Source organism: Sphingomonas gei, from assembly GCF_004792685.1.
In the GTDB taxonomy this organism is placed as follows: Bacteria; Pseudomonadota; Alphaproteobacteria; order Sphingomonadales; family Sphingomonadaceae; genus Sphingomonas; species Sphingomonas gei.
Window position 1 is genome coordinate 457,037 of the sequence record NZ_SRXT01000001.1, and the last position, 111,513, is coordinate 568,549.

Consider the following 111,513-nt stretch of genomic DNA (forward strand, 5'->3'; position numbering starts at 1 on the left):
CTGATCGCGACGACCATCGCGACGCGCTGGTCGACATCGGTGCCGGTGATCACCGTATCGTTGACGATCGCAGTCGGCTTGCGGATGTTCGGATCGCTCTTGCCGAAGAACTGGAAGTTGGCCGGAAGGTCGAGGCCCGAGGTCGGCACCTGCTGATCGGGGACGGTCTGCGCGAGCGCAATCGATGCGACCCCCGCGAGGCCGAGCGTCAGAATAGTCTTGCGGCCGAAGCGAGCCGCCTTTGCAACACCCATATTCACCTGGAGCCGTACCCTCATCCATCTCGGGAGATCGTGGCGCATACTCGCCAATTGTGCCTGAACCAAGGCTTGACGGGATTCGGTTACGCCCCGCCCCGGCGCACGCTAGCGCCCCAGATTCTTGAACGCCAGCGTCAAAAGATAGCTGTTGCCGCGCTGGGCGTCGCCGGTCGTCTCGTAATAGCGCCGCCAGGTGACGCCGAGGCGCAGGCAATCGTCCTCATAGGTCACCCCCAGCCGGTGCCGGACGGGCTCGAAACCGTCGGATTGGGACAGCACATCTTCGTCGCGGTCGGTGAGATCGAGCAGAGTCGCCCCCGACACCGACCAGAAGCGCGCGATCTGAACCCGCGCGCCGATCCGCGCCTCCTCGCGATCCTGCAGATCTTCGAGCGACGGGCCGATATTGCGGTTGAGGCGCAGATAGCCGAGCTGGAGATAGGTGCTGCGCGACCCGACCGTCGCATCGATCTCGTTGCGGCGGAAGGCAAGGCCGTCCTTGTCGAGCCGGTAGCGATGCGTGAGGCTCACGAAGTCGCGGAAACGGACCACGGTGCGGCCGACGATGTCAGATACCCGATCGGTGAGCCCGGTGCCGTCCGGGAAGATGGTCGGGCGCGAGGACAGCCGGTAGCTCTGGCCGACATTCGTGTCGATGCTGAAGCCGGGGAGATAGAGCGAATAGTCGATACCCAAGGTGAAGCGCGTCGAATCCTCGAAGCGGTCATAGCCGGGGAAGCGATTGAGCGCGAAGAGGTTCGAATCCTCGAGGTCGACGGCGCGGGCGTCCTCGTTGGGCACGGCGAGATTCTCGAGCCTCGGTGCCGCGACGATTTGGAAGCGCGGCGTGATGCGCTGGGTTCCGCCGAACAGCTCGCCGATGAGCGGCCATTTCACGTCGACCGCGGCGGCTGCGATCCCGCGGAACTGGAAGCCCTCGTCCCCGCGATAGCTGGCCACGATGGTCGAGAGCGTGTCGTGGGTGTTGTAGGCGTCGGCCCGGCCATAAGCGGTGAAGGTGACTTCCTGGCCCCAATTGGTCAGCTTGCGCAGGTCCCAGCGCGCGCTGGCAAAGGCGCGCTGCGAATCCTGTCCGTCGGAACGACCCAGAGCTAAGCTATTGATTTGAAAGTCAAAGCGGCCACCCAACACGCTGTCGTCCATGCGGCGGCGATAGTCGAGCTCGGGAAGCACGAAGGGCTGGATGCCCTGGCGTTCGCCGGCCCGCAGCGTCTGCACCGCCCAGGCGTTGATCGAGAAATAGCTGTCGGCGTCGATCCGCTCGAGCCGGGCATTGTTGCGCAGCCGATCGTCGCGCGAAATGTCGTAGCGGCGCAGGAAGGTGCGGTCGGTGGCGATACGCAGCGACGTGCTGGCGCTCCATTCGGGCGAGAGCTGAAAGCGTCCGACTGCGTCGAGATAGCCGCGAAAGTCGTTGCTCGACGTCGCCGGGGTGACCGGTACGGTAAGGTCGTCGGCGCGCCGGCTATACGTGCCATATGCCGTGACGCGATAGGAGCCGAAGCTCTCGAGCGCCCGATATTCGCCCTGCAGCATCGGCAGCGTATCGCTGAACACGCGCGGAGTGATCGTCAGGTCGCGATTGGGGGCGAGGCTGAAATAATAAGGCAGCGCGACCTGGAAGCCATTGGTGCGATCGTAGCGCAGATCGGGGGTCAGGAAGCCATCGTCGCTGCTGCCGCCAACCGGATGCGAGAAAGCAGGCAACGGTATCGAGGCGAAGCCGAACACCGAGATGCGCGCGCCGGTATAGCGGATGCGCTTCTTGGTCGGGTCATAGACGACGCGCCGCGCGGTGATCTTCCACGACGGCTCCTTGGGGCAGCCGTCCGAGCCGGTCACAGCGCATGGGGTGTAAGCGGCGTTCTCGACGGTGATCACGCCGTCGGCGCGCCGGCCGCGCTGCGCGGCGATGCGGCCGCCGGCTTCGAGCACGACCAGCATGTTCTCGACCGCGCCGTCCTTGAGCGTGTCGGTCAGTTCGATACGATCGCCATACGCCGCGTCGCCGCCGGGATTGACGATGACGATATTGCCCTCGGCGACGACCTTGCCGGTCTTGCGGTTCCAGACGATCCGATCGGCGCGAAGACGATCGCTGCGACGGTTCAGGCGGACCTCGCCGGCCGCGGTGACGACGTCGTTCTCATAGTCATAATCGAGCTGGTCGGCAGTGAACTGCACTTCATCCGGATTGGCCGATGTCGCCTCCGCCGAAGGCGGCGGAGGCGTAACTCCGCGATCCTGAAACTCGGGGCTCGGCCCCGCGGGAGTCTGTGGCAGATCGGACTGGCGCGACGGCGCCTCGCGCGGGTCGCCAGTCTCCTGCGCGCGCGCCTGTGCGGCGAGGCACAGGCCCAAGGCGGCCGACAGCAGCAAGACCTGGCGCGTAACGACGATTCCCACCTTTGACTTCACTCCCGGGCACGCGGCATCGCCCGCCCTATCGCAGCGACTGCAGCATCGCAACGTCGCGTGCGTTGGCCCGAACGCGCGGAAGCGCTATCAGGCGCCATGCAGGTCGACTTCTACCACCTCACCCAGGTCCCGCTCGAACGCGCGCTGCCGCAGATCGCCGAGAAAGTGCTCGCTACCGGCGGACGGCTGGTGATCGTCGCGGGGGAGGCTGCGCAACGCGTGAAGCTGGACCAGCTGTTGTGGAGCTATGCGCCCGAGAGCTTCCTGCCGCATGGCCATAGCGGCGGGGAGGACGATTCGCGCCAGCCGGTGCTGATCGCCGAAACGCCGGACGCTGCCAATGGCGCCCGGCACATCGCCCTGGTCGACGGGGTGTGGCGCGAGGAGGCACTGGGATTCGACCGGGCCTTCCACTTCTTCGACGAAGAAAGAATCGGCGAGGCGCGATTGGCGTGGAAGGGGCTTGCCGATCGCGAAGGCGTGAAGCGGAACTATTGGAAGCAGAACGACGCCGGCCGCTGGGAAAAAGCGGCCTGATGTTCCGCGTTCGGGAGGGCAAATGTCCACTCTGTGGGCAATCTTCTTCGCGTTGAGGGGTATTGTGGTCATCGTGCCCGGCAAACGCGGAACAAAGCGCCGCGGAAGTTTGCACGCGCCGACCTTCGCGTTCCGGGTTTTGCGGGTCCAGGATTCGAGTCGACAATGACAAAGAGCGGCGCACATCGCGCCGGAACATTAACGGAACATTTCCTACAAGAAAAGCCCGGTGGCGGGCCCGGCTTGCATCCGTGCCGCCCCCGGACTAGGGAGCCGCGACTTTCCACAACTCATAATCAGGAGCCGCACGGCCATGGCCGCGACCCGGACCTTTTCGATCATCAAGCCCGATGCCACTCGCCGCAACCTGACCGGCGCCGTCACCAAGATGCTCGAGGATGGCGGCCTGCGCGTCATCGCCTCGAAGCGCATCCAGATGACTCGCGAGCAGGCCGAGGGCTTCTACGCGGTCCACAAGGAACGCCCCTTCTTCAACGATCTGGTCGAGTTCATGATCTCGGGCCCGGTCGTCGTGCAGGTGCTCGAGGGCGAGGACGCGATGCAGCGCAACCGCGACATCATGGGCGCGACCAACCCCGCCAACGCCGATGCCGGCACGATCCGCAAGGAACTGGCTGAATCGATCGAGGCGAACTCAGTGCACGGTTCGGACTCGGACGAGAATGCAGCGATCGAGATCGCGTATTTCTTCAAGCCGGAAGAAATCGTCGGCTGAGCCGCGTCGCTCTTCGGAGCGGCAATGAGATTGGAGCGCTGGTGGAGCTGATGCTTCGCCGGCGCTTTTTTTGGTTGCGGCTCAGGCGCGCGGGAGCGTGATCGTCGCGGTCAGCCCGCCGCCTTCGCGATTGGCGAGCGCGATGTCGCCGCCGGCATCGTTGACGATCGCGCGGGCGAGCGCGAGGCCGAGGCCGATGCCGCCGGTTTCGCGGTTGCGCGAGGTCTCCAGCCGCGTGAATGGCGCGAACACCGCGCCGAGCTTGTCGGGCGGGATGCCCGGGCCGCGATCGGCGACTTCGATCGCGATGCTGCGCGCGCCCGGCAGCAGGCTGACTTCGGCGCCACCGGCATATTTGACGGCATTTTCGATCAGATTGCGCACCGCGCGGCGCATCAGCGACGGGCGCAGGTGCATCTTGAGCCGCGGGGTTTCTGCGAAGGTCACGTCCTTGTCGAGATCGCGGAAATCCTCGACCACGGCATCGATCAGCGCGGACAGGTCGACATCGGTCGGCGGCTCGCTGGGTCGACCGAGGCGCGCGAGCGAAAGGATGTCGTCGAGCGTGCGGTTCATCTCGTCGATCGTGTCGGCCATGCGGTTGCGGTCGTCGTCGTCGTCGACCGATTCGATGCGGACGCGGAGCGCGGCGAGCGGGGTGCGCAGATCGTGGCCGATCGCGCCGAGCATCCGGTCCTTCTCGTCGATCATCGCGTTCACGCGCAGACCGAGCGCATTATAGGCGGCGATCACGGCGCGGACGTCGCTGGGGCCGCGCTCCTCGAGCGGGCCGGTGCCGTCGCCGGGGCGGAAGGCGCGCGCCGCACCCGCGAGCGAGCGCAAGGGCTTGGAGATGCGACGGACGATCCACATCACCGGCAGCAGGAGGACGACGTAGAGGATCAGCGTCTGGAAGATCAGCGCGACGACCAGCCGGCGATCGGGGCGCGGCCAGGGGGCGTTGACGGTCAGCCAGCCCTTGCCGGGTTGCTCGATCGCCACGACGAGCACGGTGTCGGCACGGCGCCGGTCGCGCTTCGCCTCGGCAGGGAGCGGACGCAGGCCGGTGTCGATGCTGCGATAGGGGATCCCTGCTTCGCTGAGCTGGCTGCGCAGCTCGGCGGTGACTTCACCCCGCCGTTCTAGGGCCGGCGGGATCGGGTTGGCGGCGACGCGCCGCACGCGGCCGCGATCCGCGGCGAGCGCACGGCCGCTGGTCCGCTCGCGCTCGAGCGCGTCGATGACGCGGGTCGCCGCCTGCTGGGTGGCGTAGGCCAGGCGGAATTGCGCGCGATCGCGGACGGCGATGGCGAAGTTGAGCGCCTGCGCGGCGAACAAAGCGACGGCGATGAGCAGCGCCATCTGGCCGGCGAGCGAGCGCGGGAGGAAGCGTTTCACTTCTCTCCCCTCCCTGGAAGGGAGGGGTAGGGGGTGGGTGCCGAGCGCAGCGAGGCCCCTGTCGAGGGCGACCGGCGCGACCCATCGGGCCGCGCACCCACCCCTAACCCCTCCCTTTCAGGGAGGGGAATGCGGAAGGGAGTCACAACCGCGTGACCTCGGCGGCGAGAGTGTAGCCACCGCCCCAGACGGTCTTGATCAGCGCGGGGTTCTTCGCATCGGGTTCGATCTTCTTGCGCAGGCGGCTGACCTGGTTGTCGATCGCGCGATCGAACGCGGCGGCCTCGCGGCCCTGGGTGAGATCGAGCAACTGGTCGCGGGTGAGGACCTGGCGCGGGCGCGTCACCAATGCGTGGAGGAGGTTGTACTCGCCGGTCGACAGCGCGACCGAGACGCCTTCGCGGTCGACCAGAGCGCGCTCGCCGGTCTTGAGCACCCAGCCGGCAAAGGCGAAGCTGCCGGTCTCGGGCGCGTGCTGCTTGGCGCCGCCGCCGGCCATGCGGCGGAGCACGACCTTGATCCGGGCGGCGAGCTCGCGGGGGGAGAAGGGCTTCACGACATAATCGTCGGCACCCATCTCCAGCCCGACGATGCGATCGGTTTCCTCGCTGCGCGCCGTCAGCAGGATGACCGGCGTCTCGCTGGTCTCGCGGATGTGGCGGCACAGGCTCAGGCCGTCCTCGCCGGGCATCATGATGTCGAGGATGACGAGATCGATCGCATAGGCCGCGATCCGCGCGCGGGCGGCTTCGGCTTCGCCGGCCTGAGTCACGCGGAACCCCTGCTTGGTGAGATATTGCGCGAGCGGCTCGCGGATCGAGCGTTCGTCGTCGACGAGGAGAAGATGGGGGAGATCGGACATGATGCGACCGTAACAACTCCGCGGGTGAAAAGAAGTGCCGGACGGCGAGAGGGGTGCCGCCCGGCGGAGGTCAATTGGCGTCGCGCGCGCCGCGGCGCTCCATCATCGCGCGCATCCGCTCGCGCGCGGCATCGCCTTCCGCCTTGTCGATCTTGCCGTCGGCATTGGTGTCGAGGCGGTCGAAGCGGCGATTGGCCTGGATTCGCTGCTCGTCCAGCGAGACCGCACCATCGCCATTGGTATCGGTGCGGCTCAGCATGCGGCCGCGGCGGCCTTCGCCATCGGCGGGGCGCTCATCCGCACTGATCTTGCCGTCCTTGTTGGCATCGAGTTTGGCGAAGCGGGCGTCGACATCGGCGAGAAACTCGGATTTGGTAACGACGCCGTCGCCATTGGTGTCAGTCGTGACGAGCATGTCGCGGCCGCGGTCTTGCGGCGCGGCGATGGCGCTGCCCGTCAGCAGGGTGGCGCCGAGCAGGGCGGCAGCGAGGGTGTTCTTCATGGCACGAACTCCAGCTTGGGGCGGCCCGTGCCGCGACTGGCAAGCCTTTTGGCGGCGGGCTGTCGCAGGGGTTTGTCAGGTTGGACGTAAGTTGTCGCAAATTGTCGCCGACCGTCGTCCCGGCGAAAGCCGGGACCTCGTGCGGTATCGCGCCTTTGCCTGAGATCCCGGCCTTCGCCGGGATGACGGGTCTAGTCAAATGGCGACGCATCCTCGTTTTGGCTCAGCCAAAAATGGCGACGCTTTGCATCGCCTCGGCGATCGGATCGCCCGCGGCGTTCCAGATCGACATACGCTGGCTGCTATAGCCGTGGCGGGCGGTGTCGGCCTGCGCGCCGAGCAGCCACCAGCCGTCCTGGGTAGTGGGCTCCGGCGTCAGAAAGTTGATCTGCCAGTTGAGCGAGCTGAGCGGAGTCTGGCGCTCGGTGGCGAGCTTGAACGCGCCGGGGGGCAGCGCGTCGCCGATCGCGAGCAGCTCGACCATCGGGTGGAGCCCGTCGCGGGCGCGCAGCCGCGCCCAGCGCAGCCATTCGGTGGCGCCCAGCTTTACTTTGGCATCATAGAAATTGAAATTGCCGGTGAAGAAGCTGTCGGGGCCGGTATAAAGTTCGGCGTCGGGGTCGGGTGGTGCGAGGCTGGCGCGGCGCGCCTGGTCGTGTTCGATCGCCGAGGCGAGCTCGGCCATGAACACGAACGTGGCGCGCAGGCCGAGACCCGCCGCGGAGGTGACGTCGGACTGGATGAAGGCGGCGTTGCGGCCGCGGCGGAGCTTGGTGGCAGCGACGGCGACGCCGCCGGCTAGCGGGCCGATAAAGGCGATCTGCGCCGAGCGGAGCGGGGGGAGGTCGGGCTCAAGATCGAGTGCCGCCTGAAGCGCAAGCGCGGCGGAAAGCCCGCCGAACGCGGTCCGGCCCTGCATCCAGTCGGCCGGGATCGCGCTGCTCAGGCCGGTGTCATGGCGCGCGGCACCGGCGAGGATGTCGGCGATCGGAGTCACCGGTAGAGGTCGCGCAATTCGCGCTTGAGAACCTTGCCGATCGCGCTGCGCGGGAGCGCGTCCATGCGGCGGAGGTCGGCTAGGCGCTGGGTCTTGCCGAGCTGCGCGTTGCACCAGGCGAGGAGCTCGGTGGGATCGCCGCTGCCGACATAGAAGCCGATCGGCGTCTCGCCCCATTGCTCGGAGGGGATGCCGACCACGGCGCAGTCCGAGACTTCGGGGTGCTGCGCGAGCACCGCTTCGAGGTCCGAGGGATAGACGTTGAACCCGCCCGAGATGATCAGGTCCTTCTTGCGATCGAGCAAGATGAGGAAGCCGTCTTCGTCGAAGCGGCCGATATCGCCGTGGCGGATGAAGCGATTTCCGGCTTCGTCGTACCAGGTCGCGGCGTCGGTCGCGTCGCGGCGGCCGTGATATCCCGTCATCATCGCGCCGGAGCGGCCGGCGACTTCGCCGATTTCGCCCTGCGCCACTTCGCGGCCTTCGTCGTCGATCAGCCGGATGTCCTGCCCTTCGATCGGCTTGCCGACGGTGTGGAGCTTGTCCGGATGGGCATTGCAGACGAGGATCGTGGTGCCGCCGCCCTCGGTCATGCCGTAATATTCGACGAGCAGCCCGGGCCAGCGGGCGAGGATGTCTGCCTTGAGCGCGGCGGAGAAGGGCGCGCTGGTGCAGGTCTTGAGGGTGAAGCTGGAGAGATCGAAGCGGTCGAACTCGGGATCGGCCATGATCCGCTGATACTGGATGGGGACGAGCATCGTGATGCTGCCGCGATGCTTCTCGGCCTGGACCAGATATTCGCGCGCGTCGAACTTCGCCAACAGCACGACCGTCCCGCCCCAGCCGAGCGTGGGGAGGAAGCTGACCAATGTGGTGTTCGAATAAAGCGGCGTGGCGACCATCGTCACTGCGTCGCCGAACCCGGCGGGTGCGCGGCCGATATGGACCCAGCGCATCGCATGCGGCTGGACGATGCCCTTGGGCGTGCCGGTGGTGCCGGAGGAATAGATGATGTTGAACGGGTCTTCGGGACCGACGGTCACCGGCACGGGGGTGCCGTCGCCGAGCCAGTCGAGCAGCCCTTCGAACGAAATCTTGCGTGCGGGCACATCGATCTCGTGCGCGGCGTCGTGGAACAGGATCGGCGCGCCACAATCGGCGACCATCGCGGCGAGCTGGTCGGGCGTAGCGGACGGGGCAAGCGGTGCAGCGACGCAACCGGCGCGGAGGGCACCGAGGAAGACCAGGGCATATTCGAGCGTGTTGGGGCCGAGGATCGCGACTGCGTCGCCCTGCTTCGCGCCATCTCGCTGGAGCGAGAAAGCAATGCGATCCATCGCGCGATCGAGTTCGGCATACTCCATGCTGCGCTCGGCAAAGATGATCGCGGGCTTGGTGCCACGATCGGCGGCATGCGCACGGATCAGATCGGGCAGCGTCGCGAAGTCGCTCGCCAGCATCGCTTCGGCTGTCACGGTCTTGCCCCCATCGGGCGATCTTGTAGCGGCGGCGGCGGGGAAGGCCATACGCATTTTTCGAAAATGCCGGGAGCGAGCAATCGTGTTTCGATTCGACAGTCATGCCGTCGACACGCTATGATGCTCCCGGACGATCTGCAGGTGCGTTCGATGTGGGCAAGTATCAGAAGTGGGGTATGGCGCCATTTCGCGGCTGCTGTGCTGCTGTTATTCCTGCTGCCGCTCACGACATCCTGTTCGGTGTCGTTGATTGCACCTTATGACAGCCGCACCGAAGAGATGGTAACCCAGATTCAGGGCGAACTTTCGGCCTTTCATCAAGAGCTTGTCTACGACAACGAGGCGCCGGCCTGCGTCTATTCGAAGCATGTCGACTTCTACCGGACCATCCACGCCGACATCGCCAATCTGCGTGTGCGGGTGAGTGCGATCGCAAAAAATCTAGCGACGGCGGATCAGGTGAGGGCGCTGGAGGCGGGGGTCGGCGATCTCGAAACGATCCACCGCAACCGCGAGAACCAGCCGCCGGGCGACACCCGCTGCATGGGCATCAAGGCGATGGAGAACAGCTTCGGCGGGCTGGAAGGGATCATCCGGTCTATCCTCCAGCTCGAGATGGTCAAGCAGCGGACGCTCTGACGGAGATTGACGATGGATGTGGATTTCGCGGCGCTGGGCGGCCAGATCGGCGAGCGGATCGTCACCGTGCTCGCCGGCCACGGCAAGACCGCGGGCGGGTTCGCGCGCACCGAAGGCGAGAAGATCGCGCTCGCCATCCGGCAGATCGCCGAGATGGTGCGCGACGGCGAGATCCTGCCCGAGGAGGCCCCGCTCTATTTCGACATCCAGATGCAGCATTCGCGCGCGGTGCTGCGGACCGTGGAGGGGATCGGGCTGGTCGCGGCCGAGCAGGCGATCAACGGCACCCTCGATCTGATCAAGGGCGCCGTGACCACCGCGCTCGGCTTCTCGCTCGTAAAATAAAGGGGCTCAGGCCTTGGTGCTCGCCGCGGTCTGGCCGAACAGGACGGCGCGCTGCTCGTCGGTGACGGGAGTGGCATAAGAGCGGACCTCGCCGCCTTTCTCGTAAGCGCGGATTGTTGCCGGGCGCGTGGCGATGCGCTCGAACCATGCCTTTAGGTTGGGGAAGTCGTTCAGATCCTGCTTGTGCGCCTCGTGCGGGACGATCCACGGATAGATCGCCATGTCGGCGATCGAATAGCCGCTGCCGGCGACGAATTCGCGGCCGGCCAGCCGCCGGTCGAGGACGCCGTAGAGCCGATTGGTCTCGTTGACGTAGCGGTTGATGGCATATTCGATCTTCTCGGGCGCATAGACGTTGAAATGGCCGTTCTGCCCCGCCATCGGGCCGAGCCCGCCCATCTGCCACATCAGCCATTGCAGGATGTCGGTGCGTTCGCGCGGCGTCTCGCCGTAGAATTTGTCCGCCTTGAGCGCGAGATAGATGAGGATCGCGCCGCTTTCGAACACCGTGACCGGCTCGCCGCCATCGGCGGGGGCACGATCGATGATCGCGGGCATGCGATTGTTGGGGCTGAACTTGAGGAATTCGGGGTCGAACTGCTCGCCCGCGCCGATGTTGACCGGATGGATCTCGTAGTCGAGCCCCGTCTCCTCGAGGAAGAGCGTGATCTTGTGACCATTGGGGGTGGGCCAGTAATAGAGCTCGATCATACGGGGTCTCCGGTGCTTGAGCGCGGGAGATGGGGCGTGATTCTCGTTACGCAACCGCGCCCTTCACGCGCGGCACCACGCGCAGGATCACGATGAGCAACGCGGCGAGCGCGAGGCCGGCGGCGAGGACGAAGTTGCCCGCCGGAAACCCGCGTTCGGCACCGAAAGCGAGCGCCTGGCTGAGGATCAATGGGGCGAGGATCAACGCGACGCTGTTGAGGCTGGCCATGCCGCCCTGCAACGCGCCTTGATGCTGCGCGTCGGTCATGCGCGAGAGCAATGCGTTGATCGAGGGGTAAGCCAGCGCCTGGAACGCGCCGAGCGGGATCAGCGCATAGACCATCCAGCCCTGGCGGACGAAAATGTAGCCGAGAAACACCGCGCTGCCGGCGAGGATGCCGAGCACCACGGTGCGCTCCTCGCCCCAGCGCTTGATCGCGCGGCCGGTGACGAGCGTCTGGACCAGCGCCATCACCACCCCCGAGGCGGCGAGCGACCAGCCGATCGCCCTTTCGTCCCAGCCCAAAGCGATTTCGGCCCAGAATGCCCAGGTCGACGGATAGACCATGTGCGCGAATTGCCAGAAAAAGGCGGCGAGCAAAAGCCAGCCGGCATTGCCGGCGTGGAGCAGCGGCTTGAATGCGGCGAAGACGTGCGCGTTGCCCCAGCGGAACGCGCGGCGCTGCTCGGGGAGCATCGTCTCGGGGAGTGCGATCAGGATCCACAAGGCGTTGCAGCCGGCGAGCACCGCCGCGGCGATGAACGGCGCGCGGGTGCCGAAGCCGGCGAGCAGGCCGCCCATCGCCGGCCCGAGGATGAAGCCGATCCCGAACGCCGCACCCATCAGCCCGAAGGTCGCGCCGCGCTTTTCGGGCGGGGTGACGTCGGCGAGCACCGCGTTGGCGGGGCCGTAGGAGGCGCCGGCGACTCCGGCGATCATCCGGCCGACGAACAGCCAGGCGATGCTCGGCGCGGCGGCCATGAAGGCGTAATCCGCGGCGAAGGCGAGCATCGAGAAGAGCAGCACCGGGCGGCGGCCGAAGCTGTCGCCGAGCGTGCCGAGGACCGGGCCGGCGAAGAATTGCGTCACGGCGTAGGCGGCGAGCATGTAGCCGCCGATGCGGGCGGCGTCTTCGAGCCCGACATGCGCGAGCTGGACGATCAGCCGGGGGAGGACGGGCATGACGATGCCGAAGCCGATCGAATCGATGAGGATGGCGGACAGCACGATGGGTACCGCGCGATGATGGAATTGCATGATGAGCCCCCTCTTCGAACGCACTTGTACTTTGCTGGTCATCCCGGCGAAAGCCGGGATCTCGCGCCGCCAGGAGGTGCGCGTGCGGCCTGAGGTCCCGGCTTTTGCCAGGATGACGGATGCACCCCTTGACGCCGGGTGCACCATACCGCATTTTCGAATCGAGCCGAACACGGCATGGAGGGGATAATGGCGACCGCACAGATCGACGCGCTGACGGACCCGATCGAGGCGTTCCGTTTGCATGTCCGCGAATGGCTGGCGGCGCATTTCCCGCCTTCGCTGAAGGGCAAGGACAATGCGATGTCGGCGGTCGAGGGGCCGCATGAGAACTCGCCCGAAGAGGATTCCTGGCAGGCGGCGATGGGCGCCAAGGGCTGGGGCGTGCCGACCTGGCCGAAGGAATATGGCGGCGGCGGGCTGAGCCGCAGTGAAGCGCGCGTGCTGCACGAGGAAATGGCGCGGATCGGCGCGTGGAACCCGATCGGCGGGATGGGGGTGATGATGTTCGGCCCGACCCTGCTCGAATATGGCAGCGAGGCGCAGAAAGAAGAACATATCCCGGCGATCGCCAAAGGCATTGTGCGCTGGTGCCAGGGCTATTCGGAGCCGGGGGCGGGATCGGATCTCGCCTCGCTCCAGATGTTCGCCGAAGACCATGGCGACCATTATCTCGTCAACGGCCAGAAGACCTGGACCAGCGGCGGGCAATGGGCGGACAAATGCTTCATGCTCGTCCGCACCGACAAGACGAAGAAGCACGAGGGGATCACTTTCCTGCTCTGCGACATGGACACGCCGGGCGTGGAAGTGAAGCCGATCCGGCTGATCTCGGGCTCGTCGCCGTTCTGCGAGACCTTCTTCACCGATGTGAAGGTGTCCAAGGCCAATCGCGTCGGCGAGGAAGGGCAGGGCTGGACGATCGGCAAGCGCCTGCTCCAGCACGAGCGGAGCAGCCTGTCGGGCGGCGGATCGGCTGCGGGGCGGCTGTTCGCGGCGGGCGCCCCGCTGGCGCAGATCGCACGGAAATATATCGGGGTCGACGAGCAGGGGCGCATCGCCGACATGGATCTGCGCGGGCGGATCGTGCGGCACGAAATGGATTTGCGCGCCTTCCTGCTGACGTTGCGGCGGGCTTCGCTGGAGGCGAAATCGACCCAGGGGCCTTCGGCGGCGACATCAATCATGAAGAATGTCGGGGCGCGGATCATGCAGGAACGCTCCGAGCTGCTGATCGAGATCCGCGGGCTGGCCGGGCTCGGCTGGGAAGGCGAGGGGTTCGAGGCGGACGCGCTCAAGGATGTGCGCAGCTGGCTCTTCGGCAAGGCGGTGTCGATCTATGGCGGGTCGAGCGAGATCCAGAATAATGTGATCGCCAAGCGGATTTTGGGGATGCTGGATCATCAATAGCCCGTCACCCCGGCGTAGGCCGGGGCCCAGAGCCACAAGCGGCGACCTCCGGGACCCTGGGTCCCGGCTTTCGCCGGGATGACGAAAGAACGCAAATGCCAGTCCTGACCGAAGAACAGACGATGCTGCGCGATATGGCGCGCGAATGGGCCGACAAAGAATCGCCCGTCACGGCGCTTCGCAGGATGCGCGACGCGGCACCCGCGGAATTTTACGATGCGGCTGCCTGGCGGGCGCAGGCCGAGATGGGCTGGGCGGGGATCCTGATCCCCGAGGCGCAGGGCGGCGCGGGAATGGGCTATCTGTCGCTGGGGCTCGTGCTGGAGCAGCTCGGACGCAATCTGGCCGCGACGCCGCTTGCCGCGACTGCCGCGGCGACCAGCGCGCTGATCCTCGGCGGTTCGGAGGCGCAGCAGGCCGAATGGCTGCCGCGGATCGCGGCGGGCGACGTCGTCGCCGCGCTGGCAGCGGACGAAGGACCGCGGTTTGCTCCGGAGAAGATCGCGACGACGGTGGAAGCGGGCAGGCTCAGCGGGACCAAGGCATTCGTCGCCGAGGGCGACAGCGCGCAGCTGTTCGTGGTCGCAGCGATCGACGGGCTCTATCTGGTATCGGGCGACGAAGGCGTGACGCGAAGTCCGCGCAAGCTGACCGATTCACGCAGCCATGCGCAGCTGCGGTTCGACGGCGCGCCGGCCGAGAGGCTGGCGGGGGGGACCGACCTGCTCACCGAGGTCACCGACCGCGCGGCGGCCGCGCTTTGCGCCGAGATGCTCGGGATGGCAGAGGCTGCGTTCGCGCAGACCAACGACTATCTCAAGACGCGCGTCCAGTTCGGCCAGGTGCTCGCTTCGTTTCAGGCGCTGCAGCACCGGATGGCGAAGATGTTCACCGAGCTCGAGCTGATGCGCTCGGTGGTCGAGGGCGCGCTGGAGGCGATCGATTCCGGCCGCGGCGATGTCCGCCAGGAAGTGAGCCTCGCCAAGGCAGTTGCGGGCGAGACGCTCCATCTGGTCAGCCGCGAGATGATCCAGCTTCACGGCGGGATCGGAATGACCGACGAGCATGACGCAGGCTTTTATCTGAAGCGCGCGCGTGTGATCGAGGCGATGTGGGGCAATGCCGCATGGCACCGCGAGCGCTTCGCGCGGCTGAACGGCTATTGATCACACCGGCTGCGCGACTGGTGCAAACGGGCAACACCTCAGGCCAGTCCCGCTTTGCAACGTTTGTTATGCTTGACGGTCTCTAGGGAACACGCTGTTATTCGAGGGTAGGGTATGGAACCGCCAAGTGTTCCGGCCCGTGGTGGGAGAGAGATGATGATGCGGTTACGCCTTATGTCGGCCTGTGCGGCTCCGGCACTGATCATGGCGCTCGCGGCGCCCGCTTATGCGCAGGATGTCCCGGACACCACCAGCGAGACCGCCGACCAGCAGGGCAGCGGCTATGATTCGAACGAAGTCGTCATCACCGCGCAGGGCCGCGCCCAGGTGCTCGCCGATGTGCCGCTCGCGGTCACCGCGATCAGCGCCGAGACGCTCCGGCAATCGGGCGCCAACGACATCCGCCAGTTGAACCAGGTCGCGCCGTCGCTGCTCGTCTCATCGACCGGCAGCGAGGCCAATGGCTCGGCACGTATCCGCGGTATCGGCACGGTGGGCGACAATCCCGGCCTCGAAAGCTCGGTCGCCGTGTTCATCGACGGCGTCTATCGCTCGCGCTCGGGGATCGGGCTCAACGAACTCGGCGAGATCGACCGGATCGAAGTGCTGCGCGGGCCGCAGGGCACTTTGGGCGGGCGCAACGCATCGGCGGGCATGATCAACATCGTCAGCAAGGCGCCGTCGCCGGTGTACGGCGCCGGCGCCGAGTTCACGTACGGCAATTACAACCAGATCCGCGCATCGGGCTTCGTCAACGTGCCGCTGGGCGATACGCTCGCCGCGCGCATCGACAGCGTCTATTCGCGCCGCGACGGATTTTATCACGACCTGGTCAACGATCGCGACATCAACAACCGCGACCGCTATTTCGTGCGTGGGCAATTGCTGTTCGAGCCGTCGAGCGACCTGACCATCCGGCTGATCGGGGACTATACCAAGCGCAAGGAAGAATGCTGCGCGGCGACCTATATCAACAAGCAGATGAACGAATATATCGGCGGTCTCAATGAGCCCGCCCAGAACAACATCGTCCGCGTGCTCCAGGCGTTGGGCCAGCCCGCGGCGGCGTTCACCGAAGGCTATAGCCGCAACATCTATGTCAGCCCAGGGCGCAGCTATTATGGCGAGACCGAGGATTGGGGCGCCTCGCTGCAGGTCGACTGGGATCTGGGCGGCGCCAAGCTGACTTCGATCACCGGCTATCGCGACTATAGCAGCGACCAGGGGTCGGACACCGATTATAGCCGGGTCGACATCCTGTATCGCGCCGCGGATGGCAATTCGGCGCGCAGCTTCAGGACCTTCAGCCAGGAGCTGCGGCTGCAGGGCACGGCCTTCGGCGACAAACTCGACTGGCTGGTCGGCGGCTATTACGCCAACGAAGACCTCCAGGTCCTCGATAACCTCCGCTTCGGCAGCCAATATGGCCGCTTCGCCACCTGCCGGCTGATCACCGGCGGCGGTCTTGCGGGTTTCTACAGCCCCGCATCGCCGGGGTGCATCAGCGCTGCGCCGAACCCCGCACTTGGCGGCCTGACGCCGCGAGCCTACCTCTCATCCGGGCTTCCTGGGACGTTCGGTCCGGTTGCTGGTCCGCTTGTCCTGGGAGCAATAGATCGGCTCGACGGTATCAACAATCGCGGATCGACGCTCGACGTTTACAATCAGAACAGTCGCAACTGGGCGCTGTTCACGCACAATATCGTCCATGTCGCCAAGGGCCTCGATCTGACCCTGGGGCTCCGCTACACCAACGAGCGCAAGAAGTTCGACGCGACTTTCGGCAACGACAATGTCGCCTGCGTGCAGAACCAGGCGGCGTTGCTGCCGCTGCGCGCTGCTCCGGCGCTCACTGCGGTGGTCGACGGCATCCTCGGCCTGTCGTGCCAGGGCAATTCGACCTCCGAGCTGAACGGCGTCTCGATCAACGACGAGCGCAACGAGGACAAGTTCACCGGCACCGCGATCCTCTCGTACAAGCCGACCGACGATCTGCTGGTCTATGCCAGCTATTCGCGCGGCTATAAGGCGGGCGGGTTCAATCTGGATCGCTCGGCGCTCAAGGTGCCGATCCTTCCGTTCGGAGGTCAGACAGGCGCGCAGGCGCTGGTGGGCAATCTCCAGTTCGATCCCGAGACGGTCAACGCCTATGAAGTCGGTCTCAAATATTCGACCGGCCCGTTCAGCCTCAACATCGCCGGCTTCCGCCAGGAGTTCAAAAACTTCCAGCTGAACACGTTCAACGGCACGGTCTTTCTGGTCCAGAACGTCAATGGCTGCAGTGCGAACCTGAACGGCGGAGATCGTGACCAGAGCAAGTTCGGGCCCGGGACGCCGCAGTTCAACGGCGCTGCCGCGGCCACGGGAGCCTGCACTGGCGGCGACGTGACCTATGGCGTGCTGTCGCAGGGCGTTGAACTCGAGGCTTCGCTGGTGCCGTCACGCGATATCCGCGTCGGGCTCGGGCTGACCTATGCCCAGACCAAATATCGCGACCAATTGGTCGGCAATGCCTCGGGTGCGCCGCTCGACCAGGCGCTGCGCAAGCTGCCGGGCGACAATCTGTCGAACGCGCCCGAGATCGTCGCGACCGCTTCGTTCGCGTGGACTCCCGACATCGGCAGCTCGGGGCTGAGCGGCCTGGTCTATTTCGACACGCGCCTGACCGACGACTACAACACCGGCTCCGACCTGTTCCCGCAGAAGGAGCAGGACAGCTATGCGATCTTCAATGCGCGTGTCGGCATCCGCGGGCAGGACGAGCGCTGGTCGATCGAATTCTGGGGGCAGAACATCTTCAACCAGGACTACACTCAGGTCGGCTTCAACTCGCCGTTCCAGGAAGGCGCGGCGAGCACGCCCTTCACCGATCCGCAATATCCGGGCGGGCGGCAGATCTTCTCGGCCTATCTCGCCGAACCGCGGACGTACGGGCTGACGCTGCGCACGCGCTATTGATTTCCCGGCGCTTGAAACCGGACGGGCTCGTGAGGCGCAGGCCCGTTTCCGTTCGGCCGATCGTTAGGGCGCCAGGGCGAAATGCTTGCGCAGCGCGGCGATGCCCGTGGGAGTGACGTTCAAAGCGCGCGTGCCCTCGACGCGCCGCATCCAGCCGCTGTCGAGCGCGAGTCGGCAAAGCGCGGCACCGGCGCGGCCGGCGAGATGGTGGCGGCGTTCGGTCCAGTCGAGGCACAAGCGACACGCCGGCGCTCCGCGCTGGTGCGTCATGTCGATACCGAGGTCCGCCAGGAAGCGCGCGCCCGGCCCGGTGATCTCGGCGCCGTTTTCGGCAAGTCGGACATGGCCCTGTGCGACCATCCGCGCGAACAGGGCCACGCCGACTTCTCCGGCGAGATGATCGTAGCAGATGCGGGCATGCCGCATCGCGCGGTCGCGAGGGCCCGTCCGCGGTATTGCGGGGAGGCGGTGCGCGGTGACGACGAGCAGCCCTTCGAGGATCGATGCGATCTCGGGAGCGGCGAGCCGGAAATAGCGGTGCCTGCCTTGGCGCTCGACACTCAACAGCCCGCCCGCACACAATTGCGCGAGGTGACTGCTCGCGGTGGGCGCGGAGATGCCCGCTGCACGGGCCAGCTCGCCGGCCGTGAAGGCGCGGCCGTCCATCAGCGTGAACAGCATCGCGGTGCGGGTGGGGTCGCCGATCAGCGTGGCGGTTTCCGCGAGATTGACGATCGTGACCATGCGCGGGTTCTAGCATGGAAGGCGGCGGCAATGCTTCGATCCGCGGCGAACCATCGGCGGGCGGGTGAGGATAAACCGGCGATCGCAATGCCAAGGAGCCGCCGCATGATCACCTGCTTCATCCGTTACGAGCTCGACCCGTTCAAGATCGGGCAATTCGAACAATATGCGCGCAATTGGGGGCAGGCGATTCCCGCATGCGGCGCGGCGCTGATCGGCTATTTCGCGCCGCACGAGGGATCGAGCACGACCGGCTATGGCGTCTATGGGATCGAGAGCCTCGCCGCCTACGAAGCCTATCGCGCGCGGCTGCGCGAGCATCCGCTGGGACGCGAGAATTACGGCTTCGCCCAGGACCAGCAGTTCATCCGGCGCGAGGATCGCCTGTTCCTGCGCACCGTCTCGACGCCGCACGCACCGCTGGTGCGCCGATGATCGCGGTCCTGTTCGAAGCCTGGCCAGCCGAGGGCGAGACGGCGCGTTACATCGCGCTGGCGGCGGCGCTGCGCCCCGAGCTCGATCGGATAGACGGCTTCGTATCGATCGAGCGCTTCGAGAGCCTGGCCGAACCCGGCAAGCTGCTCTCGCTTTCCTTCTGGCGCGACGAGGCGGCCGTGGCGGCGTGGCGCAACGGCGCGATGCACCGGGCGGTGCAGGCGGAGGGGCGCGAAGGCGTGTTCGCGGACTATCGCCTGCGGGTCGCGGCAGTGGTGCGCGATTACGGCATGGCGGATCGGGTCGACGCTCCGCTCGACAGCAAGCGGGCGCATGACTGGGACGTCGCCGGCTAGGGTCTGTTTCCTTTGGGCTGATTCTCGTTCCCCTGCGAAAGCAGGGGTCGAGGATCACAAGCGGGGCGCTCTGGGCTCCTGGGCCCCTGCTTTCGCAGGGCAACTGACCGGCTTCAACCTGAGTGGAATCGACTCTAGCCCTTCAGCGCTCGATCGTCGAACAGGCCGTAAGCTAGCGTCGAAGCGTAGAATGCCACGGCCTTTTCGCGCGGCATCGTGCTCGCCCATTTGCGCATGTCGAACGCGGCGTTCTGCAGCGCCATCAGCGCCTGCGACGCGACGAGCGGATCGATCGCGCGGATCGACCCCTCGGCGATGCCGTCGGACAGCATGCCGGCGAAACGGCGCGCGATGCGGTTCGAGCGGTCGATCATCGTCGAGCGGACCTGCGGCGGCAGGCCCGACAGCGCGGTGGTGCGGAGCAGGGGGCCGCGCTCGGAAAACTGATAGTCGAGCAAGGTTGCGATCGTGCTGTCGAGCCGCTGCCAATGGCTGCCTTCGTGGCTCTCGGCGAGGCGCTGGGCGTCGGCGATGATGTCGAAGCTGCGTTTGTAGCAGGCGATCACCAATTCGTCCTTGGCATCGAGATGGTGGTAAAAACTGCCCTTGGTGACGTTGAGCTCGGACGCGATGCGCTGGACCGAGGCGCCGCGATAGCCGAGTTCGTTGATCAGCCGAGTGGCGGCGAGCAGGAATGCCTCGCGGCCGGGCTCGGGCTCCTCGTGGACGAGATCGAGCAGCTCCGGGCGCCAGTCCTGCCCCGGTGCCGCGATGCCGGAGCGGAACACCTCCATCAGCCGCGCTTCTACGCGCGGATATTCGTCGACTTCGTAGCGTGGCAGCCAGGCCGTCAGCCAGAAGGTGTTTTCGAGCAACACGTGCGCGCGGGCGCCGAACAGATCGGTCTCGGCGCGGCTGGCGCCGGCACCCCACAGGCTGCGTGTCTTGCGGAAGATGTTGCGCCAGCCGGTGAGCAGCCGGCCCTTCACCGGGTCTTCCATCGCGCGCAGATCCGAGAGGATGGCGAAATCGCGTTCGTCGCCGCGGCGGATACGGGCGAGCCGCTCCATGTTGATGTTGAGATAGCGCGCGACGCGGGCTTCGGGCGTCGCCTCCTCCAGCGCAGTGTCGAGCATCGCGTCGAGCTGGCCGAGCGTCTGCTCGAAGGCGGCGGCGGCAAGGTCTTCCTTGCGCTTGAAATAATAAGTGACCGAGGTGGTATTGAGCCCGACGCGGCGCGCGACGTCGGCGAAGGTCATGCCCTTCGCGCTTTGTTCGTTGATTGCGTCGGCTGCCGCGGCAAGGATCGCGTCGCGCTTCGCCTGGAAACGCTTGGTGCCGCCGCTCGCAATGTTTCCAGGTGCATTCATTGCACGCCAGTCTAGCGATTTCGCTGCCCAGCCAAAGCGTTTTTTGAAGGTGCGTGTCTCGATTTTTCGCTACGCCGAACCCCTTTACCGAATATGCGGTACGCTCTAGTCAGGGAGAAATAACGAAACCGGAGGGTGCTGCGATGGACTTCACGCTGAGCGAGCGGGAAACCTGGTTCCGCGATCGAGTGAAGGCATTCATCCTTGACGAGATCCGTCCGCGCGACGGCGATTACCACGCGCAGCAGCGCGAGGGGGATCGCTGGAAGGTGCTCCCGGTGATCGAGGAAGTGAAGGTCAAGGCCAAGGCGGCCGGGCTGTGGAATTTCTTCATGCCGCCCAATTCAGGGCAGCGCCATGTCGACGACAGCTTCGAATTCGAAGGCACCCAGCTCAGCAACCTCGAATATGCGCTGTGCGCCGAGGAGATGGGGCGGCTCGGCTGGGCATCCGAGTGCTTCAACTGCTCGGCGCCCGACACCGGCAACATGGAAGTGTTCCATCGCTACGGCACGCTCCAACAGAAGGAACAGTGGCTCAAGCCGCTGATGCACGGTGAGATTCGCTCGGCCTTTCTGATGACCGAGCCGGCGGTCGCCTCGTCGGACGCGACCAATATCGAGACCCGGATGGAGCGCGACGGCGATCATTTTGTGATCAACGGACGAAAATGGTGGTCGTCGGGGGTGGGCGATCCGCGCTGCAAGGTGGCGATCGTGATGGGCAAGACCAGCCCCGAGGCATCGCGGCATTCCCAACAGAGCATGATCCTGGTCCCGCTCGACGCGCCCGGCGTCGCCATCGAGCGGATGCTTTCGGTTTTCGGGTATGATCACGCCCCGCACGGCCATGGCGAAGTCGTGCTCGAAAATGTCCGCGTACCGGTCGAGAATGTCCTGCTCGGCGAGGGGCGCGGGTTCGAGATCGCGCAGGGGCGGCTCGGGCCCGGGCGGATCCATCATTGCATGCGCACGATCGGCGTGGCCGAGGAAGCGATCGCGGCGATGGCGAAGCGACTGGTCAGCCGGGTCGCGTTCGGCAAGCGGCTTTCGGACCATAGTGTGTGGGAGCAGCGCATCGCTCGCGCGCGGATCGACATCGAGATGACGCGGCTGCTGTGCCTCAAGGCGGCGGACATGATGGACAAGGCCGGCAACAAGGCGGCGCAGCTCGAGATCGCGATGATCAAGGTCCAGGCGCCAATGATGGCGCTGCAGATCATCGACGATGCGGTCCAGGCGCATGGCGGTGCGGGGGTGTCGGGCGATTTCGGGCTCGCGCATGACTGGGCGGCAATCCGCACGCTGCGGCTCGCGGATGGGCCCGACGAGGTTCATAACCGGGCGATCGCGCGGGCGGAGTTCGGGAAATTTGGGGACTTCAAGGCGGATCGGATTTCGTCGGGTGATGTGGGAGCGAGCCGGTAGTAAGTTCGTCATCCCGGCGAAAGCCGGGACCCAGCGTAACCTGCGATGTCCTATTTGGCTCTGGGCCCCGGCTTTCGCCGGGGTGACGGAGTAAGGGAGAGGGAATGAAAGCAGCCATACTTTTCGAAGCTGGGAAGCCGCTCGAGATCGCCGATGTCATGGTCTCGAAGCCCGGCCCGCGCGAGGTGCTGATCCGCACGGTCGCGTGCGGGGTGTGCCGCTCGGACCTGCATTTCGTCGACGGCGCCTTCCCGCATCCGGTGCCGACCGTGCCCGGCCACGAGGCGGCGGGGGTGATCGAGGCGGTCGGCAGCGATGTCGCGCATCTGCGGCCCGGCGATCATGTCGTCACGTTCTTCACGGTGTTCTGCGGATCGTGCGAGATGTGCGTCACCGGGCGGCCTTCGCTGTGCATCGATCCGTCGACGCGGCGGGCTCGCGATGCCGAGCCGCGGCTCAAGCTCGCCGACGGCACGCCGCTGGCGCCGTTCCTCAATCTGTCCGCCTTTGCCGAGATGATGCTGGTCCATGAGAATGCCTGCGTCGCGATCAGCAAGGAGATGCCGCTCGACCGCGCCGCGTTGCTCGGCTGCGCGGTGATCACCGGCGCGGGGGCGGTGTTCAACGACAGCCGGGTGCGGCCCGGCGAGAGCGTCGCGGTGATCGGCGCGGGCGGGATCGGGCTGGCGGCGATCAATGCCGCCAAGATCGCCGGGGCGGGGCAGATCCTCGCGATCGATCCGATGCCGGAGAAGCGCGAACTGGCGATGAAGCTCGGCGCGACGGGGACGCTCGATCCGACTTCGGAGACGATCGTCAAGGATGTGCTCAAGCGCACCGATGGCGGAGTCCATTATGCGATCGAGGCAGTCGGCCGGCCGGATACCGCCGAGCTGGCGTGGAACATCCTCCGGCGCGGCGGCACCGCGACGATCCTCGGCATGATCGGGCTGGGGCAAAATGTCAGCCTGCCGGGACCGACCTTTCTCACCGGCAAGAAGATCCAGGGATCCTTGCTGGGGAGCACGCGCTTTCCGATCGACCTGCCGCGGCTGGTGCAGATGTATCTCGACGGGCTGCTCGACCTCGACACGATGGTGGCCGAGCGGATCAGGCTGGGCGACGTCAACGAGGCGCTGGGGAAATTGCGCGGCGGGCACAGCGTGCGTTCGGTGATCGCGTTCGCATGAGCGATCTCGACGAGACCGCGCTGGGCGAATGGCTGGCGGGCAACGTCGCCGGGTTCGTCGGGCCGTTCGCGATCGAGAAGTTTGCAGGCGGGCAGAGCAATCCGACCTATCGAATCGCCGCAGCGAGCGGAGCCTATGTGCTGCGGCGCAAGCCGTTCGGGCCGATATTGCCCTCTGCACATGCCGTGGAGCGCGAGCACCAGTTGATCGCCGCGCTGCACCCGACCGGCTTTCCAGTCGCGCGGCCGTACGGGCTCTGCGAGGATCCGGCGGTGATCGGCGCGCCGTTCTACCTCATGGAGATGGTCGAGGGGCGGACCTTCTGGGACGGAGCGTTGCCGGGGATGCTGCCGGGCGCGCGGACCGCGGTGTACGAGGCGATCGTCGATACGCTCGCGGCGCTGCATTCGGTCGACTATGCCGACGCCGGCCTCGGCGAATATGGCAAGCCGGGCAATTATTTCCAGCGGCAGGTGGCGCGCTGGTCGAAGCAATATCGCATGAGCCAGACCGACGAGATGCCCGAAGTCGAGAAATTGATCGAATGGTTGCCGCGCACGGTGCCGGCGCAGACGCGGACTTCGATCGTTCACGGCGACTTCCGCATCGACAACATGATCTTCGCCACCGCCGAGCCGCGGGTGCTGGCGGTGCTCGACTGGGAGCTGTCGACGCTTGGCGATCCGCTTGCGGATTTCTCTTATTTCCTGATGAGCTGGGTGACTGCGCCCGAGGGGCGCTCGGGCGTGCAGGGCCTGACCGGGCCGGAGACGGGGATCCCGGCGATCGAGGCAGTGGTCGACCGCTATTGCGCGGCGACCGGGCGCGATGGTGTGCCGGACCTCAACTGGTATTTCGCGTATAATCTGTTCCGGCTCACCGGGATCGTCCAGGGGATCAAGAAGCGGATCATCGACGGCAATGCCTCGAGCGACCAGGCGGCGGCGACGGTCGCGCGGCTGCCCGGGCTCGCGGCATCGGCGTGGCATTTCGCTCGGCAGGCGGGGGCGTAGACGGTGGGTTGGATCGAGTGCGGCGTGGATTTGCGGTAGGTCGCCCTCACCCTTCCGGCGCTTCGCGCCTCCCTCCCTCTCCCGACGGGATAGGGAAGGGGCCCGCCGCCGCAGGCGGTGGGAAGGGTGAGGGTGAGAGGAGATAGCATGCGCTTCGGGAACAAGGTCGTCGTCGTTACCGGCGCGGGATCGGGCATCGGGCGGGCGACGGCGCGCGCCTTCGCCGCCGAGGGCGCACGCGTCGTCGCCGCCGACATCAGCGAGGCCGTGCATGCCACCGTCGAGGGGCTCGAAGGCGCGATTGCGGTCGAGATGGACGCGGGGGAGGAACGCGACGTCGAGGCGCTGGTGGCGCTCGCGTGCGGACGCTTTGGCGGCCTAGACGTATTCCACGCCAATGCCGGAATCTCGGGTGGCGCGGCGGGGATCCTGGATTCCACCGTCGAGCTCTGGGCCGAGGTGCTGCGCATCAATCTTATCGGCCCGGCACTGGCGATCAAGCATGCCGGACCCAGGATCGTCGAGCGCGGCGGCGGCGCGATCCTGTGCACCGCGAGCGTCGCCGGGCTGCGTTCGGGCGCGGGCGGGCCGGCCTATTCGGCGAGCAAGGCGGGGGTGATCAATCTCGTCCAGACCGCGGCGCAGCAGCTTTCGACGTCGAACGTGCGCGTCAATGCGATCTGCCCGGGGCTAATCGAAACGGGGATGACCGCGCGCGCGTTCGAATATGCCCGCGAGGTGGGCAAGGAGGACAAGCTCGGCCGGCTCAACCCGCTGCGCCGCGCCGGCGCGCCCGAGGAAATCGCACGGGTGGCGCTGTTCCTCGCCAGCGACGAGGCGAGCTATGTCAACGGGCAGGCCTGGGTGGTCGATGGCGGGCTGTCGTCGAGCCATCCGGTGACGCGGCAGGAATTCGGCAAGCCGGCGTTCTGACCTGAGCCTGCGCGGAGGGTCTTGTCGAAGGAGCAAACGCGCGCGCCGTGCATTCTAGGGCCTGTCTTCGCTGCGGAATCCATTCATCATGATCGAATTGTACCGCGAGGGCCGCGGCACGCCGCTATTGCTCGTGCATGGCCTGGGAGGTTCGCGTCGATCGTGGGACCCTATTCGTGCCGCGCTCGCGGCCGAGCGAGAGGTGTTGTCCTTCGACTTGCCGGGGCATGGGGAAACGCCCGCCGAAGCGGACAGCGGCACGTTCCTGGGACTGATGCGCAGCCTGGAGACCGTTCTCGACGATCATCGGCTGGGCGCTATCGACATGGTCGGCACGTCGATGGGCGCGCGGATGGTGCTCGAGGCGGCGCGCAGGGGGCATGCCGGAGCCACCGTTGCGCTCGATCCGGGTGGGTTCTGGAAGGGATGGGAGCGGCGATTCTTCAGCACGACGCTGCGGGCGTCGCTGGGCCTTCTCCAAATGCTGCGGCCGGCATTGCCCGCGCTCGCGCACAATGCCGCGGGGCGAACCGCGCTGCTTGCGCAGCTTTCGGCAAGGCCGTGGGCGCTGGACGGGGATCTGGTCGCGCGCGAGTTGCAGGGGCTGGTAGCCACGCGCACGTTCGCGGCGCTGGTCCGCGACTTGGCGGAGGGCCCGATGCAGCAGGGAAGCGCCGCCGAACGGATCACGATCGGCTGGGGCCGCCATGATCGCCTGTGCCTCCCGCGTCAGGCCGCGCGGGCGATGGCGGCATTCCCCAACGCCTCGCTGCACTGGTTCGAGCGATCGGGGCATTTTCCGATGTGGGACGAGCCCGCGGAAAGCGCCAGCCTCATCCTTGCGGCGACCGGTTGACGCGTCTCATCCACGCACCCGGATCAGCCCCTCCTGCGCGACGCTCGCGACCAGCCGGCCGTCGCGCGCGTAGATCTTGCCGCGGTTGAAGCCGCGCGAATGGCCGGCCCATGGGCTGTCGGTCGTGTAAAGCAGCCACTCGTCGAAGCGGAACGGCTCGTGCAGCCAGATCGCGTGATCGAGGCTGGCGGTCTGTACGTCGCCGGTCATCCAGCTGACTCCGTGCGGGAGCAGGCAGGTGCCGAGCAGGGTCATGTCGCTGGCGTAGGCGAGCATCGCGCGGTGGAGCGCGAGATCGTCAGGCAGCGGTGCGACGACGCGGAACCAGCTGTGCTGCGCCGGCGCGATCCGGTCGGGGGCGAACCAGTTGCGCGGATGGACCGGGCGGATCTCGATCGGCCGGGCGCGCAGGAAGAAGCGGCGGAATTTCTCGGGGACCTGATCGCGGATCTGCTCGCGCAGTTCGCGTTCGGATTGGAGCGAGTTCGGATCGGGGACGTCGGGCATCGCGTCCTGGTGGTGGAGGCCTTGCGCCGGCGCCTGGAAGCTCGCCGTCATGTTGAGGATCGGCTGGCCCTTCTGCATCGCGATGATGCGCCGATTGGCGAAGCTGCGCCCCTCGAAATCGCGAACGACGCGGAAGATGATCGGGTGGTTCTCGTCGCCGGGGCGCATGAAATAGGCGTGGAGCGAGTGCGCAGTCTTGTCGCCGTCCACCGAGCGCTGGGCGGCCTGGAGCGCCTGCGCGATGACCTGCCCGCCGAAGACGCGACCGACGCCGCCGGGGAGGCGGGGGCCGCGATAGAGGTCGGTGTCGATCTCCTCGACGTCGAGCAGGGTCGTGAGCTGGGTTACGAGCTCGGCGGGGGTGGGCTCGGGCATCAATATCCCGCCGCTCGCGCCAGCGCATCGGCGTGGAAATTGGCGTCGCCGAACAGCTCCGCCAGGACCCGCCCGCGCTTCATGTAGAACCCGATATCATATTCGTCGGTCATGCCGATCCCGCCGTGCATCTGGATGCCCTCCTGGACTGCGAGCGTCGTGGCGAGGCCGGTCATCGCCTTGGCGACCGACACTGCATCTGCTGCGCGGTCGTCGCCGGAATCGAGCAATTGCTGGGCCTTGAGCACCGCGGCGCGGGCGACTTCCATTTCGCTGTACAGATGCGCGGCGCGGTGCTGGAGCGCCTGGAAGCTGCCGATCACCTGGCCGAACTGTTTGCGCTCCTTGAGATAGGCGATTGTCATGTCCATCGCGCCGCCACCGACGCCGAGCAATTCGGCCGAGGCGCCGGTGCGGCCAGCGGCTAGCAGGCGGGCGAGAGGCGCCTGATCGACTTCGCCGACCACGGCATCGGCGTCGAGCTCGACGCCGTCGAAGGTCAGCCGCGCGGCGAGGCTGGCATCGGCGAGGCGCTGCGGATGGGCGGTGAGGCCTTTGGAATCCGCGGGGACGGCGAACAATGTCGTGCCATGCTCGGTCGCCGCGGCGACGAGCAGCAGATCGGCGACATGGCCATGCGCGACAAACTGCTTGCTGCCGGTGAGCCGGAAGCCGCTGCCCGAGCGCGTGGCCTGCATCCCGATTTTGCCGTCATGCTTGGCGCGCTCGTCGATCGCCAGCGCGGCAACGGTCTCGCCGGCGAGAATGCCGGGGAACCAGCGCGCGGCGTGCGGGGAGCCCTTGAGTGCCTCGACCGCGGCGACGGCGGTGGTGAGAAAGGGCGAGGGCGAGAGATTGCGGCCGATCTCCTCGAGCACCACGCCCGCCTCGACATGACCGAGGCCGAGGCCGTTTTCGGCTTCAGGGATCAGGATGCCGGTGAGGCCGAGCTCGGCGAATTGCTTCCACAGCTCACGGGAGAAACCGGTAGCGTCGTTGGCGTCGCGCAGGCTTCGCATATGGCTGACGGGGGCCTGCTCCGCGACGAAATCGCGCGCGGTGTCGCGGAGCATTTGCTGTTCGTCGGTGAGGTAGAGGGGCATTTTCGTACTTTCGTCATCCCGGCGAAGGCCGGGATCCAGAGCCCGGAGGTCGCCGCTTGTGGCTCTGGGCCCCGGCCTCCGCCGGGGTGACGGTTATGAAGGTAAATCCAAAATCCGTTTGGCGATGATGTTGAGCTGGATCTCGCTGGTCCCGCCTTCGATCGAATTGGCCTTGGTCCGCAGCCATGCGCGCGGGGCGGCGCCGTGGTTGCTCGCCTCGCTCTCCCATTCCAGCGCATCGCTACCGCCCGCCGCCATCAGCAGCTCGTGCCGCGATTTGTTCAGCTCGGTGCCGTAATATTTCATCATCGACGGCTGGGCGGGGTGCGCGCGGCCCGCCTTGAGTTCGTCGATAAAGCGCTCGGACATCGCCGAGAATGCCTTCGAGCGCACTTCGAACAAGGCGATCTGCGCACGCAGGATCGGGTCGACTCCGCGCCGCGCGGCCTCGATCAGCGGATCCGCGCCGCGGCTGGCGAGGCCCATGCCCGAGATCATCTCGCGCTCGTGGCCGAGCAGATATTTGGCGACGTCCCAGCCCTTGTTCTCGTCATGGACGCGATTGGCCTTGGGAACCTTCACATTGTCGAAGAAGGTCTCGCAGAACGGCGAATTGCCACTGATCAGCAGGATCGGCCGGGTGCTGACGCCTTCGCTGGCCATGTCGAACAGCACGAAGCTGATCCCGCCCTGCTTGCTCGCCTTGTCAGTGCGGACGAGACAGAAGATCCAGTCGGCCTGGTCGGCGTAGCTGGTCCACACCTTCTGGCCATTGACGATATAGTGGTCCCCGGCATCCTCGGCGCTGGCCTTGAGACCGGCGAGGTCGGAGCCGGCATTGGGCTCGCTATAGCCCTGGCACCAGCGGATCTCGCCGCGGGCGATCTTGGGGATATGCTCGAGTTTTTGCTCTTCGGTGCCGTATTTGAGCAGAGCCGGTCCGAGCATCGAGATGCCGAAGCTGTTGAGCGGGTTGCGGCATTTGAGACGGGCCATTTCCTCGCGGAGGATCTTGGTCTCGGCCGCGCTGAGGCCGCCGCCGCCATAGGCGCTCGGCCAATCGGGGACGGTCCAACCGCGCCCGGCCATGCGGTCGAGCCAGAGCTTCTGGTCGGGATGCGCGAAGACCGGGTTGCGGCCGCCCCAGGTGGCGTCCTTCTCGCTGCGCATCGGGGTGCGCATGGTCGGGGGGCAGTTTTCCTCCAGCCAGGCGCGGGTTTCGGCGCGGAAGGTTTCGAGATCGGTATCCGGCATCCTAATTCTCCAAACCCTCTCCCGCCTTTGCGGGAGAGGAGCGGGACTTGGCAGCTTTGCTGCCTAGTCGCAGCGGTGAGGGTCTTCTCGATCGTTCGGAACAGGCAGAAGAAGAAGACCCTCACCCAACCCTCTCCCGCGAAAGCGGGAGAGGCTAAGACGTTACTTGTTGAACTTCTCGCCCTTCTCCGCCTTCTCGCGGAGCAAAGGCGCGACTTCGAAGCCATGCTTCTCGAGCCCGGCGACGATCTTGGCGAGCCCTTCGGTGTCGGCCCAGAACATCGGGCCGCCGCGGTAGACCGGCCAGCCATAACCGTAGATCCACACCACATCGATGTCCGACGCGCGCTGTGCCTTGCCCGCAGCCAGGATCAGCGCGCCTTCGTTGACCATCGGGTACAGCGTGCGCTCGATGATCTCCTCGCTGGTCACTTCGTGCTGCGGGGTGCCGGTCTGCTTGCGGAAGTCCTCGATGATCTCGGCGACGCGCGGGCTGTTCGAGGGATTCCGCTTCTCGTCATAATCGTAGAAGCCGGCGCCTTTCTTCTGGCCCCAGCGGCCCTCGGCGGCGAGCGCGTCGCGGATGCTCTCGATGCGGGTGGGATCACGGTGCCAGCCGATATCGACTCCGGCGAGGTCGGACATCTGGAACGGACCCATCGGCATGCCGAACTCGACATGGACGCGATCGATCTGCTCGGGCGTGGCGCCTTCCATGAGGAGCTTCATCGCCTCGATTTGACGCGGCATCAGCATGCGATTGCCGATAAAGCCGTGGCAGACCCCGGCGATCACCGCGACCTTCTTGATCTTCTTCGACAGCGCCATCGCAGTGGCGAGCACGTCATCGGCAGTCTTCTCGCCGCGAACGATCTCGAGCAGCTTCATCACATTGGCGGGCGAGAAGAAGTGGAGGCCGAGCACGTCCTGCGGGCGCGAAATGCTCGCCGCTATCTCGTCGATATCGAGATAGGAGGTGTTCGAGGCGAGGATCGCACCGGGCTTGGCGATCTTGTCGAGCTTGCCGAACACCTCCTTCTTGACGTCCATGCTCTCATAGACCGCCTCGATGATCAGGTCGCAATCGGCGAGGTCCTCGAGCGCGAGTGTCGGCTTGAGCAGGCCCATCGCCTGATCGACCTGCTCGGGCTTGATCCGGCCCTTGGCGGCCGAGCCCTCGTAATTCTTGCGCATCACCCCGGTGCCGCGGTCGAGTGCTTCCTGCTGCATCTCGACGATCGTCACCGGGATGCCCGCGGAGAGGAAGTTCATCGAGATGCCGCCGCCCATGGTGCCGGCGCCGATCACGCCGACGCGGTTGATCGGGCGGAGCGCGATGTCCTCGGCGATGCCGTCGATCTTGCTCGCCTTGCGCTCGGCGAAGAAGATGTGGCGCTGCGCGGCGGACTGGACGCTCATGATCAGCTTCATGAAACCCTGCCGCTCGAGCGCGGCGCCCTCCGCGAAGGGCTTGTTGATGCTGTTCTCGATCACCGAGATGATCTCGGCGGGGGCCTCGAAGCCGCGGAAGCGCTTGGCGTTGGTGTTGCGGAAAGCCTCGAACACCGACGGATCGGCGGTGAGGGTTTTCGCGGAGGCGCGAGGCAGGGGACGCGCGGCCGCGACTTCCTGTGCGTACGCTACCGCGTCGGCGAGCAGGCTGTCCTCGCCCGCGAGGCGATCGACCAGCCCGGCGTCCTTGGCTTTGGCGGCTGAAACCGGATCGCCCTTGGCGGCGAGTTCGAGCGCGAACTCGACACCCGCGACGCGCGGCAGGCGCTGGGTGCCGCCCGCACCGGGGAGGATGCCGAGCTTGACCTCGGGCAGGCCGAGCTTCGCGCTGGGGACGGCGATGCGATAATGGCAAGCCAGCGCGACTTCGCAGCCGCCGCCGAGTGCAGTGCCGTGGATCGCGGCGATGACCGGCTTGTCGAGCGCCTCGATCGCGTCGACCAGCAGCGGGAGCGAAGGCTCTTGCATCGGCTTGCCGAACTCGGTGATGTCGGCGCCGGCGAAGAAGGTCTTGCCGGCGCATGCGATGACGACCGCCTCGATGCTGTCGTCGGTCCTGGCTTCCTCGATACCGGCCTGCAGGCCCTGGCGGACCGCGGCGCCGAGCGCGTTGACCGGCGGATTGTCCGACGTGAGGATCAGGATGTCGCCCTGGCGGCTGCTAGTGATGGGGGAAGTCATTTTAGTCTCCTGCTTTGTTTCGTCATCCCGGCGAACGCGGGGATCCAGAGTTACGCGCGGCGTCGCTTGTGGCTCTGGGCCCCGGCTTTCGCCGGGGTGACGGAAAAGGGGTGGGTGGGCGCCGCATCATGTCAGCGCCGAATAGATCAGGGTCTTGAGTTCGCGGCGGATCGGGTAGCGCATCGAGGGGGTGAACTGCGTCATGAACACCATGTGGATGCGCTCGATCGGATCGACGAAGAACGCGGTCGAGAACATCCCGCCCCAATAATATTCGCCTGCCGAGCCGGGGACGAGCGTCCGCGCGACATCGGTGGTGATCGCGAAGCCGAGCCCGAACCCGGTGCCTGCGTTGGTGGCTTCGCTGAACAGCGAGCGCGACAGGGTGGCAAGGTCCGAACCGCCGGGAAGGTGGTTCATCGTCATCAGTTCGATCGTCTTCGGGCCGACAAGGCGGACGCCGTCGAGCACGCCGCCATTGAGACACATGGTGCAGAAGCGGTGATAATCGAGCGCGGAGGACACCAGCCCGCCGCCGCCCGAGACCAGCTTGGGAAAACGCGACCAGACCGAGGCGTCGCCACGGTCGTAGAGCACGCGCTTGCCGCTCTCGTCGAGCGCCCAGCAGTCGGCAAGTCGGTCGATCTTGTCGGCGGGGACCTGGAAGAAGGTGTCGTGCATGCCGAGCGGGCCTAGGATGCGCTCGGCGAAAAAGCGGTCGAGCGTCATTCCCGAGACGCGCTCGACCACCGCGCCGAGCACGTCGGTCGACACCGAGTAATTCCATTCGGTGCCAGGCGAAAATTCGAGCGGGAGCTTGCCCAAGGCGGCGACGAATTCGTCGAGCGTGAGATTGCCGTGCCAGCTCTCTATCTTCGACTCGCGATAGGCGGCGTCGACGTTGGTCCGCTCCTGGAAGCTATAGGTAAACCCCGACGTATGGCGGAGCAGATCGATCATCCGCATCGGTTCGGTCGTTGCTTTGGTCGCGAACGGGGCGCCCGCGCCGCCACCGGCATAGACGCCGATCCCCTTCAGCTCGGGCAGGACGTGGTGCACCGGGGTGTCGAGCGCGACCTTGGCCTCCTCGACCAGCATCATGAAAGCGAGGCTGGTGATCGGCTTGGTCATCGAGGCGATGCGGAACAGCGTGCCTTCGTCGACCGGCGCACCGCCGTCGCGCGCGGCGCCCTGATGCGAAAAATGGACGATTTCGCCGTCTCGGGCGAGAAGCAACTGGGCATGGGGCAACTTGCCCGAGTCGAGATAGCGCTCCTTCACGAACGCATCGATCCGTGCGAGCCGCGAAGCATCGAATCCGTAGCGTCCGGGCCGTGTCATATGCATTGCGAGCGACATACCTCTCGTTCGAATTACAGCGGGTGCACCATATCCACCGTGCGCTTCCCCTATTGCCTTGAGCGCGGCGCGAATCAACACTAACGTTGTTTTCGGTGGGGCAGCGATGCCCAAACCCAACATTCAGAAAATCACATTGGAGAGATCAGGCTTGGCTTCCGAACCGATCGTGCCGCTCGACCCAGACTGGCCCAAGATGTCGCTGGCGCAGACGCAAGCACTGCTGACTGCGCCCGGCGCGAAGTTCGAGATGGAAACCATTGATATCGGGGGCGTGCCGACGCGGGTGTGGAAGAACGCGCCGCCGTCGTTGCGCGACCTCGCGCAGATGGTTCGGGCCTATGGCGCGCGCGAGTTCACGATCTACGAGAGCGAGCGCGTCACCTTCGAAGCGAATTACCGCGCGACCGCGCACATTGCCCGGCAGCTGGTCGAGATGGGCGTCGGCAAGGGCGACCGTGTCGCGCTGGCGATGCGCAACCTGCCCGAATGGCCGGCTATCTTCTTCGCGGGGGTTAGCATCGGCGCGATCATGGTGCCGCTCAACGCTTGGTGGACCGGGGGCGAGCTCGAATATGCGATGAAGGATTCGGGTGCGAAATTGCTGTTCGTCGACGGCGAGCGGCACGAGCGTCTCAAGCATTGCTATGACGATCTGCCCGATCTCGAGCATGTGGTGGTGAGCCGCGCCAAGAGCGCGCTGGAAGCGCCGGCAGTTGCGCTCGAATCCTGGATCGGGACGCCGAACGCGTGGGGCGGGCTGGAGGATGTCGACTTCCCCGATGCCGATGTGGCGCCCGACGACGATGCGACGATCTTCTATACCAGCGGCACCACCGGCAGCCCCAAGGGTGCGCTGGGCACGCACCGCAACTTCGTCACCAACATCCTGTCGAGCGCGTATGTCGCGGCGCGGGCGATATTGCGTCGCGGCGAGATCCCGCCGGCGATGCCGGAGCCCAAGATCATGCTGCTGGTGATCCCGCTCTTCCACGTCACGGCATGCTCGGCGGCGATGATGGGGGCGGTCGCATCGGGATCGACTCTGGTGTTCATGCGCAAATGGGATCCCGAGATCGCGATGGGCATCATCCAGCGCGAAAAGGTCAATGCCACCGGCGGGGTGCCGACGATCGCCTGGCAGCTGCTCGAACATCCGGCGCGTGCGGAGTACGACCTCTCCAGCCTGGAGACCATCGCGTATGGCGGCGCGCCTTCGGCGCCCGAGCTGGTCAGGCGCATCCATCAGGAGTTCGGCGCGCTGCCGGCCAATGGCTGGGGGATGACCGAAACCACGGCGACGGTGACCAACCATTCGGGCGAGGATTATCTCGCCCGGCCGAACAGCGCCGGACCGCCGGTTGCGGCGGCCGATCTCAAGATCCTGTCGGTGGAGGGCGATCGCGAACTCCCGGTCGGCGAAGTCGGCGAGCTCTGGGCGCGCGGGCCGATGATCGTGAAGGGCTATTGGAACAAGCCCGAGGCGACGGCCGAGACGTTCGTCCGGGGCTGGGTGCGCACCGGCGACCTGGCGCGGCTCGACGAGGAGGGGTTTCTCTACATCGTCGACCGCGCCAAGGACATCATCATCCGCGGCGGCGAGAACATCTATTCGAGCGAAGTCGAGGACGTGCTCTACGCGCATCCGGCGGTCACCGATTGCGCATTGGTCGGCGTGCCGCATCGCAGCCTGGGCGAGGAGCCTGCCGCGGTAGTGCATCTCGCGCCGGGCATGTCGGCGAGCGAGGCCGAGCTGCAGGATTGGGTCCGTGCGCGGCTGGCGGGGTTCAAGGTGCCGGTGCAGGTGCGGTTCGCGCAGGACGTGCTGCCGCGCAACGCCAATGGCAAGATATTGAAGACCGAGCTGCGGGCGCTGTTTGCGGGGGAGGGGACGGCTTAGCGGCCAGCGCGCACGCGTTCGGCGGCGAGGGCGATCAGCGCGCCCGCGGCATAAGCGAGGAGGTCCTTCGCCTCGAAGCCGTACCCGAGCACGGTGCGCGCAACTGGATTGTCTTGCAGGCCAAGCCAGTCGAGCACGCGAAACAACTGCCCCAATTCGATCAAAATCGCGATCAGCAAGGCGATCGCAGCAGCGTGGATCACCTGGATCCGGAATGCGGCCCGTAGCGCGGCGTAGACGAATATCACGGCCAGCGTATCGCCCAGATAGGGACGAACAAACCGATCGCGCACGAACAACGCGATTACGACCTCGATCAGGAACAGAGCCAGGGTGAGCAGGGCATAGCCGCGGTGAAAACGCATGCCGTGTCGCTCAGCGAACGACGCGTTCGACGGCGGCGTTCCACCCCTCGATCCGCGCCTTGCGGGCGTCGACGTCGAGCTGCGGTTCGAAGGTCGTGCCCGGGCCGCGCATCTGCGCCGCCGCCTCCAGGTCTCGGAACAGCCCGCATCCGACCCCCGCCAGCATCGCCGCGCCCAGCGCAGTGGTCTCCGCGAAGGCCGGCCGGTCGACGGGGATGCCGAGCATGTCGGCGAGGTCCTGCGCCATCCAGTCGTTGGCGACCATGCCGCCGTCGACGCGCAGCCGGGCCCAGTCAGCGCCGTCCGCGGCGAACGCGGTCTTCAGATCGTGACTCTGGAGCGCCATCGCCTCGAGCGCGGCGCGGACGATGTGGGCGCGGGTGCTCGAGAAGCTGAGGCCCGAGAGCGATGCGCGGGCATCGGGCTCCCACCACGGCGCGCCGAGGCCGCTCAACGCGGGAACGAGATAGACGCCCCCATTGTCGGGTACCGAACGGGCGAGCGCCTCGGTCTCGGACGCGGTCTCGATCAGGCCGATCGAATCGCGCAGCCACTGGATCAGGCTGCCGGCGACGAACACCGACCCTTCGATTGCATAAGTGCGGCGGCTGCCGAGCTGCCACAGCACGGTGGCGAGCAGGCGGTGCTTCGAGGCGGGCGGGGTAGTGCCGGCGTTGGTCAGGACGAAGGCGCCGGTGCCGTAGGTCGCCTTGGTCTCGCCCTTGGCGAAGCAGGCCTGGCCGATCGTCGCGGCCTGCTGGTCGCCGGCGAGACCGCAGATCGGGATTTCGCCGCCGAACAGCTTGGTCGTCCCGAAGCGGCCCGCGCAATCGACGATCTCGGGCAGCGCGTCGCGCGGGGCAGAGAACATGTCGAGCAGCCCATCGCTCCAGCCGCCCGAGCCGAGCCCCATCAGCAAGGTGCGCGAGGCATTGGTCGCGTCGGTGATGTGGAGCCCGCCGGTTAGCTTCCACACCAGCCAGCTCTCGACCGTGCCGATCGCCAGGCGGTCGCCTGCCTCCCGAAGCTGCGGCCAGTTCGCCATCGCCCAGGCGATCTTGGTGCCCGAGAAATAGGGATCGAGCAGCAGCCCGGTGCGCGCCTGCACCCCCGGTTCCTCGCCCGCTTCGCGCCATTGGCGACACAAGGCGGCGCTGCGCCGGTCCTGCCACACGATCGCCGGGGCGAGCGGCTCGCCCGTCTTCTTGTCCCAGAAGACGATCGTCTCGCGCTGGTTGGTGATTCCGATCGCCGCGATCGCGCCCGGGCCGCCGGCTTTGGCGACCATTGCCTGCGCGCAGGCGAAGGTGCGGCTCCATATCTCCGCTGCGTCGTGCTCGACCAGGCCGGGGCCGGGATAATGCTGAGTCAATTCGGCGGCATTGCTGCCGAGGCACTCGCCCGACGGCGCGAACAGCATCGCGCGGGTGGAGGTGGTGCCTTCGTCGAGAACCAGTAGCAATTCGCGCATGCCCTAGCCTAGCCCGGATTGCAGGCCGTGCAACCGCCCCCTAGAAGCAGGGTGAAGGAGAACGAAGCGTGGACGAGCAGCCGCGGGCGATGGGCGGGGGCAGCGAGAGCGATGGCGGGATTCCGGCCGCCGCGCCGCGCGAGCCGATCCTGTCACCCGAACCGAACGAAAGTCTCGGCGAAGGGCTCAAGCGCGACCGGCTGATGGCGGCGCTCGCGCTGATGATCGGCATCGGGCTGGTGTTCGGGATTCCTTTCGCGCTGCGCGAGGGTTCGCCCTTCTTCCTGCCGCTCACTGCTGCTTTGGTGATCGCGATCGCGCTGGTGCCGTTGCTCGAATGGCTCGAGCGCCACCGCATGCCCGCGCCGCTGGCGGCGTTCCTCTGCGTGCTGATGTTCCTCAGCGTCGCCAATATCGCATTGGCTTCGATCGTCGTCCCGGCGTGGCAATGGATGCAGCGGCTTCCCGAGAGCATTCCCAAGATCCAGCACAATCTCGAGCCGCTGATCCGCTTTTACTCGCGGCTCGAGCGGTTCGTCGACAAGACGCTGCACAATTTTGCATCGACCCCGGCACGCCAGCCCGAGACGATCGCAGTGGCGCCGCCGCGCTCGCTGTTCGACCTGTTCACCACCTCGGCGCCGTCGGCGCTGATCGAGATGTTCTTCGCGATCCTGGTGATCTATTTCTTCCTGTCAGGCTGGACCCGGTTGCGGCGCAATGCGATCACGCGGCGCTCGAGCTTCGGCGGGGCGATGGCGACGGCGCGGGTGATCCAGGACGTGGTCGACGATACCTCGGCCTATCTCGGCACGATCACCCTGATCAACGTGACTCTCGGGCTGATCGTAGCGGGGGCGCTGTGGGCGATCGGCATGCCGACGCCGCTGATGTGGGGCGGCATCGTCGCCTTGCTCAACTACATTCCCTATATCGGCCCGGTAATGGCGGCGCTGCTGCTCGGGCTGGGCGGGCTGATGAGCTTTGCCGATTTATGGTGGGCGCTGCTGCCTGCGGTGATGATGATCGGCGCGCATCTGATCGAAGCCAATGTGGTGACGCCGCTGATCGTCGGGCACCGGCTGACGATCAGCCCGATCATGATCCTCGTCTCGCTGAGCTTCTGGGGCTGGGTGTGGGGCACGCCGGGCGCATTGCTCGCCGTGCCGCTGCTGATCATCATCCAGACCGTGCTCAACGCCGCGGGCAAACCCGACATCGCCGGCTTCCTGTTCGAACACGGCACCTTGATCGCCGATCCGGCCGAACCGCGCGGGCCACGGCGAGAAAGTCGCGACCAATCCGGTTGACACCCCCCCGAGCCGGGGTTAGTGCCCGCCTCCTCGCTTCGAGAGCGGGTGTAGCTCAGTTGGTTAGAGCGCCGGCCTGTCACGCCGGAGGTCGCGGGTTCGAGCCCCGTCACTCGCGCCACGCGGGATCCCGTCTGGGAGCCCTGTTGGTCAATTCGAAGCGGTTTCCTGATCGCGGCATGCGTCGCCTCGCTTGGATCAAGCGGGTGTAGCTCAGTTGGTTAGAGCGCCGGCCTGTCACGCCGGAGGTCGCGGGTTCGAGCCCCGTCACTCGCGCCATGCCCGTTCGGAACTGCCGGCGCCCCTCGGTTGACTTTGGCATCGCCGAAGCCTTCAATGCCGTGCAAATAACGGTCGCGATTGCGTGCATCCTGGGGAGAGGGCGATGCGGCGACGTGTGATCCTGTTGCTTCCGGTATTGTTCGCCTGCAGCCACTGCGCGGGCCCCGAACCGTCGCCTTCGCCGGTTCCGAGCAGCGAGGGCCCGAGCGACCCTCCTCCCAAGGCCCTGCCGCGTCCGCCCGACCCGTCGCCTGCATCTGCCGGGCCCGGAGACCCCATCGTGCGCGACGGCCCCCTTGCCTCGGCCGGACCTCCGGCGGAGACGGGGACAGGGGCGGGACGGGTCCCGGCTGTCGCTCGGTCGAGCGATGACGGACTGGTATCCTGCGACGCCGTAGACGATGATGTCTCACCCGCGGATTGCAGCGAGTTCACCCGCCAGAAGGCTCGGCTGCGGCCGGGGATGCTGGCATTCGATCCGCCGGCGAAGATGACCGTGGGCGTGACCTACGATCTGACTTTGAGCATCGGCAAGGCGGCGGACGCCGAGGAAGTGCGCGCCGACGTGCGGCGGCAGGGGCGCCGGCTGGAGGAGCGCCCGCTGCAGGTCGGCGGGTTCATGACCGCGAATCTGACCGGGACGGCGTTCACCATCAAGCTCCAGGGCGACGAAGGCCCGGAGCGCAGATTGGGCGCCGATCGACGCGAGATCTGGCAATGGCAGGTGACCCCCACCCAGCCCGGACCGCAGCGCCTGTTGCTCAAGGTTTCAGCCGATGCGGTGCGTGCCGACGGCAACCGCCATCGCTTCTCGCTGGCGAACCGCCCGGTCGATGTCCTCGTCGAGGTCTCCGCTGCACAGCGGCGCGAGAATCGCGCCAGGGCGATCGAGGAGTCGCTCGGGCGCGGCGCGCGCGTGATGAGTGCACTCGAGAAATGGTTGATCGGGCTGGCGGCCTTGCTCGCCGCAGCGGGTGGGGCGTGGCTCGCGGTGCGCAAATTCGGCAAAGGCAAGGATCCCGCCGCCGGCGACAAGCCGCCGGCGAAACCCTAGCGGCGCGACCCGCCGAACCTCGAATCGATCGCGTAGCCGCCCGCGCCGAGCGTCGCGAAGAGCAGGCCGACCAGGATCAGGCTGGTCGCCGGGTAAGCGGCGCGGATGCCGAGCCGCGCGTCGATCACCGCGACGAGGATGGCGAAATGAATCGCGCAGACCAGCCCGGCCCAGCGCGTCGCGAGGCCGAGCACGAAGCCGACTCCGCAGGCGAACTGCGCCCATACCGAGATCAAGGCGAGCCAGCGCGGCTCGGGAAAGCCGTGGCTGCCGAGGAAGCGGGCATATTCGGCCATGCGCGCGCTGCTCTGGATTTCATCCCAGACGCCCCAGATCAGGAAGGCGCCGACGACCAGGCGGGCCACCAGCAACGCGGCATCGGAATTGCCTGCGAATCCCGCGGATCGACTGCGCCTGAATGCCATGTTCGTTCCCTTTTTGCCGCGCCCGCGCTAGCGGGGTTTGCCCGCGTTTGCGACTGCTCAATTGCGGGGAAGGCGCCAGTTTCCGGTTTCCATCCAGCGCAGCATCGGCTTGAGCGGGGTGATCCAGATTATGCCGAGCACGACATAGATCACCAGCTGGACGAGGATCGGCAGCGCGCCGATCTGGCTGGAAAAGCTGGCGACGATCACCACCCAAACGAGGATCAGCAGCAGGATCGCGAGCATGCCCGCGGGCTTGCGCCAGCTGGCCTTCACTTCTCCGCGTGCCACAACATGCCCTCCTCGGTAATGATCGCGTGCAGCGGCACGTCCCAGATGTCGGCGGGGATAGCCGGAACCTCCTGCACCGACCAGGCGACTCCGACCCGCCAGGCCTTTTCGTAGCGGGCAAAAGCGCGGTCGTAATGCCCGGCGCCCTGGCCGAGCCGATTGAGCCGACGGTCATAGCCGACCAAAGGGGTAAGGATGACGTCGGGCGCGACTTCGGGGCTGGTGGGCTGGGGCTGGCGCAGGTTGAACGGGCCGGCGACCAGCGGCTCGCCGAGCTGCCAGGCAAGGAAGCGGATCGGCGCGGACCGATCGACGACGAAGGGCAACGCCAGCGTGCAGCCCGAAGCGGCGGCGGCGGCGGCGAGCTGGGTGGGATCCGCCTCGCTGCCGACCGGGCAATAGGTCGCGACGGTCATACCGCGCCTGAGTCGCTCGACAAAGGCCTCGGGCGCGAGGATCGCGGTGGAGGATTGGGCAGCGAAGCCGTCGCGATCGGCGCGCAGCCTGGCGCGGAGCGCGGGCTTGTCGAGCATCATGCGGGACGAATGCGGTGGCGGGACCGCCATGGCCGTTTGCCAAAATATCCTCTGACGCCTGGTACGTCAGGTGGGAACCATGTGCCACAGACCTGGATCTGCACAGGGACAGCTCCCATGGATGATGAATAGCCTCAGGGATATGCCTAGGCTCGTACCGGGCAGTTCCCGCCGTAGATGCATGTAGGGGGCGGGAGCGTGGGACGCAACCGACGTTATGCCTCTGCCGCGTCTTCCTCGAGCGCGGCGGCAACCGCTTCTAGCCGGTCGGCGATGCGCTCAAGCAATACCGGCGAAACGCCTTGCGGGGGATTGCGCTGCACGTCGTCGACGAGATCGGCGAGAATCAGTGAGAGGTAGACCAGGGTCCGCTCGGCGTTGAGCCCGCCCGAGGCGCGCTGCGCGGTTTCGGCGTGCTTCTGGAGAATCGATTCGAGATGGCGCAGATGCGGCTCGTCGCCGTCGCGCGCGGCGATCGAATAGCTCCTGCCCGCGATGTTGATGTCGACATCGGCCATCAGTCGGCCTCGACGCTGTTGCTCTCGCGCGCCATCAGCACGTCGAGCGAGGCGACCGCCTCCCCGATCCGGGCGCGCAGCTTGCTATGCCGGCGGGCAAGGCGCGCCGTTGCATAAGCGCGCGCCGCAGCCGCGGTCTCGATCCGCGCAAGTGCCTGTTCGATGCGATCTTCGGGGCTTGGGGCCATGGCTGCCTCGATTAGGCAGCGCGGGGCGGCGCGGCAAGAGTCGATGCGTTCAACCGTCCATCGTTTTTCCAAGGCCTGTGAACGGCTTCGCCGATCGCGGCCGGCGGAGCGGTTGACGCGCGGGCGCGTGCGTCCCAAAGGCGTCGGCGACCAGCAGGGGAGTCCGAGTGACCGTTTCCTTCAGCGACTGCGCCAATGCGATCCGCGCCCTTTCGATGGACGCGGTCGAGGCCGCCAATTCGGGCCATCCCGGCATGCCCATGGGCATGGCCGACGTCGCCACCGTGCTGTTCCAGCGCTATCTCAAATTCGATCCCGCCGATCCCAAATGGCCCGACCGCGACCGTTTCGTGCTGTCGGCCGGCCACGGATCGATGCTGCTTTATTCGCTGCTCCACCTGACTGGCTATGCGCGCCCGACGCTCGACGACATCAAGCGCTTCCGCCAGGTCGGCAGCCCGTGCGCCGGGCATCCCGAGAATTTCGAGATGGAAGGGATTGAGGCGACCACCGGTCCGCTGGGCCAAGGCCTCGCGATGGCGGTGGGCATGGCGATCGCCGAGCGCCACTTGAACGGCGTGTTCGGCAACGATCTGGTCGACCACCGCACCTGGGTAGTCGCCGGCGACGGCTGCCTGATGGAAGGCATCAACCACGAGGCGATCGGGCTTGCCGGGCATCTCAAGCTCGACCGGCTGATCGTGCTATGGGACGACAACAGGATCACCATCGACGGATCGGTGTCGCTTTCATCGAGCGAGGACATTCCGGCGCGCTATGCGGCGACCGGCTGGTACGTCACCGAATGCGACGGGCATGACGAGGACAGCATCGTCGCCGCGTTCGAGGAAGCGATCGACGAGGACCGCCCGGTGCTGATCCGCTGCCGGACGATCATCGGCAAAGGCGCACCAAACAAGCAGGGCACCTCCAAGGTCCACGGCGCGGCGCTCGGCAAGGACGAAGTCGCCGCCGCGCGCGAGACGCTCGGCTGGCACCATCCGGCGTTCGAGATCCCCGGCGACATCCGCGAGGCATGGCTGACCGCAGGCAAGCGCGGCGCGAAGCCGCATTCCGAGTGGCAGGCGCGGCTTGCTGCGCATCCCGACCGGATCGGCTGGAACCGCCGCGGGGAAGTTCCCGCGGACCTGCTCAAGCCCTATGTCGAGCAATTGCTCGCCAACCCGCAAAAGGTGGCGACGCGCAAGGCGTCCGAAATGGCGCTCGAGGAAATCAACACCTTGCTGCCCGAGACGATCGGCGGCTCGGCCGATCTCACCGGCTCGAACAACACGCTGACCAAGCAACTCGTCGCTCTCACCGCGGGCACCTATGAAGGTCGCTATATCTATTACGGCATCCGCGAATTCGGCATGGCCGCGGCGATGAACGGCATGGCGCTGCACGGCGGGGTGATCCCCTATGGCGGCACGTTCCTCGTATTCTCGGACTATGCCCGCGGCGCGATCCGGCTTTCGGCGCTTCAACAGACGCGCGTCGTCTATGTGATGACGCACGATTCGATCGGGCTCGGCGAAGACGGCCCGACGCACCAGCCGATCGAGCATCTGATGAGCCTGCGCCTCATCCCCAATCTCCATGTCTATCGACCGTGCGACACGGTCGAGACCGCCGAATGCTGGGAGCTGGCACTGTCGCGGACCGATGGCCCGGCCTTGCTCGCGCTCAGCAGGCAGAATCTGCCCCAGTTGCGCACCGAAGCGGCCGAAAACCGCTGCGCCCGCGGCGGCTATGCGCTGTTCGAGGCCGAGGCGCCTCGGAAGGTGGTGGTGATCGCCACCGGTTCGGAAGTCGAGGTCGCCGTCGCGGTGCGCGAGGCGCTCGAAGCGCAGGGGATCGGGGCGGATGTCGTGTCGATGCCGAGCTTCGAGCATTTCGAGGCGCAGGACGCGCAGTATAAAAACGACGTGCTGCCGCACGACGCGCTCAAGGTGTCGATCGAGGCCGGGGCGACCTTCGGGTGGGAGCGCTATACCGGCAGCGACGGACTTCGTTTCGGCGTCGATGTATTCGGCGCCTCGGGTCCCTATCTGGGGCTCTACGAGCAGTATGGGCTCACCGCAGGGAACATCGTCCCGCGGATCCTCGCCAGGTTGAACGGAGAACAGGCATGACGAAGGTTGCGATCAACGGTTTTGGGCGCATCGGACGGCTGGTCGCGCGCGCGATCCTGGAGCGTCCGGATAGCGGGCTCGAGCTGGTGACGATCAACGACCTCGCCGACGCCAAGTCCAACGCCTGGCTGTTCTCGCGTGACAGCGTCCATGGCAAATATCCGGGCACGGTCTCGGCCGACGGCGACGACCTCGTCATCGACGGCAAGCGGATCAAGGTGACCAAGGAGAAGGATCCGGCGAACCTTCCGCATGCCGAGAGCGGCGTCGAACTGGTGCTCGAATGCACCGGTTTCTTCACCGATCGTGCGAGCGCGCAGAAGCATATCGATGCCGGTGCCAAGAAGGTGCTGATCTCGGCACCGGGCAAGAATGTCGATCTGACCGTCGTGTTCGGGGTCAACCACGACAAGCTCGAGGCCGGCCACACGATCGTCTCGAACGCATCGTGCACCACCAATTGCCTCGCACCGGTCGCCAAGGTGCTCAACGACGCAATCGGCATCGAGCGCGGGCTGATGACCACGGTCCACGCTTATACCAACGACCAGAAGATCCTCGACCAGATCCATCCGGACCTGCGTCGCGCCCGTGCCGCGGCGATGAATATCATCCCGACCACCACTGGCGCCGCCCGCGCGGTCGGCGAAGTGCTTCCGGAGCTCAAGGGCAAGCTCGACGGTTCGGCGATCCGCGTTCCCGTGCCCGACGGCAGCCTGGTCGACCTGACCTTCACCCCGAAGCGCGACGTGACGCGCGACGAAGTGAACGCGATCCTCAAAAAGGCTTCGGAAGAGGGCCCGCTCAAGGGTATCCTGGTCTATTCGGACGAGCCTCTGGTCTCGATCGACATCGTCCACACGCCGGCTTCGTCGACGGTCGACAGCCTCGAGACCGCAGTCATCGACGGCAAGCTCGTCCGCGTGGTGAGCTGGTACGACAATGAATGGGGCTTCTCGAACCGCATGGTCGACACCGCGACCGCGATGGCGAAGCTTTCGTAACGACTCCGTCACCCCGGCGAAAGCCGGGGCCCAGAGCCAAGAGCGGCGTCGCCCGGGACCCTGGGTCCCGGCTTTCGCCGGGATGACGAAAAGAGGGATAGATGGCGCGCAACTTCAAGACGCTTGACGACATGGGCGACGTCACCGGCAAGCGAGTCCTCGTCCGCGAAGACCTCAACGTGCCCATGGCCGACGGCGCGGTGACCGACGACACGCGGCTGCGCGCCACGGTGCAGACCGTCGCCGAGCTCGCCGACCGCGGTGCGATCGTGCTGATCCTCGCCCATTTCGGCCGGCCCAAGGCTCCGACGCCCGAATTCTCGCTGGCGCAGATCGTCAAGCCCTATGAGACGGTGCTGGGTCGGACGGTGCGTTATGTCGATTGGGAAGGCGCCGCGGCGAACGTCGCGACGCTCCAGCCGGGCGACATCGCAGTGCTCGAGAATACCCGCTTCTTCGGCGGCGAGGAGAAGAACGACCCCGCCGTTGTCGACCGCTTCGCGGCGCTCGGTGACCTCTATGTCAACGACGCCTTCTCCGCGGCGCATCGCGCGCATGCCTCGACCGAGGGGCTGGCGCGCAAGCTCCCCGCTTTCGCGGGCCGCCAGATGGAAGCCGAGCTCGACGCGCTCGACAAGGCGCTCGGCAATCCCGAGCATTCGGTTGCAGCGGTGGTCGGTGGCGCCAAGGTCTCGTCCAAGCTCGACGTGCTGCGGCATCTCGTCGCCAAGGTCGACCATCTGATCATCGGCGGCGGGATGGCCAACACCTTCCTCGCCGCGCGCGGCGTGAATGTCGGCAAGTCGCTGTGCGAACATGATTTGACCGGCACCGCGGAAGAAATCCTCGACGCCGCCGACAGAGCGAACTGCACCGTGCATCTGCCCTATGACGTGGTGGTGGCGAAGGAATTCCGCGCCAATCCGCCGGTGCGCATCGTCAACGTCCACGAAGTCGCCGACGATGAGATGATCCTCGATGTCGGTCCCGCCGCGACCGAGGCGCTCGCCGACGTGCTCAAGAATTGCCGGACCCTGGTGTGGAACGGACCGCTCGGCGCGTTCGAAACGCCGCCGTTCGACGCCGCCACCGTCGCGCTGGCGAAAACCGCTGCCGCGCTGACCAAGGAGGGCTCGCTGGTGTCGGTTGCCGGGGGCGGGGACACGGTTGCTGCGCTCAATCAGGCCGGGGTGGCCGGGGATTTCAGCTTCGTTTCCACTGCAGGCGGTGCGTTTCTGGAGTGGATGGAAGGCAAGGAATTGCCCGGCGTCGCCGCGCTCGCGCGCTGAGGCGCCGGCCGTGCCGTAGATATGGCGCGGTAACCGGGGGCGTGACGCTACGTCCGCCTATAATGGTTCCGATATTGCAGACGATCGTATTTCGTCCGCGCGTTTCGGAAGCCATCGTCCATGCTGAGATCCCTGTCGATTTCCAAGAAGCTCGCTGCGGCATTCGCGGCGATCATGGCCGCGGCGGTCGTGACTCTGGGCTATGTTTTCCTCGTCTCGTCGCACGTCTCGGCGCTCACTGCGACGAACGAGCAAGTCGACAAGGAGCAGGCGCTTTCGGCGCAGGTCGAGAATGCGCTGCTGACTGCGATCGCGGACTTGCGCGGCTTCGCAGTGAGCGGCGATCCGCGCGATGCGGCCGCGTTCGAGAACAGCATGAAGCGCTTCGATACCGCCGCCAAGGCGCTGGCGCCGATGCTGTCCGATCCCAAGGACGCCGCGTTGCTCGAGAAGACGCAGGCGGCGACGGCGTCGTGGCGTCGGACCGCGGCGGATCCGCTGCTTGCGCACATGTCCGAGACGCAGGCGACGCGGATCCACGAACTCGCCGGGAGCAGCGGCGCTTCGCATGCCGTGGAGGACATGACCGATGGCGCCGAAGCGTTGCGCGAAGAGAAATATGCGGCGGTGCAGGCAAGTCTCGAGGAAATGAGCACCGCCAGCCATGACCAGGAATGGGCAATCGGCACCGGCGTGATCGTCATGCTGCTCGTCACACTCGGCCTGTGGGTGCTGTTGCGTGGACTCCTGGGCCGTCCGGTCATCGCGCTCACCGGGGTGGTGAAGAAGCTGGCCGGCGGCGAGAATCGAGTCGACGTGCCGGAAGGGGATCGCGGCGACGAACTGGGCGACATGGCGCGCGCGGTGCTCGTGTTCCGCGACTCGGCGGTGGCCAAGGAGACGGCTGACCGCGCCAAGGCCATTGCCGACGCCGAGCAGAAACTGGTGGTCGACACGCTCGCCGATGGGCTCGGCAAATTGTCGCAAGGCGACCTCACCGCGGAGATCGGCGCGGGCTTCCCTGCGGATTATGCCGTGGTGAGGACCAATTTCAACGACGCGCTGGGCGCGCTGCGCGACCTGATCGGCAGCGTCCGAGACGGCGCCGAGGCGATCCAGGCGGGATCGAGCGAGATCGCCACGGCTTCCGAGGATCTGGCGCGCCGCACCGAGAGCAACGCGGCGAGCCTCGAAGAGACTTCGGCTGCGATCGCGCAAATGGGCGGCCGGCTCAAGGCGACTGCGCACGCGGCGGTGCAGACGGTGCGCAGCGCCGATGGTGCGATGACCGAGGTGCAGGCTGGCCGCGCGATCACCGATCAAGCGGTGCAGGCGATGGGCCGCGTTTCGGACAGCGCCAAGGGTATCGACGATGTGATCGAGGGCCTCGACAAGATCGCCTTCCAGACGCGCGTGCTGGCAATGAACGCCGCGGTCGAGGCGGGCCGTGCCGGAGAGGCGGGGCGGGGCTTCGCAGTCGTCGCCGACCTGGTCTCGGCGCTGGCGATGCGCGCCGAGGAGGAAGCGAAGCTCGCGCGCGAGCAGCTGGTCGCCACGCAGAACGAGATCGGAACCGCCGTTGCCGCGGTGCAGAAGGTCGGTGGAGCGCTGGCCGGGATCGAAACCGGCGTCAGCGACGTGCACAAATTGCTCGGCACCATGGCGGCCGACAATCAGGCGCAGGCCAGCGCGGTGACCGAGATCAGCAGCGCGGTCGCGACGATGGACCAGGCGACGCAGAAGAACGCGGCGATGGTCGAGGAGACTTCGGCGGCATCGCGCACGCTGAGCAACGAAGTGACGGCGCTCGCCCGCCAGGCGGCGCGCTTCAAGGTGTCGGAGGACGGCGGCGCCGGCAATCGCTCCAGCGAGCGGCATTTCGCTTCGGTGCACTGACCAGGGAGCGCGTGTGGCTGGGCGTCGGGCAGACCCGGTTTCCCGTTTCGTTCGACAGACTTGTCTCGTCAGCGTTGTCAGCGGTTCCCGCTTCTTGTGCAGTGCGATAGGGACCTTTGCACACGGCAACGAATCAAAGGGAAGTCATGAGCATCACGCCCGCAGTCCGCGCCATCCTCGCGAACTACGAATCCGACAATCCCGGGGTCAAGGCCAACCTCGCGCGCATCCTGATGCAGGGCAAGCTGGGCGGGACCGGCAAGCTGCTGATCCTGCCGGTCGACCAGGGCTTCGAGCACGGCCCGGCGCGCAGCTTCGCCGTCAATCCCGACGCCTATGACCCGCATTATCATTTCCAGATCGCGATCGATGCCGGGCTTTCGGCCTATGCCGCGCCGCTGGGGATGATCGAGGCGGGGGCCGGAACCTTCGCCGGCCAGATCCCGACGATCCTCAAGGTCAACAGCTCGAACAGCTGGGCGACCGGCATCAACCAGGCAGTGACCAGCGGCGTCGACGATGCGCTGCGGCTCGGCTGCTCGGCGATCGGCTTCACGATCTATCCGGGCGCCGACGATCTGTTCGACATGATGGAGGAGATCAAGGAGCTCTCGGCGCAGGCCAAGTCGGTCGGCATCGCCACGGTGATCTGGTCCTATCCGCGTGGCGGCCTGCTTTCCAAGGAAGGCGAGCTCGCGCTCGACGTCGGCGCCTATGCCGCGCACATGGCGGCGTTGCTCGGCGCGCACATCATCAAGGTCAAGCTGCCGACTGCGCATATCGAGCAGAAGGACGCAGCGAAGGCCTATGAGGGCACTGACTGGTCGGCGCAGTCCGATCGAGTCAAGCATGTCGTCAAGAGCTGCTTCAACGGTCGCCGCATCGTCGTCTTCTCGGGCGGTGCGGCGAAGGGCGAGGACGCAGTCTACCAGGATGCGCGTGACATCCGCGACGGCGGCGGCAACGGCTCGATCATCGGCCGCAACACCTTCCAGCGCAAGCGCGAGGACGCCCTCGCCATGCTCGATAAATTGGTGCGCATCTACAGGAACGAGGAATGACCGGCAGGTGAGCCCGAGCGAACATCCCTATCATCGCAGCCTCGCGCCGATGATGTGGGTGTTCTTCGGGCTCGCCTGCATCGAACTCGTCGTCGTGCATTTTCTGGTGGCGCTGTGGGACTGGCGCGTCGCGCTGATGTTGTCGCTGATCAGCCTCTCGGGAGTCGTCTGGCTGTTTGTCGTTGTCGCCTCGTTCCGGCGGCTGCCGGTGGTCATCGACGACGATGGCGTTGTGCTGCGCGCCGGACGGCTGCGTTCGGTACGCGTGCCGCTTGGCGAGATCGCCGAAATCCGCACGCATTGGGATGGCGAGGAAGTGAAGGGGCGGGACGTGCTCAACCTCGCGCTGATCGCCTATCCGAATGTGCTGATCGAACTCCGCAACGCGCTGCCTGGACGACGGTCGATCCGCCGTGTGGCGCACCGGTTCGACGATCCCGCGGCGTTTCAACGCGCGCTGCTCGCTGCTATTGGTGCGAGCGGCAGGGAGGTCGCGGCAGAATGAGCAGCAATTACGGGCGTCGGCCGGTGCTCGCCGGGCTGGGGCTAGCGCTGATCGGAACGCACGCAGTGGCAAAGGGGACGAAGATGGAAGACCAGATTCCGTTCGGCATGGTCGGCAAAATGAAGGCGCAGCCAGGCAAGCGCGCCGAGTTGATCGCGATCCTCGGCTCGGGCACCGCCGCGATGCCGGGATGCCGGGCCTATCTGATCGCCGAGGATGCCAAGGACGGAGACGCGATCTGGATCACCGAGATCTGGGAGGATGCGGCGAGTCACAAGGCGTCGCTGCAATTGCCGGCGGTGCGCGATGCGATCGCCAAGGGGCGACCGTTGATCGCGGGCTTCGACCTGAGCGCAGAGACGCGACCGGTGGACGCGGCAAGCTTCTGGCGGGGCTAGCGATGCCGGAGGCGACGATGGAAGCGGTGGACGCCTATATCGTCGGCAAGTTGCTGGCCGCCGACCCTGTGCTAGACGCAGCGTTGGAGCGAAATGCTTCGGCCGGCTTGCCCGCGATCGACGTGTCCGCCGCGCAAGGCAAGATGCTGCATTTGCTTGCGCGCATGGCGGGGGCGCGGCGGATCCTCGAAGTGGGCACGCTGGGGGGCTATTCGACGATCTGGTTGGCCCGCGCGCTGCCGGACAACGGGCAATTGGTGACCTTGGAGCTCGAGCCGCACCACGCGAACACCGCGCGCATCAATATCGCCGCCGCCGGGCTGGCCGACCGAGTCGATGTCCGGACCGGTCCGGCGATCGACACGCTCGACGCAATGATCGCTGCCGGCGAAACTCCGTTCGATCTGGTGTTCATCGATGCCGACAAGCAGGGCAATGTCGCCTATCTTAACGCGGCGCTGGCGCTGTCGCGCCCCGGCACGACGATCATCGTCGACAATGTGGTCCGCGAGGGCGGCGTGCTCGACGCCGCGAGCGACGATCCGCGGATTCAGGGCACGCGGGCGCTGTTCGACGCAGTGGCGCACGAACCTCGGCTCGATGCCACCGCGGTGCAGACCGTCGGCGCGAAGCATTGGGACGGCTTTCTGATCGCGCGCGTCACCGGCTGATCTGGCCGATCATCGACTTGAGGGTCTGTGCGTCGTGGATGGCGTGCGCGTCGATGTCGTTGTTGAAATAGGCCCACACCGTCCGGCCGCTGCGCGCCTGATCCAGCATCCAGTCGGCCCAGTCGAGCAGGCGTTCGTCCGGATAGCGGCCCCAATATTTGCCTGCGCCGCCGTGGAGGCGGACATAGGCTGCCGGGCCGATCGCGATCCGTGGGCTCTCCAGCCCCGCCATGTCGTGCGCGCAGAAGCTCGCGCCGTAGCGATCGAGCAGAGCGAACACCTCGTCAGCATACCAGCTTTTGTCACGGAATTCGAAGACGTTGGTTACGTCCTTCGGAATCAGCTGCAAGAAGCTTTCGAGCCGTTCCAGGTTGACGCGGAAGCGTGGCGGGAGCTGGTAGAGGATCGGGCCGAGCACCGGCTGGAGGTGGCGGAAGGGCGCCATCATCCGGGCGATCGGTTCTTCGCAATCCTTGAGCTTCTTGGCCTGGGTGAGGAAGCGGTTAGCCTTGACCGCGTAACAAAAGCCCGGCGGCGCCTGCGCGCGCCAGGCATCGAACGTCTCGGGCTTGGGCAGGCGATAGAAGCTGTTGTTGATCTCGACGGTGTCGAAATGCTCGGCGTAGAAGGCGAACCAGTTCTTGACCGCCAGCTTCTCGGGGTAGAAGCGGCCACGCCAATGGGCGTAGATCCAGCCTGAACAACCGATGCGGATATCCGCCAATCCGGAGCTTACCATGCACGATCCCGAAGACGACCTGGACGCAGACAACGCGCTGGAAGGCTTTGCGGATCAATTCGTTCGCGACAGCCGGCGGCCCAAATGCCAGCTGTACCTGGTCTCGCCGCTCGATGTGACCGGCGGGTTCGCCGATCGGCTGGCGCGCGCGCTCGACGCGGGGCCGGTGGCGGCGTTCCAGTTCCGGGTGAAGGATGTCGACCAGCACGAGGCGGCGCGGCTGGCCGAGCCGCTGCAGCGGATCTGCGGCGACCGTGACGTGGCGTTCCTGATCAACGACAGCATCAGCCTCGCCAAAAGGCTCGGCGCCGACGGGGTGCATCTGGGGCAGGACGACGGCGACCCGCGCGAGGCGCGCGCGGTGCTCGGGCCCTCGGCGCAGATCGGCGTGACGGCGCATGGCAGCCGCCATCTGGCTATGGAGGCCGGCGAGGCGGGGGCAGACTATGTCGCCTTTGGCAGCTTCTATCCGACGACCACCAAGCACGTGCGGCACCGTGCGGAGCCGCCGATCCTGAGCTGGTGGACGACGCTGTTCGAGATGCCGTGCGTCGCGATCGGCGGGATCGCCCCCGAAAACGCACGGCCGCTGATCGATGCGGGCGCGGACTTCATCGCGGTATCGGCAGCGGTGTGGGGTGGCGACGAAGCCGCGGCGGTCAAGGCGTTCGAGGCGGTGCTCGCGGGCTGAAGCAGGACCCGATCGGAAACAAGCGCGTGCGCGTTCGTTGGCGCGCTGAGCTTGTTGATCGGGAGTGGCTGTTTTGCGTAAAATTCTAGGTGTCGCAGCGTGCGCGGCGGCAGTCGCGTTCAGCCCGCTGGCAGCGGCGCCCAAAGCGGACGCCCCCAAGGACAAGCCACCGATCGACTGGACGATCCTGCACGCGCAGGTGATCCTTGACTCGCTCGGCTTCTCGCCGGGGATCGTCGACGGACGCGCCGGCCAGTCGCTCACCGCGGCATTGAAGGGGTTCCAGCTGACACGCGGCCTCGAGACCAGCGGCGAACTCGATCGCGCGACGCTGAGCGCGCTGCACCAATATCGCGCCCGCCGCCCGACCACGCGGGTGACGCTCGACCCGGCGATGCTGCAGGGACCGTTCTTCAATCCGTTGCCCAAGGGCCCCGAGGAACAGGCGAAGCTTCCGACGCTGGGCTATAGCCGGCCGCTGGAGAAACTGGCGGAGATGTTCCACACCACGCCCGAGATCCTCGTCGAGCTCAATCCGGGCGGTGGCGAGATCGCGCCGGGCCGGGCGTTCTTCTTCCCCAACGTCGTGCCCGAATCGCGCGACTATCCAGGCAATATCAAGCCCGAATGGCGCCAGACGCTGACCGACCTCAATGTCGATGCGCGCCAGCCGGCAGGTGATCATCTTGTCGTCGACAAGTCGGAAAAGGTGCTCAAGGTCTTCGACGCGAACGACAAGCTCATCGCGCAGTTCACTGCGTCGATGGGGAGCCAGCACGATCCGCTGCCGATCGGCACGTGGAAGATCAACGTGATCGACACCAACCCCAAGTTCCACTTCAACCCCGACCTGTTCTGGGATGCCAAGCCCGGCGACGAGAAGACGCTGCTGCCGCCCGGTCCGAACGGCCCGGTGGGCGTGGTGTGGCTCGATTTGTCCAAGGAGCATTACGGCATCCACGGCACGCCGGAGCCGCAGAATATCGGTCGCACCCAGAGCCATGGCTGCATCCGGCTGGCGAATTGGGACGCGGCGCGGCTGGCGCTGATGATCAAGCCCGGCGCCAAGGCCGTGTTCCAGGAGTGAGGCCGTGCTGAAGCGGCTGACGATAGGGGTGGCGGCGATCCTGCTGCTGGCCTTGGTGGGGCTGGCGTCGATGATCCGCATCGTGCCCGGGGACCCCGAGGCGTCGGTCGCCAGACCGGCTGCGCAGACTGCGGAAGCACCGCCTGCGGCGGGCGGCAATTGGACCCACCCGCTGCTTGTCGTGCCCGTGCAAGGCGTCCAGCGCTCGCAGATCGTCGACACCTGGGGCCAGGCACGCGCGAACGGCGCACGCACGCACCAGGCGAATGACATCATGGCGCCGGGCGGCACGCCGGTGATCGCCGCGGCGCCAGGCGTGATCGAGAAACTATTCTACAGCGAAGGCGGGGGCGGGATCACGCTCTACGTGCGCTCGCCGGACCGGCAATGGTGCTATTATTACGCGCATCTCCAGCGCTACGCCCCAGGGGTGGTCGAAGGGATGCAGGTCAAGGCCGGCGAGCTGCTCGGCTATGTCGGCGATACCGGCAATGCCGGCACCGGCAATTTCCACCTGCATTTCGCGATGTCGCACATGGAGCCGGCCGAGAGCTGGTGGAAGGGCCAGCCGGTCAATCCCTATCCTTTGCTTGCCGGACGCCGGAGCGCTCCCTAACCTGCGACCGGGGACACAGCAGGTGCGTGATGCAAGGCGGCTGCAATTGCCGGTATATTCGCTTCCGGATGAACTCGGCGCCGATCTTCGTGAACGGATGCCATTGCCGCGTCTGCCAGCGCGAGACCGGATCGGCGTTCGCGATCAATGCGATGATCGAGGCGGATCGGCTTGAAATCCTTACCGAAGGCGTGCCGGAGATCCTCGTCTCGCGGGTGGGCAGCGTGCCCCCGACGAGCAGCGCGCGCTGCCCGCGATGCGGCGTCGGCCTGTGGGGCACGCATCCCGATTTCGGGGAGGCGATCTACTTTGTTCGTGCTGGCACGCTGGACGAACGGGTCCTGCCCGACGCGCATTTCTTCACGGTGACTCGGCACCCGTTGGTCCATGTGCCCGACGACGTGCCGAGCTTTCCCGGGCTGCCGACCCCCGACGATCCGCCGCTGTGGAATGACGTGGCACAGGGCCGGATCGACGCGGCACTGGCGGCGCGCTTGCCCGAAGCGTGATGCGCGGCTAAGGCGCAGCCTTCGCTCTTTCTCAGCTTACAGGTCTCGATCCATGAAGATCAGCGGCGTGGACATCCGTCCCGGCAACATCATCGAATATGAAGGCGGCATCTGGAAGGCCGTCAAGATTCAGCACACCCAGCCCGGCAAGGGCGGTGCGTACATGCAGGTCGAGATGAAGAACCTCATCGACGGCCGCAAGAACAATGTCCGCTTCCGCTCGGCGGAGACGGTCGAGCGGGTGCGGCTCGACACGACGGACTTCCAGTTCCTGTTCCGCGACGGCGATGCGCTGACGTTCATGGACAAGGTGACCTACGACCAGATCACGCTCGATGCGGGCATCCTCGGCGACGCCGCGGCATTCCTGCAGGACGGCATGGACGTCGTGATGGAGCTGTACGACGAGCGCCCGATCAGCGTGCAGTTGCCCGACACGATCGAAGCGACGATCGTCGAGGCCGACGCGGTAGTGAAGGGCCAGACGGCCTCGTCTTCGTACAAGCCCGCGGTGCTCGAGAACGGCGTCCGCGTGATGGTCCCGCCGCATATTGCGAGCGGAACCCGGATCGTCGTCGACGTATACGAACAGACCTACGTCCGCCGGGCGGACTGATGATGCGGGTGCGCCTGCTCTTCGCGGCGGCGCTGTTCGCCGCTACGCCGGCAGGCGCGCAGACCCCTCCAGCAGCCGACCCCGCCGTTGCCGCCGGCAGGTGGCTGGGCGAGTTCGCGGCGCTGTCCGCCGAGCCCGCGACGGCCGTCGCGGCCTGCGGTCCTCAGCTCGGCAATGCGGTCGGTGCGGTCCACGACGCCGCGACGGCGCGCGCGACGCTGACTTCGATTCGGCCCTGCATGGAGCGGGTCCGTGCCGCCTATCGCCAGTCTGCGGAAGCGCTCGGCCGATTCAGGCCCGCGCCGCCGGAGGTTCGGACCAGCGCCCATTACGACCTGGATCGCCTCGTCGACGAACAGCGCAAGCAATTCGTCGGCGCGCTGAGCTATATGGACCAGCTCGATGCGTTTTTCACCAGGGTGGCCGCGAACGATCGCGCTGGCGCGGCGCAGATATTTCCCAAGCTGCGGGCAGGGGGAGCGGCGCTCGTCGACGGCACGATCCTGCAGCTTCGCGCATATCAGGCGGTTGGACGGTTCGGCTTCACCCGCAACGCGCTGGAGCTGCGGATCGTCGTGGCCGAAGCGACGAAACTGCCGATGACGGGGGCGGTCGGCCCGGCGGGCTTTGCGATCGGAGGCAGCTTGAACGCGCTGGTCCTCCGGGCGCGGGCGGCCGTCGCCGCGGTCCGCACCAGTTGGGAACAGGACAAGGTCACGCTCCGCGCGCTCGTCGGCGGTGACGCTTCGATGGAACAACTCATCGGTCCTTCGACGTTGTTCATCGATAGCATCGCAGCTTCGGGCGATGGGGTTGCGCTGGCGCTGCAGCGTGCCGGGCGTCGACCGGTCGTGCCGCTCACCGAAGTGGTCGCGCTTTTGAACGAACTCAATCGACACGAACTCGTACTCGCTAAATCCGTCCAGGATTTCGCGCAAACCCTTCAGACGATCGGCAAGTAATGGTTTCTCATTCCGGCATCATCACCGTCATCGAGCGCGCGGTCCGCAAGGCGGGGCCGCGGCTGCGGCGCGATTTCAACGAAGTCCAGCACCTCCAGGTGAGCCGCAAGGGGCCCGCGGACTTCGTCTCCGTGGCCGACCGGCGCGCAGAGGATACGCTGATCGAGGAGCTCCAGAAGGCGCGGCCCGATTGGGGCTTCCTCGTCGAGGAGCGCGGCGAGATCGCCGGCGATCCCGACAAGCCGCGCTGGATCATCGATCCGCTCGACGGCACCAGCAACTTCCTTCACGGCATCCCGCATTTCTGCATGTCGATCGCAGTCGAGGATCCGCACGGGGCGCAGGGCAAGCCCGAGATCACCCATGGCTATATCTACCAGCCGATCACCGACGAGAGCTTCTGGGCCGAAAAGGGCCGGGGCGCGTGGCTGCAGGACCAGCGCCTGCGCGTTTCGGCGCGGCGCGACCTCTCCGACGCGCTGATCGCAACGGGCATCCCTTTCCTCGGCCATGGCGATTTCGCCGAATGGAGCCGGATCTTCGGCGCAGTGGCGCCCGAAGTCGCGGGCATACGCCGGTTCGGCGCCGCGGCGCTCGATATGGCCTGGGTGGCGGCGGGACGGTTCGACGGCTTCTGGGAATCGAACCTCCAGCCCTGGGACGTCGCGGCGGGGATCTTGCTGGTCAGGGAAGCCGGCGGCTATGTCACCGATTTTCGCGGGCAGGACATGCCGCGTGAGCGCAACCAATACCTCGCGGCAAACGACGTGCTCCACAACAAGCTGCACAAGCTGGTTGCAGGTTCGCTGCGGAATAAGTGACTTGCCCGTCGTCCCGGGGAATGCCGGGATCTCGGGCCGCAAGCGGCGCTTGATTGCATGAGATCCCGGCTTTCGCCGGGATGACGGTTTTGCGCGTCTGAACCGTCACTTATTGCGAGTGATTCTCACACCTTCCGGGCCTTGCCGCACCCCCTCCACAGTCCTAAAGCGCCTCAAGTTTCCGCATCTGCGAGAAGGCACCTTGGTCGATCTAAGCGAATATCTGCCGATCCTGCTGTTCCTCGGCGTCGCGCTGGTGCTTTCGAGCGCTTTCGTGTTCCTGCCGATGCTGGTGGGCCGGCTCACCGGCACCCATCAGCCGACACCTGAGAAGCTCACCGAATATGAGTGCGGCTTCCCGGCGTTCGAGGATTCGCGCAGCCAGTTCGACGTGCGTTTCTACCTTGTCGCCATCCTGTTCATCATCTTCGATCTCGAGGCGGCGTTCCTGTATCCCTGGGCAGTATCGGTGTTCAAAATGGGTTCGGCCGGTGCCAGCTGGACAGCGTGGATCTCTATGATGATCTTCATTGCCGAGCTCGCGCTCGGACTGGTTTATGCGTGGAAGAAAGGTGCGTTGGAGTGGGAGTAGAACTCAGCCCTACCCAGAATCCTTTGGCGGCAGGGACGCTGCCCAATGTGGCGTTCCTCGACGACATCAATGCCGAGATCGGCGACAAGGGTTTCCTCGTCACGTCGACCGAGGAGCTGTTCCAATGGGCGCGGACCGGCAGCCTGTGGTGGATGACCTTCGGGCTCGCCTGCTGCGCGGTCGAGATGATCCACGTCAACATGCCGCGCTACGACATGGAGCGCTTCGGCGCCGCGCCGCGCGCTTCTCCGCGCCAGTCGGACGTGATGATCGTCGCGGGCACGCTCTGCAACAAGATGGCACCCGCCCTGCGCCGGGTCTACGACCAGATGTCCGAGCCCAAATACGTCATCTCGATGGGCAGTTGCGCCAATGGCGGCGGCTATTATCACTATAGCTACAGCGTCGTGCGCGGCTGCGACCGGATCGTGCCGGTGGATATCTACGTCCCCGGCTGCCCGCCGACCGCCGAGGCGTTGCTGTACGGGGTGATGCAGCTCCAGCGGAAGATCCGCCGCATCGGGACACTCGAACGGTGAGGGCACCTGCTCCGAAATATGCGCCCAATGACGGCGTGATCGAGGCTGCGCAGGCCGCGCTCGGCGATGCGATCGTCGAGAGCAAGGATGCCGTGGGCGAGGTCTCGCTGACCGTCGTGCGCGATCGTCTTGTCGAGGTAATGCTCGCGCTGCGCGACACGCCGGGTCTCGAATATCAGCAATTGAGCGAGATCGCCGGCGCCGATTATCCGTCGCGCGCCGAACGCTTCGACGTGGTCTACCAGCTGCTGTCGTTCACCCGGAATCACCGCATCCGCGTGCGGGTGACCACCGACGAAGAGAAGCCGGTGCCGTCGGTTACGGGGATCTGGCCGGTCGCCGGCTGGCTCGAGCGCGAAGTCTACGACATGTATGGCGTGCTGTTCGACGGCAACACCGATCTGCGCCGCATCCTCACCGATTACGGCTTTGTCGGGCATCCGCTGCGCAAGGACTTTCCGCAGACCGGCTATGTCGAGCTGCGTTACTCCGAAGAGGCCAAGCGCGTCGTCTATGAGCCGGTCAATCTGGCGCAGGATTTCCGCAACTTCGATTTCATGAGCCCATGGGAAGGGGCGGCCTATGTGCTGCCCGGCGACGAGAAGGCCGCACCCGGACCAGGGCCCGCCGACACGCCGCAGGCCAAGCCCGCCGCGCCCACGCCTCCGCCGAGCGACGCTCCCAAGGTCCCCGAGGCCAAGGGCGCGCCGACGCCGCTCAGCGCCGACGAGATCGCCAAGGCCGACTCGCCTTCGGTGAAGCCAACCGAGCCGCAGGCCAAGCGCTCGAAGACCAAGGACGGCCCGCAGGATACCGGAGCAGGCGACAGCGATCCCGGCAACCAGCCCGATCAGAAGCCCAAGGACTCGGACGTCATCCCCACCAAGGGTGAGGGGCAGAACCAATGACCGACACTGTCGACGAAATGATTGCGCGCGACGGCAAGGATCTCAACGATCCGACCACCGGCGACGTCGCCATCGCCAATTACACGATCAATTTCGGCCCGCAGCACCCCGCGGCGCACGGCGTGCTGCGCCTCGTCACCGAGCTGGACGGCGAGATCATCGAGCGGATCGATCCGCATATCGGGCTGCTCCACCGCGGCACCGAGAAACTGATCGAGTACAAGACCTACACTCAGGCTCTGCCGTATTTCGACCGCTTCGATTATTGCTCGCCGATGGCGATGGAGCACAGCTATGTGCTCGCGGTCGAGAAACTGCTCGACTTGGAAGTCCCGCTCCGCGCGCAATATCTCCGCGTGTTCTTCGCCGAGCTGACTCGCATCAAGAACCACATGCTCAACCTCGGTTCGCACGTCATGGACGTCGGCGCTATGACGCCGAACCTGTGGCTGTTCGAGCTGCGCGAAGACTGCATGAACTTCTACGAGCGCGCATCGGGCGCGCGGATGCACGCGAACTATTTCCGCGTCGGCGGCGTGCGGCAGGACGTGCCGCTCAAATTGCTCACCGATATCGCCGACTGGCTCGACACGCGGCTGCCGCGGCTGTTCGAGGATGCGATCAGCCTGGTCGCCGAGAACCGCATCTTCAAGCAGCGCAACGTCGACATCGCCGTGGTCAGCCGCGACGACGCGGTCAAATGGGGCTTTTCGGGCCCGATGATCCGCGCCGCGGGCATCCCCTGGGATATCCGGCGCTCGCAGCCATACGATGTGTACGACCGGATGGAGTTCGACGTGCCCGTCGGCACCCGCGGCGACTGCTATGACCGGTTCATGGTGCGCGTCGAGGAAGTCCGCCAATCGGCGCGGATCATGAAGCAGTGCCTGAACGAGATGCCCGAAGGCCCGGTGCTGACGCTCGACCGCAAGGTCGCGCCGCCGAGCCGCGGCGAGATGAAGCAATCGATGGAAGCGCTGATCCATCACTTCAAGCTGTTCACCGAAGGCTATCACGTCCCGGCGGGCGAGGTGTATGTCGCCACCGAGAGCCCCAAGGGCGAGTTCGGCGTGTATCTGGTGAGCGACGGCACCAACAAGCCGTATCGCTGCAAGGTTCGCCCGACAGCGTTCAGCCACCTCCAGGCGATGGACTTCATGACCAAGGGCCACATGCTCGCCGACATCACCGCGGTTCTGGGTGCGATGGATATCGTGTTCGGGGAGTGCGACCGGTGAGCGAGCCCGTAACCAACGAACTGATCTACTCGGTGCTTCAGAAGATGCAGGTGGACGTGTCCGAGCTGAAGTTCGACGTTCGCGATCTGAAGGTGCGCGTGACGGCGGCCGAAGAACATGTCGGCAGTCTCGTCATCGCGGTTTCCGGAACCAACAACCGCCTTGACCGGCTCACCGATCGCATCGAGCGGATCGACCGCCGCCTAGACCTGACGGACTCGCATAATGGCTGACGCACCCCAACTTCCCGACGAGGCCGAGACCCGCGCGCGCTGGGGCGCGTTTGCCTGGTCGCCCGAGAATGCCGAGAAGGCGCGCGAAATCCTCGGCCGCTATCCGGCGGGCCGGCAGCAGAGCTGCACGCTTCCGTATCTCGATCTCGCCCAGCGCCAGGTCGGTGCGGAGACCAACACGCAGGGCTGGCTGCCGGTGCCGGTGATCGAGTTCGTCGCGCGCGAACTCGGGCTGCCCTATATCCGCGTGTTCGAGGTCGCGACCTTCTACACGATGTTCAACCTCGTGCCGGTCGGCCGCTATCATGTGCAGGTCTGCGGGACGACGCCGTGCATGCTGCGCGGCAGCGACGACGTGCTCGCGGCGTGCAAGAGCCGCGGGATGCACAAGGGGCACACCACCGCCGACGGGCTGTTCACGCTGACCGAAGTCGAATGCCTCGGCAGCTGCGCATCGGCGCCGATGGTGCAGATCAACGACGACAATTTCGAGGATTTGGATTTCGACCGCACGATCGCGATCCTCGATGCACTGGCCAAGGGCGAGAGCCCCAAGACCGGCACGCAGGAGCCGGGACGGCACACCGTCGAAGCTTCCGGCGGCACGACCAACCTCACTGCGATGGTGACCGAGAACCACGATTATCGCGGGGAATGGGCATGAGCGCGGACACCAAGAATGTCCTGTTCGTCGTCCTCGCGGTCATCGGCGCGATCGTCGTCGGCGGCGTGCTGCTCAAGGTCGCGTTCAAATTGCTCGGACTCATCATCCTCGTCGGGCTCGCAGTGGTCGCGTACATCGTGATCCAGAAGCTCGTGGGGCAGGGGCGCTAAATGCTTCAGGACAAGGACCGCATCTTCACCAACGTCTACGGCTTCCAGCCATGGAACCTGCCGGCTGCGCGCATGCGCGGCGACTGGGACGATACCAAGACGCTGATGGCGCTCGGCCAGGACACGATCATCGACCGCGTCAAGGCCTCGGGCCTGCGCGGGCGTGGCGGCGCCGGCTTCCCGACCGGCACCAAATGGTCGTTCATGCCCAAGGAGCCACGGCCCGACCGGCCCAATTTCCTCGTGATCAACGCCGACGAGTCCGAGCCGGGCTCGTGCAAGGACCGCGAGATCATCCGCCACGATCCGCACAAGTTGATCGAAGGCGCGCTGATCGCCGGCTTCGCGATGCGCGCGCGCGCCGCCTATATCTATATCCGCGGCGAATATATCCGCGAGGCCGAGACGCTGTTCGCGGCGGTGCGCGAGGCCTATGATTCGGGCATGCTCGGCAAGAATGCCGCGGGCTCGGGCTATGATTTCGACGTGTTCGTCCATCGCGGCGCCGGCGCCTATATCTGCGGCGAAGAGACCGCGATGCTCGAGAGCCTCGAGGGCAAGAAGGGCCAGCCGCGGCTGAAACCCCCGTTCCCGGCGGGTGCCGGCCTCTATGGCTGTCCGACCACGGTCAACAATGTCGAATCGATCGCGGTCGTCCCGACGATCCTGCGGCGCGGGCCGGAGTGGTTTTCCAGCTTCGGTGCCGAGAACAACAAGGGCACCAAGCTCTTCCAGATCAGCGGCCATGTGAACAAGCCGGTGGTGGTCGAGGAAGCGATGAGCATCAGCTTCCGCGAGCTGATCGAGACGCATTGCGGCGGCATCCGCGGCGGCTGGGACAATCTGCTCGCAGTGATCCCCGGCGGCTCGTCGGTGCCGCTGGTTCCCGCGGCGCAGATCATGGACTGTGCGATGGACTTCGACGGGCTGAGGGCCGTCGGCTCAGGCCTCGGCACCGCCGCGGTGATCGTGATGGACAAATCGACCGACATCGTCCGCGCGATCAGCCGCCTCAGCTATTTCTACAAGCATGAGAGCTGCGGCCAATGCACGCCGTGCCGCGAAGGCACCGGCTGGATGTGGCGGGTGATGGAGCGGCTGCGCACTGGAGACGCCGACATCAGCGAGATCGACACGCTGCATCAGGTCACCAAGCAGGTCGAAGGCCACACGATCTGCGCGCTCGGCGACGCCGCGGCGTGGCCGATCCAGGGCCTGATCCGCCATTTCCGCCCCGAGATCGAGCGGCGGATCAACGAACGCAACGGCACCGGCACCGCGCCGATGCAAGAGGCTGCCGAATAATGCCCAAGCTCAAAGTAGACGGTATCGAAGTCGAAGTGCCGCAGGGCGCGACGGTGCTCCAGGCCTGCGAGGCCGCGGGCAAGGAGATTCCGCGCTTCTGCTATCATGAGCGGCTGTCGATCGCCGGCAATTGCCGCATGTGCCTTGTCGAAGTGAAGCCCGGGCCGCCCAAGCCGCAGGCTTCGTGCGCGCTGCCCGCCGCCGACAATCAGGAAATCCGCACCGACAGCCCGATGGTCAAGGCCGCGCGCGAAGGCGTGATGGAATTCCTGCTGATCAACCACCCGCTCGATTGCCCGATCTGCGATCAGGGCGGCGAATGCGACCTGCAGGACCAGTCGATCGCCTATGGCAAGGGCCATAGCCGTTACACCGAGAACAAGCGCGCGGTGACCGAGAAATATATGGGTCCGATCATCAAGACGATCATGACCCGCTGCATCCAGTGCACCCGCTGCGTGCGCTTCGGCGAGGAAGTCGCCGGGGTGGACGAAATCGGCGCGATCTATCGCGGCGAGGACATGCAGATCACGACCTATCTGGAGAAGGCGTTCAAGAGCGAGCTCTCCGGCAACACCGTCGATCTCTGCCCGGTCGGCGCGCTGACCCACAAGCCGGTGGCGTTCGAATATCGGCCCTGGGAGCTCAAGCGGAACCTGTCGATCGACGTGATGGACGCAGTCGGCACGAATATCCGCGCCGACAGCCGCGGCCGCCAGGTGATGCGCGTGCTTCCGCGGATCAACGAGGACGTCAACGAGGAATGGGCGCACGACAAGACGCGCTATCATGTCGACGGGCTCGTCCGTCGGCGGCTCGACCGGCCGTTCGTGCGGCGCGACGGCAAATTGGTCGAGGCGAGCTGGGACGAGGCGTTCGATGCGATCGCCGCCGTGAATGCCGGGTCGAGCGTCGCAGCGATCGCCGGCGATTTGCTCGATTGCGAGACGATGTATGCCGCCAAGGCGCTGCTCAAGGGCCTCGGATCGGAGCTGCTCGAGAGCCGCCAGACCGGCATGGCCTATGACGTGTCGAGCCTTGGCGCAGTCGCGTTCAACCCGACCATCGCGGGCGTCGAGGAGGCCGATGCGATCCTGCTGATCGGCAGCAACCTGCGTTGGGAAGCGCCGCTGATCAACACGCGGATCCGCAAGGCAATCAAGAAGGGCGCCAAGGTTTTCGCGATCGGGCCCGAGGTCGACCTGACCTACAAGCTCGAATGGCTGGGCAACGATCTGTCGCTGCTCGGCAAGCTGCCCGATCAGGTGGTCCAGGCGTTCGACGGGGCGAGCAAGCCGCTCGTCATCGTCGGGCCGGGCGCACTCAAGGACGGGTTCGGCGGGGCACTGGCGCTGGTCGAGCCGATGAACCTTGTCCGCGAGGGCTGGAACGGCTTCGGTGTGATCCACACCGCCGCGGCGCGGATGGGCGCGCTGATGCTCGGCTTTGCGCAGAGGGGCGGTATCGCCGATGTGGTTGCCGCCGCGCCCAAGCTGACTTTCTTCCTAGGCGCCGACGAAGTCGATTTCTCGAAATTCGCGAACAGCTTCAAGGTGTTCATCGGCCATCATGGCGACAAGGGCGCGCATCATGCCGATGTGATCCTGCCCTCGGCGACCTATGCCGAGAAGCCGGGGACCTATGTGAACCTCGAAGGCCGCGTCCAGCACGCCGACCGCGCGGTGTTCGCGCCGGGCGACGCGCGCGAGGACTGGTCGATCCTGCGTGCGCTCTCCGACCGGCTCGGCCGGACCTTGCCGTTCGACAGCTTCGACGAACTGCGTGCTGCGATGGCGGCGGAAGTGCCGGCGCTAGGGCAGGAGGGTCTGGTGACCTTCCCATGGGCTGCGCCCGCGCTTTCCGCGACCTCCACGGGTTCGGTAACCTATCCGATCGCCGACTTCTACCTGACCAACGCGATCTGCCGCGCGTCGCCGACGATGCAGCGCTGCTCGGCCGAACTGCTCCACGGCGAGGAATTTGCGGAGGCAGCGGAATGACCGCCTTCTTCCAGAACACCATCGGCCTGCCGTTCGGCTGGGCGTGGTTCGTCGCGACGATCGTCGGGATCCTCGTGATCGCGCTGCCGCTGATGCTGGCGGTGGCGATGATCATCTATGCCGACCGCAAGATCTGGGCGGCGATGGCGCTGCGCCGCGGCCCTAACGTGGTCGGCCCGTTCGGCTTGCTGCAGAGCTTCGCCGACGGGCTCAAAGTGTTCCTCCAGGAAACCATCATCCCGTCGAGCGCGAACAAGGTCCTGTTCCTGATCGCACCGATCATCACCTTCACGGTCGCATTGATCGTTTGGGCGGTGGTGCCGTTCCAGCTCGGGGTGGTGCTCTCCAACATCAATGTCGGGCTGCTCTACATTCTCGCGGCCTCCTCGCTCGGCGTCTACGGGATCATCCTCGCGGGCTGGTCGTCCAACTCGAAATATCCGTTCTATTCGGCGATCCGCGCCGCGGCGCAGATGGTGAGCTACGAAGTCTCGATCGGCTTCGTCTTGGTCTCGCTGGTGCTGTGGGCGGGGACGTTCAACCTCTCCGGCATCGTCGACCAGCAGCAGGGCCATGTCCTCGGCTTCCTCAACGGCTTCGGGTTCAACCCCTTGCTGTTCCCGATGGCGGTGGTGTTCTTCATCTCGTCGCTCGCCGAAACCCAGCGCGCGCCGTTCGATTTGACCGAGGCCGAGTCCGAGCTCGTCGCGGGCTATCAGACCGAATATTCGTCGATGAGCTTCGCACTCTACTGGCTCGGCGAATATGCCAATGTGCTGCTGATGTGCACGCTCAACGCGACGCTCTTCTGGGGCGGCTATCTGCCCCCGTTCGACTGGGCGCCGCTCTACTGGGTCCCCGGCATAATCTGGCTGTTCGCCAAGATCCTGTTCTTCTTCTTCGTGTTCAGCTGGGTGAAGGCGACCGTCCCGCGCTATCGCTACGACCAGCTGATGCGGCTGGGCTGGAAAATCTTCCTGCCGCTGTCGCTGACCTTCGTGTTCCTCGTTTCCGGGTATCTGATGATTGCCCGGGTTGGATTGCCCGCATGAGCGTTGCCCAGATCATCCGTTCCTACACGCTGTGGGAGTTCCTCAAGGCGCACTGGCTGACCTTGCGGTATTTCTTCAAGGCCAAGGCGACGATCAACTATCCGTACGAGAAGAACCCGATCTCGCCTCGCTTCCGCGGCGAGCACGCGCTGCGCCGCTATGCCAATGGCGAAGAGCGCTGCATCGCGTGCAAACTCTGCGAGGCGGTGTGCCCGGCACTGGCGATCACGATCGAGGCCGAGCCGCGCGACGACGGCAGCCGCCGCACGACGCGCTACGACATCGACATGACCAAGTGCATCTATTGCGGGCTGTGCCAGGAGGCGTGCCCGGTCGATGCGATCGTCGAGGGGCCGAACTTCGAATTCTCGACCGAGACGCGCGAAGAGCTGATCTACGACAAGGACAAATTGCTCGCCAACGGCGACCGCTGGGAGCGCGCGATCGCCGCGAACCTTGCCGCCGATGCACCGTACCGTTAATGCCCCGCCAAATTCACCCAACCCCCGTTCGGGCTGAGCCTGTCGAAGCCCGCCTCGCGATCGCGAGCGCGCCCTTCGACAAGCTCAGGGCGAACGGAAAGACTGGAATGCGAGTCCGTTGATCCAGCTCATCGCCTTTTACTTGTTCGCAGTCGTCGTCATCGCCTCTGGGGCGCTGACGATCCTGTCGCGCAACCCGGTGCATTCGGTGCTCTGGCTGATCCTTGCGTTCTTCAACGCGGCGGGGCTGATGGTGCTCGCCGGCGCCGAGTTCATCGCGATGCTGCTCGTCATCGTCTATGTCGGCGCGGTCGCGGTCTTGTTCCTGTTCGTCGTGATGATGCTCGACATCGACTTCGCCGAATTGCGCGCCGGGGTGATGCGCTATGCCGCGATCGGGCTGGCGCTCGCCGTCGCGCTGGTCGCCGAGATAATCATCGCGATCGGCGCCTGGAGCGCGGGCGGGCTCCAGCTCGGCCGCCGCATCGCGCCGATCGAAAGCGACGTTCCCAATATCGAGGCGATCGGCCGGCTGCTCTACACGCGGTACTTGTTCATCTTCGAGGGCGCCGGGCTGGTGCTGCTCGTCGCGATGATCGGCGCGATCGTGCTTACCTATCGCCAGCGCAGCGACGTCCGTCCGCAGAATGTCAGCCGCCAGATCAACCGCCGTTCCAAGGATGCGACGCGCAACATGAACCCACCGGTCGGGCAGGGGGTCGAGCTGTGATCGGCGTCACCCATTATCTCGTCGTCAGCGCGATCCTGTTCACGCTCGGCGTGCTCGGCATCTTCATGAACCGGAAGAACCTCATCGTCATCCTGATGGCGATCGAGCTGATCCTGCTCGCGGTGAACCTCAATTTCGTCGCTTTCTCGGCGGCGCTGAGCGATCTCGTCGGGCAGGTGTTCGCGATGTTCGTGCTGACCGTCGCGGCCGGCGAGGCCGCGATCGGGCTCGCCATTCTTGTCATCTATTTCCGTAGCCGGGGCACGATCTCGGTCGACGACGTCAATCGGATGAAGGGCTGATGTCGCCGATTCTCCTCATCGTATTCCTGCCGCTGCTCGCGGCGGTGATCGCCGGGCTGTCGAACAAGGCGTTCGGCAGCGTGCTGCCGAAGGTGCTGACCACGGGCGCGCTGTTCGCCTCGTGCGCACTGTCGTGGCCGATCTTCCTACAGTATCTCCACGGTGCGGAGGCGACCGTGGTTCCGGTGCTCACCTGGATGCACTCGGGCGATTTCACTTCCGAATGGGCGCTGCGGGTCGACTCGCTGACCGCGGTCATGCTGGTGGTGATCACCAGCGTCTCGGCGCTCGTCCACCTCTATAGCTGGGGCTATATGAGCGAGGACCCCGATCAGCCGCGCTTTTTCGCCTATCTCTCGCTGTTCACGTTCGCGATGCTGATGCTGGTGACCGCGAACAATCTCGTCCAGATGTTCTTCGGCTGGGAAGGCGTAGGTCTCGCTTCCTACCTCCTCATCGGCTTCTGGTTCCGCAAGCCCTCGGCAAACGCCGCGGCGATCAAGGCGTTCGTGGTCAACCGCGTCGGCGATCTCGGCTTCATGCTCGGCATCTTCGGCACCTTCCTGGTGTTCGGCACGATCGACATTCCGACGATCCTCGCCGCCGCGCCCAACATGGCCGGCTCGACGATCGGCTTCCTCGGCACGCGCTGGGATACGATGACGATCCTGTGCCTGCTGCTGTTCCTCGGCGCGATGGGCAAGTCTGCGCAGCTCGGGCTGCACACCTGGTTGCCCGACGCGATGGAGGGCCCGACTCCGGTGTCGGCGCTAATCCACGCGGCGACGATGGTCACCGCCGGCGTGTTCATGGTCTGCCGGCTGTCGCCGATGTTCGAGACCAGCCCGGTAGCGCTCGGCGTCGTGACATTCATCGGCGCCGCGACCTGCCTGTTTGCCGCGACCGTCGGTCTCGTCCAGACCGACATCAAGCGCGTGATCGCCTATTCGACCTGCTCGCAGCTCGGCTACATGTTCTTCGCCGCCGGCGTCGGCGCCTATGGCGCGGCGATGTTCCATCTGTTCACCCATGCCTTCTTCAAGGCTTTGCTGTTCCTCGGCGCCGGCTCGGTGATCCATGCGATGCATCACGAGCAGGACATGCGCTTCTATGGGGGCCTGCGGAAGCAGATCCCGATCACCTTCTGGACGATGATGGCGGGCACGCTGGCGATCACCGGCGTCGGCATTCCCGGCGTGTTCGACGGAGTCGCAGCAATCGGTTTCGCCGGCTTCCACTCGAAGGATGCGATCATCGAGGCGGCATGGGCCGCGGGGGTGCCGAGCGCCTTCTGGGTTGGCGTGTTCGTCGCCTTGCTCACCAGCTTCTATTCGTGGCGCGTCGTCTTCCTGACCTTCTACGGCAAGCCGCGCTGGGCAGGCTCGGAGCATATCCAGCACGCAGTGCACGACGCGCATGGTCATGGTCATGAAGCGCACCACGACGATGCCCCTTCGACCGAGGATGCCGGGCACGCGCCCGATGCGCATCATGCCGCGCATGATCACGCTCCCGAGGGCACCGCGGGCTATCACCCGCACGAAAGCCCGTGGGTGATGCTGATCCCGCTGCTGCTGCTGTCGATCGGCGCGATCTTCGCCGGCTTCGTTTTCCACGGCTTCTTCATCGACGCCGAAGAGGGCGCGCATTTCTGGAACGGGTCGCTGGCGTTCAACGAACATCTGATGCACGCGATGCACGGCGTCCCGCTGGGCGTGAAGCTCTCGGCGACGATCGCGATGCTGCTCGGGCTCGGCTTCTCTTGGTACGTCTATATCGGCAAGCCCGGTCTCGCCGCCGCCATCGCGGAGAATTTCCGCGTGGTGCACACCTTCCTGCTCAACAAATGGTATTTCGACGAGCTCTACAACTTCCTGTTCGTGCGCCCGGCATTCGCCATCGGCCGCGTGCTGTGGAAGGCGGGTGACGAGAAGACCATCGATCGCTTCGGCCCCAACGGGCTCGCCAACATCATCCGCTTGGGCAGCGTCGGCGCGGTCAGGCTGCAATCGGGATATCTTTACACCTATGCGTTCATCATGCTGATCGGCCTCACTGCCGCGCTGACCTGGGTGATCGCAGGATGAGCGGCGTGCCCATTCTCACCATCATGCTGCTCGTCCCCGCCGTCGCGGCGGTGGCGTGCCTGTTCACCAATGCGCAGACCGCGCGCTGGATCGCCCTGATCGCGACGTTGGTCGACTTCGTCCTGGGCATCGTGCTGTGGGCGAGCTTCCAGGTCGGGCCCGATGCGGCGCAATGGCAGTTCGTCGAATATTCGGCCTTGTTCGGCAAGCCCGACGGCGTGAGCTTCGCCTGGGCGCTGGGCATCGACGGCTATGCGCTGATGCTGATCATGCTGTCGGTGTTCCTGATGCCGATCTGCATCGGCGCCAGCTGGAAGGCGATCGAGAACCGCGTTCCCGAATATATGGCCGCGATGCTCGCCACCGAATTGCTGATGATCGGCACCTTCGCGGCGCAGGACCTGTTCCTGTTCTACATCTTCTTCGAAGGCGGACTGATCCCGATGTTCCTGATCATCGGGATCTGGGGCGGCGCGAACCGTATCTACGCGTCGTACAAGTTCTTCCTGTACACGCTGCTGGGCAGCCTCGTGATGCTGATCGCGATGCTCTACATGGCGATGGACGCGGGCACCTCGAGCATTCCGGTGCTGATGGCGCACGATTTCCCGGCGCATGTCCAGACATGGTTGTGGCTCGCATTCTTCGCCTCGTTCGCGGTCAAGATGCCGATGTGGCCGGTCCACACCTGGCTTCCCGACGCGCACGTCCAGGCACCGACCGCAGGGTCGGTGATCCTTGCCGGCGTCCTGCTCAAGCTCGGCGGCTACGGCTTCCTGCGCTTCTCGCTGCCGATGTTCCCCGAGGCTTCGGCGCAACTGATGTGGCTTGTGTTCGCATTGTCATGTGTCGCGGTGGTCTACACCTCGCTGGTCGCCTTGGTGCAGAGCGACATGAAGAAGCTGATCGCTTATTCCTCGGTCGCGCACATGGCGATCGTGACGATGGGGCTGTTCGCGTTCAACGCGCAGGGCATCGACGGCGCGATGATGGTCATGCTCGGCCATGGCCTGGTCTCGGGCGCGCTCTTCCTCTGCGTCGGCGTGATCTACGATCGCCTGCACACGCGCGAGATCGACCGCTACGGCGGCCTTGCGATCAACATGCCGCGCTACGCGACCTTGTTCCTGCTGTTCACCATGGCGTCGGTGGGGTTGCCGGGGACGAGCAACTTCGTAGGCGAGTTCCTTGGGCTGGCAGGCGTATACAAGGTCTCGACGGTGACGGCGTTGATCGGCACCACCGGGATCATTCTCGGCGCGGCGTACATGCTGTGGCTTTTCCGCCGCGTCGTGTGGGGCGATCTGACCAAGGATGACGTCCGCGCGATGCCCGATCTTTCGCTGCGCGAGATAGCGCTGCTCGGGCCGATCGCCGCGGCAGTGCTGTGGATGGGTGTTTATCCCGAGAGCTTCCTAGCGCCGATGCGTGCCGACACCGTTCGGCTTGTCGAGCGGCTGTCGCGCGCGGCACCTGCCGGCGATTCCAAACCCACCCCGGGCCACCCGGCGGCGCCTGCACATGGCGAAGCTCATGGTGAAGCACCTGCGCATGGGGGTGCGCACTGATGGATTATTCGACGCAATTGCTGATGAGCCTGCCCGAACTGGTGCTGGCGGTCGGCGCGATCGTGCTGATGCTGGTTGCCGCATGGGGCGGCCAGGCTTCGACCAGGCTGGTGAGCTGGGCTTCGGTCGCAGTGCTGATCGGCGCGGGGATCGCGCTCGCCGGACCGGCTTCGGCCGGTGGTTCGGCGTTCGGCGGGCTTTACCGCGCGGATATGTTCGCAGCCTTCGCCAAGGTGCTGATTTTCGCGGCTGCTGCCGTCTCGATCATCATCGCGCCGCGCTTCTTTCAGCGCACCTCTGGCGACGATCTGCGCCCCGAATATCCGGTACTGATCCTGCTTTCGACCGCGGGCATGGGAATGATGGTCTCCGCCGGCGACTTGCTCACGCTCTATGTCGGGCTCGAGCTGCAGAGCCTCTCGGCCTATGTGCTGGCGAGCTTCATGCGCCGCGATACGCGCTCGGCCGAGGCGGGGCTGAAGTATTTCGTGCTCGGCGCGCTGGCCTCGGGGATCCTGCTCTACGGAATCAGCCTGGTCTACGGCTTCTCGGGCACGACATTGTTCGACGGCATCGCGCAGGCTTATGGCGGAATCCGCGCGGACGGGCACGATTTCGGCCTGATGTTCGGGCTGGTGTTCGTCTTCGCCGGGCTCGCGTTCAAGATGAGCGCCGTGCCGTTCCACATGTGGACGCCGGACGTCTATGAAGGCGCGCCGACGCCGGTGACCGCATTCTTCGCCTCGGCGCCCAAGGTCGCGGCGGTCGCGCTGGCGGTGCGGGTTGCGGTCGAGGCGATGGGGCCGGCGCTGCACGACTGGCGGCAGATCGTGATCTTCGCGGCACTCGCTTCGATCCTGCTCGGCGCGGTGGCGGCGATCGGGCAGAGCAACATCAAGCGGCTGCTGGCTTACTCGTCGATCAACAATGTCGGCTTCGCGCTGGTTGGCCTCGCCGCCGGCACCGAGCGGGGCATCGCCGGCGTGCTGGTTTATATGACGATCTACATCGTCATGACGCTCGGATCGTTCCTCGTCGTGCTGCAGATGCGCGGCGCCGATGGCGAGCCGGTCGAGAGCATCGCCAGCCTCTCCGGCATGTCGCGGACGCGGCCCGGGCTGGCGCTGGCGTTGATGATCTTCATGCTCAGTCTTGCCGGCATTCCGCCTTTGTTCGGCTTCTACGCCAAGTTCGCGGTGTTCGAGGCGGCGGTGGCGGCCGGGCTGTTCCCGCTCGCGGTGGTCGGCATCGCGGCGTCGACGATCGGTGCGTTCTATTACCTCAAGATCGTCAAGACGATGTACTTCGACGAACCGGCACCGGCCTTCGAAGGCAACACCGATGTCGTCGAGGGCGGACTTATCGCAGTGTCGGCGCTGTTCGTGTCGCCGCTCGGCTATCTGCTGATCCCGGCGCTGGGCGCATGGACCACGCTCGCCGCGAAAGCGCTGTTCTGAGCCAGGTGATCCGGACCGTCGCCGAGACGGGGTCGACCAATGCCGACATGCTGGAGCTGGCGCGCGGCGGCGCCGCCGAGGGCCTGTGGCTTCGCGCCGAGCGCCAGACCGGGGGCAGGGGGCGACAGGGCAGGGCGTGGAATTCGCCGGAGGGCAATCTCTACGTATCGACTTTGGTGCGGGTCCGGCTCGGTGAACCGCCGGCGGCGACCTTGGCGCTGGTAGCGTCGGTGGCGCTGGAAGAGACGGTATCCACTTTCCTGTTCCCCGGCGAAGGCCGGGGTCCAGTCTCGGCCCGCTCGCAGCCCGGGCCCGGCCTTCGCCGGGGAACACCCGTGTTGAAATGGCCGAACGACATCCTGATCGACGGCGCCAAGCTCTCGGGCATCCTGCTCGAACGCGCCGACGACGCAGTGGTAATCGGCTTCGGGGTCAACCTCGCGCACCATCCGGTCGACCTCGACCGCCCCGCCACCAGCCTTGCCGCGCATGGACCCGCCCCCGATCCGGCGATCTTCGCCGAGACGCTTGCCGAACTCTTCGCCCGCTGGCTGTCGCGCTGGCGCGACGGCATCGCGCCGGTCCGCGAGCGCTGGCTGGCGCGGGCGCATCCCAAAGGCACGGCGCTGACCGCACGGCTGAGCGAGGGGAGCGCAATCGACGGACTGTTCGAGGGGCTCGACCCCCAAGGTGCGCTCATCCTGCGCTTGGCCGATGGCACCAGCCGTGTCATTCACGCCGGCGACGTGTTCCTGCTCTGAAGGAGAGGCAAATGCTGCTCGCTGTCGATGCCGGCAACACCAATGTCGTCTTCGCGCTGCTCGACAAGGGCGAGATTCGCACGCGCTGGCGGATCGCCACCGATCCGCGGCGCACCGCAGACGAATATGCGGTCTGGCTGAGCCAGTTGCTCCAGCTCGAGGGCTATGACCGCTCGGCGGTGACCGACGTGATCGTCGGCACCGTGGTCCCGCGTGCGCTCCACAATCTGCAGGTGCTCGCCAGCAAATATTTCAAGACCGAGGCGGTGATTGCGGGCCAGGGCGCGGCCGAGTGGGGCTTCCAGCTCGATGTCGAGGAGCCCGGCAGCCTCGGCGCCGATCGGGCGCTAAACGTGATCGCGGCGCATGCCCGGCATGAAGGCGATCTGATCGTCATCGACTTCGGCACCGCGACGACGTTCGAATTGGTCGATTATAGCGGCGCCTACAAAGGCGGGATCATCGCGCCGGGGATCAACCTGTCGCTCGACGCGCTCGTCACCGCTGCAGCCAAGCTTCCCCGCATCGCGATCTCGGCTCCGGAGAAAACCAGCGTCGTCGGGCGTAATACGGTCGACCAGATGCACATCGGCATCTATTGGGGCTATATCGCGATGATCGAGGGCCTCGTCGCACGGATGAAGGCCGAGGTCGGACGCCCGCTCAAGGTCATCGCCACCGGCGGACTGGCGGTGCTCTTCGAAAAGCACACGACGGTCTTCGACACGATCGAACCCGACCTCACCATCCAGGGGTTGGCCATGCTGTGGCAACGCAGCCAGCAAGGAAATTAAGTGACTCCAGGCAACGAACTCCTCTTCCTCGCGCTGGGCGGCTCGGGCGAGATCGGCATGAACGTCAATCTCTATGGCACGCAGGGCAAATGGCTGATGGTCGATTGTGGCATCACCTTTGGCGACGCCAATTATCCGGGCGTCGACGTGATCCTGCCCGATCTCCAGTTCATCGAGGAGCGGCTCGACGATCTGCTCGGCATCGTGCTGACGCATGGCCATGAGGACCATATCGGCGCGCTGCCCTATCTCGCCGCCGATCTCGGCGTGCCGCTCTACGCCACGCCGTTCACCGCCGGGCTGATCTACGGGAAGCTCGAGGAAGAGGGCATCCTCGATCAGGTCAAGCTCCACGTGGTCAAGGAAGAGGGGCCGTTCACCATCGGCCCGTTCACGATGACCTATACCCCGCTTGCCCATTCGATCCCCGAGGGCAATGCGATCCTGATCGAGACGCCCTATGGCAAGGTGTTCCACACCGGCGACTGGAAGCTCGACGAATCGCCCGCGCTGGGCGGCGCATCGACCGCGGCCGAGCTGACCGCGATCGGCGACGCAGGCGTGCTGGCGCTGGTCTGCGATTCGACCAATGTGTTCAACCCCGAGGCCTCGGGCTCCGAGATCGACGTGCGCAAGGGGCTCGACGAAGTCGTCGCGGCGATCAAGGGGCGGGTGCTCGTCACCACCTTCGCGTCGAACGCGGCGCGGCTGCAGACTTTGGGCGCGGTGGCCGAGGATACCGGACGCCAGCTCTGCGTCGCGGGGCGCTCGCTCGACCGGATCATCCGCGTCGCCAAGGCGACCGGCTATCTGCGGGACTTCCCCGAGACGATCGACTTCGACACCGCGATGCGGCTGCCGCCCAACCAGGTGATGATCATCGCCACGGGCGGGCAGGGCGAGGCCCGCGCCGCGCTCAACCGCATCGCCGAGGACACCCACACGCTCAAGCTCCACGCCGGCGACACGGTGATCTTCTCGTCGCGCCAGATCCCGGGCAACGAGATCGCGATCGGCAAGATCATGAACACGCTGGCGAGCAAGGATGTCGAGATCATCACCGACCGCCAGGCCTTCGTCCACGTCTCGGGCCATCCCGGGCGGCCCGAACTCGCCGAGATGTATCGCTGGATCCGGCCCGAGATCATCGTGCCGGTCCATGGCGAAGTGCGACATATGCACGAGCAGGCGCGGTTCGCGCTCGAGCAGGGCGTTCCGCAGGCAGTGAAGCAAGTCAATGGCGACATCTGGCGGCTCGCGCCGGGCAAGCCCAGGCAGGTCGGCCAGGCGCATGCCGGACGGCTAGTCCTGGACGGCGACGTGATCCTCCCCGCCGACGGCACGACGATCAACGAGCGCCGGCGGATCGCGCTGTACGGCCAGATCTCGGTGGCGCTCGCGGTGCAGGGCGGGCGGCTGAAGGGCGCGCCGCAGATCCGCGTCCAGGGCGTGCCGGTAGAAGAGGATCGCGACGCGTTCCTCGAAGAAGCGGCCAAGGCGGCTGCCGACGCAGTCAAGAAGGACGGCCGGGACAGCGAGAAACTGCGCGAGAGCGTGCGGCTCGCCGTGCGGCGGTCGGCAGTGCGCTTCACCGGCAAGAAGCCCGTGGTCGACGTGCTGATCGTGGAGCTCTGAACCCATGCGCTGGCAGTCGATGCTCGCGATCTACATCCTGTTCTGGGCGTTCTCGGTGTTCCTCGTGCTGCCGTTCGGGGTGCGGACGGCGCACGAAGCCGGGGTCGAGCTCGTCCCTGGCCAGGCCGAGAGCGCGCCGCACGCGTTCAATCCGAAGAAGATCGCGATCCGCACGACTGCGGTTGCGACATTGCTGTTCGTCCTGTTCTACCTGAACTACGTCAATGGCTGGGTGACGGCAGAGACGCTCGACTGGGTGCACCGGTAGCAACCGGCCATCGTCCCGGCGAAGGCAGGGATGAAGTTAGGTGCGCAGCCTTTCGATCGCCTGGGCGAGTGCGACGTAGAGCTTGCCCATGTCCGACGAGAGCAACGTGACGCCGAGCGTCGAGCCGTCGCGCAGCGCCAATATGTGGCGTAGCATCGTCTCGAAATCGTGGATGTAGCGATTGACGTGCTCGCTGAACGCGGGATCCGCATCATATAGCCGCGCGATCTCGCGGGTGTCGCCGGGCTCGAGCAGGCGCACCGCGCGCCGGGTGAACACGCCGCGATCGCCCTTGAGATAGGCCGCCCAGGCACCGTCGGTGACTTCGGCGGAGAAGGCCTTGGCGATGTCGATCGAGGCCGAGTTGAGCGCTTCGATCAGCAAGGTGGTGCGGCGCGCGAAATTGTCGCTGTCGGCGCGCTCGCGATCGACGCGCTCTTCCTCGATCCGCGCCTCGAGCCGCGAGGTCGCGTCGGCGAGCGCGAGCATCTGCTGGGTGAGCCGCTCGGAAGCATGCGTCGCCGCATTGACCGCAGCCTCGGTGGTGTCGGCGAGCTGGACCATCTCGCGGCGGACGGTGCCGTCGACGGCGCGCTTGAGCGCGGTGCCGCTGGCTTCCTCGAGCGCGGACGCCGCGCTCGGGACGATCGTGGCGAGCGCGTCGCGGGCGTGCGCGGCGGCGGCGCTGGCCGTCTCGCGCACGCTGATCAATGCGTCGACCAGCTGCGGCGCAGCGGTTTCGGCGAAGCGGCGCGTGGTCTCGATGGTATCGTCGACGATCGCGCCGAGCGACGCGGCCTGCTGGCTGCCCGAGGCGAGCGTGTCGAGCAAAGAGGCCTGGGTCTTGGCGAGCGTGTCGCGCTGCTGCGAGACGACGTCGGCGATCGCCTCGATCGCATCGTGCGTACTTTCGGCCGCGGTGACCAAAGCGAGCAGCTCGGGCTTGGCACCCGAGACGATCCGCCGGCTCGCGGTGATCCGCGTGTCGAGCCGGGCGAGCGCTTCGGGCAAGGTCTCGTCGATCTCGCGCGCCGATGCGTCGAGCGCCGTCAGCAGGTCTTCCGACGTGCCGATCACCTTGCGCGCCAGCTGGTCGCCGGTGCGCAGCGCCTCGGACATCGCATCGGTCGAGCCCTGCAGCGCGCTGATCGAAGCGGCGAGCGATTGGGTCCGATCGGTGCCCGCGGCGTGGAGCACCTGAAGCTCGCGGTCGAGCCGGTCGACGCCTGCAGAGAGGCCCGCGAACAGCGAATCGCCGCGGCCCTGCTCCTGCGCCAGGCGCTCGCCGACACGGCCGATTGCTGCCTCGATCACCGCCATGCGCTCGCCGAGCGCCTCGGCGCTGTCGCGGCCGGCGCGATCGAGCGCGGCCTGATTGGCGCTGAGCATCGCGAGGATCGCTTCGCCCTGCGTGGCGATGCCCTTGCGCGCTTCGTCCACGGCGCCCGCGGCGCGATCGAGCACCGCGTCGACCGCGACCGACATCTGCCCGGTGACTTGTTCGAGCCGGACGCTGGCGGTCTCGCTGGTCGCTTCCATCCGCGAGATGTGCGCGGCGAGGCGTTCGGCGGCGCCGCCGGCGATCTGGTCGGCCTCGCGGCCGCGCTCGGACAGCGCAGTGAGCTGGGTATCGAGCGCGGCGGCGCGCTGGCTGGCGAGCAGCCCCGCGGCGTCGATCCGGCCGGCGAGCCCCTGCATCTCGTCATGCGCCTTGGGCAGAGTGGTGAGGATGATCTCGAAGCGCTTCTCTGCCTGGCCCATCGCTTCGCCGAAGGTGCGGATGCCGCCATCCATGCGCTGGGCCTGGCGCTCGACCATGCCAGCGGCGCCTTCGACGCGCTCGGCCGCGTGTTCGCCGAGCGAGGTGAGCGTGGTGGTGTGCTCGGCCAGAATCGCGTGATTCTCGGCGAGCTTCTGCGAAAGCGTGGCGAGCACGCGCTCGAGCGCGGCGGCCTCGGCGCGCATCTTGCGTGCGGTGACGCCGAAGCGCCGCGCCTCGGCCCGGCTGGTGCGCAAGGTGAGGAGGTAGACGATGCCGATCAGCGCAGGCGGCACGCACAGCGCCGCGATTAGCTGGATCAGCGCGACCGGCTCGAGGCCCCGCTCGAACGCGGGCCAGGTGAGCCAGCCCATCCCGGCGAACCAGGCGGCGACCGCCAGCCACGCAGCCGCGGGCGCCAGCCAGCCGAGGCTGCGGCTCTCGTCGGTATCCTCGTCGAGACCTAAATCTTCCAGCGGCGACGGGAGCGCCGAATTGTCGGAGAGGACGAGCTCTTCGTTGCCGTTGGACGGCACGAACGCTGGTTGCACTGATTTTGCCCCATTCATCGCGAATGTGTACCATGTTTGGACAGATCGCAAAACGCTGGAAACCACTGGTTAACCCCGTTCCGATAGCCAAGCGGAATGGCATATGATCCTGGTGCAATCGATGGAACGCTGGCGGCGGCGGTGGGCGATGAGCCCGCGCTGATCGCCGAGCTTCGCGAATCCTTTCTCGACAGCGTGAAACGCTGCGTCGGCGCGATGAAATCGGCCGACACGCCAGACAGCTGGACCGTGGCGGCGCTGCGGCTCAAGGGGCTGGCGGCGAGCTTCGGCGCGGTGCGGCTGATGGCGCTGGCATCGGAAGCGGTGACCGGGCCGGCGCATGACGGCGCCGTGCTGCGCCGGCTGCACCGGGCGATCGATAGGCTCTAGATCTGCCACCGTTCGTGCTGAGCTTGTCGAAGCACGGCTCTCCCAAGGCATGTCGCTCGCGGCTGAACGCCCTTCGACAGGCTCAGGGCGAACGGTAGGGCAGCTCAATCGTTCTTACCGCTTCCGGCTCAATTCGCGCATTGCGGCGTCGAGCCCGGACAGCGTCAGCGGGTACATGCGCTCCTGCATCAGCTCGCGGATGACGCGGACCGACTGGGTGTAGCCCCAATGCGCTTCGGGCAGGACGTTGAGCCAGACCGCCGCGGGATAGGTGTTGACCAGGCGCTGCATCCACACCGCGCCCGGCTCCTCGTTGAAATGCTCGACCGAGCCGCCGGGATGGGTGATCTCGTACGTACTCATCGAAGCGTCGCCGACGAAGATCAGTTTATAGTCGTGGCCGTATTTGTGGAGCACGTCCCAGGTCGGCGTGCGCTCGGTGAAGCGGCGGCGATTGTCCTTCCACAGGCCCTCGTACGGGCAATTGTGGAAGTAGAAGAATTCCATGTTCTTGAACTCGGAGGTGGCGGCCGAGAACAGCTCCTCGCAGAGCTTGACGAACGGATCCATCGAGCCGCCGACGTCGAGGAAGAGCAGCAGCTTCACCGCATTGTGGCGCTCGGGGCGCATATGGACGTCGAGCCAGCCTTGCTTGGCGGTGCCCTCGATTGTCGCGTCCACGTCTAGCTCGTCGGCGGCGCCTTCGCGGGCGAAGCGGCGCAGGCGGCGCAGCGCGACCTTGATGTTGCGGGTGCCGAGCTCCCTGGTGTTGTCGAGGTTCTTGAACGCGCGCTGGTCCCAGACTTTCAGCGCGCGGCCGTGCTTGCCTTCGCCCCCGATGCGGACGCCCTCGGGATTATAGCCTCCATTGCCGAAGGGCGAGGTGCCGCCGGTGCCGATCCACTTGCTGCCGCCCTGGTGGCGCTCGTGCTGTTCCGCGAGCCGCTGCTTGAGCGTCTCCATGATCGCGTCCCACGATCCGAGCGATTTGATCGCTGCCATTTCCTCAGGCGTGAGGAATTTCTCGGCGATCGCCTTGAGCCATTCCTCGGGGATCTCGGCGGGGGCGACGCCGTAGGTGGTGGCGATGCCACGGAAGACCTTGGCGAAGACCTGGTCGAAACGGTCGAGCAGGCCCTCGTCCTTCACGAAGGTGGCGCGGGCGAGATAGTAAAAAGCCTCAGGAGTGCGCTCGATGACGTCGCGGTCGAGCGCCTCGAGCAGGACGAGATGCTCCTTGAGACTCGCCGGGATGCCCGCGGCACGCAATTCGTCGAGGAAGGAGAAGAACATGGGCCCCTTCTAGGGCTGGCGCTGGTAGAGCGTCCAGTGGGTGCCCGACATGCCGTGGGCGCGCGCTCCGGTGATCGGCGCGAAGCGTGCGCCGCAGAGCGCGATCTGGCCGGGCGGCTCCTCGCCCCTGAAGCGATCGGCGAAGAAGAAGGGTGCGGCGGTGCAATCGGCCAGCTGGACCTTGAGCGGATAGTGCGCGGAGGCGGCGGCGGCCTCGAGCGTGGCGATGCCCGGCTCGCGGTCGAGAAGCAGGGTGGTGCCCCGCGGCGCGCGGGCCTGCATCGCGCGGATCGCGGCGCCGACATCGCCGCGGCGGTTGATCGCGAGGTCCATGTCGCAGGCGAGGCTGGCGCTGGTAATTGCGGCGAGCGCGCCACCGGCCAGCCAGCGCTTCCAGCCGCCGGCGCGCCAGCCGAGCCAGATAAACTCGGCGACCAGGATGAGCAGCGCGATGCCGACCAGGAGATAGTAACGCGGGTGCGCGACATTGCCTGCGCGGAGCAAGGCGAGCGCCAGCGGGAAAGCGAGGATCGCCAGCCGGTGGAAGGCAATCCGCGAAACCCCGGCCGAGGGCGCTAGCACGACTAGGGCGGGGACCAGAGCGAACCACCAGATGCTGACGATGGCGAAGCCGAGCGTGTACTGGACCATCTCCGATACGCCGTGGAGCAGTTCCATCGTGGAATATGGATCGTAGCGGCCGAACTTGAAGCCGGTGTGCGCCGCGGCGGCGCCGAGGATGATCGCGACGACGAGCCCGAGTGCGACTGCCGAGGGGAGGAACAGGCGCGTGGTGCCGGCCAACGCGGCTTTCGGCCCGCTACGCTTCCACAGCGCGAAGAATACCCAGCCGCCGAGCGCGCAGAAGCCGAAGATCATGATCAACTGCGAGAAGGCGCCGAGGAAGAAGCATATCGCCAGCGCGAGTGCCGGGCTGCGCTCGGCCTCGCCGGCCAGCCAGCGGTCGACGAGCAGGATCGCGGTCAGCAACGCCAGCGACATCGGCGCATAGCCGCGGGCCTCCGACCCGAACGTCACCAGAGCGGGGGAGATCGCGAACAGCAATGCCGTTATCAGCCCGAGCGCGAGAGCGCGGCGCGCGCCGATCAGCGCCGCGACCGGAATCGCGGCGGTGCCGGTGGCGATCGAGAGCGCGCGGGCGAGCGGCGGGGGAGCGTCGAACCCGACCAGCTGCATCCACAGCGAATTGAGATGGTGGTTATTGTCGTGGTTGATGTTGAGGAACACCCCCAGCGGGGTGCCGGCGTCGTGCGCCTGCTTGGCCGACCACGCCTCGTCGAGCCACAATGCGCCCTGCGCGCCGGCGATGCGGAGCGCCAGGCCGAGCAGCACGATTGCGCCGAGCAGCCACCAATATCGCCTGTCGACGCTGCCCCCCTGCATGCCGATACTAATGCGTCAGCGGCGCGCCGCGCACAAGTCAGCGGGCATAGGCGTCGATCAGCGAGCCGACATAATCGGGTTGGCGGCTGCTCAACTCGGCGGCGGGGCGGGCGGGGCGGACGGCCTTGCCGGCGGCAGGATCGGGCACGCCGTAGATGAAGCCGTGCGCCGGATAGATCGAGCTGCCGAGCCCGTTGGTATCGCGGTACCAGACCCTGACCTGGCTCCAGTCGCCGCGCGGCGAGACATCGAACAGGGTCACGTCCTGTTCGGCATGGCCACGCGCGCCGTTGAGCCTCGACCAATTGGCGTGGGTTACCATCACCACGCGCTTCTCGACGATGCGGCTGACCACGGCGACATGGCCGAGGGGGAGGCGGGCGCTCTTGGCGAAGGCGAGAACGGCGCCGATGCGCGGCTTCTGGCCGCGCTGGTAGCGGCCGTCGGCCTGGGCCCACCAGGTCCAGGCATCGCCATAGATCTGGATCCCCGAGGCTTCGCGCGCAAAGGGCACGCACTGCCCGACATATTCGAGCAGCGATTGCGCCTGCACGGGAACCGCGACGGAGACCGCAGCGACGAGAGCGATCGAAAACGCAAAACAACGCATACCCGGGCACCCTAAGGATACCCCCCACACCACCCGGTATCCCGGACTGGTTAAAAATCAGTTAACGCTGTTTCCGACGGCCGTGGACTGCCTCGACCAGCACGAACGAGATGATCATCAGCAGATACCAGGCGCCGAGCTTGGCGGGCGAGACCGGCTCCCAGCCATCTTCCTGCCCGGGATACATCCAGGCGTGCGAGAAGGTGCCGATATTCTCGGCGAACCAGATGAACAGGGCGACGAGGAACCAGCCGAGCAGCAGCGGCATCCAGCGCTCGGTACGCCAGACCGTGAAGTAGACACGCGTCCGGCGAAACAGCAGCGCGATCACGGCGAACAAGGCGAGACGCATGTCGGGCAGCCAATGGTGCGCGAAGAAATTAACGTAGATCGCGATGCCCAGCGTCCAGGTGATCCAGCGCCGAGGATAAAAGGGAAAGCGGAAGTCGAAGATCCGCCAGACGCGGGCGATATAGCTGCCGACCGCGGCGTACATGAACCCCGAGAAGAGCGGCACCCCGCCGATCCGCAGCAGGCTGGGCTCGGGATAGAGCCACGATCCATGCGCGGTCTTGAACAATTCCATCACCGTGCCGACGACATGGAAGGCGAGAATGACTTTCGCCTCGCTGAAACTCTCGAGCCGGAAGACCAGCATGCCGGCCTGGATGAGCACTGCGCCGATGACGAGGAAATCGTATCGCGCCAGCCGCGCATCGGCGGGATAAAGATAATGGGTGCCGAGCAGCAGGACGAGCAAAAGCGCGCCGAACAGGCACGCCCAGCCCTGTTTGAAGCCGAACAGCAGGAATTCGTAGAGCCACGCGTGCCAGCCCGGATGCGGATCGAAAGCCTCCAGCCGCGCACGGACGCGGGCAAAGCGCGTTGCGCCCGAAACCGGCGGGGGCATAAGGCTCAGGCCTTGACGGCGGGCGGCGGCGGCTGGCGCGGGTAGCGTTCGAGCTTCGTATCGATGACCGCCCAGGCGGGCGCGTCCTCGGTCCAGATCGCGACTTGCGGCGCGAGATCGTTCGGCGTGTCGAGGAAGCCGAGCCGCAAGGTGCGAAATTGCGGACGTGCCGATGACTGACCCATCACCTGCGTGCCGCAGGTGCCGCAAAAGCTCTGGATCAGCGTGTTGCCGCTTGCCGCTACATAGGAAGTCGCCGTGAGCTCGCCCTGGATTGCGATGTCCTCGGTCGCGAACATCGCATTGGTGGTCGGCGAGCCCGCGGCGATCCGCTGGCATTGGCGGCACCAGCATTGGCGGACCTGGATCGCGGCGCCGGCAATCGTCGCCGTGACCGCACCGCAGGCGCAGCGGCCGGTATAGCGAGTCACTTGTTCTGCCGCCGGCTCATGAAGGCGAGACGCTCGAACAGCATCACGTCCTGCTCGTTCTTGAGCAACGCGCCGTGGAGCGGCGGGATCGCCTTGCTCGGGTCCTTCGACTGGAGGACGTGGAGCGGCATTTCCTCGTGGAGGAGGAGCTTCAGCCAGTCGAGCAGTTCGGAGGTGCTCGGCTTCTTCTTGAGGCCGGGGACCTCGCGGATGTCGTAGAAGATATCCATCGCCTTGCTGACCAGGATCTTCTGGATGCCGGGGAAATGGACGTCGATGATCGCCTGCATCGTCGCGCGATCGGGGAATTTGATGTAGTGGAAGAAGCAGCGGCGCAGGAACGCGTCGGGCAATTCCTTCTCGTTGTTCGACGTGATCACCACGATCGGCCGCTCGGCGGCACGGACGGTCTGCTTGGTCTCGTAGACGTGGAATTCCATGCGATCGAGCTCGAGGAGCAGATCGTTGGGGAATTCGATATCGGCCTTGTCGATCTCGTCGATCAGCAGGACGGGGAGTTCGGGCGCAGTGAACGCCTCCCACAATTTGCCCTTGCGAATGTAGTTGGCGATGTCGTGGACGCGCTCGTCGCCGAGCTGGCCGTCGCGCAGCCGGGCGACCGCGTCATATTCGTAAAGGCCCTGCTGCGCCTTGGTGGTCGACTTGACGTTCCACTCGATCAGCGGCGCGCCGACCGCCTTGGCGATCTCGTAAGCGAGAACGGTCTTGCCGGTTCCCGGCTCGCCCTTGACGAGCAAGGGCCGGCGGAGGGTGACGGCCGCGTTGACGGCGACCTTGAGGTCGTCCGTCGCGACATAGCTTTGGGTGCCTTCGAAGCGCATCGCCGCTTCCTAGGGGCGCAGGGTGCCCCCGCGCAAGCTTCAGCCGCGCGTGCGGGCGCTGGCGCGGGCCTCGAGCAGGTCCCACAGCCCGCGATGCTGGGCGAACACCTGCTGCGCACCGAACAGCATCGCGCGCTCCATCGCGGCTTCGCGAGCGAGCGCATCGACGACGCTGACGGTTTCCTCGGCGAGCGGCAGCGTGGAGACCGGCACCGCAAGGCTCAGCCGGTTGGCGACGGCATCGAGCACTTCGCGGATCGTCGCCCAGTCGATCGCCAGCGCAAGCGCGGCGCCCGCCGCGCAGCCGGCGCGGTCCGATTGGGCGAGCATGTCGAGCGCGTGCCGCTGCGCCTGCGCGGCGGCTTCCGATTCGGCATGGCCGGGAGTGCTGGGCAGCGAGCCCGCGGCAGCGACGATGCGGACGAGATAGGCGCGCTCGGTGGCGAAAGCACTCGCCGCCGCCTCGAGCCAGTCACGCTCGAGCGAGACCTGGGCATGATCGAGCGCATGTTCGACCAGGCCGGGATGGCGGCCGTGCAGCACGCAGATGAAATGCGCGGCATCGGCCAGATCGCGCAGCGGCTCGGGATCCGCAGCCAGGCGCCGGAGATAAGGGTGATTCGCGCTGCCATCGGAAGCGACGAGCGATCCCATCGCTCCCCATGTGCCGCCGAGACGGGCGATCTGTGCGGTATCGAACGGCATATGCCCCCAAATCCAGAGATGCCGGCGATACCGGCGCGCCCTCTATGCGGCCTTGGGATATACCGAACCACGTAAATACGTGGTTGATGCGGAATTTACCGTTCGGTCGCGACCTGTGGAGAACGGCGATTGTCCTCTTTCCCGTGTTCCTGCGAAAGCAGGAGCCCAGGCCACGCAGTACTTCGCCGCCCTGGGCTCCTGCTTTCGCAGGAGCACCTGGCTCACCAGTTGAACATCGTCCCGTCCTCGAGCCGGTTCACCGGCAAGTAAGCGCGCTTATATTCGTACTGCGCCGCCAGCGCCTCGTCCAAGTCGACGCCCAGCCCGGGCTTGTCGCCAGGATGCATCAGCCCGTTCGACAGCGAATAGGCATGCGGGAACACCGCATCGGTCTCCGGCGTGTGGCGCATATATTCCTGGATGCCGAAATTGGGCACCGACAGCCCGAAATTGAGCGCCGCGGCCATGCTCACCGGCGAGAGATCGGTGGCACCATGGCAGCCGGTGCGGACCTGATAGAGGTCGGCGAGCGCGGCAATCCGGCGGAGATGGGTGATGCCGCCGGCATGGACCACGGTCGCGCGGACATAGTCGATCAACTGCTCCTCGATCAGCTGCTTGGCGTCCCAGATCGAATTGAAGATCTCGCCGACCGCGAGCGGGGTCGTGGTGTGCTGGCGGATCAGGCGGAAGCCGGCCTGGTTTTCGGCCGGAGTGGCGTCCTCGAGCCAGAACAGCCGGTACGGCTCGAGATCCTTGCCGAGCCGCCCTGCCTCGATCGGAGTCAGCCGGTGATGGACGTCGTGGAGCAGATGCACGTCCCAGCCGAGCGCATCGCGCGCCTTGTCGAACAGCTCGGGCACGTGGCGCATATATTTGGAGGTCGACCACAGCGTCTCCTCGGGAAGCGACCCCTTGGCGGGCTCGTAATAGAAACGCTCGCCCGACACGCCATAGGTCGCGGCCAGGCCGGGAACGCCCGACTGGAGACGGACTGCCTTATACCCCTGTTCGAGATATTCGTGCGCCCGCTCGATCGTCTCGCTGATATCGCTACCATTGGCATGACCATAAACCATGCAGCCCTCGCGGCTGGCACCACCCAATAGCTGCCAGACCGGCAGCCCCGCGATCTTGCCCTTGATATCCCACAAGGCCATGTCGACCGCCGCGATCGCGCTCATCGTCACCGGCCCGCGGCGCCAATAAGCGCCCTTGTAGAGATATTGCCAGATGTCCTCGATCGTGTGCGCATCGCGCCCGATCAGGCAGGGGATGACATGGTCGGTGAGGTAGCTCGCCACGGCCAATTCGCGGCCGTTCAGCGTCGCGTCGCCGACGCCGTAGACGCCCTGGTCTGTCTCGATCTTGAGCGTTACGAAGTTCCGGCCGGGGCACGTTACGATCACGCGCGCGGAGATGATGCGGGGCAAAGAGAATCCTCGAAAAGTGGTCAGGCCAATATCTCCTTGTGACGGCTATGCTGTCAACCTAGGGTGGGCGGGTGAGGACGGAATGAAGATCAAGGGCAACAAGCTGTACCAGCGGATCGCTGCGTCGATCACCGAGGCGATCGAGGCGGGGCGCTGGTCCCCCGGCACGCGGCTCCCCGGCGAGCGCGACCTGGCCGAGGAATATAAGGTCAGCCGCCCGACGATCCGCGAGGCGATGATCGCGCTCGAGATGAAGGGCTGGATCGAGGCGAGGCACGGCTCGGGGCTGTACGTCACCAAGCGCGATCATGGCACCGGCCAGCGCGAGGACGCGCTCAACTTCGATGTCGGCGCGTTCGACCTGACCGAGGCGCGGATCCTGTTCGAAGGCGAGGCGGCGGCACTGGCGGCGGTCTCGATCACCGACGAGCAGCTCGACGAGATCGATGGGCTGCTGGTGGAAATGGCGGCGGAGGATTCGAACGAGCCTTCGGTGATGGACGCCGACCATCGCTTCCACCTCGCAATCGCGACTGCGACGGGGAATGCCGCGATCCGCAGCGTGATCGAATATCTGTGGGAATTGCGTACCAAATCCCCGCTTGCGGCGAACATGTTCGCGCGGGCCAAGCGCGGCGGGATCACCCCGCGGGTGGACGAGCATCGCCCGATCGTGGCGGCGCTTCGGGCGCGCGACCCGCATGCGGCGCGCAGCGCGATGCGGCGGCACCTGCGCGGCGTGGTCGATGACTTGCTCGAGGCGACCGAGCTCGAAGTGATGGAGCGGGCACGGAGCGAGCTGGATGCACGGCGGGACAGCGTGGCGCGGCGGTTGAAGATCGGGTCGGGTTGAGGGCGCCGACTTCCTGACCAAATCTAGAGGCAAGAAATCCGAATTGAGGATCGAGGGCATGCGTCTCTACGCACGATCTCCAAAATCGATCATTTTGCCGATTCCTTCCGGTATATCTACCCAGACCGTCGGCTGACCTGAACTCGTCCAAGCCATCCTGTATTCTTCCTGCCAGGAGTCTGCTTCCGATTTCATAAAATGCCCTCGGTCCTCATTGTTTGTATACCGAACAGAGCCTGAAACCGATTTCTTCCCAAGGACCTCGTCTAAACTTGACCGAAGACGCTCTAAATCCAGGATCTCAATGGCGCATGACTTCTTGAGCATCGCCATTAAACCTGCAGATAAAACAGTGCTCATACATAAAATGTAGGCATCCTCCTCAAAATGATCGATTTCAGCATGCTTCACATAGGTAAAGTCATCGTCGCCAAAATCCTTGAAGCCAATATTATGTATTCTACCCCCTCTTACGTCGGGCCCTAGCTCCAATATTCCGCGGAAATCCGATTTCTTGCACCCAACAAGTCTCGCCTGAAGAACTTCGTCAGGCGTGAAAATGCCGTCGCGGTGATTAGATAAAAAGGAACTGGCTAGAGAAATTGGGATTTGCCCCCCTCTTTCCCAACTGAGCGCATAATCCTTCTTTTCAAAGTATTTGAATAACCTGCCTCTGTGCGGGAGCGGCTCGAATAATATGGAGGGCTGGCTCATATGATCCGATCAGCGGTTCAACTCGTTGTGGCGGAGAGGGTGGGATTCGAACCCACGGTGAGCTTGCACCCACGGCGGTTTTCAAGACCGCTGCCTTAAACCACTCGGCCACCTCTCCGCTGACGCTCCGCTATCGCGCCGCGCGGCAGTATGCCAGAAAATCTTGACCGCCTGCCGCGGCAAGGGGTTCATGCCCGGGCGCCGCTGTGCCACAAACGCTTAATGGCTGGTTTGCGTACGATGTTCGGAAGAATGATGGCCCTCGCGGTCGCGGTGATCGTTGCGAGCCCGGCGGCGGGGCCGGCGATCGCGCAGGACGAGAGCGGCTTCCAGACCTATCTCCAGACGCTGGCGCGGCAGGCGATGGCCGAGGGCGTCACCCGGCGGACGGTCGATCTGGTGATCCCGACGCTGACCTATAATGCCCGCGTGGTCGAGCTCGACCGGCAGCAACCCGAAACCCGGCCCAATGCGCCGATCTCGCCGTTCGAGCCTTATCGGCGCCAGCATGTCGATGCGGCGCGGATCGGGCAGGGGCGCAGCGCGTACCAGCGCCAACGCCCGCGGCTGGCGCGGATCGAGCGCGAGACGGGCGTACCCGAATCGATCATGGTGGCGATCTGGGGACACGAGACCAATTATGGCCGCGTGATGGGCGGGTTCGACTTGCCGCGCGCACTGGCCAGCCTCGCCTACGAAGGGCGGCGGCGCGCGCTGTTCGCCGAGGAGTTCATCGCGACGCTCAAGATGATCGATCGCGGGGTGCCGCGCGAGAAGCTGGTCGGCAGCTGGGCGGGCGCGTTCGGCGGGCCGCAATTCCTGCCGAGCGTCTATCTGCGGCTCGCCGTGGACGGCGACGGCGACGGGCTCGCCGACATCTGGAGCAGCGAGGCGGACACGCTCGCCTCGATCGCGAATTATTTCGTCAACGCCGGCTGGCGGCCGGGCCAGCCCTGGGGAGTCGCGGTGCGCGTTCCCGAGGGGTTCGACCGGGGGGCGATCGCGGGGCGAACCAATGCGCCGCGCTGTCCGCGGGTGCAGGAGCGGCACAGCCGGTGGAAGACGATCGGCGAGTGGCGCGCTTTGGGGCTGACGCCGCAGGGGCGTGCCTGGCCGGCCGACAACGTCCAGGCGACCTTGCTCGAACCCGACGGGCCCGGAAAGACCGCCTATCTGCTCACCGGCAATTATCGCGTTATCCTCGACTATAATTGCTCGAATTTTTACGCTTTGTCGGTAGGGCTGCTCGCCGATGAAGTCGAACGCTAGCGCCATCGCTGCCCTTCTCGTCCTCGCCGGTTTCGGCGGGGAGCGAGCCCTTGCCCATATCGGCCCGCAGGACCGGCCCGGTGCCGGCTATCCCGCGCCGGGTGCCAAACAGGCCGCGCCGCGGCTCGATTACGGGCAGGCGCAGGACGGCTATGCCGATCCCGCGCCGGAGGCTACCGGCCCACGCGGCACCTCGCAGCGCGCGCCCGGCGAGCAGCGTTACGACGAAGTCGGCTATGCCGCGATCGGCGACGGCGAGGGTGTCACCGGAGTCCATCCCTCGCTTGCCCCCGATTCGCTGGTCGAAGTGACGTCGCTGGAAAATGGGCGGACGATCGTCGTGCTGGTCACCGCGACCGATCCTGGCGCGGGCAATCCGATCCGGTTGTCGCCCGGCGCCGCGCGCGAACTCGGCCACGACGGTGGCGGGCGAGTCGCGGTGCGGGTGCGCAAGGTCGCGGCCGGCCCAGGCGACATGCTCGCCTTGCGTGCCGGCGGCCCCGCCGCGGCGCGTCCCGATACGCCGCCGATCCTGCTCAATGCGCTCCGCAAGCATCTCGGTGCACCGGTTGCGGCGGCGCCGGCACCGGTCGAGCGGCCGGCTTATTCGCGTCCCTCCCCCGCGCCGCGCGCTGCCCGCCCGGCATCGGGCGCAGGATTTTACGTTCAGATCGCCGCACTTTCTAACGCCCGGAACGCGCAAGCGCTTGCGCAGAGGCTCGGCGGGTCCGTAAAGCAGGGCGGAGGGCTCTATCGCGTGCAGCTCGGCCCCTTCGCCACACGGGCGCAGGCCGATGCAGCGCGGGGCGGGGCCGCACGCGCGGGTCATGGAGACGCGCGCGTCATCGCCGTCAACTGAGTAACCCGGGGACCCGGACTGCCATGAAGAAGCTTATCGCCGCCTCGATCTTGGCGCTCGCCGTCGCTTATCCGACCACCGCGCAGAACCCGCCCTTCGATACCCCCGCGCCGATCGCCTATCTCGAGGACCTGTCTTCGGGCGCGGTGCTCTATGCCAAGGATGCCGATCGCCGCATCCCGCCGGCCTCGATGGCGAAGATGATGACGGTCTATGTCGCGTTCGACCTGATCAAGCAGGGCAAGCTCAAGCTGAGCGACACCACCACGGTCGCGCCCGAAACCTGGAAGAAGTGGCATTCGCAAGGCTCGACGATGTTCCTGGCGGTCGGCGAGCAGCCGCGGGTCGAGGATCTGCTCAACGGCATCGTCACGCTGTCGGGCAACGACGCCTGCGTCGTGCTCGCCGAGAAGATCGCGGGTACCGAGGAAGCGTTCGTCAATCTGATGAACCAGCAGGCCAAGAAGATCGGGCTGAGCAACAGCCAGTTCGGCACCTCGAACGGCTGGCCCGACGAAGGGCGGACCTACGTGACGGCGCGCGATCTCGCGCACCTCGCCAAGGCGACGATCCAGGATCATCCACAACTCTACAAGCAATTCTACAGCCGCACGTCCTACACCTGGGGCAAGACGCTGGGTGCCGGCGCGGACATCGTCCAGGGCAATCGCGATCCGCTGCTCGGGCGGGTCGCAGGTGCCGACGGGCTCAAGACCGGGCATACCGACGAAGCGGGCTATGGCTTCACCGGCTCGGCCGACCAGAACGGCCGGCGGCTGGTGATGGTCGTCGCCGGGCTCAGCACCTATGGCCAGCGCGCCGAGGAATCGGTGCGCTTCATGCAATGGGGCTTCCGCGCGTGGAGCCCGCTGGCGATCGCGTCGAAAGGCAAGAGGATCGGCGACGTCGAAGTGCAGGGCGGCGGCGCGGGCAGCGTCGGCGTGGTCGCGCCGCGCGCGCTCAACGCGACGGTGCCCGCGGGCACGTCGCCGAAGCTCACCGGCAAGCTGGTCTATCTCGGCCCGGTCAAGGCGCCGATCAAGGCGGGTGCGCACATCGCCGACCTGGTCGTCGAGACGCCGGGCATGCCGACCCAGACGCTGCCGCTGGTCGCCGAAGCCGATGTCGGCGAGGCGGGGTTCTTCCGGCGGGTGTGGCTCGGGCTGACGTCGCTGTTCGGCTAATCGCTTGCCGCTCCCCGGCAGGGAGGGGATAGCAGCATGATGCTCCTCGGCAACGAATCCGCGCGCGACGCGCTTGCCGCCGCCATGGCCAGCGGCGTGCTCCACCATGCCTGGCTGATCGCCGGACCCGAAGGGGTAGGGAAGGGCAGTTTCGCGCGCCAGGCGGCGGCGCGGATGCTGGCCGAGGCGAGCGAGCCGCAGAAGCTCGGTCCCGGCTGGGACGTGCCCGAGACCACCCAGACCGCGCATCTGATCGCCGCGGGCGCGCATCCCGATTATCGCGAGCTGGTGCGGCTGCCCAAGGATGCCGCCAAGCCCGACGAGGCGCTCGCCCGCTCGATCACCATCGCACAGGTGCGCAGCCTGCAGCCGCTGTTCGCGACCAAGCCCTCGCTGAGCAGCCGCCGCGTGATCGTGATCGACTCGATCGACGATCTCGAGCGCGGCGGCGCCAATGCGCTGCTCAAGAACCTCGAGGAGCCGCCGGCGGGGACGATCTTCCTGCTGGTCAGCCATGCGCCCGGGCAATTGCTGCCGACGATCCGCTCGCGCTGCCGATTGCTGCGGTTCGAAGCGCTCGCCGCCGAGCAGATCGCCGGCATTCTGCGCGACGCCATCCCCGATGCGAGCCGGAGCGAGATCGACGCGCTGGTCCGCGCCGGCGAAGGCTCGCCGGGGCGCGCCCTCGGATTTGCGGGGCTCGATCTGGCCGCGCTGGAGCGCGACATGGCGGTGCTGGCGGAAACCGGCGACCCATCCAACGCCGTGCGCTCACGGCTGGCCAAAGCGCTCGGCGTCAAGGCGGCGCAACCGCGCTACGAGGCGTTCCTGCACCGCGCGCCGAGCTTCATCGCCGAGCAGGCCCGAACGCGATCGGGAGAACCGCTGCGAATAGCGCTCGACGCCTATGCTGCGGCACGCGAGTTGGGGCCCGCCGCGACCGGGCTTTCGCTCGATGCCGCGGCGACGGTGTTCGAAATGTCGGGGCTGATCGCGCGGCTGGCGACGCGCGCTTGACGTTCACGTAAGGGTAAAGCTATAGGCCAGGCATGAACGCTGCCGCCTTTCCCCTCGAGGCCCTGGCGCCTATCGAGCCCCGTCCCGAGCAGGACACTTTCTCCATTTCGGATCTCTGCGCCGAGTTCGCGGTCACCCCGCGCGCGCTGCGCTTCTATGAGGATGAGGGGCTGATCGGCCCCGAGCGGCGCGGCACCCAGCGCATCTATTCGCACGCCGATCGCGCGCGGCTTGCCTGGATCCTGCGCGGCAAGCGGGTCGGCTTCAGCCTTGGCGAAATCAAGGAGATGATCGATCTCTACGATGTCGGCGACGGCCGCCGGGTGCAGAAGCAAGTCACGCTCGAACGCTGCCGCGACCGTATCGAACTGCTCGAAAACCAGAAGCGCGACATCGACGCGCACATCGCCGAGCTCCAGCAATTCGTCGAACTGCTCCAAAGCAGCGACGCTCACTGAGGAACCTGAAATGCCGCAATATACGCCGCCGGTGCGCGACACCCGCTTCATCCTCGATTCGGTGATCGGGCTCGATCGCTACGCAAATCTCCCGGGCTTCCAGAATGCGACCCCCGACGTGGTCGAGGCGATACTCGATCAGGGCGGCCAGTTCGTCGCCGAAGTGCTGTTCCCGCTCAACTATTCGGGCGACCAGCAGGGTTGCACGCGCCATGACGACGGCAGCGTCACCACGCCCGACGGCTTCAAGGAGGCCTATAAGGCGTTTGTCGAGAGCGGCTGGGGCACCTTGAGCGCTCCGGAGGCGTTTGGCGGGCAGGAGATGCCGCATCTCGTCTCGACGGCATTCCAGGAATATATGATCTCGGCCAACATGGCGTTCGCGATGTATCCGGGGCTGACCCATGGCGCGATCGCGGCACTGCTGGTCAAGGGCTCGGACGAGCAGAAAGCCAAATACGTGCCCAAGATGGTGTCGGGCGAGTGGGGCGGGACGATGAACCTCACCGAGCCGCATTGCGGCACCGATCTCGGGCTGATCCGGACGCGTGCCGAGCCCAATGCCGATGGCAGCTGGTCGATCACCGGCACCAAGATCTTCATCTCGTCGGGCGAGCATGACCTGACCAGCAACATCATCCATCTGGTGCTCGCCAAGACCCCCGGCGCCCCCGAGAGCAGCAAGGGCATCTCGCTGTTCGTCGTGCCCAAGTTCATGGTCGGTGACGACGGCTCGCTCGGAGATCGCAACGCCGTCACTTGCGGCTCGATCGAGCACAAGATGGGCATCCACGCCAATTCGACGTGCGTGATGAATTACGACGGCGCCACCGGCTGGCTGGTCGGCGACGAGATGAAGGGTCTCGCCGCGATGTTCATCATGATGAACGCGGCGCGGCTCGGCGTCGGCTTGCAGGGGCTCGGTGTCGCCGAGACCGCCTATCAGAACGCGGTCCAATACGCGCATGACCGCCGCCAGGGCCGCGCGCTCACCGGCCCGGCCGATCCCCAGGAAAAGGCGGATACCTTGTTCGTCCATCCGGACGTGCGCCGCATGCTTATGGAAGCCAAGGCACAGACCGAGGGGCTTCGCGCGCTTTGCCTGTGGGGGGCGCTCCAGGTCGATCTCGAGCATGCCGCGCCAAGCGAGGAGGAGCGTCAACTCGCCGCGGACTTGATCGGGCTGCTCACGCCGGTGATCAAGGGCGTCGGCACCGATATCGGCTACAAGGTCGCGACCGACAGCCAGCAGGTCTATGGCGGGCATGGCTACATCGCCGAATGGGGCATGGAGCAATATGTCCGCGATGCCCGCATCTCGATGATCTACGAAGGCACCAACGGCGTGCAGGCAATGGATCTGATCGGCCGCAAGCTCGCGCAGAATGGCGGGCGTGCGGTGCAGGCCTTCTTCCGTGTCGTCACCGAGGAGATCGCCGCGGCCAAGACCGACGAGAAGCTCGAGTGCTTCGCCGAAGCGCTCGGAAAGGCGCTCGGCCATCTCCAGGGCGCGACGATGTGGCTGGCGGCCAACGGCTTCCAGAACCCCAACCATGTCGGCGCGGGCGCTTACCCGTATATGCAACTAACCGGCACCGTGGCGCTCGGCCTGATGTGGCTGCGCATGGCTAAGGCGGCAGCCGAGGCGCTTGCCGCGGGTGCCGAGAATGCCAAGTTCCTGGAGGCCAAACTGGTAACCGCGCGCTTCTATGCCGAGCGTTTCCTCCCCGACGCCGGCGCGCTGCGCCGCAAGGTCGAAAGCGGCAGCGACGCCGTGATGGCGCTCGATCCGGAGATGTTCCGGGCAGCGTAGTTCGCGGTTCGCACCGTCATGCAGCCTCCGTCCTTCCCCGCTCTGCAAGTGGAGTGTGAAGTCGGAGCGGACTCGTACAAAAAAAGCGCACCCCCGCGAAAGCGGGGGCCCATCTCCTGAGTGCGCGCCTAGAGTCATTTTCTGATTGATTGAATCGAAAGGGGATTCCCAAGTGGGTTGAGCTCTGATTCAACCTGCTGGCTGGGGCTGGAGGCCAGCGGGCATGGCGAGACCCTATTCGAATGATCTTCGTGAGCGAGTTGCGGTGGCGGTGGCGTCTGGTCGGAGCTGCCGGGAGGTGTCGTCGCTGTTCGGGGTGAGCGTCGCGAGCGTGGTGAAGTGGTCGCAGCGTCATCGGGCGACGGGCACGGCGGCATCGCGCCAGATGGGTGGGCACCGCAAGCGGTTGCTTGAGCCGCACCGGGCATTGGTGATCGGTCGGGTGAAGGCAGTGCCCGACATCACGCTCAAGGCGCTGGTGGCCGAGCTGGCCGAACAGGGCATAGCAACCAGCACGGTATCGGTGTGGCGGTTGGTGCGCTCGGAAGGGCTGCGCTTCAAAAAAAACGCTGTTCGCCGTCGAGCAGCTGCGGCCGAAGATCGCGCGACGGCGCGCGCAGTGGAAGAAGTATCAGGGCCGGCTTGACCCCAGGCGCCTGGTCTTCATCGACGAGACCTGGGCCAAGACCAACATGACGCCGATCCGGGGCTGGGCACCGCGCGGCCGCAAGCTTGTCGCTCGCGCACCGTTCGGCAAATGGCACACGCTGACCTTCCTTGCAGCACTGCGTCACGACCGGATCGATGCGCCCTGCGTCCTCGACGGACCGATCAATGGCCTCAGCTTCACCGCATGGGTCGAGCAGTTCCTCGTGCCCACGCTCAACCCCGGCGACGTCGTCATCATGGACAACCTCGGCAGCCACAAGGGCCAGGCCGTCCGCAAGGCGATCCGCTCAGCCGGAGCAAAACTGCTGTTCCTGCCGCCCTACTCGCCCGATCTGAACCCGATCGAGCAGGTCTTCGCCAAGCTCAAGCTGTTGCTCCGAAAGGCTGCCGAACGCTCCGTCCATGCAACTTGGCGCCGCATCGGGACCCTCCTCGACGCCTTCCCTCCACACGAATGCGCCAACTACCTCAGAAACTCCGGCTACGCTTCAACCTAAGTGGAAACGAGTCTAGACGCACCGGATGCTCGTGCGGATATCGTGGGAGAAGGGTCCCCGCTTTCGCGGGGATGAAGACAGTGAGGATGATGCGCTGGCCATATTCAAGGGCTGAAACGTCCTCAAGCTGGTGCCGCTATCTGCTTCCCTTTCAGGGAGCGCGTGCGTTTGAGGCTACAACCTGAAGCTGCCGCTGGGCGTTGCAATGTAGGATTTCGTCTGCTTGCATCGGCGCGCGGACTGCCATCCGCCGCTCTTTGATCCTGTCAAACGATCACCGGAAACCGCCCTTATCCGCGCAAGATAATTACGAGATTCAGTGCGTTTCCGTGAAAAGAGTCAATTCAAGCGCAAAAAAACCGCGTTTCGAGTCAAGCAGAGTCAAGCAGATCGCGCCGACTCGAATATCGGAATACCCCGCCTCAGCGCGGCTCGCCCGCCGGAGTCGGCCGCGGCGTCGGCGAGGGGCGCGGAACGGGCAGGGCGAAATTCACCGGTGGCTTCGCCGCAGGCACTGCCGCATCGGCCTTGCGCCGCACCCCGGTCAACGGCGCGGGACCCGTAATCGCCCCGGCCGCCGGCGTCGGCTGCGGGTTCGGTGCCGCTACCGGCCCCACCGGCGGCTGGACCCGCATGCACTGGATCGGGCTGGGCCGCTTGAACTGCTGGCAGTTCCACAGCGCCTTGGCATAGCCCTGCGCCTGATCGCGCAGATAGCTGAACGAGAGCGCTGCGGTCTGCGCGGGGGTGGCGGGAAGCTTGGCCGGCTTCTGTTTCGAGTCGGTCCACGCCATGAACTTGCAATAGAGCCGCTCGCCGCAGGTCTTGATCGCCAGCGCGGCAAACGCATCGGGGTTCATCTTGCGGTCGAGAACGACGAGGAAGTGGTTAGCGTCGAGGCCGGCCCCGACCGCACTGGGGACCGCGCTGTCCGGAATCGTCGCCGGATCGATCAGCGAACCGTCGCCTTGCAGCGCCGGCTCGAGCGAATTGGTAGTGTCGCCCAGATGGACGCTCGACAGCCGCGCCATCTGGGGGATGTTGGGCTCGATCCCGGCATAACCGCGGTTGAATGCGGGCGGGGTGCCCCACCAGCCGGCCCAGCGGAAGAACAGATGCGTGTCCACCGCAGTGATCTTCTCGAGGCTGGCGCTCCAATACGGCACCACCCAGTTGGTGTGGTAATGCGTCGCGTGGCCGACGGCACGGTAGACCGAGCCGTTGAGCGCCAGCTGGGCGACGTCGCGGGCGCGCTGCCATGCGGCGGGGCTCGGTGTGTAGCGCAGCATTGCGCCGTCGCAGGTGAAGGTGAACTGGCAACCGGTGCTGCGTTCCGATCCCTGGAAGACGACGCCACAGACCGTCTTGGGGAAGGCCGGGTGCCGCATCCGGTTGAGGATCACCTGGGCGACGGCGCGCTGGCCGACGGCGTCGTCGCCGGCTTCATAATAGACCGCGGCCGCCAGGCAATCGACCGCACGGACCTGGCTGTCGGCGGCGCCGGAGAGGCGGAACGCCCGGGCGGCCGGATTGGGCAGGCTGGAGAAGGGGATGGCGGCGTTGATCTCGCGGGCGTCTTCGGGAGCCACTTCCTGCAGCTTGACCGGCTCGACCGGCGGCAATTCCTGTTTCGGCACAACGCGCTTCGAGATCACGACCGGCGCGCGCTTGTGCACCACGACGCGCGGAGAAGTGGAAACGAGCAGCAACGGCACACCGATCGCGACCAGCGCGAACAATGCGAGCAGGATCCGCAGCCAGATGGGCGACGGTGCCGCGGGGGCGGGGGCAAGCGCCGCTTCGTGAGACTGCATCAGCATCGTGCGCGGCCGCTCAGCCCTGTGGCGCGCGAACGCGGCGAGTCAGAAGGTCGGGGCGAAGGCGAAATGTCAAAAGGCTGCTCCAGCGGGGTCGCCGCCCATAACGCAGCAGGCGCAAGTTTGGAACCATTGCGCCGCCGAAACGCCGCACTGGTCCGCTCAACCGCGCTTCCCGGTGGATCAGCTCTCGGGCAGGAAGTCCGGGACGCTGAGATAGCGCTCGCCGGTATCGTAGTTGAACCCGAGTACGCGAACATTGTCGGGAAGGTCCGGCAGCTTTTGGAGAATCGCGGCGAGCGTCGCGCCCGACGAGATGCCGACGAGCATGCCCTCTTCGCTCGCGGCGCGGCGGGCCATGTCCTTGGCGACGCCGGCATCGACCTTGATCACCCCGTCGATCGCGTCGCCGTGGAAGTTCCTGGGAATGAAGCCGGCGCCGATGCCCTGGATCGGATGCGGGCCCGGTGTGCCGCCCGAGATCACCGGCGACAGTTCGGGCTCGACTGCGAACACCTTGAGGTTGGGCCAGCTCTTCTTGAGCGTCTCGGCGACGCCGGTGATGTGGCCACCGGTGCCGACGCCGGTGATGATCACGTCGATCGGCGTATCGGCGAAGTCGTTGAGGATCTCCTGCGCGGTGGTGCGGACATGGACCGCGACATTCGCGGCGTTTTCGAACTGCTGGGGCATCCAGGCGCCCTCGGTGCTCTCGACGATCTCCATCGCCCGCTCGATCGAGCCCTTCATGCCCTTTTCGCGCGGGGTGAGATCGAAGCTGGCACCATAAGCCAGCATCAGCCGGCGGCGCTCGAGGCTCATGCTCTCGGGCATGACCAGGATCAATTTATAGCCCTTGACCGCCGCGACCATCGCGAGGCCGACGCCGGTATTGCCGCTGGTCGGCTCGACGATCGTGCCGCCGGGCTTGAGATCGCCCGAGGCCTCGGCCGCCTCGACCATCGCCAATGCGATGCGGTCCTTGATCGAACCGCCGGGATTGGCGCGTTCGGACTTGATCCACACCTCTGCCCCGGGGAACAGCTTCTGCACACGGATGTGCGGAGTGTTGCCGATCGTATCGAGGATCGTATTCGCCTTCATGTCGTCATCTCCTTAGGAGGCACTTCGAGATTGGCCGGAGGATCGAAGGTGCGGGCCCGCCTGAGTTCGGGGAATAGCTTGGCCCATAGCAACGTGACAAGCACTGCGCCGATGCCGCCGCCGATCACTGCGGCGACCGGCCCGATCAATGCGGCGAGGAAGCCCGATTCGGCCTCGCCGAGCTCGTTCGAGCCCGAGACGAACAGAGTCGACACCGCGCCGACGCGGCCGCGCATCTGATCTGGGGTATAGAGCTGGATCAGCGACTGGCGGACGTAGACCGAGACCATGTCCGCGGCGCCGAGCACGAACAGGGCAGCGAGTGAGAGAAGCACGGCGGGGGCGAAGTCACTCCCGATCGCGGAGGGGCCGAGCAGATGGACGAGGAAGGGGGCCGAGACGCCGAACACGACCGTCGCCAGCCCGAAGATCCCGACGGCGAGCAGCATCTTCTTGCCGACCTCGCTCCTGAGCGGGCGCCACGAGAAGAATATCCCGATCATCACTGCGCCAAGCGCCGGGGCCGCGCGCAGATGGCCGAGGCCCTCCGAGCCGACCTGGAGGATGTCGCGGGCATAGACCGGCAGCATCGCCGTGGCGCCGCCCAGCAGCACTGCGAACAGATCGAGCGAGATCGCGCCGAGCACGAGGCGGTTGCGGCGGACATAATGGAGGCCGTCGACCATCTGCGCCCAGGGGCTGCCGGTGAACTTGATGCTGGTCCGCGGCACCGGCGAGATCAGCAGCAGCATGACCAATGCGAGCGAGAACAATCCGGACGCGACGAAATAGGGAACCGAGGGTCCGGCGGCGTAGAGATAGCCGCCCATCGCGGGGCCGATGACGGTGCCGATCTGCCACGACACCGAACTCAGCGCGATCGCCGTAGGCAGGCTCTCCTTCGGGACCAGATTGGGTGCCAGCGCACCCAAAGCCGGGCCGGCAAAGGCACGTGCCACGCCGAGCAAGGCGGCGATGCCGAACAAGGCGGGGAGGGTAATCGTATCGGTGTAGGACAGCCAGCCGAGGGCGAGCCCGCACAGAACCTCCAGCCCCAGCGCCGCGCGGGCGATCCAGCGGCGGTCGACTCGATCGGCGAGCCAGCCCGCGAACAGCGACAGCACGAGCAGCGGCAGGAACTGCGCGACGCCGATCAACCCGAGCTGGAACGCGGCTTCCCGGATCGTCATCGTTTCGCGGGCGATGTCGTAGACCTGCCAGCCGATGACGATGACCAATGCCATCTGACCGAGCGTCGCGGCGAAGCGCGCTACCCAGTAAGCGCGGAAATTGGCGATGGCGAAGGGATGGATCGGCATGCCGGCTCTCTGACGCCTACCCGGCGCCTCCGCAACGCCCGATTGTCCGATGGACGCCGCCTCGCCGGAACCTCGATGCGGGGAGGGGGTTCTTTACGCCAGCGAAATCAACGGAGACGCTTCATGGGCAAAGGCATATTGTTGTGGCTGATCGGCATTCCGCTTCCAATCATCATCCTGCTCCTGTTGTTCTGGCACTGAGCGGTCAAGCGCTCGGCAGCTTGATGCCATCGAACAGCACACCGCGGATCTCCCAGGCCTCGGCGACGTAGCTCTCGCGCGTCGGGCCGCAGTCCGCGCCATCGGGCTGGATCGGCAGCAACGGCACGATCATCGCCGCCTCAGCCTCGAGCCGGATGCGGATTCGCTGCATCAGCCTGTAGACCGCGCGGCGATAGGTTTCCCATTGGTCGGCGGGGTGCGGGCCGTGCCAGCGGGCGACGTGCTCGCGATATTCGGACATCAAGGCCGCGGTCTCGACGCTGGCCAAAGCCGCACTCTGCTGAGCGCGCTCACGGCGGTCGTTCATCATCGGGCCGTAGACAGTCGATTCCATCTGGGCGAAATGGAGCAGCAAATCGCGGGTAAAGGCCCAGCGCCTGTTGGCCATGCCGTCTGCGAGCGCGGGCGCCGGCCCCTCGGCGAACCGTTCGACGGCGGCGACATTTGCCAGAATCCGGCAATGTTGGGCAAGCAGGCGATCGACAGACATTGGGGGACGGTGCTCCTCATTCCCCTATGCTCCCGATCTAGCTGACCAGATATGAACCGGCGGCCCCGGTAATGGCCGTATCGGGGCTGCTACGGAGGCGCCCTCAACCTGCGGCAGTTTGGGACAGTCCGTAGCCGCACGGATCTTGCTGCACTGCGGTATAAGCTCTATGTTCCGCGAAATGTACCGTAGCGAAACCGATCAAGCCGCTGCGCCGGCCACTGCCATGCCGACGCTGTTCGAAGCCATTGTCCGCACCCGCTGCGTCGAGGCGACGTATAATGGCGGCCGGGTAGTGCTGGCACCGCATGTCGCTTTCACCCGCCACGGCGAAGTCTATGTCGGCGCCACCACGATCGAGCGCGACGGCCAGCCGCCGCGCGAGGAGAAGGTCGGGCTGTTCAAGCTCGTCGGGCTCGCCGGCTTCGCGCTGACCGAGCGCAGCTTCGCCCCGAGCAAGGCCTTCGATCCCCGGGACGAACGCTTTGCGGCCGAGACCCTGCTCGCGGTGGAAACCCGCTAGCCCGATCCCGGCCCAAAGGCTCAGCGGCAGCGGACCTGCTGCTGGTTGCGATCGATCGCCGAACCCGCCGCACCGCCGGCGATCGCGCCGAGCAAGGTACCGACGGTGCTCGAACGGCGCCCGGCGATGACGTTACCGAACAGTCCGCCCGCAGCCGCGCCGACGATCAGCCCGGTGGTGCCGTCGTTGCGCTTGCAATAATAGCGCCCGTCATTGCCGCGATAGACGCGGTCGTCCTGCGAGAGCACGCGCTCCTGATAATTGCCCGAGCGATAATATCGCGACGGCTCGTAATTGTCGTCATCGTCATAGCGCGTGTCGGGGCCGCGATCGTCATAGGCCGGACGCGTCGCGCGGGCGCGGCGATAGCGCTCGACCGCTGCCTGGAACGTCTCATATTCGGTGTCGAAGCGGCGCTGCGCAGCGTCGAAACGCGCATCCTCGTCCTGATACGAACTGCTGGAATTATAGCGCGTGCCGGTCTGGGCGGCGGCGGGGCTGGCAATGGCGAGCGCCGCGGCAAGGGCCGCGAGGCCGGTGATGGTCTTCATGATCGTGTCTCCTCCTGCATGCCGTAGGATACGGCCGGCGACCCGGAAACGTTCCAGCAATGCGCGTGAAGCGCGGCTGAACGTAGTGCGGATATCCTGCCGAACCCGGCTTGAATTGACTCGTTTGGCGGAAACGCGAGTCATTGCGCAACTTTCTTGCGCGGCGATTCGAGTGGTGCGTTGAGCGCGGCGAGCGCGAGGCGATAGTCGAAGCGGTGACGCGTGCCGACCTGCTGGCCCTTGTAGAAGTGTAGAAGTGTAGAAGGGTGCCGTGGACGGCGCGCTCCATCGCCCGGCCGAACGCCTCGTCATAGCCCATCTGCAGCGCGACATCCCATGCCGCGGCAAAGCTCTCCGCATCGGGGCGTTTGCGGAGATTGTAGGCGGACTGCTTGGTCATGCCGACGGCACGCGCGGCGCGGAGCACATTGCCCATCGCGGCGAGCGCGGCAATGAAGTCGCGCTGGCGGGGAGCGGTCCAGCCATTGTGATAGACGCGCGGGAGCGCGACGGGGGTGAAAGCGAGGGTATCGGAATCCTCGGCATCGGGCGGAGCTTGCGGCGATTCAGGCATGAGGCGAGCCCTTTTGGCGGATTTGCGGTGGAACAGGGTTAGCGCCGGCCGCGCCTTGACCACGCCGTGGCAGGCGGCGTCGACGCGTCCCAATTGCCCGGAATCGCGACCGCCATGGCGCTGAGTTAAGGCTCCGAACCATGTCAAAGGTCACACCAGGGTCACACTGTCGCGCATGGACGGGGGTGGCGAGGGCTCGGCTTCGATCACGGACCGCGACGCCTTCGGAAAGGCACTGCGTCGTCCGAGGCTGCGGTGGAAGTGTGTGACGGCAGGGGCGCCGGCGCCGACGCAGGCCGCCGCGGTCGGGACGTCGCCGGTCTGGCAGAGCGCGTGGAAGGCGTGCGGGCGTTCGGCTGGCCGGTCGGGGTGGGGCCCAAACCTTGGCGCGCGAGGATGGAGCGACTCGGTCATCGACGAGTCTATCTCAGACGAAATCCTACATTGGAAGCCGAATCAGCCGGGGCAGTTCTGCCGCAAACAGCCGATTCCCGCTGAAATCCACCGCGGAAACGGCACCGGGAAATTTCGAGGATAGTGCGAATGCTATCGGGCTTTTCGCGATCAGCTCGAGCTTGAACGGGTCATCGCGGCGGATTCGGCGATGCTGCCAAGAAAACCGGTCAGCTGCGCGCAGACTTCGCGTTCGCGTTGATTTTCTCGACCGGCGTCGTGAATTGCTGTACTGAAAACGGGCCGTTTATCGTCTCGACCAACAAGCTGTTGGCTTTCGGCTCCCGAACCCGTGGCTCGATCGCTTCCTCCCAGCACTGCACCCGACGCCGCGCAGTGGCGCCGATTCCGGGGATTTGGCGGCGGCAATCGTCGTCCAAGGCAAGCAAGACCGGTCGAACCGTGTCAAATTCGCTGTCCAGGTTGCTATGTGCAAGCGTGGGACAAGCCGGCGCTCCAGTTATTGTACCGGGAGGACGACTGCTAACGTATAGCGCTAAGTTGTCGATTCCAAATGACGATGAAAGATAATCACATGATATAGATGTGCGTCGAACCTTCATATGATTCAGGCGCGCCAACTTGACAGGATTACAGGGTTGATAGATTGTTGCAGTGAAATTAGATCGCGAGTCGAATAACGGATGATAGTAGTCGTATATTACAGCCGTAAGCGGTGGATATATGCCAAATGCTTACGCGTTATCGTCGATTTCGCGTGCTTGACGCTATGAAGCTGTATGGCAACCATATCGCGGGAAGTACATAGTGAAAAGATCTAGCATCATCTTCGCTGTCGCTTCCGTGGCGGCTGCAGTTGGCATTTACGAACTGTCCACTTCGAGCGGGGAACCGACAGGTTCGATAATTGTCGCGAACGGCGCAGACACGGTGACGCAAACTTCCGTCCAACGAACGCCGGCAGTTTCAAAAAACGTCGCCCGTCAGGTCGCGCCGTCTTCGCAAGCTACCAGAAATCCTTCGGAAGATAACGTAGCCAAGCAAGGGCAAATAGCCAGCTCCCTCTTTGGATATGTGCATAGCAGAGAGCGATTGAGCGTTAATTGCACCTCCAAGGAGTGCGACGTGGCGACAAACGCGGCACTCGATGATGTGGGGTCGCGCATTGCGGCCAGCTTTATCGCTATCTCTTCCGGTACCAATAACGAGGCCCTTGCAAAGCTTGGCTATCGCCCCGGTCCAATTTCCTACAGTTCCGACAACGGAACAAACAAGATGCATCTCAAACTCTTAAAAATCTGAAGTGGCTACCTCTAGAGAATGTGCTTTGGGCAATAGATAACTTTCCTGCAGCCAGTGAGGGAATTCACCCATGATAAAGCGCACGTGCCTCTTTATCGCCGCGCTCTCATTGGCACTTGGGGTAGTCACGGTCTCCCCGCCTCTGGGAAGTAAAGCCATTGCGCAGGCGCAGGGCTCGTGCGAGCCTCCCATGATCCTGCAGGATGGGCAATGTGTACCCGAAACGTGGGTCACCGACATAGTTGTCGTCGGCACGCGGTTTGATGCGCTCTACTTCAATACGTACATGATACCTGCGTATTACCCGGGGCAAATCAGCCATTTCAATAGGCTGCCTCGGCAGGATATGGCGATCTCCCGGGCAAGGGAGCTGCTGAGAAGGAAAAGGATCCATGATTGCATCGCAGGTAAGCTGGCTGACGGCTTCCGGCAGAATGGGCAATGGGTCGTAAGGGAAGTGACGTTCGAACATGACGGTGCCAGGGCTCGCTTCGATATTGTGTACGGCAACATACCCGGCGTCCCTATGGGGGTCGTGGAGGTGAAGACGGTTCTCGATTATGAAAATTGGCGCGACGATCTGCTGGTGCGCAATCAGCCCAAAGTGGCGAACGCGATCGTCTCCGGCTACGCGATACCGGTGGGAAGTAACGCCAGTGCGGCAGGATTTTTCGTAGGCATGCCGATTGGCCGCACGATTCCCGTCGCCGTGCAACCCTTCCTTATTGATCCGAGTTGCGAATGATCGCTCAAGACAAGAAGCGTGCGTTGATCGAAGCGACAGATTCGCGCTTGAGCGATCTGGGATATACGAAAATGGAACCAAGCTCATTTCGGAAGAGAGTGAGCGATGACCTGTTCTATCAGGTCCAATATATCTTTGCCGGTCAAGCGATAGTCGAAGCCACGCCACTTTTTGGGGTTTGGTTGCCTGATATCGAACGGGAGCTAAAAGATTCTTCCTTCGGCCCCCTGCTGAAGAGCCAATTTTCTCTAAAGATGCCCACTATCTTCCAGACTGTCAGCGAACTCGGCCGCTTGTGGGGTTGTGGAGACCGTCCCGTCGCATTTGTTGTCGATAATCAGGCAGTATCCGAGGTGGCAGCCTTGGCGGGCTGCATTCGCCATCTGGAGGGGCGGCTAGGCACTATATCCGACGTGGCCGACTATATATCGCATAATTACGGTCTTGCGGTGGGGCATCACGCCTTTAGGGTGCCGCTCATACTCAAGAGGGCCTCCCGGCATCACGAGTTACGGAGCTACGTCGAATACATCGCGGGGCTTCACTGCGTCCCTGAGTACGAACGATTTGTCGAAGATGTGGTCGCTAGCGAGCTGTGACCCAGCGCCGGTTCGCCAGACCCCAACAATCCGAGGCAACAACCCCGAGGAAAAGTGCGCCCCACCGCGGGGCGCTTTCCAGATTGGGTTGCACTCGCACGATAGCCCTTCAGTCCCCCACGCTCACAAAACTATCCATAACCCGCTTCCGCCCGGCGACCTCGAAGTCGATCTCGAGCTTGTTGCCTTCGATTTCGGCGATCACCCCGTAGCCGAACTTCTGGTGGAACACGCGCAGCCCCACCGCCAGATCCGCGCGCGGCTTGGCGCCGAAGCTCACCGCAGACGCGTGGCTCTCCAGCACCCGCGCCGGTTCGCGCGAGAAGGTGCGGGGGGTGAAGCTGCCGCCGGGGTTCTTGGCATCGACCCCCGCGGCGCGCTGCCAGCCGGGGCCGCGGCCGGTGCCTCGTCCCACATCCGCGAAGGGATCGGCGCGTTCGGACCAATTGGCGCGCCATAGCGACTCGCCGCCCGACATCGTGGTCTCGGTCTCGATATGCTCGCCGGGGAGCTCGGCGACGAAGCGGCTGGGGAGGCTGCTCGTCCATTGGCCGTAGATGCGGCGATTGGCGGCGTGGAGGATCGTCGCGCGGCGGCGGGCGCGGGTGATCGCGACATAGGCCAGGCGGCGCTCCTCCTCCAGCGACGCGAGGCCGCCTTCGTCGAGCGCGCGCTGCGAGGGGAAGATGCCTTCCTCCCAGCCGACGAGAAACACCGTGTCATATTCGAGGCCCTTGGCGGCGTGGATCGTCATGATCGTCACCTTGGGCTCGTCGGCCGAGGCCTCGTTGTCCATCACGAGGCTGACATGCTCGAGGAACGCCGTCAGCGACTCATATTCCTCCATCGCGCGGACGAGTTCGTTGAGGTTCTCCAGCCGGCCGGCGGCCTCGGCGGTGCGATCTGCCTGCCACATCGCAGTGTAGCCGCTCTCGTCGAGGATGATGCGGGCGAGCTCGGGATGGGGAAGGGTGTCGCCCATGCTGCGCCAGCGGGCGATGTCGCCGATGAGGTTGCCGAGGCTGCGGCGGGCCTGGGGCGTGAGTTCGTCGGTGTCGAGGATGCGCGCGCCGGCGGTGGTGAGCGGCAGGCCTTCCGCGCGGGCGAACTGGTGGACCTTGGCGAGGGCCTTGTCGCCGAGGCCGCGCTTGGGGACGTTGACGATGCGTTCGAAGGCGAGGTCGTCGCTCGGCTGGGCGACGACGCGCAGATAGGCGAGCGCGTCGCGGATCTCGGCGCGCTCGTAGAAGCGGAAGCCGCCGATGATGCGATAGGACAGGCCGATGCTGATGAAGCGCTCTTCGAACTCGCGGGTCTGGTGCTGCGCGCGGACGAGGATCGCAGTGTCGTCGAGGCTGAGGCCGCCGCGCTGGAGGCCCTCGATCTCCTCGCCGACGCGGCGCGCTTCCTCGGGCCCGTCCCAGATGCCGAGCACCTTGACCTTCTCGCCCTGGTCCTTCTCGGTCCACAGGGTCTTGCCGAGGCGGCCGCCATTGTTGGCGATGACGCCCGAGGCGGCGGCGAGGATGTGCGGGGTGGAACGGTAATTCTGCTCGAGGCGGATCACCTTGGCGCCGGGAAAATCCTTTTCGAACTTGAGGATGTTCTCGACCTGGGCGCCGCGCCACGAATAGATCGACTGGTCGTCGTCGCCGACGCAGCAGAGGTTCTTGCGTTCCTGCGCGAGCAAGCGGAGCCAGAGATACTGGACGCTGTTGGTGTCCTGATACTCGTCCACCATGATGTAGCGAAAGCGGTTCTGATATTGGGACAATATCTCGCGATCGGTCTTCAGGATCACGAGCATGTGGAGGAGCAAGTCGCCGAAATCGCAGGCGTTCAGGGTGCGCAGGCGATCCTGATAGGCGGCGTAGAGCGCCTGGCCCTTGCCATTGGCATAGGCTTCGGATTCGCCGGCGTCGATCTCCTTCGGGGTCAGGCCCTTGTTCTTCCAGCCGTCGATCATTCCGGCGAGCTGGCGCGCGGGCCAGCGTTTCTCGTCCACGTCGGCGGCGAGGATGAGCTGCTTGAGCAGGCGGAGCTGGTCGTCGGTGTCGAGGATGGTGAAGTTGGACTGGAGCCCGACCAGCTCGGCGTGGCGGCGCAGCATCCTGGCGCCGATCGCGTGGAAGGTGCCGAGCCAGGGCATGCCCTCGATTGCGTCGCCGACGAGCCGGCCGACCCGCTCGCGCATCTCGCGCGCGGCCTTGTTGGTGAAGGTGACCGAGAGAATCTCGCTGGGATAGGCTTTGCGCGTGAACAGCAGGTGGGCGAGGCGCGCGGTGAGCGCCGCGGTCTTGCCGGTGCCGGCGCCGGCGAGGACGAGGACAGGGCCCTCGGTGGTCAGCACGGCTTCGCGCTGGGGGGCGTTGAGGCCCCGCAGATAGGGGGCATCTTCGGCGGGCATGGGGAGACTCATCGGTGAACAGGTAGGGAACGCGGGCGTTTCGGGCAAGTTGCTTCGAGAACGGCACGTGGCTAAAGCGGGCGCATGTGGCGCAACCGCAAACTCAGGCTCGGGATCGTGCTGGCGATCGCCGTCTTCGTGGCATTCTATGCGTGGCGGACCAGCCAGAGCGAGGGACGCAAGCCCTGCGAGCCGGGGCGGCACGAGGAAAAGGATGCGAGCGGCAAGGTGATCAAGGTCTCCCGGACGACGTGCTTCTGAGCGTGTCCGCGGGATTGTAACCTCATTGTCATACCCCGGTCACGAAGCGCGGTCATTTCGCTGCCATCATGGCCAGCCTAGCACTCGATCAAGCGCCCACGGCAGACAAGCCGGGGGCCTCGCGTTTCGACTATAAAACGCATCCGCTCGCCTGGCTGGCGTTCGCCGGGCTGCTGTTCGGCGGGCTGGCTTATGCCGGGTTCAGCGTGCTGACCGATACGCGCGGCGTGGGCGAGGAGCTGGCGCTGGGGGTGTTCGCGTTCCTCGCGCTGGCGCTGGTCATCGCGCTCGGCTTCGAGTTCGTGAACGGGTTTCACGACACCGCCAACGCAGTCGCCACCGTGATCTACACCAATTCGATGCCGGCGCATTTCGCGGTGGTCTGGTCGGGCTTCTTCAACTTCCTCGGGGTGATGTTCTCGAGCGGGGCAGTGGCCTATTCGATCATCACGCTGCTGCCGGTCGACCTGATCCTCAACGTGGGGTCCGCCGCCGGGTTCGCGATGATCTTCGCGTTGCTGCTCGCCGCGGTCTTGTGGAACCTCGGCACCTGGTATGTCGGTCTGCCCAATTCGTCGTCGCATACGCTGATTGGATCGGTGCTCGGGGTCGGCTTCGCCAACCAGCTGATCGCGGCCGGATCGCGCGGCGGCACCGCGGGGGTCGACTGGAGCCAGGCGCAGAAGGTGCTGACCGGCTTGTGGATGGCGCCGCTGATCGGCTTCTTCGCGGCATTGCTGCTGCTGCTGGTGATGCGCGCCGTGATCCGCCGGCCCGAACTCTTCCGGGCGCCCGAGGGCGACAAGGCGCCGCCCAGGGGCGTGCGCGCGCTACTGATCTTCACGTGCACCGCGGTTTCGTTCAGCCATGGCTCGAACGACGGCCAGAAGGGCATGGGGCTGATCATGCTGATCCTGATCGGCTGCGCGCCGACCGCCTATGCGCTCAACCGGACGCTGCCGACCAGCGCCACCCCGGCCTTCGTGCAGACCGCCAATGTCGCCACCGCGGCGTTCGAGGCGCGCAGCGGCGGGGCCGCGATGGCGCCCGAGCAGGCGCGGGCGACGCTCACCACTGCGCTCCAGCAGCGCAAGGTCGACAGCCCGCAGGTCTATGCCGCGCTCGACAGCCTGTCGACCGACCTGACCGCGCGGGTCGCGAGCTACGGCTCGCTGAGCAAGGTCCCCGCCGAAGCGACTCCGAACGTGCGCAACGACATGTATCTGGTGCTCGACACCACCAAGCTCGCGACCAAGAAGCCCGAGGGCTTCCGCGAGGACGAGCTCAAGGCGATCAAGGCGTATCAGGCGAACCTCGAGGCGGGCACGCGCTTCATTCCGCTCTGGGTGAAGGTGGTCGTCGCGATCGCGCTGGGGCTGGGCACGATGATCGGCTGGAAGCGGATCGTGATCACCGTCGGCGAGCGGATCGGCAAACAACACATGACCTATGGCATGGGCGCGACCGCCGAGCTGGTCGCGGCGGTGACGATCCTCAGCGCCGACCGTTTCGGACTGCCGGTGTCGACGACGCACATCCTGTCGTCGGGCGTGGCCGGCGCTTCGGTGGCCAACGGGCAGGGCCTGCAGGGACGGACGATCGCTCAGCTGGCCGCGGCGTGGCTGCTGACCTTGCCCGCGGCGATGGCGCTGTCGGGCGGGCTCTATTGGCTGATGCTGGCGGTGGTGAAAGCGTACGGACTGAGCTGAGCGCGCTTCCGGTTGCTGCACGCGGCCGCAAGTACATCCTGCGTGCGTCCAACGCCGAGTTCGAACGTTGTCGCTTCGTAGATCACGATAGGGACAATGATGACGACATATCCTTTGAGCGAGCCGGCTACGATCTATGCTGCCGACGGGGATGGCGCGAAGCGGGAGGGCGTCGCGGGACAAGGCTCGCTGGCCGAGTGCGCGGAGATCGTCGAAGGCTTTTCCCCCGAGAGGCGGGCATCGGCCCGCATCGAAATGGACGCGCTCGAACTCCGCTTCGGTCCGCAGGAAATCGACGAGCTTCTGCGCTTCCTGCGGGACGAAAGCGCCGGTCTGTCAAGCCAGGAAATATCGGCCATTGCGGACCCCGACGGCTGACGCTGCCGCTCCGAATCCTATCGGAGAGCGGCTTGTTCGCTCGCCCTCTTACCGCCATTCCTATACCCTGGCGCAGGCTCGCTCGATTGCGCGCGCGGCGATCTCCAGGCTGAACTTCACGCCGCTGCCATCCGCACGAAGGTCGGCGCGGATGTGATCTATCGGGTTGTAGAAATGCACCAGCACGCCCGCGATCAGCGCGAAGAGCGTTGCGAATGCCAGCCTGCGTCCTGCTGAGTCGCGCATGGCTCCGTCTCCCTAATTCCGGCGCTGCGATGGTAGGGGTTCGATACACAAGCGAAACTGTCAGGCCGATGAACGGGGCTCCCCAAGCGCGCGCTTCTTTCCTAGGAGAAGCGAGAAGGGGAAGTTCATGGCCGCCGCACCGATCGCATCGCATCGCCGCATCCTGTTTGCGAGCCTGGTCGGTACCTCGGTCGAATTCTACGATTTCTACATCTACGCGACCGCGGCGGCGCTAGTTTTCCCGGCCCTGTTCTTCCCGACGACCGATCCCGCGCTGGCGCAGCTCGCTTCCTATGCCAGCTTCAGCGTCGCCTTCTTCGCGAGGCCGCTGGGCGGGCTGGTGTTCGGGCATTTCGGCGACCGGATGGGGCGCAAGTCGACCCTGGTGGCGTCGCTGATGCTGATGGGCATATCGACGGTACTGATCGCGTTCCTGCCCACGTATGCGATGATCGGCTGGGTGGCGCCGGCGCTGCTCTGCCTGCTGCGCTTCGGGCAGGGGCTGGGGCTCGGCGGCGAATGGGGCGGCGCGTCGCTGCTCGCAGTCGAGAATGCACCGCCGGGCTGGGCCAATCGCTATGGGGCGTTTCCGCCGCTCGGCGCACCGGTGGGGTTCATCTTCGCCAACGGGTTCTTCCTGGCGCTCGGCGCATTGCTGAGCGACGACCAGTTCCGCGAATGGGGATGGCGACTGCCGTTCCTCGCCAGCGCGGCGCTGGTCGGGCTGGGGCTATGGGTGCGCGTCACGCTGACCGAGACGCCGGCGTTCGTCGAGGCGCAGCATGCCGCGCCGCCGCCGCGCATTCCGGTCGGCGAGCTGTTCCGCGATCATTGGCTGCAGACGCTCGCGGGAACGGTCGGCACCGTCGCATGCTTCGCGCTCTTCTACATCTCGACGGTGTTCATCATCGGCTACGCGACCAAGGGGCTCGGCTATGACCGCGAGACCTTCCTTGCGGTCGAGCTGGCGGCGATCCTGTTCATGGCGGCGGGGATATGGACCGCATCCAGCCTCGCCGACCGCAGCAGCGCCACCCGTATCCTGGCGATCGGGTGCGTCGCGACGGTCGCGGCGGGGCTCACGATCGGGCTTTTCGTCACTGCGGACGCGCTGGCGAGCGTGTTCGTCTGGCTGGCGGGCGGGTTGTTCGTGATGGGGTTCGTCTACGGGCCGCTGGGGGGCTGGCTGCCGAGCCTGTTCCCGGCGCGGGTTCGCTATACCGGGGTATCGGTGACCTTCAATCTCGGCGGGATCATCGGCGGAGGGCTGACTCCGCTGATCGCGGCGGCGCTGGTCCAACGCGGCGGGCTGGTGCTGGTGGGCTATTATCTGGCGGGCGCGGCGGTGTTGAGCCTGGTCGGGCTGGCGCTTGTCTCGCGGCGTAAGGGACACGGTGCGCACCAAGCTTAGCGTCTGCATCCGGAAGGTGCGGTTTGTGTCCGAGAGCGAAGCGGCGCAAGCGGCGCAGCGATCGGAGCTGGAGCTCCGGACGTATCGCTGCGACCGGTGTCGGCAGTTTCATTTGACCAGCCGGACCAAGGGCAAACGGGCTTTGCGAAGCGCGGATTAGGTTGGGGACTTATTTCCTATCGTCATCCCCGCTTTCGCTGGGATGACTACGATCAGGGTCGGCAGCTTGCGCAGGAGCATAGGTGCTGTCCTGAAGTCGATTTCAACCAGATTCAATCACCCCAGCCGTTCGCCCTGAGCCTGTCGAAGGGCAGGGAGCCGCGAACGGTTCGCATGTGGAGAGGCGCCCTTCGACAGGCTCAGGGCGAACGAAAAAGGAAGCGGTCCGTCGATATGAAAACGGGTTAGACTTTGCGCAGCAGCGTGACGCGTGCCTTGCCGTGGACGCGGCTGGAGTCGATTTCGAAGCCGGCGAGTTCGACTTCCTCGGCCTTCCCGGTCTCGATGCTGATCCAGGTGGCAGGACCGGCCCAGCCCAGCCGGCCGAGCTTGTCGAGCGCGACGACGCCCGCGCCGGTGCCGTAGGGCGGATCCATCAGGATCAGGTCGAGCGGCTTGATCGCGGGGCCGAGCGCTAGCGCTGACGTAGCGCGCACTTCGGCGCCCTTTGCGCCCAGTTTGGCGATATTGGCCTTGAGCGCATCGAGCGCGGGCTTGTCATGCTCGACGAACAGGCACGAGGCAGCGCCGCGCGACAGTGCCTCGATCCCGAGCGCGCCCGAGCCCGCGAACAGATCGGCGACGGCGAGCCCTTCGAAGCTGCCGAGGCGGCTGGTGAGCATCG

The 111,513-nt window shown here is 65.8% G+C and carries 113 protein-coding genes and 3 tRNA genes (2 of these 116 only partly in view); 72 read left to right on the top strand and 44 right to left on the bottom strand.

Annotation, left to right across the window (positions count from 1 at the left end):
• Both E5A73_RS01940 and E5A73_RS01945 read right to left on the bottom strand, forming a co-directional pair.
• Nucleotides 1-254, bottom strand: partial view of a peptidylprolyl isomerase gene (locus tag E5A73_RS01940; RefSeq protein ID WP_206366356.1) — the 5' portion only. Its footprint begins 1,093 nt before the window's first position; 254 of the gene's 1,347 nt are visible here — the first part of the coding sequence; its start codon is at nt 252-254; its stop codon lies off the left edge, out of view.
• Between the two features lie 111 nt (nt 255-365).
• Nucleotides 366-2,687, bottom strand: coding sequence for an LPS-assembly protein LptD (locus tag E5A73_RS01945; RefSeq protein ID WP_240699971.1), 2,322 nt, complete (start codon nt 2,685-2,687; stop codon nt 366-368).
• Between the two features lie 108 nt (nt 2,688-2,795).
• Between E5A73_RS01945 and E5A73_RS01950 the strand changes: the two genes are divergently transcribed.
• Both E5A73_RS01950 and ndk read left to right on the top strand, forming a co-directional pair.
• Nucleotides 2,796-3,236, top strand: a complete 441-nt coding sequence (locus E5A73_RS01950; RefSeq protein ID WP_135962107.1) for a DNA polymerase III subunit chi — start codon at nt 2,796-2,798, stop codon at nt 3,234-3,236.
• A gap of 313 nt (nt 3,237-3,549) precedes the next feature.
• Nucleotides 3,550-3,972, top strand: a complete 423-nt coding sequence (gene ndk / locus E5A73_RS01955; protein WP_135962108.1) for a nucleoside-diphosphate kinase — start codon at nt 3,550-3,552, stop codon at nt 3,970-3,972.
• A gap of 81 nt (nt 3,973-4,053) precedes the next feature.
• On the opposite strand, the gene E5A73_RS01960 is transcribed toward ndk, so the two are convergent.
• The 5 genes from E5A73_RS01960 to E5A73_RS01980 form a co-directional block, all read right to left on the bottom strand.
• Entirely contained in the window at nt 4,054-5,334 is a 1,281-nt protein-coding gene (locus E5A73_RS01960; protein ID WP_135962511.1) for a sensor histidine kinase, read from the bottom strand.
• A 178-nt stretch (nt 5,335-5,512) separates the two neighbouring features.
• Nucleotides 5,513-6,232: a response regulator gene (locus E5A73_RS01965; protein WP_135962109.1), complete on the bottom strand. Its 720-nt coding sequence runs from the start codon at nt 6,230-6,232 to the stop codon at nt 5,513-5,515.
• 70 nt (nt 6,233-6,302) lie between these two features.
• Nucleotides 6,303-6,734 carry a CREC-EF hand family protein gene (locus E5A73_RS01970; protein WP_135962110.1) on the bottom strand — a complete coding sequence of 144 codons (432 nt, stop codon included), beginning with the start codon at nt 6,732-6,734 and terminating at the stop codon, nt 6,303-6,305.
• Nucleotides 6,735-6,957: 223 nt separating this feature from the next.
• A complete protein-coding gene (locus E5A73_RS01975; RefSeq protein WP_135962111.1) occupies nt 6,958-7,731 on the bottom strand; it encodes a thioesterase family protein in 774 nt (257 codons plus the stop codon).
• On the bottom strand, nt 7,728-9,263 hold the full coding sequence (locus tag E5A73_RS01980) for a class I adenylate-forming enzyme family protein (protein ID WP_420822554.1): 1,536 nt from the start codon (nt 9,261-9,263) through the stop codon (nt 7,728-7,730). Before E5A73_RS01980 ends, E5A73_RS01975 begins: the two co-directional genes overlap by 4 nt.
• A gap of 66 nt (nt 9,264-9,329) precedes the next feature.
• Between E5A73_RS01980 and E5A73_RS01985 the strand changes: the two genes are divergently transcribed.
• Both E5A73_RS01985 and E5A73_RS01990 read left to right on the top strand, forming a co-directional pair.
• Nucleotides 9,330-9,848 (top strand): hypothetical protein, encoded by a 519-nt coding sequence (locus tag E5A73_RS01985; RefSeq protein ID WP_168355773.1) that lies wholly within the window; start codon nt 9,330-9,332, stop codon nt 9,846-9,848.
• Between the two features lie 12 nt (nt 9,849-9,860).
• Nucleotides 9,861-10,193, top strand: a complete 333-nt coding sequence (locus E5A73_RS01990; protein ID WP_135962113.1) for a hypothetical protein — start codon at nt 9,861-9,863, stop codon at nt 10,191-10,193.
• A 6-nt stretch (nt 10,194-10,199) separates the two neighbouring features.
• Here the strand turns inward: E5A73_RS01990 and E5A73_RS01995 are convergent, their stop codons facing one another.
• A complete protein-coding gene (locus tag E5A73_RS01995) occupies nt 10,200-10,904 on the bottom strand; it encodes a glutathione binding-like protein (RefSeq protein ID WP_135962114.1) in 705 nt (234 codons plus the stop codon).
• Nucleotides 10,905-10,950: 46 nt separating this feature from the next.
• On the bottom strand, nt 10,951-12,162 hold the full coding sequence (locus tag E5A73_RS02000) for an MFS transporter (RefSeq protein ID WP_135962115.1): 1,212 nt from the start codon (nt 12,160-12,162) through the stop codon (nt 10,951-10,953).
• Nucleotides 12,163-12,351: 189 nt separating this feature from the next.
• Here E5A73_RS02000 and E5A73_RS02005 point away from each other — a divergent pair, with 189 nt between their 5' ends.
• From E5A73_RS02005 to E5A73_RS02015, 3 genes are all read left to right on the top strand, one after another.
• The gene (locus tag E5A73_RS02005; RefSeq protein WP_135962116.1) at nt 12,352-13,572 is read left to right on the top strand and encodes an acyl-CoA dehydrogenase family protein; all 1,221 of its coding nucleotides are present in this window, start codon (nt 12,352-12,354) and stop codon (nt 13,570-13,572) included.
• A gap of 95 nt (nt 13,573-13,667) precedes the next feature.
• On the top strand, nt 13,668-14,738 hold the full coding sequence (locus tag E5A73_RS02010; protein ID WP_135962117.1) for an acyl-CoA dehydrogenase family protein: 1,071 nt from the start codon (nt 13,668-13,670) through the stop codon (nt 14,736-14,738).
• Between the two features lie 159 nt (nt 14,739-14,897).
• On the top strand, nt 14,898-17,696 hold the full coding sequence (locus tag E5A73_RS02015; protein WP_135962118.1) for a TonB-dependent receptor: 2,799 nt from the start codon (nt 14,898-14,900) through the stop codon (nt 17,694-17,696).
• Between the two features lie 63 nt (nt 17,697-17,759).
• Here E5A73_RS02015 and E5A73_RS02020 read toward each other — a convergent pair whose 3' ends face one another.
• Nucleotides 17,760-18,440, bottom strand: coding sequence for an ArsR/SmtB family transcription factor (locus tag E5A73_RS02020; protein WP_135962119.1), 681 nt, complete (start codon nt 18,438-18,440; stop codon nt 17,760-17,762).
• Between the two features lie 105 nt (nt 18,441-18,545).
• On the opposite strand from E5A73_RS02020, the gene E5A73_RS02025 reads away from it, so the two are divergent.
• Complete coding sequence (locus tag E5A73_RS02025; protein ID WP_135962120.1) at nt 18,546-18,875, top strand: NIPSNAP family protein; 330 nt, start codon at nt 18,546-18,548, stop codon at nt 18,873-18,875.
• Nucleotides 18,872-19,231 carry an antibiotic biosynthesis monooxygenase family protein gene (locus tag E5A73_RS02030; protein WP_135962121.1) on the top strand — a complete coding sequence of 120 codons (360 nt, stop codon included), beginning with the start codon at nt 18,872-18,874 and terminating at the stop codon, nt 19,229-19,231. The genes E5A73_RS02025 and E5A73_RS02030 overlap by 4 nt, the downstream gene beginning before the upstream one ends.
• A gap of 134 nt (nt 19,232-19,365) precedes the next feature.
• On the opposite strand, the gene E5A73_RS02035 is transcribed toward E5A73_RS02030, so the two are convergent.
• Entirely contained in the window at nt 19,366-20,601 is a 1,236-nt protein-coding gene (locus E5A73_RS02035; RefSeq protein WP_135962122.1) for a TetR/AcrR family transcriptional regulator, read from the bottom strand.
• 143 nt (nt 20,602-20,744) lie between these two features.
• On the opposite strand from E5A73_RS02035, the gene E5A73_RS02040 reads away from it, so the two are divergent.
• The 5 genes from E5A73_RS02040 (at nt 20,745) to E5A73_RS02060 (ending at nt 26,020) form a co-directional block, all read left to right on the top strand.
• Nucleotides 20,745-22,028, top strand: a complete 1,284-nt coding sequence (locus E5A73_RS02040) for an acyl-CoA dehydrogenase family protein (protein ID WP_135962123.1) — start codon at nt 20,745-20,747, stop codon at nt 22,026-22,028.
• A 104-nt stretch (nt 22,029-22,132) separates the two neighbouring features.
• A complete protein-coding gene (locus E5A73_RS02045) occupies nt 22,133-23,218 on the top strand; it encodes a Zn-dependent alcohol dehydrogenase (RefSeq protein ID WP_135962124.1) in 1,086 nt (361 codons plus the stop codon).
• Entirely contained in the window at nt 23,215-24,231 is a 1,017-nt protein-coding gene (locus E5A73_RS02050) for a phosphotransferase family protein (RefSeq protein ID WP_135962125.1), read from the top strand. Before E5A73_RS02045 ends, E5A73_RS02050 begins: the two co-directional genes overlap by 4 nt.
• Before the next feature lie 147 nt (nt 24,232-24,378).
• The gene (locus tag E5A73_RS02055; protein WP_135962126.1) at nt 24,379-25,164 is read left to right on the top strand and encodes an SDR family NAD(P)-dependent oxidoreductase; all 786 of its coding nucleotides are present in this window, start codon (nt 24,379-24,381) and stop codon (nt 25,162-25,164) included.
• Between the two features lie 88 nt (nt 25,165-25,252).
• Complete coding sequence (locus E5A73_RS02060; protein ID WP_135962127.1) at nt 25,253-26,020, top strand: alpha/beta fold hydrolase; 768 nt, start codon at nt 25,253-25,255, stop codon at nt 26,018-26,020.
• A 6-nt stretch (nt 26,021-26,026) separates the two neighbouring features.
• On the opposite strand, the gene E5A73_RS02065 is transcribed toward E5A73_RS02060, so the two are convergent.
• The 5 genes from E5A73_RS02065 to E5A73_RS02085 form a co-directional block, all read right to left on the bottom strand.
• A complete protein-coding gene (locus E5A73_RS02065) occupies nt 26,027-26,902 on the bottom strand; it encodes an acyl-CoA thioesterase (protein ID WP_135962128.1) in 876 nt (291 codons plus the stop codon).
• Nucleotides 26,902-28,005 carry an acyl-CoA dehydrogenase family protein gene (locus E5A73_RS02070; protein ID WP_135962129.1) on the bottom strand — a complete coding sequence of 368 codons (1,104 nt, stop codon included), beginning with the start codon at nt 28,003-28,005 and terminating at the stop codon, nt 26,902-26,904. Before E5A73_RS02070 ends, E5A73_RS02065 begins: the two co-directional genes overlap by 1 nt.
• A gap of 93 nt (nt 28,006-28,098) precedes the next feature.
• The gene (locus E5A73_RS02075; protein ID WP_135962130.1) at nt 28,099-29,259 is read right to left on the bottom strand and encodes an acyl-CoA dehydrogenase family protein; all 1,161 of its coding nucleotides are present in this window, start codon (nt 29,257-29,259) and stop codon (nt 28,099-28,101) included.
• Between the two features lie 162 nt (nt 29,260-29,421).
• On the bottom strand, nt 29,422-31,452 hold the full coding sequence (locus E5A73_RS02080) for a 3-hydroxyacyl-CoA dehydrogenase NAD-binding domain-containing protein (RefSeq protein WP_135962131.1): 2,031 nt from the start codon (nt 31,450-31,452) through the stop codon (nt 29,422-29,424).
• A gap of 126 nt (nt 31,453-31,578) precedes the next feature.
• Nucleotides 31,579-32,799, bottom strand: a complete 1,221-nt coding sequence (locus tag E5A73_RS02085; protein ID WP_135962513.1) for a serine hydrolase domain-containing protein — start codon at nt 32,797-32,799, stop codon at nt 31,579-31,581.
• Between the two features lie 208 nt (nt 32,800-33,007).
• Here E5A73_RS02085 and E5A73_RS02090 point away from each other — a divergent pair, with 208 nt between their 5' ends.
• Entirely contained in the window at nt 33,008-34,711 is a 1,704-nt protein-coding gene (locus E5A73_RS02090) for a class I adenylate-forming enzyme family protein (RefSeq protein ID WP_240700008.1), read from the top strand.
• Here E5A73_RS02090 and E5A73_RS02095 read toward each other — a convergent pair.
• Nucleotides 34,708-35,076, bottom strand: a complete 369-nt coding sequence (locus E5A73_RS02095) for a DUF2809 domain-containing protein (protein ID WP_135962133.1) — start codon at nt 35,074-35,076, stop codon at nt 34,708-34,710. The two genes, E5A73_RS02090 and E5A73_RS02095, sit on opposite strands and share 4 nt — an antisense overlap.
• Before the next feature lie 10 nt (nt 35,077-35,086).
• Nucleotides 35,087-36,547, bottom strand: a complete 1,461-nt coding sequence (locus tag E5A73_RS02100; protein ID WP_135962134.1) for an FGGY family carbohydrate kinase — start codon at nt 36,545-36,547, stop codon at nt 35,087-35,089.
• Nucleotides 36,548-36,636: 89 nt separating this feature from the next.
• Here E5A73_RS02100 and E5A73_RS02105 point away from each other — a divergent pair, with 89 nt between their 5' ends.
• The 4 genes from E5A73_RS02105 (at nt 36,637) to E5A73_RS02120 (ending at nt 39,193) form a co-directional block, all read left to right on the top strand.
• Nucleotides 36,637-37,857 carry an AI-2E family transporter gene (locus tag E5A73_RS02105; protein ID WP_135962514.1) on the top strand — a complete coding sequence of 407 codons (1,221 nt, stop codon included), beginning with the start codon at nt 36,637-36,639 and terminating at the stop codon, nt 37,855-37,857.
• 44 nt (nt 37,858-37,901) lie between these two features.
• Nucleotides 37,902-37,978 (top strand) — tRNA-Asp (locus tag E5A73_RS02110).
• 81 nt (nt 37,979-38,059) lie between these two features.
• Nucleotides 38,060-38,136, top strand: a tRNA-Asp gene (locus tag E5A73_RS02115).
• A gap of 466 nt (nt 38,137-38,602) precedes the next feature.
• Nucleotides 38,603-39,193, top strand: a complete 591-nt coding sequence (locus tag E5A73_RS02120) for a hypothetical protein (RefSeq protein WP_135962135.1) — start codon at nt 38,603-38,605, stop codon at nt 39,191-39,193.
• Here the strand turns inward: E5A73_RS02120 and E5A73_RS02125 are convergent.
• From E5A73_RS02125 to E5A73_RS02145, 5 genes are all read right to left on the bottom strand, one after another.
• Nucleotides 39,190-39,618 carry a DoxX family protein gene (locus E5A73_RS02125; RefSeq protein ID WP_135962136.1) on the bottom strand — a complete coding sequence of 143 codons (429 nt, stop codon included), beginning with the start codon at nt 39,616-39,618 and terminating at the stop codon, nt 39,190-39,192. The genes E5A73_RS02120 and E5A73_RS02125 overlap by 4 nt on opposite strands.
• A gap of 57 nt (nt 39,619-39,675) precedes the next feature.
• On the bottom strand, nt 39,676-39,909 hold the full coding sequence (locus E5A73_RS02130; protein ID WP_276605796.1) for a DUF2842 domain-containing protein: 234 nt from the start codon (nt 39,907-39,909) through the stop codon (nt 39,676-39,678).
• On the bottom strand, nt 39,891-40,442 hold the full coding sequence (locus E5A73_RS02135) for a 5-formyltetrahydrofolate cyclo-ligase (RefSeq protein WP_135962516.1): 552 nt from the start codon (nt 40,440-40,442) through the stop codon (nt 39,891-39,893). The genes E5A73_RS02130 and E5A73_RS02135 overlap by 19 nt, the downstream gene beginning before the upstream one ends.
• A 218-nt stretch (nt 40,443-40,660) precedes the next feature.
• Nucleotides 40,661-40,963 carry a cell division protein ZapA gene (locus E5A73_RS02140; protein WP_135962137.1) on the bottom strand — a complete coding sequence of 101 codons (303 nt, stop codon included), beginning with the start codon at nt 40,961-40,963 and terminating at the stop codon, nt 40,661-40,663.
• The gene (locus E5A73_RS02145; protein WP_135962138.1) at nt 40,963-41,151 is read right to left on the bottom strand and encodes a hypothetical protein; all 189 of its coding nucleotides are present in this window, start codon (nt 41,149-41,151) and stop codon (nt 40,963-40,965) included. The genes E5A73_RS02140 and E5A73_RS02145 overlap by 1 nt, the downstream gene beginning before the upstream one ends.
• A 167-nt stretch (nt 41,152-41,318) precedes the next feature.
• Here E5A73_RS02145 and tkt point away from each other — a divergent pair, with 167 nt between their 5' ends.
• From tkt to E5A73_RS02185, 8 genes are all read left to right on the top strand, one after another.
• Entirely contained in the window at nt 41,319-43,286 is a 1,968-nt protein-coding gene (tkt, locus tag E5A73_RS02150; protein WP_135962139.1) for a transketolase, read from the top strand.
• A complete protein-coding gene (gene gap, locus E5A73_RS02155; RefSeq protein WP_135962140.1) occupies nt 43,283-44,290 on the top strand; it encodes a type I glyceraldehyde-3-phosphate dehydrogenase in 1,008 nt (335 codons plus the stop codon). Before tkt ends, gap begins: the two co-directional genes overlap by 4 nt.
• Before the next feature lie 101 nt (nt 44,291-44,391).
• Complete coding sequence (locus E5A73_RS02160) at nt 44,392-45,579, top strand: phosphoglycerate kinase (protein WP_135962141.1); 1,188 nt, start codon at nt 44,392-44,394, stop codon at nt 45,577-45,579.
• A 120-nt stretch (nt 45,580-45,699) separates the two neighbouring features.
• Nucleotides 45,700-47,475, top strand: coding sequence for a methyl-accepting chemotaxis protein (locus E5A73_RS02165; RefSeq protein ID WP_240699972.1), 1,776 nt, complete (start codon nt 45,700-45,702; stop codon nt 47,473-47,475).
• Nucleotides 47,476-47,621: 146 nt separating this feature from the next.
• On the top strand, nt 47,622-48,536 hold the full coding sequence (locus E5A73_RS02170; protein WP_135962142.1) for a class I fructose-bisphosphate aldolase: 915 nt from the start codon (nt 47,622-47,624) through the stop codon (nt 48,534-48,536).
• A gap of 7 nt (nt 48,537-48,543) precedes the next feature.
• Nucleotides 48,544-49,041 carry a hypothetical protein gene (locus tag E5A73_RS02175; RefSeq protein WP_135962143.1) on the top strand — a complete coding sequence of 166 codons (498 nt, stop codon included), beginning with the start codon at nt 48,544-48,546 and terminating at the stop codon, nt 49,039-49,041.
• A complete protein-coding gene (locus E5A73_RS02180; RefSeq protein ID WP_135962144.1) occupies nt 49,038-49,439 on the top strand; it encodes a putative quinol monooxygenase in 402 nt (133 codons plus the stop codon). Before E5A73_RS02175 ends, E5A73_RS02180 begins: the two co-directional genes overlap by 4 nt.
• 17 nt (nt 49,440-49,456) lie before the next feature.
• Complete coding sequence (locus E5A73_RS02185) at nt 49,457-50,110, top strand: O-methyltransferase (RefSeq protein WP_240699973.1); 654 nt, start codon at nt 49,457-49,459, stop codon at nt 50,108-50,110.
• Here E5A73_RS02185 and E5A73_RS02190 read toward each other — a convergent pair.
• Complete coding sequence (locus E5A73_RS02190) at nt 50,100-50,849, bottom strand: DUF72 domain-containing protein (RefSeq protein ID WP_135962146.1); 750 nt, start codon at nt 50,847-50,849, stop codon at nt 50,100-50,102. The genes E5A73_RS02185 and E5A73_RS02190 overlap by 11 nt on opposite strands.
• On the opposite strand from E5A73_RS02190, the gene thiE reads away from it, so the two are divergent.
• From thiE to E5A73_RS02320, 27 genes are all read left to right on the top strand, one after another.
• The gene (gene thiE, locus E5A73_RS02195) at nt 50,848-51,540 is read left to right on the top strand and encodes a thiamine phosphate synthase (RefSeq protein WP_135962147.1); all 693 of its coding nucleotides are present in this window, start codon (nt 50,848-50,850) and stop codon (nt 51,538-51,540) included. The genes E5A73_RS02190 and thiE overlap by 2 nt on opposite strands.
• Before the next feature lie 73 nt (nt 51,541-51,613).
• Nucleotides 51,614-52,627, top strand: a complete 1,014-nt coding sequence (locus E5A73_RS02200) for a L,D-transpeptidase family protein (RefSeq protein ID WP_135962148.1) — start codon at nt 51,614-51,616, stop codon at nt 52,625-52,627.
• Between the two features lie 4 nt (nt 52,628-52,631).
• Nucleotides 52,632-53,243 carry a M23 family metallopeptidase gene (locus E5A73_RS02205; RefSeq protein WP_168355774.1) on the top strand — a complete coding sequence of 204 codons (612 nt, stop codon included), beginning with the start codon at nt 52,632-52,634 and terminating at the stop codon, nt 53,241-53,243.
• A 29-nt stretch (nt 53,244-53,272) separates the two neighbouring features.
• Complete coding sequence (locus E5A73_RS02210) at nt 53,273-53,752, top strand: GFA family protein (RefSeq protein ID WP_135962149.1); 480 nt, start codon at nt 53,273-53,275, stop codon at nt 53,750-53,752.
• Between the two features lie 52 nt (nt 53,753-53,804).
• Nucleotides 53,805-54,368, top strand: a complete 564-nt coding sequence (efp, locus tag E5A73_RS02215) for an elongation factor P (RefSeq protein WP_135962150.1) — start codon at nt 53,805-53,807, stop codon at nt 54,366-54,368.
• Complete coding sequence (locus tag E5A73_RS02220) at nt 54,368-55,330, top strand: hypothetical protein (protein ID WP_135962151.1); 963 nt, start codon at nt 54,368-54,370, stop codon at nt 55,328-55,330. The genes efp and E5A73_RS02220 overlap by 1 nt, the downstream gene beginning before the upstream one ends.
• Nucleotides 55,330-56,151 (top strand): inositol monophosphatase family protein, encoded by an 822-nt coding sequence (locus tag E5A73_RS02225; protein ID WP_135962152.1) that lies wholly within the window; start codon nt 55,330-55,332, stop codon nt 56,149-56,151. The genes E5A73_RS02220 and E5A73_RS02225 overlap by 1 nt, the downstream gene beginning before the upstream one ends.
• A 202-nt stretch (nt 56,152-56,353) precedes the next feature.
• Nucleotides 56,354-56,743, top strand: coding sequence for an NADH-quinone oxidoreductase subunit A (gene ndhC, locus E5A73_RS02230; RefSeq protein WP_135962153.1), 390 nt, complete (start codon nt 56,354-56,356; stop codon nt 56,741-56,743).
• Nucleotides 56,734-57,282 (top strand): NuoB/complex I 20 kDa subunit family protein, encoded by a 549-nt coding sequence (locus tag E5A73_RS02235; protein ID WP_135962154.1) that lies wholly within the window; start codon nt 56,734-56,736, stop codon nt 57,280-57,282. The genes ndhC and E5A73_RS02235 overlap by 10 nt, the downstream gene beginning before the upstream one ends.
• Nucleotides 57,279-58,190 carry an NADH-quinone oxidoreductase subunit C gene (locus E5A73_RS02240; protein WP_135962155.1) on the top strand — a complete coding sequence of 304 codons (912 nt, stop codon included), beginning with the start codon at nt 57,279-57,281 and terminating at the stop codon, nt 58,188-58,190. Before E5A73_RS02235 ends, E5A73_RS02240 begins: the two co-directional genes overlap by 4 nt.
• The gene (locus tag E5A73_RS02245; protein ID WP_135962156.1) at nt 58,187-59,428 is read left to right on the top strand and encodes an NADH-quinone oxidoreductase subunit D; all 1,242 of its coding nucleotides are present in this window, start codon (nt 58,187-58,189) and stop codon (nt 59,426-59,428) included. The genes E5A73_RS02240 and E5A73_RS02245 overlap by 4 nt, the downstream gene beginning before the upstream one ends.
• Complete coding sequence (locus tag E5A73_RS02250) at nt 59,425-59,661, top strand: hypothetical protein (RefSeq protein ID WP_135962157.1); 237 nt, start codon at nt 59,425-59,427, stop codon at nt 59,659-59,661. Before E5A73_RS02245 ends, E5A73_RS02250 begins: the two co-directional genes overlap by 4 nt.
• Nucleotides 59,654-60,325 carry a complex I 24 kDa subunit family protein gene (locus E5A73_RS02255; RefSeq protein ID WP_135962158.1) on the top strand — a complete coding sequence of 224 codons (672 nt, stop codon included), beginning with the start codon at nt 59,654-59,656 and terminating at the stop codon, nt 60,323-60,325. The genes E5A73_RS02250 and E5A73_RS02255 overlap by 8 nt, the downstream gene beginning before the upstream one ends.
• Nucleotides 60,322-60,495, top strand: coding sequence for a hypothetical protein (locus E5A73_RS21160; RefSeq protein WP_168355776.1), 174 nt, complete (start codon nt 60,322-60,324; stop codon nt 60,493-60,495). The genes E5A73_RS02255 and E5A73_RS21160 overlap by 4 nt, the downstream gene beginning before the upstream one ends.
• Nucleotides 60,496-61,800: an NADH-quinone oxidoreductase subunit NuoF gene (nuoF, locus tag E5A73_RS02260; RefSeq protein ID WP_135962159.1), complete on the top strand. Its 1,305-nt coding sequence runs from the start codon at nt 60,496-60,498 to the stop codon at nt 61,798-61,800. It begins immediately after the preceding gene.
• Nucleotides 61,800-63,800, top strand: coding sequence for an NADH-quinone oxidoreductase subunit NuoG (gene nuoG, locus E5A73_RS02265; RefSeq protein ID WP_135962160.1), 2,001 nt, complete (start codon nt 61,800-61,802; stop codon nt 63,798-63,800). Before nuoF ends, nuoG begins: the two co-directional genes overlap by 1 nt.
• Complete coding sequence (nuoH, locus tag E5A73_RS02270) at nt 63,797-64,852, top strand: NADH-quinone oxidoreductase subunit NuoH (protein WP_135962161.1); 1,056 nt, start codon at nt 63,797-63,799, stop codon at nt 64,850-64,852. Before nuoG ends, nuoH begins: the two co-directional genes overlap by 4 nt.
• Nucleotides 64,849-65,334, top strand: coding sequence for an NADH-quinone oxidoreductase subunit NuoI (gene nuoI, locus E5A73_RS02275; protein ID WP_135962162.1), 486 nt, complete (start codon nt 64,849-64,851; stop codon nt 65,332-65,334). The genes nuoH and nuoI overlap by 4 nt, the downstream gene beginning before the upstream one ends.
• Nucleotides 65,335-65,452: 118 nt before the next feature.
• Complete coding sequence (locus E5A73_RS02280) at nt 65,453-66,064, top strand: NADH-quinone oxidoreductase subunit J (RefSeq protein WP_135962163.1); 612 nt, start codon at nt 65,453-65,455, stop codon at nt 66,062-66,064.
• Entirely contained in the window at nt 66,061-66,366 is a 306-nt protein-coding gene (gene nuoK, locus E5A73_RS02285; protein ID WP_135962164.1) for an NADH-quinone oxidoreductase subunit NuoK, read from the top strand. Before E5A73_RS02280 ends, nuoK begins: the two co-directional genes overlap by 4 nt.
• On the top strand, nt 66,366-68,453 hold the full coding sequence (gene nuoL, locus E5A73_RS02290) for an NADH-quinone oxidoreductase subunit L (RefSeq protein ID WP_135962165.1): 2,088 nt from the start codon (nt 66,366-66,368) through the stop codon (nt 68,451-68,453). The genes nuoK and nuoL overlap by 1 nt, the downstream gene beginning before the upstream one ends.
• Nucleotides 68,450-70,021, top strand: coding sequence for an NADH-quinone oxidoreductase subunit M (locus E5A73_RS02295; RefSeq protein ID WP_135962166.1), 1,572 nt, complete (start codon nt 68,450-68,452; stop codon nt 70,019-70,021). The genes nuoL and E5A73_RS02295 overlap by 4 nt, the downstream gene beginning before the upstream one ends.
• A complete protein-coding gene (gene nuoN, locus E5A73_RS02300; protein WP_135962167.1) occupies nt 70,021-71,478 on the top strand; it encodes an NADH-quinone oxidoreductase subunit NuoN in 1,458 nt (485 codons plus the stop codon). The genes E5A73_RS02295 and nuoN overlap by 1 nt, the downstream gene beginning before the upstream one ends.
• Before the next feature lie 47 nt (nt 71,479-71,525).
• Nucleotides 71,526-72,239: a biotin--[acetyl-CoA-carboxylase] ligase gene (locus E5A73_RS02305; RefSeq protein WP_206366372.1), complete on the top strand. Its 714-nt coding sequence runs from the start codon at nt 71,526-71,528 to the stop codon at nt 72,237-72,239.
• 11 nt (nt 72,240-72,250) lie between these two features.
• Nucleotides 72,251-73,033: a type III pantothenate kinase gene (locus E5A73_RS02310; RefSeq protein ID WP_135962168.1), complete on the top strand. Its 783-nt coding sequence runs from the start codon at nt 72,251-72,253 to the stop codon at nt 73,031-73,033.
• Nucleotides 73,034-74,668 (top strand): ribonuclease J, encoded by a 1,635-nt coding sequence (locus tag E5A73_RS02315; protein ID WP_135962169.1) that lies wholly within the window; start codon nt 73,034-73,036, stop codon nt 74,666-74,668.
• Nucleotides 74,669-74,672: 4 nt separating this feature from the next.
• The gene (locus tag E5A73_RS02320; RefSeq protein ID WP_135962170.1) at nt 74,673-74,936 is read left to right on the top strand and encodes a DUF1467 family protein; all 264 of its coding nucleotides are present in this window, start codon (nt 74,673-74,675) and stop codon (nt 74,934-74,936) included.
• A gap of 36 nt (nt 74,937-74,972) precedes the next feature.
• Here the strand turns inward: E5A73_RS02320 and E5A73_RS02325 are convergent, their stop codons facing one another.
• On the bottom strand, nt 74,973-77,246 hold the full coding sequence (locus tag E5A73_RS02325; RefSeq protein ID WP_135962171.1) for a coiled-coil domain-containing protein: 2,274 nt from the start codon (nt 77,244-77,246) through the stop codon (nt 74,973-74,975).
• Nucleotides 77,247-77,342: 96 nt separating this feature from the next.
• On the opposite strand from E5A73_RS02325, the gene E5A73_RS02330 reads away from it, so the two are divergent.
• Nucleotides 77,343-77,636, top strand: coding sequence for an Hpt domain-containing protein (locus E5A73_RS02330; protein WP_135962172.1), 294 nt, complete (start codon nt 77,343-77,345; stop codon nt 77,634-77,636).
• A 114-nt stretch (nt 77,637-77,750) separates the two neighbouring features.
• Here E5A73_RS02330 and E5A73_RS02335 read toward each other — a convergent pair whose 3' ends face one another.
• The 8 genes from E5A73_RS02335 to manD all read right to left on the bottom strand — a co-directional run bounded on the left by E5A73_RS02335 (nt 77,751) and on the right by manD (nt 85,264).
• Nucleotides 77,751-78,929, bottom strand: coding sequence for a vWA domain-containing protein (locus tag E5A73_RS02335; protein WP_135962173.1), 1,179 nt, complete (start codon nt 78,927-78,929; stop codon nt 77,751-77,753).
• Nucleotides 78,930-78,938: 9 nt separating this feature from the next.
• Nucleotides 78,939-80,333: a hypothetical protein gene (locus E5A73_RS02340; protein WP_135962174.1), complete on the bottom strand. Its 1,395-nt coding sequence runs from the start codon at nt 80,331-80,333 to the stop codon at nt 78,939-78,941.
• A 37-nt stretch (nt 80,334-80,370) separates the two neighbouring features.
• The gene (locus E5A73_RS02345; protein WP_135962175.1) at nt 80,371-80,943 is read right to left on the bottom strand and encodes a CHAP domain-containing protein; all 573 of its coding nucleotides are present in this window, start codon (nt 80,941-80,943) and stop codon (nt 80,371-80,373) included.
• 61 nt (nt 80,944-81,004) lie between these two features.
• Nucleotides 81,005-81,853, bottom strand: coding sequence for a DUF817 domain-containing protein (locus E5A73_RS02350; RefSeq protein ID WP_135962176.1), 849 nt, complete (start codon nt 81,851-81,853; stop codon nt 81,005-81,007).
• 5 nt (nt 81,854-81,858) lie between these two features.
• On the bottom strand, nt 81,859-82,284 hold the full coding sequence (locus E5A73_RS02355) for a GFA family protein (RefSeq protein ID WP_135962177.1): 426 nt from the start codon (nt 82,282-82,284) through the stop codon (nt 81,859-81,861).
• Nucleotides 82,281-83,126, bottom strand: coding sequence for an AAA family ATPase (locus tag E5A73_RS02360; protein ID WP_135962178.1), 846 nt, complete (start codon nt 83,124-83,126; stop codon nt 82,281-82,283). Before E5A73_RS02360 ends, E5A73_RS02355 begins: the two co-directional genes overlap by 4 nt.
• Nucleotides 83,127-83,165: 39 nt before the next feature.
• Nucleotides 83,166-83,831: a DUF6975 family protein gene (locus E5A73_RS02365; RefSeq protein WP_135962179.1), complete on the bottom strand. Its 666-nt coding sequence runs from the start codon at nt 83,829-83,831 to the stop codon at nt 83,166-83,168.
• Between the two features lie 221 nt (nt 83,832-84,052).
• Nucleotides 84,053-85,264, bottom strand: coding sequence for a D-mannonate dehydratase ManD (manD, locus tag E5A73_RS02370; RefSeq protein ID WP_135962180.1), 1,212 nt, complete (start codon nt 85,262-85,264; stop codon nt 84,053-84,055).
• Nucleotides 85,265-85,346: 82 nt separating this feature from the next.
• Here manD and E5A73_RS02375 point away from each other — a divergent pair, with 82 nt between their 5' ends.
• The gene (locus E5A73_RS02375) at nt 85,347-86,117 is read left to right on the top strand and encodes a FadR/GntR family transcriptional regulator (protein WP_135962181.1); all 771 of its coding nucleotides are present in this window, start codon (nt 85,347-85,349) and stop codon (nt 86,115-86,117) included.
• A gap of 66 nt (nt 86,118-86,183) precedes the next feature.
• Here E5A73_RS02375 and E5A73_RS02380 read toward each other — a convergent pair whose 3' ends face one another.
• Nucleotides 86,184-86,831, bottom strand: coding sequence for a hypothetical protein (locus tag E5A73_RS02380; RefSeq protein WP_135962182.1), 648 nt, complete (start codon nt 86,829-86,831; stop codon nt 86,184-86,186).
• Between the two features lie 28 nt (nt 86,832-86,859).
• A tRNA-Ser gene (locus tag E5A73_RS02385) sits at nt 86,860-86,949 on the bottom strand.
• A gap of 134 nt (nt 86,950-87,083) precedes the next feature.
• On the opposite strand from E5A73_RS02385, the gene E5A73_RS02390 reads away from it, so the two are divergent.
• The 7 genes from E5A73_RS02390 (at nt 87,084) to E5A73_RS02420 (ending at nt 94,597) form a co-directional block, all read left to right on the top strand.
• Complete coding sequence (locus tag E5A73_RS02390; RefSeq protein ID WP_240699974.1) at nt 87,084-88,100, top strand: lytic murein transglycosylase; 1,017 nt, start codon at nt 87,084-87,086, stop codon at nt 88,098-88,100.
• Nucleotides 88,084-88,959: an SPOR domain-containing protein gene (locus E5A73_RS02395; RefSeq protein WP_135962183.1), complete on the top strand. Its 876-nt coding sequence runs from the start codon at nt 88,084-88,086 to the stop codon at nt 88,957-88,959. Before E5A73_RS02390 ends, E5A73_RS02395 begins: the two co-directional genes overlap by 17 nt.
• A gap of 23 nt (nt 88,960-88,982) precedes the next feature.
• Complete coding sequence (locus E5A73_RS02400) at nt 88,983-90,143, top strand: D-alanyl-D-alanine carboxypeptidase family protein (protein ID WP_135962184.1); 1,161 nt, start codon at nt 88,983-88,985, stop codon at nt 90,141-90,143.
• Nucleotides 90,144-90,182: 39 nt separating this feature from the next.
• Nucleotides 90,183-91,160, top strand: a complete 978-nt coding sequence (locus E5A73_RS02405; RefSeq protein ID WP_240699975.1) for an AAA family ATPase — start codon at nt 90,183-90,185, stop codon at nt 91,158-91,160.
• Nucleotides 91,161-91,192: 32 nt separating this feature from the next.
• The gene (locus tag E5A73_RS02410; RefSeq protein WP_135962186.1) at nt 91,193-91,618 is read left to right on the top strand and encodes a MerR family transcriptional regulator; all 426 of its coding nucleotides are present in this window, start codon (nt 91,193-91,195) and stop codon (nt 91,616-91,618) included.
• Between the two features lie 10 nt (nt 91,619-91,628).
• Entirely contained in the window at nt 91,629-93,431 is a 1,803-nt protein-coding gene (locus E5A73_RS02415; protein WP_135962187.1) for an acyl-CoA dehydrogenase C-terminal domain-containing protein, read from the top strand.
• A 223-nt stretch (nt 93,432-93,654) separates the two neighbouring features.
• A protein-coding gene (locus tag E5A73_RS02420; protein ID WP_135962188.1) for an IS630 family transposase occupies nt 93,655-94,597 on the top strand; the annotation gives its coding sequence in 2 pieces (ribosomal slippage) (nt 93,655-93,990 and nt 93,992-94,597; 942 coding nt in all).
• Nucleotides 94,598-95,019: 422 nt separating this feature from the next.
• Here the strand turns inward: E5A73_RS02420 and E5A73_RS02425 are convergent.
• The 4 genes from E5A73_RS02425 to E5A73_RS02445 form a co-directional block, all read right to left on the bottom strand.
• Entirely contained in the window at nt 95,020-96,411 is a 1,392-nt protein-coding gene (locus tag E5A73_RS02425; protein ID WP_206366358.1) for a cell wall hydrolase, read from the bottom strand.
• A gap of 186 nt (nt 96,412-96,597) precedes the next feature.
• Nucleotides 96,598-97,518 (bottom strand): cysteine synthase A, encoded by a 921-nt coding sequence (gene cysK, locus E5A73_RS02430; protein WP_135962189.1) that lies wholly within the window; start codon nt 97,516-97,518, stop codon nt 96,598-96,600.
• A complete protein-coding gene (locus tag E5A73_RS02435; protein WP_135962190.1) occupies nt 97,515-98,837 on the bottom strand; it encodes an MFS transporter in 1,323 nt (440 codons plus the stop codon). Before E5A73_RS02435 ends, cysK begins: the two co-directional genes overlap by 4 nt.
• A 205-nt stretch (nt 98,838-99,042) precedes the next feature.
• Complete coding sequence (locus E5A73_RS02445) at nt 99,043-99,549, bottom strand: hypothetical protein (protein WP_135962192.1); 507 nt, start codon at nt 99,547-99,549, stop codon at nt 99,043-99,045.
• A 181-nt stretch (nt 99,550-99,730) separates the two neighbouring features.
• Here E5A73_RS02445 and E5A73_RS02450 point away from each other — a divergent pair, with 181 nt between their 5' ends.
• On the top strand, nt 99,731-100,072 hold the full coding sequence (locus tag E5A73_RS02450) for a hypothetical protein (RefSeq protein WP_135962522.1): 342 nt from the start codon (nt 99,731-99,733) through the stop codon (nt 100,070-100,072).
• Between the two features lie 20 nt (nt 100,073-100,092).
• On the opposite strand, the gene E5A73_RS02455 is transcribed toward E5A73_RS02450, so the two are convergent.
• On the bottom strand, nt 100,093-100,623 hold the full coding sequence (locus E5A73_RS02455; RefSeq protein ID WP_135962193.1) for a glycine zipper 2TM domain-containing protein: 531 nt from the start codon (nt 100,621-100,623) through the stop codon (nt 100,093-100,095).
• Between the two features lie 271 nt (nt 100,624-100,894).
• On the opposite strand from E5A73_RS02455, the gene E5A73_RS02460 reads away from it, so the two are divergent.
• Nucleotides 100,895-101,239, top strand: a complete 345-nt coding sequence (locus E5A73_RS02460; RefSeq protein ID WP_135962194.1) for a hypothetical protein — start codon at nt 100,895-100,897, stop codon at nt 101,237-101,239.
• Between the two features lie 581 nt (nt 101,240-101,820).
• Here the strand turns inward: E5A73_RS02460 and E5A73_RS21165 are convergent.
• Nucleotides 101,821-102,030 carry a hypothetical protein gene (locus E5A73_RS21165; RefSeq protein ID WP_168355777.1) on the bottom strand — a complete coding sequence of 70 codons (210 nt, stop codon included), beginning with the start codon at nt 102,028-102,030 and terminating at the stop codon, nt 101,821-101,823.
• A 706-nt stretch (nt 102,031-102,736) separates the two neighbouring features.
• Here E5A73_RS21165 and E5A73_RS21170 point away from each other — a divergent pair.
• From E5A73_RS21170 to E5A73_RS02470, 3 genes are all read left to right on the top strand, one after another.
• On the top strand, nt 102,737-102,913 hold the full coding sequence (locus E5A73_RS21170) for a hypothetical protein (RefSeq protein ID WP_168355778.1): 177 nt from the start codon (nt 102,737-102,739) through the stop codon (nt 102,911-102,913).
• A gap of 70 nt (nt 102,914-102,983) precedes the next feature.
• On the top strand, nt 102,984-103,658 hold the full coding sequence (locus E5A73_RS02465; protein ID WP_135962195.1) for a hypothetical protein: 675 nt from the start codon (nt 102,984-102,986) through the stop codon (nt 103,656-103,658).
• Complete coding sequence (locus E5A73_RS02470) at nt 103,655-104,257, top strand: hypothetical protein (RefSeq protein WP_135962196.1); 603 nt, start codon at nt 103,655-103,657, stop codon at nt 104,255-104,257. Before E5A73_RS02465 ends, E5A73_RS02470 begins: the two co-directional genes overlap by 4 nt.
• A 109-nt stretch (nt 104,258-104,366) precedes the next feature.
• Here the strand turns inward: E5A73_RS02470 and E5A73_RS02475 are convergent, their stop codons facing one another.
• Nucleotides 104,367-106,676: an ATP-dependent helicase gene (locus tag E5A73_RS02475; RefSeq protein WP_135962197.1), complete on the bottom strand. Its 2,310-nt coding sequence runs from the start codon at nt 106,674-106,676 to the stop codon at nt 104,367-104,369.
• Between the two features lie 72 nt (nt 106,677-106,748).
• On the opposite strand from E5A73_RS02475, the gene E5A73_RS21175 reads away from it, so the two are divergent.
• From E5A73_RS21175 to E5A73_RS02485, 3 genes are all read left to right on the top strand, one after another.
• Nucleotides 106,749-106,925 (top strand): hypothetical protein, encoded by a 177-nt coding sequence (locus E5A73_RS21175; protein WP_168355779.1) that lies wholly within the window; start codon nt 106,749-106,751, stop codon nt 106,923-106,925.
• A gap of 68 nt (nt 106,926-106,993) precedes the next feature.
• Nucleotides 106,994-108,634 carry an inorganic phosphate transporter gene (locus E5A73_RS02480; protein WP_135962198.1) on the top strand — a complete coding sequence of 547 codons (1,641 nt, stop codon included), beginning with the start codon at nt 106,994-106,996 and terminating at the stop codon, nt 108,632-108,634.
• Between the two features lie 114 nt (nt 108,635-108,748).
• Nucleotides 108,749-109,012 carry a hypothetical protein gene (locus E5A73_RS02485; protein WP_135962199.1) on the top strand — a complete coding sequence of 88 codons (264 nt, stop codon included), beginning with the start codon at nt 108,749-108,751 and terminating at the stop codon, nt 109,010-109,012.
• A 60-nt stretch (nt 109,013-109,072) separates the two neighbouring features.
• Here E5A73_RS02485 and E5A73_RS02490 read toward each other — a convergent pair whose 3' ends face one another.
• The gene (locus E5A73_RS02490) at nt 109,073-109,258 is read right to left on the bottom strand and encodes a hypothetical protein (RefSeq protein ID WP_135962200.1); all 186 of its coding nucleotides are present in this window, start codon (nt 109,256-109,258) and stop codon (nt 109,073-109,075) included.
• 127 nt (nt 109,259-109,385) lie between these two features.
• On the opposite strand from E5A73_RS02490, the gene E5A73_RS02495 reads away from it, so the two are divergent.
• Nucleotides 109,386-110,669 (top strand): MFS transporter, encoded by a 1,284-nt coding sequence (locus E5A73_RS02495; RefSeq protein WP_135962201.1) that lies wholly within the window; start codon nt 109,386-109,388, stop codon nt 110,667-110,669.
• Between the two features lie 404 nt (nt 110,670-111,073).
• Here E5A73_RS02495 and rsmD read toward each other — a convergent pair whose 3' ends face one another.
• On the bottom strand, nt 111,074-111,513 hold the 3' portion of the coding sequence (gene rsmD, locus E5A73_RS02500; RefSeq protein WP_240699976.1) for a 16S rRNA (guanine(966)-N(2))-methyltransferase RsmD. The gene runs 100 nt beyond the window's last position; the window shows 440 of its 540 coding nt (coding positions 101-540); the start codon falls outside the window, past its right edge; the stop codon is at nt 111,074-111,076.

Excerpts from the sequence above, each read along its gene's own strand:
- E5A73_RS01950 (WP_135962107.1), top strand. The coding sequence starts at position 2,796 with ATGCAGGTCGACTTCTACCACCTCACCCAGGTCCCGCTCGAACGCGCG.
- ndk (WP_135962108.1), top strand. The coding sequence starts at position 3,550 with ATGGCCGCGACCCGGACCTTTTCGATCATCAAGCCCGATGCCACTCGC.
- E5A73_RS01960 (WP_135962511.1), bottom strand. The coding sequence starts at position 5,334 with ATGGCGCTGCTCATCGCCGTCGCTTTGTTCGCCGCGCAGGCGCTCAAC.
- E5A73_RS01965 (WP_135962109.1), bottom strand. The coding sequence starts at position 6,232 with ATGTCCGATCTCCCCCATCTTCTCCTCGTCGACGACGAACGCTCGATC.
- E5A73_RS01970 (WP_135962110.1), bottom strand. The coding sequence starts at position 6,734 with ATGAAGAACACCCTCGCTGCCGCCCTGCTCGGCGCCACCCTGCTGACG.
- E5A73_RS01980 (WP_420822554.1), bottom strand. The coding sequence starts at position 9,263 with ATGCGTATGGCCTTCCCCGCCGCCGCCGCTACAAGATCGCCCGATGGG.
- E5A73_RS01985 (WP_168355773.1), top strand. The coding sequence starts at position 9,330 with ATGCTCCCGGACGATCTGCAGGTGCGTTCGATGTGGGCAAGTATCAGA.
- E5A73_RS01990 (WP_135962113.1), top strand. The coding sequence starts at position 9,861 with ATGGATGTGGATTTCGCGGCGCTGGGCGGCCAGATCGGCGAGCGGATC.
- E5A73_RS01995 (WP_135962114.1), bottom strand. The coding sequence starts at position 10,904 with ATGATCGAGCTCTATTACTGGCCCACCCCCAATGGTCACAAGATCACG.
- E5A73_RS02000 (WP_135962115.1), bottom strand. The coding sequence starts at position 12,162 with ATGCAATTCCATCATCGCGCGGTACCCATCGTGCTGTCCGCCATCCTC.
- E5A73_RS02005 (WP_135962116.1), top strand. The coding sequence starts at position 12,352 with ATGGCGACCGCACAGATCGACGCGCTGACGGACCCGATCGAGGCGTTC.
- E5A73_RS02010 (WP_135962117.1), top strand. The coding sequence starts at position 13,668 with ATGCCAGTCCTGACCGAAGAACAGACGATGCTGCGCGATATGGCGCGC.
- E5A73_RS02015 (WP_135962118.1), top strand. The coding sequence starts at position 14,898 with ATGCGGTTACGCCTTATGTCGGCCTGTGCGGCTCCGGCACTGATCATG.
- E5A73_RS02020 (WP_135962119.1), bottom strand. The coding sequence starts at position 18,440 with ATGGTCACGATCGTCAATCTCGCGGAAACCGCCACGCTGATCGGCGAC.
- E5A73_RS02025 (WP_135962120.1), top strand. The coding sequence starts at position 18,546 with ATGATCACCTGCTTCATCCGTTACGAGCTCGACCCGTTCAAGATCGGG.
- E5A73_RS02030 (WP_135962121.1), top strand. The coding sequence starts at position 18,872 with ATGATCGCGGTCCTGTTCGAAGCCTGGCCAGCCGAGGGCGAGACGGCG.
- E5A73_RS02035 (WP_135962122.1), bottom strand. The coding sequence starts at position 20,601 with ATGAATGCACCTGGAAACATTGCGAGCGGCGGCACCAAGCGTTTCCAG.
- E5A73_RS02040 (WP_135962123.1), top strand. The coding sequence starts at position 20,745 with ATGGACTTCACGCTGAGCGAGCGGGAAACCTGGTTCCGCGATCGAGTG.
- E5A73_RS02045 (WP_135962124.1), top strand. The coding sequence starts at position 22,133 with ATGAAAGCAGCCATACTTTTCGAAGCTGGGAAGCCGCTCGAGATCGCC.
- E5A73_RS02050 (WP_135962125.1), top strand. The coding sequence starts at position 23,215 with ATGAGCGATCTCGACGAGACCGCGCTGGGCGAATGGCTGGCGGGCAAC.
- E5A73_RS02055 (WP_135962126.1), top strand. The coding sequence starts at position 24,379 with ATGCGCTTCGGGAACAAGGTCGTCGTCGTTACCGGCGCGGGATCGGGC.
- E5A73_RS02060 (WP_135962127.1), top strand. The coding sequence starts at position 25,253 with ATGATCGAATTGTACCGCGAGGGCCGCGGCACGCCGCTATTGCTCGTG.
- E5A73_RS02065 (WP_135962128.1), bottom strand. The coding sequence starts at position 26,902 with ATGCCCGAGCCCACCCCCGCCGAGCTCGTAACCCAGCTCACGACCCTG.
- E5A73_RS02070 (WP_135962129.1), bottom strand. The coding sequence starts at position 28,005 with ATGCCCCTCTACCTCACCGACGAACAGCAAATGCTCCGCGACACCGCG.
- E5A73_RS02075 (WP_135962130.1), bottom strand. The coding sequence starts at position 29,259 with ATGCCGGATACCGATCTCGAAACCTTCCGCGCCGAAACCCGCGCCTGG.
- E5A73_RS02080 (WP_135962131.1), bottom strand. The coding sequence starts at position 31,452 with ATGACTTCCCCCATCACTAGCAGCCGCCAGGGCGACATCCTGATCCTC.
- E5A73_RS02085 (WP_135962513.1), bottom strand. The coding sequence starts at position 32,799 with ATGCATATGACACGGCCCGGACGCTACGGATTCGATGCTTCGCGGCTC.
- E5A73_RS02090 (WP_240700008.1), top strand. The coding sequence starts at position 33,008 with ATGTCGCTGGCGCAGACGCAAGCACTGCTGACTGCGCCCGGCGCGAAG.
- E5A73_RS02095 (WP_135962133.1), bottom strand. The coding sequence starts at position 35,076 with ATGCGTTTTCACCGCGGCTATGCCCTGCTCACCCTGGCTCTGTTCCTG.
- E5A73_RS02100 (WP_135962134.1), bottom strand. The coding sequence starts at position 36,547 with ATGCGCGAATTGCTACTGGTTCTCGACGAAGGCACCACCTCCACCCGC.
- E5A73_RS02105 (WP_135962514.1), top strand. The coding sequence starts at position 36,637 with ATGGGCGGGGGCAGCGAGAGCGATGGCGGGATTCCGGCCGCCGCGCCG.
- E5A73_RS02120 (WP_135962135.1), top strand. The coding sequence starts at position 38,603 with ATGCTGGCATTCGATCCGCCGGCGAAGATGACCGTGGGCGTGACCTAC.
- E5A73_RS02125 (WP_135962136.1), bottom strand. The coding sequence starts at position 39,618 with ATGGCATTCAGGCGCAGTCGATCCGCGGGATTCGCAGGCAATTCCGAT.
- E5A73_RS02135 (WP_135962516.1), bottom strand. The coding sequence starts at position 40,442 with ATGCTCGACAAGCCCGCGCTCCGCGCCAGGCTGCGCGCCGATCGCGAC.
- E5A73_RS02140 (WP_135962137.1), bottom strand. The coding sequence starts at position 40,963 with ATGGCCGATGTCGACATCAACATCGCGGGCAGGAGCTATTCGATCGCC.
- E5A73_RS02145 (WP_135962138.1), bottom strand. The coding sequence starts at position 41,151 with ATGGCCCCAAGCCCCGAAGATCGCATCGAACAGGCACTTGCGCGGATC.
- gap (WP_135962140.1), top strand. The coding sequence starts at position 43,283 with ATGACGAAGGTTGCGATCAACGGTTTTGGGCGCATCGGACGGCTGGTC.
- E5A73_RS02160 (WP_135962141.1), top strand. The coding sequence starts at position 44,392 with ATGGCGCGCAACTTCAAGACGCTTGACGACATGGGCGACGTCACCGGC.
- E5A73_RS02165 (WP_240699972.1), top strand. The coding sequence starts at position 45,700 with ATGCTGAGATCCCTGTCGATTTCCAAGAAGCTCGCTGCGGCATTCGCG.
- E5A73_RS02170 (WP_135962142.1), top strand. The coding sequence starts at position 47,622 with ATGAGCATCACGCCCGCAGTCCGCGCCATCCTCGCGAACTACGAATCC.
- E5A73_RS02180 (WP_135962144.1), top strand. The coding sequence starts at position 49,038 with ATGAGCAGCAATTACGGGCGTCGGCCGGTGCTCGCCGGGCTGGGGCTA.
- E5A73_RS02185 (WP_240699973.1), top strand. The coding sequence starts at position 49,457 with ATGGAAGCGGTGGACGCCTATATCGTCGGCAAGTTGCTGGCCGCCGAC.
- thiE (WP_135962147.1), top strand. The coding sequence starts at position 50,848 with ATGCACGATCCCGAAGACGACCTGGACGCAGACAACGCGCTGGAAGGC.
- E5A73_RS02190 (WP_135962146.1), bottom strand. The coding sequence starts at position 50,849 with ATGGTAAGCTCCGGATTGGCGGATATCCGCATCGGTTGTTCAGGCTGG.
- E5A73_RS02210 (WP_135962149.1), top strand. The coding sequence starts at position 53,273 with ATGCAAGGCGGCTGCAATTGCCGGTATATTCGCTTCCGGATGAACTCG.
- efp (WP_135962150.1), top strand. The coding sequence starts at position 53,805 with ATGAAGATCAGCGGCGTGGACATCCGTCCCGGCAACATCATCGAATAT.
- E5A73_RS02220 (WP_135962151.1), top strand. The coding sequence starts at position 54,368 with ATGATGCGGGTGCGCCTGCTCTTCGCGGCGGCGCTGTTCGCCGCTACG.
- E5A73_RS02225 (WP_135962152.1), top strand. The coding sequence starts at position 55,330 with ATGGTTTCTCATTCCGGCATCATCACCGTCATCGAGCGCGCGGTCCGC.
- E5A73_RS02245 (WP_135962156.1), top strand. The coding sequence starts at position 58,187 with ATGACCGACACTGTCGACGAAATGATTGCGCGCGACGGCAAGGATCTC.
- E5A73_RS02255 (WP_135962158.1), top strand. The coding sequence starts at position 59,654 with ATGGCTGACGCACCCCAACTTCCCGACGAGGCCGAGACCCGCGCGCGC.
- E5A73_RS21160 (WP_168355776.1), top strand. The coding sequence starts at position 60,322 with ATGAGCGCGGACACCAAGAATGTCCTGTTCGTCGTCCTCGCGGTCATC.
- nuoF (WP_135962159.1), top strand. The coding sequence starts at position 60,496 with ATGCTTCAGGACAAGGACCGCATCTTCACCAACGTCTACGGCTTCCAG.
- nuoG (WP_135962160.1), top strand. The coding sequence starts at position 61,800 with ATGCCCAAGCTCAAAGTAGACGGTATCGAAGTCGAAGTGCCGCAGGGC.
- nuoH (WP_135962161.1), top strand. The coding sequence starts at position 63,797 with ATGACCGCCTTCTTCCAGAACACCATCGGCCTGCCGTTCGGCTGGGCG.
- nuoI (WP_135962162.1), top strand. The coding sequence starts at position 64,849 with ATGAGCGTTGCCCAGATCATCCGTTCCTACACGCTGTGGGAGTTCCTC.
- nuoL (WP_135962165.1), top strand. The coding sequence starts at position 66,366 with ATGTCGCCGATTCTCCTCATCGTATTCCTGCCGCTGCTCGCGGCGGTG.
- E5A73_RS02295 (WP_135962166.1), top strand. The coding sequence starts at position 68,450 with ATGAGCGGCGTGCCCATTCTCACCATCATGCTGCTCGTCCCCGCCGTC.
- nuoN (WP_135962167.1), top strand. The coding sequence starts at position 70,021 with ATGGATTATTCGACGCAATTGCTGATGAGCCTGCCCGAACTGGTGCTG.
- E5A73_RS02305 (WP_206366372.1), top strand. The coding sequence starts at position 71,526 with ATGCTGGAGCTGGCGCGCGGCGGCGCCGCCGAGGGCCTGTGGCTTCGC.
- E5A73_RS02310 (WP_135962168.1), top strand. The coding sequence starts at position 72,251 with ATGCTGCTCGCTGTCGATGCCGGCAACACCAATGTCGTCTTCGCGCTG.
- E5A73_RS02320 (WP_135962170.1), top strand. The coding sequence starts at position 74,673 with ATGCGCTGGCAGTCGATGCTCGCGATCTACATCCTGTTCTGGGCGTTC.
- E5A73_RS02330 (WP_135962172.1), top strand. The coding sequence starts at position 77,343 with ATGGCATATGATCCTGGTGCAATCGATGGAACGCTGGCGGCGGCGGTG.
- E5A73_RS02335 (WP_135962173.1), bottom strand. The coding sequence starts at position 78,929 with ATGTTCTTCTCCTTCCTCGACGAATTGCGTGCCGCGGGCATCCCGGCG.
- E5A73_RS02340 (WP_135962174.1), bottom strand. The coding sequence starts at position 80,333 with ATGCAGGGGGGCAGCGTCGACAGGCGATATTGGTGGCTGCTCGGCGCA.
- E5A73_RS02345 (WP_135962175.1), bottom strand. The coding sequence starts at position 80,943 with ATGCGTTGTTTTGCGTTTTCGATCGCTCTCGTCGCTGCGGTCTCCGTC.
- E5A73_RS02350 (WP_135962176.1), bottom strand. The coding sequence starts at position 81,853 with ATGCCCCCGCCGGTTTCGGGCGCAACGCGCTTTGCCCGCGTCCGTGCG.
- E5A73_RS02360 (WP_135962178.1), bottom strand. The coding sequence starts at position 83,126 with ATGCGCTTCGAAGGCACCCAAAGCTATGTCGCGACGGACGACCTCAAG.
- E5A73_RS02365 (WP_135962179.1), bottom strand. The coding sequence starts at position 83,831 with ATGCCGTTCGATACCGCACAGATCGCCCGTCTCGGCGGCACATGGGGA.
- E5A73_RS02375 (WP_135962181.1), top strand. The coding sequence starts at position 85,347 with ATGAAGATCAAGGGCAACAAGCTGTACCAGCGGATCGCTGCGTCGATC.
- E5A73_RS02380 (WP_135962182.1), bottom strand. The coding sequence starts at position 86,831 with ATGAGCCAGCCCTCCATATTATTCGAGCCGCTCCCGCACAGAGGCAGG.
- E5A73_RS02390 (WP_240699974.1), top strand. The coding sequence starts at position 87,084 with ATGATGGCCCTCGCGGTCGCGGTGATCGTTGCGAGCCCGGCGGCGGGG.
- E5A73_RS02395 (WP_135962183.1), top strand. The coding sequence starts at position 88,084 with ATGAAGTCGAACGCTAGCGCCATCGCTGCCCTTCTCGTCCTCGCCGGT.
- E5A73_RS02400 (WP_135962184.1), top strand. The coding sequence starts at position 88,983 with ATGAAGAAGCTTATCGCCGCCTCGATCTTGGCGCTCGCCGTCGCTTAT.
- E5A73_RS02405 (WP_240699975.1), top strand. The coding sequence starts at position 90,183 with ATGCTCCTCGGCAACGAATCCGCGCGCGACGCGCTTGCCGCCGCCATG.
- E5A73_RS02410 (WP_135962186.1), top strand. The coding sequence starts at position 91,193 with ATGAACGCTGCCGCCTTTCCCCTCGAGGCCCTGGCGCCTATCGAGCCC.
- E5A73_RS02415 (WP_135962187.1), top strand. The coding sequence starts at position 91,629 with ATGCCGCAATATACGCCGCCGGTGCGCGACACCCGCTTCATCCTCGAT.
- E5A73_RS02425 (WP_206366358.1), bottom strand. The coding sequence starts at position 96,411 with ATGCAGTCTCACGAAGCGGCGCTTGCCCCCGCCCCCGCGGCACCGTCG.
- cysK (WP_135962189.1), bottom strand. The coding sequence starts at position 97,518 with ATGAAGGCGAATACGATCCTCGATACGATCGGCAACACTCCGCACATC.
- E5A73_RS02435 (WP_135962190.1), bottom strand. The coding sequence starts at position 98,837 with ATGCCGATCCATCCCTTCGCCATCGCCAATTTCCGCGCTTACTGGGTA.
- E5A73_RS02445 (WP_135962192.1), bottom strand. The coding sequence starts at position 99,549 with ATGTCTGTCGATCGCCTGCTTGCCCAACATTGCCGGATTCTGGCAAAT.
- E5A73_RS02450 (WP_135962522.1), top strand. The coding sequence starts at position 99,731 with ATGTACCGTAGCGAAACCGATCAAGCCGCTGCGCCGGCCACTGCCATG.
- E5A73_RS02455 (WP_135962193.1), bottom strand. The coding sequence starts at position 100,623 with ATGAAGACCATCACCGGCCTCGCGGCCCTTGCCGCGGCGCTCGCCATT.
- E5A73_RS02465 (WP_135962195.1), top strand. The coding sequence starts at position 102,984 with ATGATAAAGCGCACGTGCCTCTTTATCGCCGCGCTCTCATTGGCACTT.
- E5A73_RS02470 (WP_135962196.1), top strand. The coding sequence starts at position 103,655 with ATGATCGCTCAAGACAAGAAGCGTGCGTTGATCGAAGCGACAGATTCG.
- E5A73_RS02475 (WP_135962197.1), bottom strand. The coding sequence starts at position 106,676 with ATGAGTCTCCCCATGCCCGCCGAAGATGCCCCCTATCTGCGGGGCCTC.
- E5A73_RS21175 (WP_168355779.1), top strand. The coding sequence starts at position 106,749 with ATGTGGCGCAACCGCAAACTCAGGCTCGGGATCGTGCTGGCGATCGCC.
- E5A73_RS02480 (WP_135962198.1), top strand. The coding sequence starts at position 106,994 with ATGGCCAGCCTAGCACTCGATCAAGCGCCCACGGCAGACAAGCCGGGG.
- E5A73_RS02490 (WP_135962200.1), bottom strand. The coding sequence starts at position 109,258 with ATGCGCGACTCAGCAGGACGCAGGCTGGCATTCGCAACGCTCTTCGCG.
- E5A73_RS02495 (WP_135962201.1), top strand. The coding sequence starts at position 109,386 with ATGGCCGCCGCACCGATCGCATCGCATCGCCGCATCCTGTTTGCGAGC.